The following is a 113366-nucleotide window of genomic DNA, read 5'->3' as shown; positions in this document are numbered from 1 at the left end:
CGATAAAGTGATTCTAAACACTCCCGGTAATATTACCAATAAGCCGGAAGTCATGAAGAAAGTAAAAGATTCCACAATTAGCGCTGTAGTGGAAGCGACTTATGAAAATGTAAGATCGCGGTTGGAGTGGTTGTTTCTTGATAAGAGTTTTGTGACGGATGAACTGGTGAACATTCGTTATCAGATATATACCCAACGGGAGTTTAAAAGGGCAGTCTACAATATTGTGTGTCTACAGGATTGGGAAGTCAGGAAAGATTATGCCTGGGGGCCTGAATGGTGCGGAAAGATCAAGTGTCCAACTTTGCTGTTATGGACAGATAACGATCCCACAGGGACGGTTGATGAAGCATTCATATTAAAGTCATGGATACCTAGCAGCCAGTTATATGTAATCAGCGAAGCCGGCCACTGGCCGCAATGGGAGAAGCCTGGAGAGTTCAATGACGTACATCACAGATTTCTTAAGGAAGGAAGATTGTAAACATGGGGGCAAGAAGAGGAACGGACTATATACAAAGGTTGAAGGACAATCCTCCGGAAACTTGGATCGGCAATGAACAAGTAAAGGATCCAACAACCCATCCGCTTGTAGCGCCGGCTGTAAAATCGATAGCAAGACTGTATGATTCACAATGGGAAAAGGATAAGCGTTCTTATATGTTGTCGAAATCACCTAAAACGGGCGACCTAATCGGTACCTCTTTTCTTGTTCCGAAGTCGAAGGAAGATCTGGTCCGCCGCCGGTTGATGCATAAAGATTGGGCGGAAGAAACGTTTGGGATGATGGGGCGCTCCACTGATTTTATGAGCGCCATGCTGACAGCATGGTATATCCATGCGGATTTCTTTGGCCCTTACGCGGATAATGCCCGGAATTATTTTGAATATGTACGGGAAAATGATTTGTATTTAACCCATGTGCTGATAGATCCTCAGGTAGATCGCGGTAAGGCGCCGTCTGAACAGCCGGATGAATTCACATATCTGGGAGTCGTAAGAGAAACGGATGCCGGTATTATTGTTCGCGGGGCCAAAATGCTGGCTACCGCAGGCCCATATGCGGATGAGATGCTTGTGTGGCCGTTCCATTTGCGAAAACCAACCGAAAAAGATTACAAATATGCAATTTCCTTCGCGCTTCCTCTAAGCACCCCCGGCGTACGATTAATTGCCCGAGAGTCTTTCGTCCGCCAATCCGTATTTGACCATCCGTTGGCTTCGCGGTTTGATGAACTGGATAGTGTAGTTGTATTTGATGATGTGCTGGTTCCATGGGAGCGAGTGTTCATCTATCAGGATGTTGAACGTGTAAACACGATTTGGAAACTAAATTCAAACGCATTTACGGGGCATCAATCCGCTATCCGTTTGCAAGCCAAGCTGCAGTTCCTGGCTGGACTCGTCATGAGAGCAACCGAAATGGTGAATACCAATCAATTTCCTCATGTTCAGGATATGATAGGTGAAATAACCACCTATATTGAATTAATTAGAGCAGCGGTACATTCTTCAGAAGCTACCAGCGAACAAAGTCCTGACGGCATCTATTTACCGAATGTTACTCCTTTGTATGCGATTCGAAATTCGGGTAACCGTTGGTACCCCCGCGTCAGGGAGATCATTCAGTTTGTGGTCGCAGGCGGGTTGATGTATCAACCGGCAAGTGTGGATGTGTTTAATAGTCCGATTGCAAGTGATGTCCGCAAGTATTATCGGGGAGCCGAAGTGACAGCCGAAGAGAAAGTGAAGCTGTTCAAAGCCGCTGCGGAGATTGCTGTTTCAGACTTTGGATCTCGCCATGAATTATATGAGCGCTTCTATGCAGGGGATCCGATGTTTCTGCGTATTCAAACACAATATTCCGGTTATGACAAACGGGAACCTTTGGCTCTGGTAGACAAAATGCTTGCATCGTATGGGATTGAAAATAACAGCAAATTATAGGTGGGATATGCATATGGATTTAAAAGGAAAGAAAGCGTTGGTCACAGCTTCAAGCTCAGGTATTGGCAGAGGGATTGCGGAACGGCTTGCAAAAGAGGGAGCTACCGTATTTTTAAGCGGTATTGAAAGGGATCTGCTTCCACAAACAGCACAGGAAATTCACAGGGAAACAGGTTCGCAAGTGTTTTACCAACCCTCCGATTTCACAAATCCGGCTTCGGTAGATGAATTGGCGAGCGCAGCAATTGCCGAAATGGGCGGCATTGACATCCTTGTCTACAATACCGGAGGCCCAAAACCGGGCAGCTTTCTCAACTTGAGCAGTTCCGATTGGGATTTCTCTTATCGTCTAATTCTGGATGCTGCAATTCGTCTGACAAGAGCGGTGCTGCCTGGCATGCAGGAAAATCAGTGGGGACGTTTAATATATATGACATCATCCTCTGTGATTCGTCCGCTGCCTAACCTTCACTTGTCCAATGTAATGCGGGCTGGTGTTAAAGCGCTTTCAGAATCGCTCGCTTGCGAAGTAGGGCCTTACGGCGTGACAACTAATGTGATTGCGCCAGCTCATATCGATACGGATCGCATCCGGCAAATCGCTGATTACAGAGCGAAACAAGCAGGGATACCTCTAGAAGAGGTTCTTAGGCAAGACCAGGAGAGCATTCCTGTCGGACGGTTCGGCAAGCCGGATGATGTGGCCTCCCTCGTAGCATTTCTTGCTTCGGAGCACGCTTCCTTCATAACAGGTCAAACCCATGTTATTGACGGGGGGTTCACCATTGTAAGTCCACTCTGAACTGGGGAGGTAAAGAAATGCATCATGGGAACAAACCGACAAGCGAACAAAAACTGAATTCTTTCTTTGCCAATTTAAAAAAGTTGAAACAGCGTGACCATCAAGAAATTTCTTCCGATGGTCTGGTCGTGCACTCCGAAGACGCAATTTGGCTTGATAGCCAAGCAACAGGGAACCCAAGTGAAATTGGAATTTTAGTAGATATTCCTGCCAAATCGTTGGAATTTTATTTGCAAAAAATACCGGCAAACAGCAGTTCAGATCTGCAGCGTCATGTTCATGAATCGGTCCATTATGTAATCGAAGGGGAAGGCTATTCGGAAATCGGCGATCAGGTTGTAACGTGGTCAAAGGGAGATTTTGTTTATACTCCTCCATGGATTTGGCATCGACACTACAATCCGCATTCTGCTGAAGTACAAATGCTGTTGGTTGAAAACTCCAGAGCCTTGGACGCACTTGACGCTAATCGCCGGGAAAGTCTAGGGATGGTTAGTTTTGAAAAATATTTTAAAAATAATAGCGTGAAAAATGAAGGAGGTATAGGAAATGGGGATTTTTAAATTTGCCAACGGAACAATTAATGTCATCGATTTAGCAAAATCAATTGAATTCTACCGCGATATTATCGGATTGCATGAAATTGCAAGAGAGAAAGATACGGTTTATTTCGGCTGTGGGGCTGATCATAACTATGACCTAGCCATTAAACAAGGTGGAACAGGTTTAGACCTTTTTGCACTGCAGGTAGTGAACGAAGAGGATCTCGGCTATTTTGAGAAAAAACTGTCATCACTGGGCGTACCCAGTCAACGTTTGACGGATCCGGAACCAGGGAAAAAGGCAGCGCTGCGGTTTGCGGCCCCCTCGAATCACCAAATGGAACTGGTACTTCTGGATCACCGGCCCAAATACATTCATCCTGTAGTGGGCAATAAAGGAAGCAGAGGTCTTGGTTTGCTGGATGCCGATCATATCACGGTACATACCAAGGACGTCAACGGATTTGTGCAATTTTTGAAAGATGCTCTTGATTTTAGCGTCTCCGATGTGTTCGAGCCGGCGCCCGGCATATGGGGAGCAGCGTGGACGCATGCTTCCGATTACCATCATGACGTGGCTGCGATAGGCACTCCGGAACATACGACCCTGCATCATTACGCATTTCAGGTAAACGGTTTAGAGGATATGAAGCGGGCCGCAGATTTGCTCGCGCAGGCCGGTTATAAAATTGAAGTTGGTCCGGGAAGACATTCGGTAGGCGGCAATCTGTATACGTATTTTATGGATCCGAGCGGAAACCGAATGGAGCTGTCTGCTGAAATGCCAAGAGCGGATCACGCTATTTCCCATAGAGTGTGGGAGGATTTCCCGACCGCATTCAGTTCATGGGGGGCATTTCCAGTCGAATCATTCGGTAAGGGGTCTTGAGGCATTTAATTGAAATTCATGGAGAAACAAAACCGCAGTGTATTTGGACTCAAAACTGTAATCGCTTTCATTTTGATCGATTGGATTGGCCTAACATCGGTTTGGTGCTTGAAAGAAACGGTAATGTTACCGGTACGGCTGCTGGTGCAGCCGTGCTGGGACACCCGGCCCGTGCGGATGCTTGGTTAGCCAATAAATGGTCGGAATATTTGATTATAGAAGATCAATTCGCCAAAATTATAATTGCCCATGTGGCGTGAAGGAGACAGTAGGATGATTTTACGACTGGGACACACGGAACTTTTCGTTACCGATTTGGAAAAGGCCAGGGAATTTTATGTTGATGTATTGGGCTTTCGTGAACATGATTCTGACAAGCAGCATATATACTTGCGGGGGGTAGACGAGTTCGATACCCATACGCTTACGCTTACGAAAAATAGCTACAGTGGACTAGGTCATTTCGCTCTGCGGGTTTCGGATCCTGAAGATTTGGAACGATTGGCTTACCATCACAAAAAATTGGGAATTCCGTATACGAGGGTACCCGATGGTGCCGAGCCGGGGCAAGGTGCTTCATTGCGAATCGTGGAACCGAACGGACATCCGATTGAATTTTACCACGACATGCAACAAATTGATATATTTGACGAAACCGGGCGGTTAAAAAGATTGCCGATGCGTTTTACTCATACGGATAAAGGAATTCCACCGCTGCGGATCGATCATGTCAATTTGCGTGTAGCCAGTGTTGACAAGGCATTAAATTACTGGAGAGACGAATTGAATTTTAGTGTTTCTGAATATGTGGAGCGGGACGGAGAAACTTTCGCAGCGTGGACCCGGCGTTTCCCTGGTACGCACGATGTCGCACTTGTGAAAGCAAGCGGAGCGGCATTGCATCATGTGGCGTACACGGTGCAGGGGCCGGCTGAAATTATTCGAACCGCCGATCTGCTGGCTGATGCCGGCTATCAAGATTCGATTGAATACGGACCGGGACGACACGGTTTGAGCAATGCGTTCTTCTTGTACATCCGCGATCCGGATGGGAATAGAATGGAAATTTATACCGGGGATTATTTACGGGATCTAGATATGCCGCCTGTAAAATGGACCTGGGAGGATTACAACACCAGAGGAAGACTTTGGTGGGGAGCCGCTCATCCTGAACGATTCCAGGAAACAAGACCGGTCAACCAGAATTGGCTGTAACAGGCAGCAGGCTGCTGAGATATCCGTTCATTTCACTCTTACGTTTTCCTTGCTGAAAATTAAGACGTTAGGAGGGTTCGGCGCTGGGCTTTGTGTTTCTCTTCCATTGGTTCCCGAGCGGGGTCGTGCCATAGCAGCCGGTTGGTCATATATTGACTATCTATATCCATCTATGTATAATGAAATTATTGAAGTTGTAAGCGCATACACAATCTCCCGAAACGTTCTAATATTCTAGTATTTCAACCAACTCGCAATTGCTCAACAAACAACAAACAACAAGCAACCCCAGCGCAGGAACCACCGCCAGCACGATCGCTATCTTACACTACCTTCACAGCAGTATTCTACACACTCAACCAAGCCGCACGCTAAAGTCAGCAAGCAAAGAACAGCTATCCATATCGGAATCCAAGAAAATTAATAACCGATTTAAGATTCTAGAATCTGAACTTAAGTCAAAACGTAAACCGTTGATGAAGAGAAGGGAGCGATTAACAAGTGACAATTCCAAAAAAAGTGGGCGAAGATGTTTGTTTATCGGATGGTACAAAGGTTAAAGATTTGTTGGATTTGGATGAAGGGTATATCTCATCGCGAGTCATCGGTGATCCCGAAATTCATCAGATGGAAATTGAAAAAATATTTTCCAAAATCTGGATTCCTGTTGCTCATGAATCTGAAATACCGAATAAAGGCGATTATGTCTTGAGATTTATTGGAAACGAAGAGGTGATTGTTTCGCGTTCAGAGGCGGGTGTCGTCAACATTGTACTGAACGCTTGTACGCATAGAGGTTCTCCTGTATGCCGCTCTGAAATGGGAAACTCTTCCCATTTCAGATGTCCTTACCATGGATTTACGTTTAAACAGAATGGAGATCTCATCGGAGTTCCGGCCCATAAGGAGGCCTTCGGTGATGGCTTTGATAAAAGTCAGTACAGTCTGGTAAAGGCGAGGGCCGCCACCTATGCAGGGCTTATTTTTGGGACCTTTAACGAATCAGCTCCTCCTTTAGAAGAGCAGCTGGGAAGCTTGAAGTGGTACCTGGATATGATGCTGCAGCACACGAATGAGGGCATGGAAGTGATCGGAGCACCACAGCGTTGGACCGTAAAGTCGAACTGGAAGCTAGGTGCCGACAACTTTGTTGGGGATGCTTATCATACATTTATGACCCACCAGTCAGCTGTGCAATTAAAGCTTGTTCCGAGTGGGGATCCGAAGTTTGCGTTCTATGGCGTACATGTTTCTTGCGAGAATGGAAATGGTCTTGGATTGATCGGCGGTCCACCCGAATATGAGCTTCCGCCTTTCTACGGCGTTCCCCAAGATATCGTCGAAAAGATTGAACAGAAATTAACACCTGAACATCAAAAAGCGTTTAGACGACTCGCTTATATTCATGGAAACATATACCCGAACATGTCGTTTGGATATTTCTCTTGGGCAACGGAAGATGGAAAGCATCCGGGTTCCTATTTGACATTAAGACAATGGGTACCGAAAGGACCACATGAAATGGAAGTCTTCTCTTGGGTGCTTGTCGAGAAAGAAGCACCCGATTGGTGGAAAGAGCTTGCAAGAGAGACGTATGTCCGAACATTTGGATCGAGTGGTATGCTGGAACAAGATGATACGGAAATGTGGAAAAACATTACTCGGGCCACCAAGGGATATATAGCGCAATCGAAATTAAAATTTATTTATCGCATGGGTATTGATCGAAAGCCCGAGCAAGGCGATTGGCCAGGGCCAGGAACGGTTTATCAAGGGGATTACAGCGAGGCTAACCAATTGAACATTTGGCATCAATGGCAAAAATTATTGACCGACAGCAATGAATGATCATCTTTCAACACCAATTGGAAAATAACATGCAGAGGAGGAGAGTACATGCATTCTACCAGCATTAGAATTGGAAATCCTGTTTATTTCGAAATTGTGGAATTTCTACAAAATGAAGCAGAAGTACTGGACAGCGGGGACTTTCGGGAATGGTTAAACATGTTAGATCAAGAGATTCAGTACATCATGCCTGTAAGGACGAATCGCGAGCGAGTACACGGAGAAGGTTTTATTGGAAATATGTATCACTTTGAGGAGAACTTTGCTTCTCTGAGGAAAAGGGTAGAGCGGTTTGAGACGGAATTTGCTTGGGCGGAAGATCCGCCGTCTCGTACAAGAAGGTTTATCAATAATGTTCGTGTCGAGCAAACGGCTGAACATGAATTTAAAGTAAAGAGCTACCTTCTTCTAACCCGCAGCCGTGGTAACGAACCTGAATATGGCCTTATTACTTGTGTTCGTAACGACATCCTGACGCGTGCCGGGCAAGAAATTAAATTAAAAACAAGAGAAATACTGATCGATCAAACGACATTAGGGATGGACAATATAGCGGTCTTTTTCTAAATCTGATGGTTCAGCAATGATTCTGAGATTGGATATGAATCCACTGGGAGGAACCGAAGTTGACAAATCGATTAGCAAACAAAGTCGCGTTTATTACGGGGGCAGCAGGAGGTCAAGGGCGAGCGGCGGCAGTTGTTTTTGCCCGTGAAGGAGCGAAAGTGGCGGCCATCGACATGGATGCGAATGGTCTCCAGGAAACGGTCAGGCTAGTAAGCGAAGCAGGTGGTGAAGCCATCGCTATTGAATGCGATGTTACCCATGAAGAACAAGTCAAGCAAGCGATTCAAAAGACGGTGGATGCTTTTGGGAAGTTGACTACGATTTACAACAATGCAGGGATTGCTCATAAAAACTTTATGATATCGGTAGAAGACACAAGTGTGGAAGAATGGGATAAAATTCAAAATGTAAATACAAGAGGGTTGTTCTTTGTATCGAAGTATGGCATTGCTGAACTATTACGCGCAGGCGGTGGAACTATAATCAATACAGCATCCACAGCTGCCTTAATCAACAGTCCAGGCGGTCCTTCCTATTCCGCATCTAAGGGAGCCATCATTTCGTTTACGCGTCAAGTCGCTGCATCCTATGCGAGAAAAGGGATTCGCGCTAACGTCATTGCCCCGGGGTATGTAATTACAGCGATGACGAAGGCCATGGAAGAAGTTTTGCCAGAGTTAGACAAAGTGGCTTCCGAAGCAACTCCCCTTGGCAGAGGAGCACAGCCGGAAGAAATTGCGAATATTGCTCTTTTCCTGGCTTCCGACGAATCTTCGTTTGTCACAGGTTCTGTGATTGTCGCCGATGGAGGATTGACGATCGTTTAAAACCAGTTAAGGGAGTGGTTTCCATGTGGTTAGTTCAATTAGGTATAAAAAAATCGATGGATCAAATCGATCCGACATGGTTTGAACAACATAATAACCGCAATCAACAATTACGCGAAAAAGGCGTCATAGCGGCTAACGGGCCCTTTGCCGATGGAAGCGGCGGTTGTATTGTTTACAACTGCTCAAAAGAGGAATTTGTGTCCATTATCGAATCCGACCCCTTAGTTGTCAATGGCGTTGTTGACTACGAGTACAAGGAATGGAACGCTGCGTTTTAAGCGAAATCAGTAGCAGTCTGTACTTGCGTAACTCATAGAAAGGAGGAGGAAAATGCCAGCCGAACCGCAAATTATAGTGGGTAATGAGTTTACCCAAGTGCTCATTAAGAAGGTATATACAAGAAACGGAGAGAGGTTGGAAATTACTTCGCCAAAGTTAAATCAATCGATTCTACTCGATCCGTTAGCCCTTGAAAGCTTGACCTGGCAGGAGCCTGAAGTGTTTACGGAATTTTTAGCTAAACCATTCGGTAAATAAGGCTAAATATGAACAAGTAGCCGTGTCCTTCGTAGATCTCTTTAGATCTACAGGACACGGTTTACTATTATTGACATAAAATACCTTAATTTGAGAAATTTATGATAAAGAGTTATAATATCCTATTATGTTGAGAAGCTTTACATGGAGGACGTCGCAGTGAATAAAATGGACCTATCCTTGTCCAAAACCATTCGAACCTATGAATATATAAAAGATGGCCTGAAGTCCGGAAGATGGGTTTTTGGGGATGAAATATCGGTTGTTGAAGTAGCAGATGAGCTTGAGGTTTCCAGGCGTCCTGTCATCGATGCTCTAAAGAAACTGGAAGCGGAGTATTTTGTTGAAATTGTTCCGCAAACCGGGTGTCGTGTAAAGAAGTATTCACAGGATGAAATGGCTGACCATTTTTTGACGGTTATGGCCCTGGAGGGAATGGCAGCTTATTTGGCTGCACAAAGAAGAGAAGACCGGGAGGTCAATGAATTATATTTGATCAATGAACAACTGGAAAAAGTGATTAATGAAAGATTTTCCAGGGATAGGTATTTTCATGAGAACCGGGAGCTGCATTATGTGATTTTGAAAATGTCCAGATCGGAAAAGCTGTTAAGTATGACGAAGAGTCAATGGGATTTAAATGATTTTTTCCTTTGCAACATCCCTTTACTTGAACAAAATCTAAACCGTACAATCACTGAGCATGAGATGATCATTGAAAAGATTGCAGATAAAGACGCTGTAGGTGCACGGACATTAATGGAAACGCATATTCATACCTTTGCAACACTCGTTCAAAAGAAAATCGTGCCGAACTCAGCGGGCTCGAGATCGTCGGCTACTGATTCACAACGCTGACCGGACCGGCACCCTCGTTCAAGTTATCTGCGATTGTCAGGATAACAGGGCAATGATCGCTGCCTGTAACATGGGCATCAATCTGTGCGTCAAGTAAGGAGGGAGCAAGTCTTGAAGAGGCGAGGAAGTAATCGATTCGCCATCCGATATTCCGCTCTCTCACCTTAGGCATATGCGACCACCATGTATAGGCATCTGCCTGGTCGGGGTAGAAATGTCTGAAGGTGTCGATAAAGCCGGCATCCAGCAATTGGGTCATTTTGCTTCGTTCTTCCGGGGTAAAGCCAGAGTTGTTACGATTGGACTTCGCGTTCTTGAGGTCAATCTCGTGGTGGGCCACATTGAGATCACCACAAATAATAACAGGCTTATGTGCATCCAACTGCTGAAGGTAGCTTCGGAACCGGTCTTCCCATTCCAGTCGATATTCCAGCCTGGACAGATCGCGTCTTGCATTCGGCGTGTATACATTGACTAAATAGAAGGCGTCGAACTCCAGCGTGATGATCCGCCCCTCAGGTTCTTGATCCTCCTCCAAGCCGAGTCGTACGGAAAGCGGTTTGATCTTTGTTAATACAGCAGTTCCGGAATACCCCTTCTTAACGGCGTAATTCCAATACTGATCATACGCCGTACCATATTCCAGACGAATTTGCCCTTCTTGCAGTTTCGTTTCTTGAATACAGAAAATATCGGCGTCCATTTTTGTAAAGTAGTCGTTAAATCCTTTATTCACACACGCCCTTAAACCGTTAACATTCCATGATACCAGCTTCATTGTCGTTCATCTCCTTGCAGCGCACGTTTCTAGTAGTATATCATATTTAGACATGCCCACGGTTGCAGGGATAGTAAAAAGGATATGATATCTATAACATCGAATTTCAAATCAAGTCGGTTGATAATGGAGTGAGCAGAATGAGAGAATGGATACTGGCCCTGCTGGCAGGGCTTATCGTTGGATGCATTTTTAAGCTGCTCAAATTACCGCTTCCAGCCCCGCCTGTCCTGCCCGGGATACTGGGCATCGTAGGCATATATTTGGGCGGTATCCTCACGCAGCGCTTGTTGGAATGGTTGAAATGACAGACCCGCGTAAAATAGAACTTGGACACGAATAGTATGGTGCGTCAAGTTACCGGAAATCTGGAGGGACCGGGCTATGTCCGTAAAACAAACGCTTGTACCCAACAAGAACCTGGACGAGAACTGGGTCTACCTGATGATCGCAGCTCGCGATTCAGGGCTTTCCACGGAGGAAGTCCGGCAATTTTTCCGCGAATGCAAACAAAACGAAGATGATGATGAGCTGAAACGTTAACTTCAAGAGAGAAAAAAGCTGCGCAGGTAAACAAATTTTTTTTAACCTGTATTGATAGCGCTTACATGGTTATGATATAAAAAATAATCATCCACACTATGAACATTTTTTGTTAAAATATTGTTATACTGCAGGATGACAAAGGGGTCACTACCATGATTGGCAAGAAAGTCAAGCAGCTGCGCTTGGAACAAGGCTTTACCCTTACCGAATTGGCAGAGAAAGCGGGGGTAGCGAAATCCTATTTGAGCTCGATCGAACGCGAGGTCCAGTCGAATCCATCGATCCAGTTTCTTGAAAAGATTAGTGCGGTGTTGGGCGTTCCGCTGGAAACGTTTATTCAACATCACCCCCATCCTCATGAGCAGTTGGATGAGGAATGGCTTGGTCTGGTAAGAGAGGCCATGGATTCGGGCATCAGCAAAGAGCAGTTTGTGGAATTTTTGGAGTATAACAAGTGGCGCAACAGGCAGAAACGCTCCGAGGAATGATAGAGATAAAGCTGGTGCGGGCGAGTGAATGGTTGTACCAATGCCCCTATAACCTATGAGTTTCCGCTCATCGGCTATGGGGGCATTTTTGCTGCTTTAAGCTGTGCGCCGGTAAAGTACGGCTATGGTTGGGAAACGTGATCGTCAATCTGATGAAAAGCGTCCTTCATCAGGTCGTAGCTTTTCTTGAGGCGCTCGACGTACTGGACCTTGTTCCAGGCAGGCCATGTATAGGCCGGCAGCTTGGAGACAGGGTATTCGGCGCCGGCGTCTTTCACCAATCCGCGGACGGAACCGTCCGAGCGCTGAACGATCCAAGGAAGCAAGCGAATCCCTTGGGTTGTCGTGGCTGCCAGTTTACCATCCTTCTCGCCGTAGCTCATGACCTGCAGGGAACTGGGGTCGGTGAAACCGAGCAACATCCAGGGGATACGCATCTCTACGACGCTGCCCTTGGCCTGCCACATGGTTAAGGAATTGAAGTCCGCCGAGGCCGGATCCGTCGATCCGCGCTTCAGCATCCCGGCAGGTACATCCTGAAACGGATTGTACCGGGTGGAATCCGGCGGAATCTGCTCCAGACCCACGGCCAGCTTCCACGGGTTAAATATACCGGAATCGTCTTTCATGTCCTCGGGCTTGACCTTCAGCATCCCATACTGATTGCCGTATAACCGGGTGTGAAAATCGTAGTTAGATGCGATCTTCACTTGGCTTTCATTGTCTTTTCCGAGCTCAATGAGCGTTTCCAGCCCTTCGTCGAGCTTGGCTCCGCCCAGTTCCTTCGCATGCCGGTTGCCGCCGGGAATCGTATCGACGCCGAAGTAGAGCTTCTCGCGCTCCGGATCAAACGGCTGCTCCAGCTCGCCCGCGATGTAGACGTAGGCCTCGTCATGGGTCATCCAAATGGATTTCCATCCCGGATAGCCGCCCGCGAGCGTTCGCTTCTCGTCCTCTTTAAGCGATTGCCAGTCGCTTGCGTCTCCGTCGATTTGGAGCGTCCCGGCCTTGCCGGACATCTCGGCCACCAGCCCGAAATGTTGTTCGTTCGTCAAGACGTTGTTCCACAGCTTGCGGCGGCTTTGCGGGATTTCGAAGTGCATCGTGTTCCAGGTGCGCTTAAACCACTCGTCCTGCCAGGAGAAGACGATACCTCCCGCCATGCCTGCGCTTGCAATATCCTGCAGGAGAGAGGCGTTGATCTGTCCCTGCTGCGTCTCGTCATGCCCTCCTTGATGCCGGTCTTTATTGGCCAGATGTCCGATTCCCAAAGAGGAAGGAACGCCGAATTCCGTAATCATAACCGGCATGTCCTTATGGTAGGCCTTCAACTTGGTCAAATAGCTTAAGTAGGTGTTGGCCGTTCCGTCCTTGTCCTTCATATCCATCAACGTTTGATCCAAGAGGAAAAAGTCGGGATAATAAGGATAAGCGTGAAAGGATGCAAAATATCCGGCAGGCCAGTTGTGCGCATTCAGGCGGGTCGCATCGACGCTTACCATATCCTCTTGAACGAGGACCTCGCCGGGATGCTTGAGCGGATCGGTTGTAACCCAATTCGTAAAGGTCAACGGATGCTTCCAACCGTTCTCCGACTCCAGCACCGCCAAATGGTCGAGCATTTCCGCAAGCCAGTTCTCAAAAGGGGAAGCGTTCGGTTTAGCGGAAATGTGGGTGCCTTGGAAGCCGGTCTTGTCTTTATGCAGGTCGTTGGTATTCTGAACCATCTTCGGATCCCATTCCGTCCCGATATGCCACGCCAGCAAATAAGGGCCGGCATTGTAACGGTAGGAGCCGGTCGCCTTGCCGAGCCGCTCCGGAATATCGGCGGTCCCGTACACCGCTCCTACGGCATAGGTGATTTCGCTTTGAAACTCCGAGTAAATCGCTTCGAGGTAGGCGTCTTTTGATTCGATCAGCTCATCTTCCGGAGTCCATACGCCCTGAATGAAATAGAGCGGCTGGTCCGCATGACGCTGGTTGTATTCCACAAGCGCTTGATAAAAAACCGGCGTTAGAATCGTATATACCCGAATCGTATTGGCGCCGAGCTCTTGAATTTGTTTGAACCATTCCAAATACTTTTCCTTGCTGATCGGCAGCTCGCCCGGGTCATGCCCGGGAAGCGCAGCACCCACATTGACTCCTTTGACAAAAAAAGGAATCCATTGCTGCTTATCGTACATCTCGATGTGATCCCCCAGCGTACGGAACTTGATTTGCGATCCGTCCGCGCTTTGGACGCTCTCCACTTTCTTGGTTGGCCAGTAATGCCAGACCAGGAAAAAGGCGACGGACAGCAAGGCAAAGCGCATCAGCCAGGCGATGGGTGAAGTGTTCCCTTTCATGGGCACGAACTCCTTTTATCCACAAGCTAAGTTAGGCGAGCAGCCGCCTGAGGCGCGCTTCAAGCTCCATGGGTGAGAATGGCTTCTTGATTACATCGGCGGCGCCCAGGTCAAAGCATTTGCAAATATCCTGCTCGACGGTAAGGTCGGTCAGCACGACAACTTTGCACGCCCGGCTCTGGGTTTGCCGGATGCGGTGTATCACCTGGTAGCCGTCGAGTGCAGGCAGCGCCAGCTCTGTGATGACCAGGTCCGGCTGGACCGATTCCACGAGCCGGAGCCCTTCCATGCCGTCATGTGCTGGACGGACATCGTATCCTTGAAGTCCGAGCCGGACGTTCAGGAAATCGAGCAAATCGGCGTTCGGATCGATCATCACGACCGTCGGTGGTTCCGGGGATTGAGGCTGGCCCTGATAAACGGCGATGTCCGATTGTTCTTTCTCATCCAGCAAAGCCAGGAAGTCGATCAAGGTTTCATCGGAAGCGGGAGCGCTCTCCGGGAAGCTGGCAACGGCCATGGCGCCGTTTAACAGTCCGGCATCCTGCAGGTAAGCCTTGACCGACAGAGACACGAAATGGGTGAAAGCCAGCGATTGCCCCGGCAGCAGGATAGTCAATGTCCCTTCATCCGTTTCGTAATTGGCTATAACGGCCAGGTTCTCGTTCTCCTTGGCCAGACGTGTCTCCAAATCCTGAAGCCATATCGGGCTGATGCCGTGCGTTGAAGCTGCGATCAGTCCGCACTCCGTCCAAGGGACGGCTGCTTGAAGGACGCTGTTCATTCGATTGGTTAGACGTTGTGACAAGCGGGAACCGGTTAATAACGCATTGTTCATTGTTCTTTCACTCCATTTCCATTCATATTGAGGTGGCGATCATACGCACATATAGGGGAGCGGCCGTCCATTAGACGGCCTGTGCTTTGGTAGTCTTTTTTGAGGAAGAGGATCCGGCCTGATGGGCCGCTTCATCCTGCCAGCTGCGGCGTACCATGTTGCCCCAAGCATTATTGCGGCGAATATAATCCCACAGTCCGAGCAGCTTCCAGAGTGCATTGATTTGATCGTAACCGACCGCCATTACCACCGATAACCCGATCATGCGCAGCAGGTCGTACGTGCGAATGGGGCGGCGGAAAGCCAATTGTTCAATCAACAGCGACCCGCACGTAAAGATCATGCCAATAAGCAGATTGACCAGCAGGAAGATAAGGAGCACCGGCAGCTGTGTCATGTCCAGCAATACGTATCCCGCGAGCGCCGCCAAACCGGACAGCCGGACAAAAGGATTCAGAATCTCGTACACGATGGTGTAGGGCAGGGATAACCAGCCGATCACCTTGTACTTCGGAATGAACAGCATCGCGCGGAATCGGCTGACGTTCCATAAGCTGCCGCGGATCCAGCGGCGGCGCTGGGCGCTGAGCACCTTCAGCGTATCGGGCGCCTGCGTCCAGCAGACGGCGTCCGGACAAAACACGATCCGGTAGGGCAAATTGCGGTCCAGCATATATTTGTGAAGCTTGATCACGATGTTCATGTCCTCGCCGGGACAGTCCTCTTGATAGCCGCCCACTTTGACCAAGTAATCTTTGCGAAACAGGCCGAAGGCCCCGGACACGATAAGCAGCCCGTTCATAGCGCTCCAGCCGATCCGGCCGCCGAGGAAGGCTTTCATATACTCGACATATTGAAGGGCGGGAAGCCATTTGTTCGACAGCCGGACCGACAGCACGCGGCCGTCCTCAATGGTACTCCCGTTCGCGATCCGGACATTGCCCCCGACAGCAATATGCTGCTCGGGGTTTTCCATATAGACTTTAACCAATCGGATCAAGGCGTCTTTTTCCAGCAGGCTGTCGGCATCGATGGTGGAGACCAGCGGATATTTAGCAACATTAATACCGGCATTCAGCGCATCGGCTTTACCGCCGTTCGCTTTGTCGATGACGACCAGTCTGGGATAGAGGGGGTTGCGGTACGCTCCCCGGATCGGTTTGGATTGCACCAGAGGACGGAAGCCGGTCAGACGGGTCGGCTTCAATTCGAACGTATCCACCAGCACTTGAAGCGTCCGGTCGTCTGAGCCGTCATTGATGACGACGACTTCATACATGGGAAATTCCAGCGTCATTAAGGAACGCACGCTCTCGATGATGGTCAGCTCCTCATTATAGGAGGGGACCAGAATCGATACGGGAGGGACGTATTCCGAGCCTGCCAGCTCCCGGAAGCGCGAGTTCATGGTGCTTTTGACAATGGACAGTATCTTCTGATGGGAGATCGCGAGTATGAATAAGTGCAGTAAACTGGATCCGATAATCAGATAAAAGGCAATGATTCCGTAGTTCAGCAAAAACGATCTCATCCGGGTCCCCTTTCTACGAGCTGATCCGGGGCCTATGGGATGGCCGGGACGCGCCGTGTTCACCAAGTGTTCGCCGGAAAATGAAATTCAGCCGGTTGTAGTGAGGCATTTGCAGCGCCTCCTGTGAAGCCGAAACCTCCGCTTGGTTCAGCTCTTCATGCACAGCCTCCCAGGCGGACTCGCGGGAGGCTCCGTTCTCGGAGCTGCAGGCCGTCTCGCACAATGCCTCAAAACCGGCGGAGCCGAGCTTGGATAAGCTTCTGGCGCTGTAATAGCGGACCCACCATTCCTCGTCGGCCATACTGCGGGTGAGCGCTTCGAGATAAAAGTCAAGCTGCTGTTCGCCCACGGCCTTGGCCGCAGCGGCACGGATTTCCCAATCCGGATGGCGGATCAGCTCGCCGATTCGCTCGAGCGGCAGCAGGTGAGGATACTGCAGGAACATTTTTGCCGCTTTGACCCGGATTTCTTTATGCCCGGACATGATCAACCGGTCCAATGCGCCGAACACATGCGGATCGTTTCGTCCGGAAAGACTGATCAAAGCCACCGTGAGCACCACTTCGTTATTTTCGCTGCGAAGCAGCTCGGCAAAGAGCGGTGCCGGATCTAAGGAAGAAGAGGCGATAGTATCGGCGATAAGCTGATGAGCCTTGGGATGGTGTTCGGTAAGCAGCTGCATCAGGCGGCGCAAATCCTCGAGCGTTGCGGCGCACTTGGCGGCGGCGCGTCCGACGACGAATGCGGTCGGTTCGCTGCCTTCCCGTTCCAAGAGATTCAGCAGTTCACCGGTACATTCGGCCGCCCGCATGACACCCAAATGATAAGCGGCTTCCATGCGTACCCCGTGCCTGGAGCTGCGCAGCCTCTGACGCTCCAGCTCCACAAGTCCCAGATCCCGGCAAAGGGCGGTAAGCTTGCCCCGCTGCTCGCCGTCGATCGCCTCGATCCACTGCAGCAGCTTCGACTGAATGGCTTTCAGCTCTACGGGGGTCAAACGCCCGGGGGGCGGGAACAGCGCGTCCGCCCCGTGCATGTTGGCGCTAAGGTAAGTAAAGTAATCCTGATGCTTTTCCAGGCTTTGTTTCATTCGTTCGGCGATGGTCCTGTGCCGGCTCCGCAGCAGGAATAGTGCGGTAAAACCGCCGGCGATCGTCAAGCTCAAAGCGGTCAACACGGAGTCGGCCTGGTCTAATGGCTCCATCCACATACGGTTTATCCTCCTTACTCTCTATCCGTGCGTGTTCAGCTTGGCTACTCGACCGTTACGCTTTTCGCCAAATTGCGAGGTTTGTCCACGTCATTCCCCCGAATCGAAGCCGTGTAGTAAGCGAGCAGCTGCAGCGGTACCACGGCAAGGGCAGGCGCCAGCAGGGAATAGGTGCGCGGCACGTAGATCACTTGATCTGCGGTTTTCTCCAGCTCGGTTTGACCTTCCAAAGCCAGCGCGATCACGTAAGCGCCCCGTGCCTTGACTTCCTTGATGTTGCTCGCGGTTTTCTCCAGCAGCAGCTCCTGGGTTGCCAGCGCAATGACCGGCGTGCCTTCTTCAATCAGCGCCAAGGAGCCGTGCTTCAGCTCGCCCGCGGCATACGCCTCCGAATGAATGTAGGATATTTCCTTCAGCTTAAGCGACGCTTCCATCGCCAGGCTGTAGTCGAGTCCGCGGCCGATAAAGAAAAGGTGATTCTGAGTCGAAATCTGCTCGGCGATCTGGCGAACCGGTTCCAGGCCTTCCAGCATTTCTTCCACTTGGGAAGGCAGCCGTTCCAGCATGGCAATCAGCTCGATGAGCGAGGCTTGGTCCAGCGTCTCCATGGACTGGGCCATGAACAGACCGAGTAAATAGAAGGCGATCAACTGCGAGCTGTAAGCTTTGGTCGAGGCGACGGCGATCTCGGGACCGGCCAGTGTGAACAGGACATCGTCCGCTTCGCGGGCCACCGAGCTGCCGATTACATTCGTGATGGCCATGACGCGGGCGCCGCACTGCCTGGCCTCGCGCATGGCGGCCAGCGTATCCGCGGTTTCTCCCGATTGACTGACGGCGATGACGAGCGTGTTCTCGCGGATCACGGGCATCCGGTAGCGGTACTCGGAGGCGAGGTCGACTTCAACCGGAATGCGGGTCAGTCGTTCGATGACGGTTTTACCGACGAGCGCCGCATGGTAAGCCGTGCCGCAGGCGACCATATGGATCTGCTTCAGACCGCGGATTTGCTCTGCGGACAGCGTCATGCCGGGAAGCACGATTTCCTTCCCCTCGTTGATTCTTCCGCGCATCGTATCCTGGTAGGCGCGCGGCTGATCATGAATTTCTTTGAGCATGAAGGTATCGAACCCGTTCTTCTCCGCCATCATGAGATCCCAATCGATGTGGAACAGCTGCTTGGCGATGAAATTGCCCTCAAGCGTCATCAGTTCGACCCCGTCCCGCGTCAGCACGGCCATCTCGCCGTCATTCAAAATGTAAACATCGCGCGTATATTCCAGAATGGCCGGAATATCGGAGCCGATGAAATTTTCACCTTGTCCGACGCCGATAATGAGCGGACTGGCCCAGCGGACCGCAACCAGCTTGTCCGGCTCGTGCTCGGAAAGCACGGCGATGGCGTAGGCGCCCCGCACTTGGCTGACGGCCTTCCTGACGGCTTCGGTTAAATCTCCTTCATAATGGTGGGCGATCAGATGAGAGATGACCTCGGTGTCGGTCTCCGACAAGAACCGGTAACCGAGCTGCTCGAGCTCCTCCTTTAATTGCAGGTGATTCTCAATGATACCGTTATGTACAACGGAAATTTTCATGTCGTTGTCGGTATGCGGATGCGAATTGGCATCCGAGGGCTTCCCGTGGGTGGCCCAGCGGGTATGACCGATGCCGGCGAAGCCCGTGAGCGGCTGCGCCTCCAGCCGCGTTTCCAGCTCGCTGATTCTTCCTTTCGTTTTGCGGAGCTCAAGCCCAGCTTCCGTGTGAATGGCCACCCCGGCGGAATCGTATCCCCGGTACTCCAGTTTTTTCAAACCTTCCAATAAAATGTTCTGTGAATTCCGGTTGCCGATATAACCTACAATGCCGCACATGATTACTCCTCCTCTTGTTCGCTTTGGCCTACTTGCCATTTTCGAAATTCGATAATGCTCTTCAATTCTTCCCGGCTGATGCCGCAGTTCAGAGCGTCCTGAAACAGGTCATACCACTCCTGCATCACCATGGGATCACGCTCCGGCGTATCGGGTTGAACCAGCTGTTTCAATGAAACGTCCAGCGCGGCCGCAATTTTGTCCAACAAGTGGACGGACGGATTCGAATGAATGTCCCGTTCGATGGTACTCAAGTAAGATTTGGCAACACCAGCGGCCTCCGCCAGTTCAGAGAGCGTTAACCCTCTTTCCATGCGAAGCTTCCTCACTCGTTTTCCCAACATGCTCCATCGGTCCTTTGTTGTAGTTTCCTTGCGCAAAAACACAGGCGTATCGTTCGTCACGACGTTCCTTATAACGAACGAATAATTGGAGTATAACGTAAAAAACGTCAAATTAAAAATTGAACAGCTCGGATTATTCCGTTTTAAAGAACAAAAAGCGTGGATTTCCTGCCATATTCTCCAAAATACTACCAAATATCGTTCTTTATAAAGAATCTTTCGTTCGTTATAATGAATTGCGGAATGGAGGTATACCCGTAATTATCAGACATAAGCCGCACCTAATCGATGACAAAGGAGGTTTGGTCATGTCCCAATCCAAAGCGCACGCCGAGCTGGAAGGCTGGGGAAGCCGGCCGGTTCCCATCCGCTATCTGGCCTTGATGCGGCCCCGGCAGTGGACGAAAAATTTGCTCGTGTTTGCTGCCCTGATCTTTTCCATTCAACAGGCGGACATGCACATGCTCGGTCAAGCTTTGGTCGGCTTTGTGCTGTTCTGTCTCGTCTCCAGCTGCGTGTATGTGCTGAACGATTACGTAGACCGGGAACGGGACCGGATGCATCCGGAGAAGAAGAACCGGCCGCTTGCTTCCGGCGCGATTCATCCGCAGGCGGCGCTGCTGTTCGGCTTTGTCCTGCTGACATGCTGCCTGATGCTGGCGTTCCGCTTCCAGGTTGCTTTCGGGCTTGTGCTGTCCGCCTATTTTTGCATGAATGTGCTGTATTCCCTGCGGCTCAAGCATGTCGTGATTGTCGACCTGCTCATCGTCGCCTCCGGGTTCGTGCTGCGCGCGGTAGGCGGCGGTCTCGTCATCGGTGTACCGTTAACGCCGTGGTTCCTGCTTTGCACGATGCTGCTGGCCTTGTTTCTGGCGATCGGCAAACGCAGGCACGAGCTGGCGCTGATGCAGAACGGCATGGGCTCGCACCGCAAAGTGCTGGATTCGTATTCGATGGAGATGCTGAACCAAATGTCGGGGATCGTGACGACGGCGACGATTATGAGCTACGCGCTGTTCACCTTTACCTCGGGCCATACGATCCAGCTGATGTGGACGTTAATCTTCGTGCTTTACGGCGTGTTCCGCTACTTGTATCTGATTCACATGGAAGGAAAGGGCGGCCGCCCGGAAAAGCTGCTGCTTGAGGATAAGCATATTTTGCTGACGGTGATTTTGTACGGATTTTCCGTCGTGTGCATTCTGCTGTTCTTCAATTAATTAAAACAAGCTCGGTTGGGAAGGGAGAAGCTGCGGTGATCCATTATGTATGGTTATTCGTATCCGTATTGCTAGGCGCCGCGGGGCAGGTGCTGATGAAATGGGGCGTCGGTACACCCAAACCGGCGGGCGCCGCCATGTTGTCCTGGTCCTCTATGGCGTCTTATGGGCCGATTGCGGCAGGGCTGGCTTGTTATGGTTTAAGCTCGGTGTTCTGGCTGCTTGCGCTCAAGAAGTTCCCGCTCAGCACCGCTTATCCGATGGTCAGTTTGGGCTATATTGTCGTCATGGTGCTAGGATTTTATTTGTTTCATGAATCGTTATCGATGCAAAAATGGATCGGCGCCGCCTTCATCTCCTTCGGCGTGCTGCTCATTGCGCGAGCATAACGGAAAGGGGGAGTGGATGTGGACATCGGTGCAGGCTTCTTGTATCCGGCGCTGCCTTTCATCGCCTGGCTCGTGTCCGGGACGCTGAAGTATGCGGTGAACAGGGTGCGGCACGGCCGCGATGCCCGGAAGCTGATCGGCAACGGCGGCTTTCCGAGTACGCATACGTCGGTTGTATCGTCTGTCGCCATGCTGATCGGCTTCGATCAGGGCTGGGGGACGCCGCTGTTCGGTCTCGCCGTCGCCTTGACCTACATCGTGATGATCGATGCGGTGGGCATCCGCCGCGCCGTCGGGGAGAGCGCGAAACGCATTAACGAACTGACCCGCGAAATTGCCGCCGCCGGCGGGGCCGGCCTGAGAGAAAGGCAGGGGCATACCCGGTCAGAGGTGCTTGGCGGCCTGGCGGTCGGCACGCTGCTTGCTTGGATCGCCTCGCAGCTGACGGGTTAGTCCAGGTACATACAAAGATTTTTCGGATAATGGGAGTGGGCATTATGAGAAACCGGATGGCATCTATTAGTTTGGTCAGCGGAATGACGCTCCTGACGCTCAACGTCGCCGCCTTTATGATCCCGGCGCTGCTGTTTCTTGCCGGGCTGCCGGTGATGAAGGCGGACTTTTGGCTCGCGGCGGCTCTGGCCGCCTTGCTCTCCTGGATCGCGTCGAAGAAGCTGGCGGAGGAACAGCACATGAAGGTGTTCGCCATGTCGGCGGGACTGAGCGCTTTGCTGTTTATAGGCGGCTTCGTGGTGTGCGGGTATTTCTACGATCTGTCCTATGACGGCCAGGCTTATCACCAAGAAGCGATCATTCATTTGGCGGAAGGATGGAACCCCGTCTACGATAAGGAAATTTCCATGCCGACGGGCAACAGTATCTGGGTTAACCATTACGCGAAGGCGGCCGAGATTGCCGCGGCTTCCATCTATATGGCAACCGGTCTGCTCGAGCCAAGCAAGGTCATCAACTTGATGATGATGGCGGCTTCCGGCCTGCTCAGTCTGGCGGCGCTGCTGACCTTGAAGCCTGAGAACAAGGTCACCGCTTGGGTGGTGGCCCTGCTGCTTGCGCTTAACCCGGTCAGCGTTTACCAGTCGTTCACCTTTTATGTCGATGGACTGCTGGGTTCGCTGCTGCTATGTCTGCTTGCGCTCGGGTGCTTGATCTTCACCCGTCCGGGCTGGCTGCTGACGACGGTGTATACACTGGGGATGATCATGATGATGAACCTCAAATTCACCGCCGTCGGTTACGCGGGTGTGCTGACCGTGGGGCTGCTCATTGCCCTGTACATGGGTGAGCAGTTTGCCCGGCTGAAGCATCTGTTTCGCATGGCGGCAGTCGGGGGGCTGATCGGCGTGCTTCTCGTCGGATACAATCCTTACGTGACCAATACGCTCCACTACGGGCATCCTTTTCATCCGCTTGCCGGGGACAATGCCATCGATGTTGTGAAGAACTTTACGCCTCGCAATCTGGAACGGATGAACCGCTTCGAGCGGGTGGCAGCCTCTTACTTCGCCGAACCGATGGGCAACCGCACGGATAAGAAGCCAACGCAGTTCCAATGGCCGTTTATATTCAGCGCCCAAGCGCTGCCGACCTATGCCGAGAATGATGTCGCGGTAGCCGGCTTCGGGCCTTTGTTCAGCGGTGCGCTGCTGCTTGCTCTGCTGGTGCTGGCGTTGGCCTTGCGGCGGCGCCCCGGAATCACCTTGGCTGCCATCGGGGTCATTGCGCTGGTGGTGGTAACTTCCTTGATCAACCCGGCGGCCTGGTGGGCACGCTATGTGCCCCAGCTCTGGACCGTGCCGTTGATTTGCGTATGGCTTGCCCTGTGTGTGAAGGGCTACCGGTTCTTGAACGGCGTCGGCATCGCGCTGGCTGTCGTGATTGCCGCGAATGCGCTGTTGGTCGGCAGCTCGTTCACGACCAGGCAGTGGGCGATGAGCGAGGAGCTCCGCGGCCAGCTGGCGCAGCTGCAGTCGGCGTCCCAGCCGGTGAAAGCTGAGTTTACCTACAGCTGGTCCAACCGGGAACGGCTTAAAGCGTACGGCATCGAATTCAAGGAGGAAACGCCGCTCGTCTGCAGCAGCGAGAAGGTGACGCTGATTAAATCAGGAACCACCCTCTGCGTAGATCAGGATAAACAGGAGATGCAGGTTAAAGCGAAGTAAAGATCAAGGAGGGTATCATGCACGTCATTTCGGTAAAAAAAAGAATCCTGCCCGGGCTGGTCCTTCTCGCCTTATTGGCGGGCTGCACCCCGCCATGGGGCGAAACGGCCCGAAACCTGTTTGCCGGCGGCAGCAAAGACATTCCCGTGTCAACCCTGCCGGTGTACGATGATGGGGGCGTGAAGCAAACCTCCGCCGTTAAGGACGGGCATCTGCAGGTCTACGACGGGAAGGCGTGGAAACCGCAGTTTTGGTCCGGCGTGAACATGGGGGCTACGACTCCGGGGCATGCGCCCGGAGAGCTCAGTCCGACCAAGGAGGATTACTTGCGATGGTTCGGACAAATCAAGGCTATGCATGCGGATGTCGTCCGGATTTATACGATTTTGCCGCCGCACTTCTATGAAGCGCTGGCCGAATTCAATGCCGGACGCAAGGACCCGCTTTACATCCTGCAGGGCATCTGGGCGCCTGAGGAACAGCTCGTCGGCGCGGGCGGGCAGGGCTATGATGCGCTGCAGCAGGACACGATCGACCAGTTCCGGAAAGAGATCCGGGATGCCGTTCAGGTCATCCACGGGCAGTTGAAGAGGAAGGCGGAGTCCGGTCATGCTTCGGGCAAATTCGAAGCCGACGTATCGCCTTATGTGCTCGGCTGGGTGGTTGGCATCGAGTGGGACCCTTACACCGTGAAAGCGACGAACGATGCGCATCCCGGTATGAAGCCGTTTCAAGGTACCTATTTTCAGGCGGCTTCCGGGGCCTCCCCTTTTGAAAGCTGGCTGGCTCAAATGCTGGACACGTTGGCGCAGGAGGATATGAAATTCGGCTGGCAGCATCCGGTTTCGTTCACCAATTGGGTGACCACCGACCCGCTGACCCACCCGAACGAACCATCAGATACCGAAGACCTGGTCTCGGTGGACCCTATGCAGGTTCGTCCGCAAGCGGGCTGGAAGGCCGGCTATTTCGCCTCCTATCACATTTACCCGTATTACCCGGACCTGCTGCGGTACGAGGAGAAGTATCAAACCTACAAAGACAGCGAAGGGAACATCAATCCGTATGCGGGGTACCTGCACGAGTTGCGGGAGCATCACAAGGGCATCCCGCTGATCGTGGCGGAATACGGCGTGCCGAGCTCGCGCGGTATGGCCCACTACGGTCCGCTAAACCGCAATCAAGGCATGCATTCGGAAAAAGAACAGGGGGAAATCGACGCCGATTTGTACCGCAGTATTTACAACGAGAACTTGGATGGCGCAGTCCTGTTCGCCTGGCAGGATGAATGGTTCAAGATCACTTGGAACACGATGGAGCTGGATTCGCCGATCGACCGCCGTCCCATGTGGCGAAACATGCTGACGAACGAGGAGCATTTCGGCTTGCTTGCGGTGGAACCGGGCAAATCGCAGGAGGACACGATCGTGCTTGACGGGAAGACGGATGATTGGGACCGCCGAAAAAACACCGAAAGCCGGGATTATCCGGGGTACAGCCTCACCGTCTCGCATGATGAAGCTTATCTGTACTTGCTGCTGAAAAATAAGAACGGCGATTGGAAGCCGGGGGAACAGCCGCTTTATATCGGCTTTGATACGGTGGATAGCGGGAGCGCGAAGGCGGATAAAGCGCCTGGCATCACCTTCAGCGGCGGTCAGGAGTTTGTTATGAAGCTGAGCGGGGAGAACGACTCGGCCATCTATGTGCAAAGCGCGTATGATTACCATGCCTGGCAGTATGGCTTCGTGAACCGTATGATGCCCTGGCAGGAAGCCTGGTCTCAGGCAGAGAACGGTCTCTTCCTGCCGTGGAGGCTGCCGGTCAGCAAACCGCTGGTGCTCCCGCAAAGCAAGAAGCCGGTGCCGTTCGAGGATGTCGAGATCGGCCGGCTGCATCACGGCACGACAGACCCGAAGAGCGCCGAGTTCAACAATTTGGCCGACTGGCACGCCGCCGGGTCTGTCATCGAGGTTCGCGTGCCCTGGATGCTGCTCGGATTTACCGATCCCAGCTCGCACAAGGTATGGCGTTACCCTTATCAAGCAGCGGCGTTTAAGATGGAGGAAAGCAAGGCGGTCCGGGTTGAGCCGCATCTCTCCGGAAATTCGAACCCGGCAGAGCCTGTCGCTTACAAGTGGGATAACTGGAACAAGCCGGCATCGCATGAGCGTCTCAAGCAAAGCTATCCGATTCTGAAGGAGGCGTTCGGCAAGCTCGGGAAACAGCCGCCTAAAGCGACTCCTCCGGACGGAGCAGCAGCCGCCAAGCCTTAGTTGCGTATATGGCGCCAGCCGGTGTAATCATGAACGGCGATGCCCGAATAAGACGGGCGAGCTTTCAGCAAGCCGTCGATGACAGCCAGCTGGCGCTCCATTTCTGCCTTGCTTTCCCCGCTGAAGGTGATATACGGAGTATCCGGCGCCGGATTCGTTTCCACGCTAATCCATACCTTCTTGCCAAGACGGTCGGCTAAGGCTATTTCCTCCGCTGCCAAATCAATGACGTCCAGCGCTTGATTGCGGTAGGTCATCAAGGCGGTTTCATCCAGCTTGCCCATCATCGCTTCGCTGAGCGTGCCGCTGCCGTCCGATAGCGGAATGCCGTCGAGCCAGAACGGTAAGGCGGCGGATGTCGTTAAAGCGGCGGAATCCTTCTTCACCAGATCATGAAAATAGGCAATGGATTGCTGCCAATTCACGGCAACCGCATGTGGGTCCGCGGTCCAATCCGGCAGCAGATAAGGCTCGATGTCCACTTGAATGCCCGCAAACCGTTCGTTAACAAGCACGGATGCGTTATAGGACTTTACCCAATCGACCAGAGCTGTCATGTATTTCCGGTTTTCCGGAAGTGCCCACTTCGGAGCGCCGTCCAGCGCGTGGATTTGAATACCGCTGTCCGCCGCCGCTTGGATGAAGCTTCGATAATCGCTTTGGGCGACATCCCGGTTCACCTGTAAGTAGATGCGTTCGACCCGCTCATTTTTGGCAAATTGCAAAATGTCGGTTCGCCCTGCGTTCGTACCGATGAGCGAAGTATCCCACAGCCAGGTTGCCCTTGGCATGTTGGATGGCAAGGAGTCTGCCGAGGAAAGGGACGAAGTTGTAAAGCCTGCCGATAACCACATGAGCATCACCATCACTATAATCATATCAAATCCTTACCCCGCTACTGCAATTATGCAACATATCCGATTCAGCTCTCCTTTGCCGCCACTATTGTATTTCTCCCAAAGTTTGTGAATCGATGTACGCGGGGTTAAGCATGGATAGCGATCGTCCGGTCTCGTTCTTTCGTTCTTGGGTGATTAAATAGAAAGCTTGCATCCATTATACCAAACGATAGTTTCGCAGTTAAAGAGATTCGTTATAACGCATTTTTGGGTGCGATCTTCTATCATTCCTATGCAAAATTTGAGCTATTTTTACTATCATGAAAAAAATGACATAGGAACGATTCTTTATAACGAACAAGAATGGTATAATTTACCTTGTGTGCAGCTGAAAAATACGATATCGAAGGAGTTCATAAGTGAAAAGACAACGTCTACGGTCAAAATCCCGCTTTGTTGGAAAAGTACTGGTCATTTGTTTAGCTTTTACCCAGGCCCTTGTCGCCCTTCCGGCGGAAGCCGGTTTGACCCGTCAGGTATATGCCGCGGCAGCGGATCGCCCGATACATAAAGCCACTTGGCTGTGGAATACAGGTACGCTGCTGAAGGACAGAGAAGGCACATTCCAATTTCTCCGGCAGAACGGCGTCAATCTTATTTTTTTGCAGGCCGATCCGGATGTTCAGACGAGTGACTACAGCGGCTTTATCCGGGAGGCTGCCGCCCGCGGAATTGAGGTTCATGCTCTGGGAGGAGCTCCAGATTGGATCCTTCAGGACAAACAGATTAAGATGTACAAGCTGATCAATTGGGTGAAAACATACAACAACAGCGTTGCAGCCGAGGAACGGTTTAGAGGAATCCATCTCGATGTCGAGCCGTACGTCATGCGGGCATGGTATGAGGATACGGATACGATGCTGGGGCTTTGGCGGGATACGGTGAGCGGATTTGTCGAAGAAATGAAAATTGAAACCCCCGATTTGATCGCCGGTGCGGATTTGCCGGTCTGGCTGGAGCAATTCAACGTGCCGGACGGGGAGGGGGGGCGGACAACCTTGTCCAACTGGATGATCGGCAAGCTTGACCAAACGACCCTCATGGCTTACCGCGACAATGCGGCAGACATCATCAGCAGCATTGCTACAGAGCTGGGCGAGGCGGAGAGAAACGGCAAGTCCGTCATCGTGGCGGTGGAAACATTGCCGAGTTCCGAGGGCCCCATCTCCTATTTCGACAAAGGCAGCTTGCAAATGATGCGCGAGCTCGGCACCGTGGGCGAAGCGCTTATCAGCCGCGCTCCTTTTACCGGATATGCCGTGCATGATTATGACGGCTGGAGCCGTTTAAAGGAATAGGACGGCATCGGGACAAGGTTGGGACTCCACGAACGCAATTCCGAACGGCTGGGCATAGAGCAGCACGAATTGCCATTGTGAGGAGAGATACTCCGTCTTATTTGAAGCAGTGGAACAAGTAACCAAACTGGAATACGCCGAACCATTGCGGTGGCGCTAAGGAAAGGGGAATGCATAATGGGACGTTATTTTGGAACAGACGGTGTGAGAGGCTTGGCCAATCAGGAACTGACTCCGGAATTAGCCTATAAATTCGGGCGTACAGGTGCGTATCTGATCACGAAACAGAAAGCCAAGGCGTCGATTGTAGTCGGCAAAGATACTCGTATTTCGGGCGATCTGCTAGAGTCTGCTTTAATTGCCGGGATCCTTTCGGTAGGGGCCACGGCTATTCAAGCGGGTGTTATCCCAACGCCAGGCGTTGCCTACTTAACTCGAACCTTGCAAGCGGATGCCGGTGTGATGATTTCCGCTTCGCATAACCCTGTAGCGGATAACGGAATTAAGTTTTTTGGCAGTGACGGCTTTAAGCTGCTTGACGAGCTGGAAGATCAGATTGAGGATTTGATGGATCAGCCGGATGACCGGCTGCCGCGTCCTGTTGGAGCTGATCTTGGGCGTCTGTCTGTGCGTAAAGATGCAGCTGAAATGTATGCGAAATTTCTGGAGAATACCGCGTCTGTTCGTCTGAACGGAATGAAGGTTGTCGTAGATTGTGCGAATGGCGCGGCAGCCCGGATTGCGCCGGCTGTGTTTAGTGCCCTGGGAGCGAATGTCATTCCCTTGGCTGCAGAGCCGGATGGGATCAATATCAATGCAAACTGCGGCTCTACGCATCCGGATGAACTGCGGAAGGCAGTCGTGCAGGAAGGGGCGCAATTAGGCCTTGCATTCGACGGCGACGCAGATCGCTTGATTGCGGTGGATGAGACAGGGGAGCTTGTGGATGGCGACTATATAACGGCAATTCTGGCACGCAGTTTGCTTGACGCCGGTAAGCTGGACCGGAATACAGTAGTCACCACCGTCATGTCCAATATGGGCTTTGTTAAAGCCATGAGAGCCTTGAATGTTAACCTGATTCAGACGGCTGTCGGAGATCGCTATGTCGTGGAGGCCATGCGTAAAGGAGGCTATGTACTGGGCGGTGAACCGTCGGGTCACACGATTATGCTGCATCTCAACACGACAGGAGACGGTATTCTAACCGCTGTCCAGCTGGCAAGTGTGTTGGTGAAAACACGGCGACCCTTGAGCGAGTTACGCCAAATCATGCGCTCGTACCCGCAGCTGCTTGTGAATGTTCCGGCCGCAAGCAAGCAAGGCTGGGATGCCAATGTCCGCATTAAGCGGGCGATAGAGGCGGTTGAGGCGGAGCTTGGGGACGAAGGGCGTGTGCTTGTACGTCCCTCCGGAACGGAGCCGTTCATTCGTGTTATGGTTGAGGGCCCCGATGCTGCTTTGCTGGAGGAGTATGCCGAGCGAATTGCTCGCGTCATTCGCTCGGAAACAGGCTTGGTGCACCCTGCATTTCATCCGGTTTCATCGCGTTAGTACCGCAGGGGGCCATTCGTTCGGCTCAGTTGCCCATGTTTCCTTGTTGAGTTAAAGGAAGAGGTAAATGCATACCGGTTGCAACGTTCCCGCGGGCTCGAACTCATATTGAACGCAAATAGCCTGACTGTCTCCTGCAGTCAGGCTATTCGATCAGCTTTATTAATTAACGTAAATAAAAAGTTCTTCGTTCCCAAGCATAAGGTGAATTAAGAAATAAACTAACGGTGACGAAAGGACCGCGCAGAATACGAGGATAACCAGCGGAAGGCCGTCAAATTGTTTCTTTTTCTCCGTTTTTATTACCGTTTGCATTCGTATACTCCCCCATTTCAGATCGTATTGTTTGCCTCTGTCGTCCTTAGAACCATCATAGCGGAGTGAAATAAAAAGGTAAGTGATTTAAATCACATCTTCCATCGCGAGGCTTGGAAGGAACGACGGCGATGAAGATCAGCAGCCAAAAGCCTACTTCCGGAATTTCCCTTTTAGATGCATAATAAACTCATAGCACTTGTTACGAGATTGACTACTTTTCCGAGGAGCTGATCCATCCCTATGAATGACGAATCAAACAGAGCGCATGGGCCGGATTTTGAGTTCGGCGTGTACACTTTCGGGGATTTGCTGCCCGATCCGCAAACCGGACGGACCCTGAGCGCCAGGCAGCGTCTGGAAGAAATCGTGGCGGCGGCCAAGCTTGCCGATGAGGCGGGGCTCGACGTCTTCGGCTTCGGCGAGCATCACCGGCTGGATTTTGCGGCTTCTTCCACACCCGTTGTCTTGGCCGCCATTGCCCAGGTGACCAAGCGCATTCGGTTGACGAGCGCCACGACGGTGCTCAGCACCTCCGATCCTGTGCGGGTGTTTGAAGATTTCGCGACCTTGGATTTGATTTCGGACGGCCGCGCGGAGATCATCGCCGGACGCGGGGCGTTTGTTGAATCTTTCCCGCTGTTCGGCTATAAGCTGGACGATTATGAAGAGCTGTTCAAGGAGAAAATCGCGCTGTTGCTTGAGCTGAGCGCCAAGGAACGCGTCACCTGGGACGGCCGATTCCGCTCGGCCTTGCAGGATGCCGAAATCTCGCCCCGCCCCATACAGGAACCGCTGCCGATCTGGATCGGCGTCGGGGGAACCCTGGAGAGTGCGGCGAGAGCCGGTCTGTTGGGGAAAGGGATGGCGATGGCGCTGCTCAGCGGCGATCCGTCCTTCTTCAAGCCGCGGGTCGACATCTACAGGCGAACCTATCTGGAAGCAGGTCATCCTCCTGCGAACCTCAAGGTGTCTGTGAACAGCCACGGGTATATCGCGAAGACATCCCGGCAGGCTCTGGATGAATTTTACCCGTATTATGCCAATTACTGGGGCCCCCTGATGCGGGAGAGAGGGCGCAGCTTCACGATAACGCGATCCGATTTCGAGCGGTTCGTCCGCCCTGAAGAAGGTCTGGCCGTCGGCAGCCCGGAGCAAATCATCGACAAAATCATGTACCAGTATGAGATGTTCGGACATAACCGCTTCGTTGCGCAAATCGATATCGGCGGGCAGCCCTTCGCCAGGGTAGCAGCCGCCATCGAGCTTTTGGCCACGGAGGTCGCCCCGGCAGTACGGCGCGAGATTAGGCGACGGTCAGCGGGAGCTCGCGGCGATTCTTGACGGATATCGCCGCATATAGAGCGAAAACATAACGCCCTTCAGGATGCGGCTTACGCTTCTTGAAGGGCGTTAAAGCATTACGATTGGTTGCGGTTGACTTCTGCCGCATTCAGCATATCACGTTCGTTCTGCGCTTGGTTTCCGTAAAAAGCATCGTCCATCGCCTCGTTGGCTTGTACCGTCCGGGTAGCCTCCAGTTCTTCGGTCTGCTGTGCGTCAAGCCCGTCTATACCCTCTCTGTTGTCAGGCTCCATCGATTGTTCGCCTCCTTCACGAATTGTTGATAGGTCAGAAGTAGGATGCTGCAAAAACGGCCATCATAACCGTTAGCTTGGAAGACGTGCTGTATCCACTAGTATCGACATGGCTTCATCCCGACCTAAGTCCAGTGAACGCGCTGGACTATTGCCTGTTCAGCACGCTTCCAAATAAAGGGTATACTGAACGAAGCGATCTGCTGTTGATGGGGAGATCAGGCACGGAGAACGAAGGGAGACGGGACGGTTGATTAGAAACGGCAAAAACGATTTCAACCATTTGTTCAGGATTTGGTTTGGCCCCCGCTGGGGGACGCTATATTTTCAGTACTTCTTATTCAACTCCGTATCGTTATTGTTGATGTGGGTTTATTATTGGAGAAAAGTACTCGCCGCGCGCCATATGTACATCAAAGTAGGAGGAATCGCAGCCATTATAGGCTTAACGTGCTATTTCCTGCATCAATTAAGATGGGGCTGGGGTCTTGACATTATTATCATTATCGATAATAATAACGTTATAGGAGGTGTACGGTTATGACGGAATCTAAAGCGGATCTTATTTTGCATCCCGTTCGTTTGAAAATCATTCAAGCGCTTATACAAGGACGCAAGCTCACCAGGCAGCAGCTAAGCGCCTTATTCCCGGACATTCCCCAAGCGACGATGTATCGCCATCTGAACAAACTGGAACAAGCCGGATTGATCGTCGTCGTCGAGCAGCGTAAGCAGCGCGGCGCGATGGAGAAATGGTATGCGATCGGGGAGCATGCTGAAAGCGTGCCGAACGAAGAACTGACGGCGATGAGCGCGGAGGAACACATGGAGCTATTCATGAAGTTTGTTTCGGGTCTGATCGGCGATTTCGGACGGTATGTGGCTCAGGACGAATATGATATGCAGCGGGACGGCATTTCAATGAGGCAAACGACGCTTTATTTAAGCGATGACGAATATCGCGAGTTGTTTGGAGAAATCAAGGCGTCGCTTATGCGCCGGATGGATAACGGGCCTGCGCCTGATCGACGGAGAAGGGCATTTACGAACATCGTTATTCCCGAGCCAAAGAGGAAACAGGAGGAGTCGCCATGAGTACAGATCCGTTCTTGAATAATGCCCGTATCGCCAAGCGGTTGGTTCCGCTGTACTTGCTCGTTCCGGTTCTGTTTGCCGGAGCTTTCGCCTATAGCGGGTTCCCGCTCATATGGACGGCGTTCGGCTTGGGAGCGGCCGGCTGGGTCGTCGCTTTCATGCTGCGAGGTCCATTATCCGTGCTGGCGATGAAGAAGCCCGGTTTCGGCAAGACCATCCTATACGCATCCTCCGGTCCGCTGGAGGAAGGCGTTCGCTATGGCTTGCTGGCGCTTACGTCGGTTCAGGTGAGCTGGGCGGCTTCGCTCGGGCAAGGCTGGGCGGCGGTCGAGGTCGTTTATGTGATGATCCAGGTCGTCGCGATTTCAGCGCTTGCTCACCGACAGGATGAGCAAGCGCTTCAGGCGAAAGCTATACTGGAGTCGCAGGGCTTAACCCAATCACATCCGTTATGGGGGATCGTCGAGCGCCTGTCCGCTAGCGCGTTTCATATTGGCGCGACATTGATTGTAGCGTCGATCCCCTGGACGGTGTTTATCCTGATTCCGCTGCACAGCCTGTTTAATTTAGCAATGGTCCAGCTGGTCAAGCGTTCGGTGGCTTGGGGTGAGGCGTTTGCGGCTTTGCTCGGCGGAGCGTTACTTGGGTTAGGGTTGTACGTATCGGGGGCTTGGTCATGGATATAGAGAATCGAAGCGCTGAAGGAGTGCAGGTAAGCTTATGACCATTGTGGGAAAAGCAGGAAGCGCCGCTTCCAAGCCGAATGTCGACGAAGCAAGGAAACGGTCCCGTTTCTCCGTTTTATTTGAAATTTTTATCGTATCCCTGAAGCTGGGATTGACCTCCTTCGGCGGCCCGATCGCACATTTGGGTTATTTTCGCAGTGAATACGTGAATCGCAGACGATGGATGGATGACCGGAGCTACGCCGATTTGGTGGCACTGTGCCAATTTTTGCCCGGACCTGCGAGCAGTCAGGTCGGCATCGGCATCGGAACGCTGCGCGCCGGTTGGCTCGGCGGGGTGGCGGCTTGGCTTGGCTTCACGGGACCGTCGGTGCTGGCGCTCGTATGGTTTGCTGTTCTGCTGCAGGGGACGGATGCGGCACAAAGCGGATGGATTCACGGCCTTAAGCTTGTTGCCGTAGCTATAGTCGCACAAGCGGTTATCGGCATGGGGCAAAAGCTGGCGGCCGGCCGCGTACGGGCTTCGATCGCCTTCGGCGCGTTCGCCGTTGTGCTGCTCGTCGAGAGCGCCTACGCGCAAATCGCGCTGCTGCTGGCTGCCGGGCTGTTCGGGTATTGGCGCCTGCGGCATGAAACGGAGGGCGATCCGGCACAGTTGAAGCTGACGATAAGCAAGCGAACCGGTGCCCTCTTCCTTGTTCTGTTCGCCGCGCTGTTCACGCTGCTGCCGATAGGCCGTCACTTCTTCGCGCATCCGCTGCTGGCGATGTTCGAAGTGTTTTACCGCGCCGGCTCGCTCGTGTTCGGCAGCGGACATGTCGTGCTGCCGCTGCTCGAGCGGGAGGTCGTCCCCGCCGGCTGGGTCGGGGATGCCGACTTTTTGGCCGGTTACGGCGCCGTTCAAGCGGTTCCGGGTCCGATGTTCACGTTTGCCTCTTACCTGGGCATGACGGCATACGGCGTCGTCGGTGCCGTCGTTGCGACGGCCGCAATTTTTTTGCCGGCGTTTCTGCTCGTATGGGGGGCGCTGCCATTCTGGAACGAACTGCGCGGGAAGCCCCGCTTACAAGGCGTTATAGCGGGCGTAAATGCGGCGGTTGTCGGAATTCTGGGCGCCGCGCTGTATGATCCGATTTGGACGTCGGCGGTGACGCACAGGACCGACGCGGCCTTCGCCGTCGTCATGTTCGGATTGCTGCAATTTTGGAGAATGCCGCCGTGGGCTGTAGTTGTCCTTGGCATAGGCTGCGGCGCGCTCGGTATTATTGGATCGTAACGATTTATGGAGGAATTCCCCCGAAGGCGGAAATTGGCCTGCGGCTGGTTACGGCTCCCGTTAGCGCCGATCCTTCGGCGGGTACGGGATGGGGAAGCGACGCAGCGTGAGAATGTGTAAACCGACCGAACACAAAGCGGCCGAGAACGCCTCGACGGCTTTGTTCAGGCTGCGGACGAGCATCTTCACCTTCCCGCAAGAACGGCTTGCTTGCCGATCAGCAGAGCAGACCTTGTCCTACCTTCGGCGGACGAAGGGCGGCGCCTTATTTTTTCTTTTTGAACAACCAGGACAAAAGCTCGGAGCCGATGATAAGAAATGACAGCGAGGCGAGCGCGTATGGAACGACCAGCGGGATCGCCCGCAGATCGGAGATATGAATCAAGCGCAGAAATAGCGGGTAAAGCATGAGCAGCAGGACGAAAACGGCGATTTTCATGAAGGGCCTCCGGTAATTCGGGTGAGCTGTTCCGAAAATAATGACCAATTTATGGATAGTATTCATGACTGATCAGGCAAAAATATTGATAATGACGCCGAAAGCCAACTGAACAACAGTCTATTCTATATTGACGGAATCAATACGTCCATACTATATATAACATTATTACTTTAAAGCATGTTCACGTTACACCAAACGGGGGGTCATCGTAAATTGAAAACTTCATTAAAAATTGTTTCGTTGCTGATTGCAGTACCGCTGGTTCTGGCAGGCTGTGGAACGAAACCATCTACTGAAGGCCAAAGTGCAGGAAGCGCTTCCAATGCTCCGGAAGCGAAAAAGACGGTTAAAGTCGGAATTTCGCAGATCGTCGAGCATCCTTCCTTGAATGCGACAAGAGAAGGGTTTCTGGCGGCATTGAAGGACGGCGGATTCGTCGACAAAGAAAACCTGCAGGTCGACTATCAGAATGCGCAGGGCGATTCCACGAACAACTTGACGATCGGGCAAAAATTCGCCGCCGACAAGAAGGATCTTGTCTTCGCGATCGCTACGCCTTCGGCTCAAGCGGTTGTGCAGAACGTCAAAGATACGCCGGTCCTGTTCGGCGCCGTTACCGATCCGCTTAGCGCGAAGCTCGTCACGAGCCTGGACAAGCCGGGCGGCAACGTAACCGGCGCAGCCGATACGCATCCCGATGCCGTACCGAAGCTGATGGACTTCATTGCGTCCGAGTTTCCGAAGGTGAAAACCGTCGGTGTCGTCGTCAACGAAGGCGAGCCGAACGCCGCATTCATGGTGAAAACGGCGGAAGCCGCTTTAGCCAAGCACAATGTTAAAGTTGTGAAAGCGTCGGTGGCGAATCCGTCCGATGTGAAGCAAGCGGCCGAATCGCTCGTCGGGCGCGCCGATGCGATCTACATCACGCTCGATAATACGGTCGTGAGCGGGGTTGAATCGATCATCAAAGTAGCAACCGACAAGAAAATTCCGTTCTTCTCCAGCGACCGCGATACGGTGGAAAAGGGCGCGATCGCGACCTACGGCTTTAAATATTACGATCACGGATACCAAGCAGGCAAAATGGCGGTCGAAATTTTGAAAGGTGCCAAACCGGGCGATATGAAAGTCAGCTATCCGGACAAGCTCGACCTGATCATCAATGCCGCTGCGGCTAAGGCGCAGGGTGTGGAAATCACCGATTCCATGAAAGCCAAAATGCAGGATAAAAACAATCTGTTGAACGCAGCGAAATAAGATTCAGGAACGAAGGATTCGAATTTGTGCTGGGGGGTGACCTCTCTCTTGGTTAGAGAAGGTCACTCTTCCTGCTTTACTGGAGGGAATTAGCAATGCTCGCAAGTACAATGTTTGCGTTAAAAGGTTCGCTGGAGCTCGGGTTGTTTTATGCAATTATGGCGCTGGGCGTTTATTTGACGTTCCGGATTTTGGACTTTCCCGACTTGACGGTGGACGGCAGCTTCACGACCGGCGCCGCCATAGCGGCCGTTATGATTGCGGGCGGCTCTTCGCCGCTCGTCTCGACGTTCGTCGCATTCGTCGGCGGATTGGCGGCGGGCGCGCTCACCGGCCTGCTGCACACGAAGGGAAAGGTCAACGCGCTCCTTTCCGGTATCTTGATGATGATCGCTTTATATTCGATCAACTTGCGGATCATGGGCAAGGCGAATATTCCGCTGCTCGGTGTGGATACGCTGATCACCAACCTGTCGGTGCTGTGGGTGATGCCGTTTGCGATTCTGATTGTCAAGCTGGCGCTTGACTGGTTTTTGCATACGGATTTGGGGCTCGCTTTACGGGCGACCGGAGACAATCCGCGGATGATCCGCAGCTTCGGGGTGAACACGGACAACACGATCATTGTCGGCCTCAGTTTATCGAACGGACTTGTCGCCTTGTCCGGAGCGCTGATTGCGCAGTATTCGGCGTTCGCCGAAATTACAATGGGTGTCGGGATGATCGTGATCGGGCTTGCCTCCGTCATTATCGGCGAGGCGTTGTTTGGCGCCCGAACCGTCTTTCGCGCTACGCTCGCGGTCGTTCTAGGCTCGATCGTGTACCGGTTGATCGTGGCGCTGGCGCTGCGTGTCGGCTTGGAGCCGACCGATATGAAGCTGATGACCGCGCTGATCGTCATCGGCGCCTTGACCCTGCCGATGGTGCGCAAGTCACTTCGCCAGAAAGCCGTTATGCGCCGCCGGGCGCTTGAACTGGAAGCGGAGAACGTTGTGGGCGTTCGCAGAAAGGGCAGACAGGAGGGGAAACGCTGATGTTACGGATCGAGCAAGTATCCAAGTTGTTCAACCCGGGCACACCGGATGAGAAGGTGGCGCTCGCGCGGATCAATCTGCATCTGGCCGAAGGGGATTTCGTTACGGTTATCGGCAGTAACGGCGCCGGCAAATCGACGCTGATGAACATTATCTCCGGCGTGATGGCCCCGGATGCGGGTAAAGTTCAAATCGACGGCAAACAGGTCGACACGCTGCCGGAATTTCGCCGCAGCGCTTGGATCGGCCGCGTCTTTCAGGACCCGATGGCGGGGACTGCCCCAACGATGACGATTCAGGAAAATTTGGCCATGGCGGCCATGCGGAGCAAGCGGAGGGGCCTCTCGATCGGCGTCACGTCGCGCAAACGCCAGTGGTACCGCGAACAGCTCAGCCGTCTCGGCATCGGGCTGGAGGATCGGCTGAACGCCAAGGTCGGGCTGTTGTCGGGCGGGGAACGCCAGGCGCTCAGCCTTCTGATGGCAACGTTCACGGAGCCGCGCATTCTGCTGCTGGACGAGCATACGGCCGCGCTCGACCCGTCGCGCGCGGAATTGATCACATCGCTGACCGAGCAGATCGTGGCGGAGTTGAAGCTGACGACGCTGATGGTCACGCACAACATGGAGCAGGCGATCCGGCTCGGCAACCGTCTCATTATGATGGACAAGGGCGGCATCATTCTCGATGTGCCTGCACATGAGAAACAGGGCTTGACCGTTGAAGGGCTGCTTCAGCAGTTTGAAAACATCCGCGGGGCGAAGTTCGCCGACGATCGCGTTGTCCTGGGATAATCTTTACGCATACAAACAACCCGACCATTCCAGTAGGAAGGTCGGGTTGTTTGCGTTGGAAGCGGAGGCGCTACCAAACGCTCGGAATCACTTTAATTTCGCGATCGAGCCTGGAGAGGAACGCGTAGTTCGGATTAAACGTGAAGATCCGTTTCATGCGGTAATGCAGCAGTACGACGGCGGTTAGTGCTTCATTCAGGGAAAACCGGTAATCCGGGTATTCCATCAGCAGTCGTCTGGACTCGTGTTCGAGCTCCGAACCGCCGGGAATGATGGTCAGCACGCCCTGCTGGACGGCTTTGTCCACCGTATTGAGGAACACCTGCGCGTCTGTGTAATCAAAATGATTGCGCAGCCACTGGTGGGTTTCGAACACGACGTAATTCGTCGTTGCCAGAGGGCGGTCCAAATCGCTGAGGTCGTAAAAAAGCGAGCGCGCTTTTAAGTAATACGGGTCCTCGGGGTTCATAAACGCCATCCAGGCGGACTGCTCCAGGAAAACCGCTTGCGACAGATTCGTCTGCTCATAAGAAGTCATCGGCCGCTACCTCCCTCGAAGCGCTTGTTTGTCTGCTGACGGTCAAACCGTCGAGGGCCAGCAGCGGGTTTTTCTCGAGCTGCAGGGGGCTCGCCTGGAACACCCGCTCATGGCTTCTCAGCGCAAAGTGCTGTTCCAAAATATAATGTACAACGGACGCAACGGTCGTATGCTGAATTTCGGCCAGCTGACGGCATTTCTCTGCGTACTCGGGCTCAAGCTCGATGAGAGTCGCTTCTTCGTGCGTTTGATTTTCCTCGGCCGAGATGAACTGGGTGGCGGCACTTTTCCATTTTTTCAATTGACTTTGCATGAAATCTTTCGAACTGCTCATGTCCTTCACCTTCCAAAGCTTTAGTAAATGGCGGATCGCTAGGTGTACGTTCATACGTTTCGGATCGGATTATCGTTTTCTGGGCGAATTTGGCGATTTTTGCGGTTTTGTCTGGATTCAACTTATTAAACGTGCCGGTGCCGAATTAAACAGGGGGCGTTTGACACAGATCGGCAAATCCGGCAAGATGAGGGGAGGAGAGTCGTTAGTGCAATCGATGGGGGCGAACGAACGATGAAGCAAGTGTTAAGAGGCGGCGTTCTGTTCTACCGCAAGTTTATTTCGCCGTTAAAGCCGCCGACCTGCCGATTTTATCCAACCTGCTCCGACTATGCGCTGCAAGCGCTCGATAAATACGGCGCGGCCCGGGGAAGCTGGCTCGCCGTCAAGCGCATCTGCAAATGCCACCCGTTCCACCCGGGAGGAATCGACCATGTGCCTTGACATAACCCCCTGTTTTTCGATATATTTGGCTTAATATCCCGTGAACGGATAAGTACTTCGAACGTTTCGCCACACAGAGAGCCGGAGGAGCTGCGAACCGGTTGGCGCATGCGAAGGAAGATGGTCCCGGAGGATTATGAAGGTGAGCTGCAGGAAGAGCGCGAATCGGGTCGCAGGGTGAGCCGGTCGTCAGCGCTTCAGACAGTAAGCTTTCATCGCGGTTCCGGCGTTATCGGAAGGTCGAATGAGACCGCTGAGCCTTGCAAAGCTCCTGCTTTCGTAGTTTACGAGGGCATGGATGCCCGGACGCAGGGGAAGTTGGGTGGTACCACGTGAGCGCGAGCTCTCGTCCCAAAGGGATGAGGGCTCTTTTTGTTGCACGGTCGGCCGCTTCGCCTGCAGCGCCGCCGCTTGAGAGCCTCTTGCCTGACGCCAATAGCGCAAGCAAGATGCGCGTTCTGCGGTAAAACCAAGCTTCCATCCGCAATTCCCATCACCAGAAGGAGGACGATTATTCATGACCGACAATACGAAGCCGAAAAGCTTCTACCTCACCACGCCGATCTATTACCCGAGCGACAAGCTCCACATCGGACACGCCTACTCGACCGTCGCAGGCGACGTAACGGCCCGTTACAAGCGTCTGCGCGGGTACAACGTCATGTACTTGACCGGCACCGACGAGCACGGTCAAAAAATCGAACGCAAAGCCCAGGAAGCGGGCAAAACGCCCCAGCAGTTCGTCGACGATATCGTCGCGGGCATTAAGGATCTATGGAAGAAGCTCGACATTTCGTACGACGATTTCATCCGCACGACCGAACCGCGCCATAAGCAGGCGGTCGAAAAAATTTTCACCCGGCTGATGGAGCAGGACGACATCTACCTCGGCCATTACGAAGGCTGGTACTGCACGCCGTGTGAATCGTTTTTCCTGGAGAACAAGCTTGTAGACGGCAATTGTCCGGACTGTGGGCGCCCGGTGGAATGGGTGAAGGAAGAAAGTTACTTTTTCCGCTTGAGCAAATATGCGGACCGCTTAATCGAGTTCTACGACGCGAACCCAGATTTCATTCAACCCGAGTCGCGCCGCAATGAGATGATCAACAACTTCATCAAGCCCGGTCTCGAAGACCTGGCCGTCTCCCGTACGACGTTCGACTGGGGAATCCGCGTGCCGGGCAACCCGAAGCACGTCATCTATGTGTGGATCGATGCGCTCTCGAACTACATCACGGCGCTCGGCTACGGCAGCGATGACGATAGCCGTTACCAAACCTACTGGCCGGCGGATGTGCACCTGATGAGCAAGGAGATCGTCCGCTTCCATACGATCATTTGGCCGATCATGCTGATGGCGCTGGACCAGCCGCTCCCGAAAAAAGTATTCAGCCACGGCTGGCTGCTGATGAAGGACGGCAAAATGTCCAAATCCAAAGGCAACGTGGTCGACCCGGTGACCCTGATCGACCGTTACGGTCTCGATGCGCTGCGTTATTACTTGATGCGCGAAGTGCCCTTCGGCTCCGACGGCACATTCACGCCGGAAAGCTTCGTTGAGCGCATTAACTTCGACCTCGCGAACGATCTGGGCAACCTGCTCAGCCGTACAGTCGTCATGATCGACAAGTATTTTAACGGCGTTGTGCAGCCTTACCTTCCGAATGCGACGGAGTTTGACGCCAGCCTGCTCGATACGCTTGAAACAACGGTGCATAAGGTGGAGGAGGCGATGGAGAAGCTCGAGTTCTCGTTAGCGCTCACCGCCATCTGGCAGCTGATCAGCCGAACGAATAAATATATCGACGAGACGCAGCCCTGGAACCTTGTCAAAGACGAGGAGAAGCGCCCGACGCTGGGCTCCGTGCTGTACGTGCTGGCGGAGAGCTTGCGCATTTCCTCCGTGCTGCTGCAGCCGTTCCTGACCCAGACGCCTCGTAAAATGTGGCAGCAGCTCGGTATCGAGGAGGGGGCGCTCACGGCCTGGGATACCGTCCACGCCTTCGGCACGCTGCCGTCCGGCACGCGCGTCCACAAAGGCGAAGTGATGTTCCCGCGTCTGGAGGCGGACAAGGAAATCGCCTTCATCGCCGAGTCGATGGGCGGGGGCAAAGCTGCAGCACCGGCCGAAACGGCGGCGCAGCCTGAACCTGCCGCGCCCGGACCGGACGATGCGGAGAAGACTCCCGAAATCGAGATCGACGATTTCTTCAAGGTCGAGCTCCGCGTCGCTCAAGTCATCGCCGCCGAGCCGGTGAAGAAAGCCGACAAGCTGCTGAAGCTGCAGCTCGACCTTGGCTATGAGCAGCGTCAGGTCGTCTCCGGCATCGCCAAATTTTACACGCCCGAACAAATGGTTGGCCGCAAAGTCATCTGCGTTGTCAACCTGAAGCCGGTTAAGCTGCGCGGCGAACTATCGCAAGGCATGATTTTGGCTGCCTCTCATGGCGACCAGCTTACCCTGGCGACCGTTGCGGAGGATCTGCCGAACGGTGCCATCGTCAAATAAGTATGAACCCTCTGCCAAACGCATGAATAATTGCGCAGGTAGAGGGTCTTTTTTTCTTGTTCGTAAAATCTACATTTAGCGTTGACATCCGGGGAAGCGGGTCGTATAATCACCATAGTTAATAAAAAATATTACGATTTACATGGCGGAGGTATATTATTCATGTTCCAGTACGTACGGACCCGGTCATTCCTTATTCCCCTGACATTGATTCTGCTCTTTTCCATGCTGACGGCCGCATGCGGTTCACCGCAGCCCAAGCTTGTTGACGGCAAAATAAACATCGTCACGAGCTTTTATCCGCTCTATGATTTCGCAAGCAAAATAGGCGGCGAGCATGTCAACGTCATCAATCTGGTGCCTGCGGGCGTCGAGCCGCACGATTGGTCGCCGAAGAGCCGCGATATGCAAAATTTGTCCAGCTCCGACCTGTTCTTATATTTAGGCGCAGGCTTCGAAGGCTGGGTTCACGATACGCTTGACAGTATGAAGAAGGACTCCAGGGTAACGGTCGTTGAGACGAGTCAGGGCATCCAGCTGCTGCCCGGTACCGAGGAAGAGGAGCACGGCCACGAAGACGAGCATGCGAAAGACGAGCAGGCGAAAGACGAACACGCTCACGGCTCGACCGATCCTCACGTCTGGCTGTCGCCGGTCAACGCCAAACAGATCGCGCTGAACATCAAGGAGGCGCTGGTGAAGGTCGATAGCGCGCATCAAGCCGACTACGAAGCTAATTTCAAGCGATTCGCGGACCAGCTTGACGAGCTTCACAATAAATACAAAACCCAGCTCGCCCAGCTGCCCAAGAAGGAAATCGTCGTTACGCACCATTCCTTCGGCTATTTGGCCAAAGAGTACGGACTTACGCAGAAGGCGCTTATGGGGCTGTCGCCGGACGCCGAACCGACGTCCAAGGACATCCAGCAAATGATGCAGTTCGTGAAAGACAATCAAGTGAAATACATTTTCTTCGAGGAGCTTGTGTCCGATAAACTGGCCAAGACGCTTGCCAAAGACGCCGGGGTTGAAACGCTGGTGCTCAATCCCCTCGAGGGGCTGACCGAAGAACAGGCGAAGCAGGGAGCCGATTATTTGTCCATTATGGAAAACAATTTGAATAATTTAATAAAAGCATTACAATAGAGGGGAGACCTTCCGCTTAAGGAGCTTTGCTTATGGATACGAATGCTCGTTCCGGATGTCATCAACAGATCGTCACGATCGATGACATCTTTTTTTCTTATGAGAACAAAACCGTCATCGACGGGCTCAGCTTTTCCGTGCTTGAACGCGATTTCGTCGGGCTGGTCGGCTCGAACGGCGCAGGCAAGACGACGCTGCTGAAAATGATCGTCGGCTTGCTGAAGCCGACCCGCGGCGAAATCAGGCTATTCGGCGAACCGGTCGGTTCGTTTCGCGACTGGGAGCGAATCGGTTACGTGCCGCAGAAGAATGCGCTTAACCCGCTGTTCCCGGCAACCGTGAGGGAAGTGGTCACATCCGGCTTGTTTAACAAGAAAAGCATGTTCCGCCGTTTAACCGCAGCCCAGCGCAGCAAATGCGACGATGCGCTGTATGCGATGCGCATTGAGGATTTAGCCGACCGACGCATCGGCCAGTTGTCCGGAGGCCAGCAGCAGCGGGTGTTTCTCGCCAGAGCGCTCGTCAATAACCCGGAGCTGCTCATTCTGGACGAGCCGACGGTCGGCATCGACGCCGAGACGCAGGGGGCCTTCTTCCGTATGATCCGGCATATGCATGAGCATCACCATATTACGTTCATCATGGTGTCCCACGACATGGATATGCTTCAGTCGTATATCGGCTCGGAGCCGAAGCAGCGGCGCGGCGGACTATCCTTTTATGTGAAACATACGCATGCGCCCGAGAACTGCGGGGAGACCGGTCTGGTCCATTCCATGCACCAGCTTCGCGAAACGGTGGAAGTATTGACGTAGCTTTGTCCGGAAGGCTATGCCACCGGTTCGAAAGCGGGAAATAGGAGAGAGCAACTTGGACATATTTACCGAATACTTTTTTCAACGTGCCCTGCTGGGCGGCTTGCTGATCGGCCTGGTCGCCCCGTTGATGGGCGTATTTCTAGTGCTGCGCCGTCTCTCGATGATCGGAGATACGCTGGCTCACGTGTCCATTGCGGGCGTGGCGCTCGGTTTTCTGATCAATGTATACCCGATCGGGGTTGGCCTGTTGTTCGCACTAATCGCTTCATTCGCGATCGAACGTCTGCGCAAAGCGTACAAGACCTATGCGGAGCTGTCCATCGCGATTATTATGTCCGGCGGCGTGGCGCTGGCGACGATGCTGTTTACGCTGGGCAAAGGGTTTAATATTAATGTAATGAGTTACTTCTTCGGCAGCATCTATACGCTGGACAACACCGATCTGTGGGTCGTTGGCGGCGTCGCAGTCATCGTGATTGCTTTTGTAGCCATCAATTATAAAGAGATGTTCCTGCTGTTTTTCGACGAGGACGCTGCCGGAGTCAGCGGACTGCCGCTGCGCTTTTATAACATCATGATTACGATGCTTACCGCGCTTGTCATTAGCGTGTCGATCAAAATCGTCGGCGCGCTGCTTGTTTCGTCGCTGCTGACGATTCCGGTCGCTTGCAGCCTGCTTGTGGCCCGCAGCTTTAAGCGTTCGATTTTTTGGTCGATATTGTTCGCGGAAGCGGCGGTATTGATCGGATTGATTAGCGCAGGCTTGTGGGACTTGGCGCCGGGTGCATCGGTCGTGCTCGTATTGATCGCGCTGCTCATCGGCATTTTATTCGTCAAACGGGGATTGCGCTCGTAGAAAGGAGACAAATATCGTGGAACTGAATGTATGGATCGCGCTTTGGGCCGGGCTGATCTCCTTCATCTCTCCCTGTGTGCTGCCGCTGTATCCTTCGTTCTTATCTTACATTACCGGCGTTTCCGTCGGTCAGCTGAAGGACGGTCAAAAGTCCAGCGAGATCCGGTTTAAGCTGGTTACGCATACGCTCAGCTTTGTCGTCGGTTTTTCCGTTATCTTTTACAGCCTGGGGCTTGGAGCGAACGCCGTGGCGACGGCTTTCTTCGATAACCGCGATTTACTCCGGCAGTTGTCGGCCATCTTCATCTTCGTCATGGGACTGTTCTTGCTTGGCATTTTCCGTCCGCAATGGCTGATGAGGGAGCGCAAGCTGCAAATCAAGACGAAACCGGCCGGTTACCTCGGATCGCTATTGATCGGCATAGGCTTCGCAGCCGGATGGTCGCCTTGTATCGGACCGATTTTGTCGGCGATGCTGGTGCTGGCCGCCAGCGAGCCGAATTCGTGGCTGCCGCTCATCACCGCCTATTCGCTTGGCTTTGCCATTCCGTTTATCGTCCTTGCTTTTTTCATCGGCTCGACGAAGTGGATACTCAAATATTCCGCGGTCATGATGAAAGTCGGAGGCAGCGTGATGCTGATCATTTCCGTACTGCTCTATACCGATCAAATGACGCGTATCACGATCTGGCTGCAGCGCATAACGCCCGCTTGGATCGGCTAATTTCCGCTCCCGCGTTCAGGTGAAATATTCGATCTTCGACTCGGGAAAATGAGTAAAGATACGTTCCGTAATAAACTCGCGCAGCGCATTAGCCTGTTCGTCCGGATATACGTACTTGCCTTGGCCCCAGCGGCCCCATTTGTATTTACGCTTCGCTTCGTCCATTTCCAGCTTCGTCTTCGGATAGCGACGTTCGATGACCGTTTTGGCGGTTTTCGTGAACCGGTGCTGAATCAGCTCAAAGGTTAAATTCGAGGTCGCTTCCCGGGGGAGCGCCTCTTTTAGTTGGTGCAGCAGCTCGGCGTACCCTTCCTCCCACCCTTCGTGCCAAATGATGGGGGCAATGATGAACCCGAGCGGATAGCCGGCCCTCGCCACTTTGGAGGCCGCGGCAATCCGCTCGTGGAAGCTGGACGTGGCCGGCTCAAAGTTTTTGATCACATAGTCGGCATTCACGCTGAAGCGGAAACGCGTATGGCCGTTGTGCTTGGCATCGAGCAGCGGTTCGACGTGGTGAAACTTCGTCACGAAGCGCAGACGTCCTAGCGGCTGTTTCCCCATAAACTCGATATATTCCTTGAGCGATCCGGAAATATGCTCCAGGCCGACGGGATCGGACGTACAGGCCGCTTCGAAACGGGTGATTTCAGGAGCCCGCTCTTCGATGTATGTTTGGGCTTGCGCCAAAATATCATCAGTATTAACATAGACGCGAATATAAGGCTTCGCTCCGAGCGTCGTTTGCAAATAACAGTAATGGCAATGGGCCATACAGCCGGTAGCCACCGGTATGGCGTACTCGGCGGAAGGCTTGGAAGTGTCAAACTTCAGTGTCTTGCGGATCCCGACCACGAGCGTCCGCTTGGCGATCCGATACTTCTCGAGTTCGCTGTCGCCGGGTAAATTCGTAATCCGGTTGTGCGACGTCGTCATCCGAATCGGCAAGCCTTCGCGCGTTGCCCATTCATGGATACGTTGCCCCTTCGGGTACTCCAGTGCATCCGGCTCGAAATAAACGAGTTCCGGCACGAATACTTGCGTTTGCCGGATCGGAGGGGCGAGCAGCTCGGTCGACATACATTTCCTCCTTTGGAGTAGTAGACTTGCCTATGACATTAAGCTTATGATATAGTTAGTAACGCTAATTCGACCTTGTTAGATTGCATCAGGTTCAGCTTTTCGACTCGTGGTAATTTGATGGGTCACATCTCGTCATGGGAATACAGGAGGAACGCGCATGGCAACGCCGAGTATGGAAGATTATTTGGAGAAAATATACAAATTGATCGATGAGAAAGGCTACGCGCGCGTGTCTGACATTGCCGAAGGTCTCGAAGTTCATCCATCTTCAGTAACAAAGATGATTCAGAAGCTGGATAAAGATAACTACTTGATTTATGAGAAATACCGCGGGTTGGTTCTGACGACCAAGGGACAGAAGGTCGGTAAACGGCTTGTCGACCGCCATCAGCTGCTCGAGCAATTTTTGACGACAATCGGCGTTTCGGAGGATAACATATATAAAGATGTGGAAGGGATCGAGCACCATTTAAGCTGGGATTCGATTACATGCATCGAGGCGCTCGTGGAATATTTCAGGCGGGACACTTCGCGCGGCGAAGATTTGATCAAGCTGAAGACGGAGTTGGAAGAATCGTAACTCGGGCATCTGCCTGTTCGTCATCATTTTAGAAGCTTAGGCCTTCGGGTTTAAGCTTTTTTGTATTTTCGCAACAAAAAGAGCATATGTACAATCCTTTCCCTCATACATAGACTGTGAGACCCACGGTAGCGCTTAATGGGAAGAGGGGATGCCGGTGTGAACATCAATGCGGTTTTCCAGGGCGGAGGCGTCAAAGGTATTGCGTTGGCCGGTGCCGTATCAGCCATCGAGCGGCTAGGCTACGGCATTCACCAGGTGGCGGGGACTTCCTCGGGAGCCATCGTCGCTTCGCTGGTTGCGGCGGGTTATCGGGCGGATGAAATGAGAACTATTATTGAAGGAACGCCGTTTACGGAGTTTTTGCAGCGCGCGCCTATATTCAATACCAAAGTGATCGGGCCTTTATCCAGACTTTTTCTCAAAAAAGGACTGTACTCCGGCGAAGCGCTGGAGCATTGGATTTATCAGCTGCTGCTGGCCAAGGGTATTCGGACGTTCGGCGATCTGAAATCGAATCAATTGCGGATTGTCGCTTCGGATATATCCGGGCGGAAGCTGCTCGTACTGCCGGACGACATTGCGCAGTATGGGGTCGATCCGAAGCGGTTTCTCATCGCGAAAGCGGTGCGGATGAGTACGAGTATCCCTTATTTCTTCGATCCCGTTGTGATCCGCAAGAAAACAAACTTGCCTCGCAAGCGAGGAGAGAAGTTTGCGGATCAATTCGTTTACATCGTCGACGGCGGACTGCTTAGCAACTTTCCGTTATGGTTGTTCGACAACGACGACCCAACGAAGGTGGATAGTCTCACGCCGACGATCGGATTTCAGCTGGTAGGCCGCGGCACGGGAAAGCCCAATACGATTTTCGGTCCCGTCTCGATGCTGCGGGCGTTATTCTCGACGATGCTGGATGCGCATGACGACTATTACATTCAAGAGCATAACCGCTTTCGTTCCGTCAAAATTCCGACGCATGGCATTGGTGTCACCGATTTCGATTTGACGCCCGAGCAAAGCGTGGAGCTGTTCGAATCAGGGATGAAATCGACGATGGCTTTCTTCGGGAAGTGGAAGTTTACCGATTATAAGCATCATTACTTGACGCATGTGTGCCGGGTCACGCCCAAGCCGGAAGAACCCCCCCAGAAGAAAAGTTTAACGTAAAATGAGAACAGCCGGCCCTCAAGGCCGGCTGATCTTATTAATGATATTTCGGAGGTTCGTCGTCGTTGCTGTCCTTACTGCCGGGAATGACACGGAAGTTGGCTTTCTTTCGTTTGCCCCGCTGGAATCGACCGGTCGGCGCCGAGCGATTCGGCCGTTTCCAGGTATTCGGCGGATATCTATACAGGAAGAAGATAACGCCGAATACGAGTACAGGCAGCAGCACGGCTCCCGGATTAGAAAATACGGTGGCCAAGATGCCGATCGCCAGCAAGCCGAAGAGAATGTAAGCTATCGTGTTATTTCGATTTCTCATGTGAGGAGCCCCCTTTACAGAATCGAAGTTATTGATTTTGCATCTGCCGGTCGATTTCCCGCATGCGGTTGAAGGAAGCGATGGACACTTCCACCTGCGAATCGTCAGGTTCTTTCGTAGTCAGCAGCTGCAGCCATAGCCCCGGATACCCGAGATAGCGAAGCACAGGCACTTCTCTTAAGTTGTTCGTAAACCGCAGCGCTTCATACGAAACGCCGATAACGACCGGCAGCAGCACGATCCGCTGCACGATACGTTCGATGAACGAGTTATATTCGAAGAACGAGTAGATCACAACGCCAATCAGCACCGTGAAGACGATAAAGCTGCTGCCGCAGCGATAATGCAGCGTATTGAACTGCTGCACGTTCTTCACGGTCAGCTCGACGCCGGCTTCATAAGCGCTGATCACCTTATGCTCGGCGCCATGGTATTGGAACAATCGTTTGATCATCGGGGTGAGCGATATGGCGTAAATATAGCCGACGAGCAGAACGATTTTGATTAAGCCTTCAATTAAATTGTGGCCGATTTGATTCTCGAACATGTTTCCGAATACCACTTGCTCGACCGCCGTGGGAACGAGGGTAAAGACGAATTTTCCGAACAAGAACGATAAGATTCCGATGAATGCGACGCCGAGGTACATCGATATTTTGGCCGCGACGGATTCTTTCTTTTCTTGCTTCGCGTCGCTATCCTCTTCCGCAAACACTTCAGCGGCAAAATTCAAATGCTGGGCGCCCTTCGCGCTCGCTTCCACGATCCCGACGATACCGCGGATAAAAGGGATTTTTTTGAGCGTTTGCACCCAGGGTATTTCTTTTTTCGGCACTTCCAAATACTGAATGGTCTGGTCTTTACGTCTAACGGCGGTCACATGGACCTTCTGACCGGCAAACATGACACCTTCAATGACGGCTTGTCCGCCGTATATCGCTTGTTGCTGATTGTTCGACACAACGATGCACCTACTTTTTGGAATGAATGGTTAGCGATGAGGATACCGTGTATTTATTGTAACGAATCGGCGCGCATAATGCTACTTGTTTATCGGCCGCAGTTTTGGTCATACTAGGCATGATCGGAAATGGAGGAGGGACGAAGCTTATGCAGCAGCAACAACGTCATGAACAAGCCAAGACAAATAAATGGACGTTCGCGTTCTATATCGGGTTATTCGCCGGCCTGATCTGGGGCGGATTGAAAATTATTGAACATTATTTTCATTTCACCTCGCTGTCGCCCGGATTTTTATTGGAGCCGTTTTTCTTGCATTCCTTTCTGTCCTCCTGGCCGGGATATTTACTCGGTTGGGGCGCCTTTATTGTGATGTCCGTCGCCGCCGCTTTATTATATGCCCTCATTCTGGCAAAAGCACGAGGCTCCTGGTTCGGTCTCTTTTACGGCGCCGCATGGTGGGCGGCCATCTTTATGTTCATCGGACCGGTCACGGGAATGATGCCGTGGATGATCCGTATGGATTTGAATACGATCTTGACCGACGCTTGCCTGTTCTTGATTTGGGGATTGTTCATCGGATACTCGATTTCCTTCGAATTTACGGATGAGCGAAGCCGCGAGCCCTACCGTAAAAAGCCGGGAACACCGGAGGCTGTGTAAAAAAAAGTTCTCAAACCGATGAAACATATGGTAAAATAGCAAAGGTTGTGCTGTTTTTCACGGTAAGGAGGACATTCGGTGAAACAAATTTTGTTGTTGAACGGGCCGAATTTGAACATGCTCGGTGTTCGTGAGCCGGGTGTTTACGGAACGCTAACGCTGCAAACAATCGTAGAGAAGCTGGGCAAAGTGGCCGGTGCTTTAGGTGTCGGACTTGAGAGCTTCCAATCGAACCACGAAGGCGAATTGATCGACCGCATACATAGCGCTTACGGCACGAAGGATGGCATTCTTATTAATCCGGGCGCTTTCACCCATTATAGCTACGCGCTGCGCGATGCGATCAGTACGGTAGCGATTCCGACCGTTGAAGTTCATCTCTCGAATATTCATAAAAGGGAATCGTTTCGACACGTTTCGGTGCTGGCTCCGGTCGCTCTCGGACAGATCGCCGGTTTTGGCGCGGACAGCTACGAGCTCGGCTTGCGAGCGCTCGTTCTACATTTTGAACGTTCGGAGGGATAACGATGCAGCAGCAGCGAATAAACCGGCTTCGGTCGATCATGGAACAGCAAGGGCTGCAAGCTTTGCTGATTACGAACGCCACGAACCGGATGTACATGACCGGGTTTACCGGATCGGCCGGCTATGTGCTGATCACAGGCCAGCGGGCGGTGCTGTTAACGGATTTCCGTTACATGACGCAGGCCCCGCAGCAAGCGATAGGCTACGAAGTGGTGGAGCACGCTCCGAACCCGATGGTAACGATTCTGGACATATTGACGGGCGCAGGGCTCCGCAAGCTCGGGTTCGAGCAGCAGGATCTGACTTACGCCTCCTACGTTTCGTACGGCAAAGCACTGAACGGCATCGACCTGGTTCCTACGGATAAGCTCGTCGAAACGCTGCGCTTGATCAAGGACGACACGGAAATCGCAATTATGCAAGCGGCGGCTGATCTGGCGGATCGCACGTTCTCCCATATCTTAGGCTTATTGAAGCCGGGGTTGAAGGAGAAGGACATCGCGCTCGAGATCGAGATGTTCGTACGCAAGCACGGAGCGGCTTCGACTTCGTTCGAAACGATCGTCGCATCGGGCGAACGTTCCGCACTGCCGCACGGTAAAGCAAGCGACCGGGTCATCGGCACCGACGAATTTGTCAAGCTCGATTTCGGCGCGTACTATCAAGGATATTGCTCCGACATTACGCGTACCGTCGTACTCGGTAAGCCTGCGGACAAGCACCGTGAGATCTACGGTATTGTGCTGGAAGCGCAGCTTGAAGCGTTGAGCCGCATTCGTCCGGGCATGACCGGACGGGAAGCGGATGCCGTCGCCCGCGACGTCATCAAGCGGCACGGCTACGGCGATTTCTTCGGACACGGCACCGGCCACGGGCTCGGGATGGAAATTCACGAAGCGCCGCGGCTCTCCGTACAGGGAGATATCGTGCTGGAGCCGGGGATGGTTGTAACGGTCGAGCCTGGCATTTATTTACCCGGCTTCGGCGGAGTACGCATTGAAGACGACATCGTCATTACAGAGAACGGTAACCGCAGGTTGACGCAATCAAGCAAAGACTTGATTGTGATTCCATAAAGCTTACACCTGGTAGCGGCGGTACGCCGTCTGCTCACATTTTTAGGGAGGTTTTTTAAAGTGATTTCAGTTAACGATTTTAAAACAGGCTTAACCATTGAAGTGGACCACGATTTGTTCACGGTTATCGATTTCCAGCACGTAAAACCGGGTAAAGGCGCGGCCTTCGTCCGTTCCAAGCTGAAAAACCTGCGCAACGGCAACACCGTCGAGCGTACATTCCGCGCCGGCGAGAACGTTAGCCGCGCTCATATTGAGAACCGCCAGATGCAGTACCTGTATGCGAGCGGTAAAGAGCATACGTTCATGGACACGGAAACGTTCGACCAAATCAACCTCGATCAAAAGCAAATCGAATGGGAATTGAATTTCCTTAAAGAAAACATGATGATCAACATCTTGAGCTATCAAGGCGAGATCCTGGGGATCAACCTGCCGAACAGCGTCGAGCTGAAAGTCGTCGAAACCGAGCCGGGCATCAAAGGCAACACTGCGCAAGGCGCGACCAAAAACGCCAAAGTCGAAACCGGCCTCAACGTTCAAGTGCCGCTCTTCATTAATGAAGGCGATGTGCTGCTGATCGATACTCGCGAAGGTCAATATATTTCGCGGGCGTAAAGACGTCCTTCCCACGCCTAAAGAACCGTACCCTCTATATCGGGGTACGGTTCTTGGCGTTATTTGGAGCTGTTCATGAACTTGACAACAGGCCATTTTTCTTTGCGCAGCACCTCCATGAATTCAGGTCCAACATGCAAGGTATCCTGTACAAGCTCGTGCGGGGTTAGCGCCATCCACTGGTTCAAGGAAATATCGGCGAAGCGGTCGCTCTTGAACATCTCTAGAAACCAGAGCGTCCGGTCGCCGGTATTTTGAATGTAATGCCCGCAGGCAAACGGCACGTAGCCGACGTCTCCGGCTCTGTAGTTGAAGGTGCGGGCCGTGCCGTCGGCCGCGAATACCGTCATTCGTCCCTTGCCCGATAGATAATATTGCCATTCGTCGTTGTTCGGGTGCCAGTGCATCTCTCGCATCCCGCCCGGCTCGATTTCCACCAGCGCTCCGGCAATGGTAATCGAGATGGGGAAGTTGGAGGAATCTACGATACGCACCGTACCGCCGGGAGTGCGAATCGGTTCCTGAGCGAGCAGCCGGTGTTTGAAGCTTTTCGGCACAGTGCCGTACGGATCCGCGACCTTTTGGGTTTCAAGCGCACCGGGCACCTTGCTCTGAAACAAATATCGCTGCTTCGACGGGATATGGGAAAAGGCGCTTTCCGGCACGCCGAAGTTCGCAGCCAGTACGTCCTTCGGCGTGTGAGCGAACCAGTCGGAGATGGTGAAGGTATCATTCTCGGAAAAACGGCCGTCGTCGAAGACCAGCAGAAACTCGCAGCCTTCCTCCAAGCCTTGAATCGAATGCGGGATGCCGGGTGGAAAATACCACAGGTCGCCTACGCCCATATCATCGATAAAGTTTCGCCCGTCCTGATCAACTGCAGTAATGCGCGCCCGGCCGCTGATCATGAAAGCCCACTCCGCTTGTTTGTGCCAGTGTAACTCCCGTACGCCGCCCGGCGTCAGCCGCATATTCACACCGGAAAGCGTAGTCGCGACCGGCAGCTCTCTTACCGTCACCTCCCGCGCCCAGCCGCCGTGCTCTAAGCGCATATGGGTGTCGGAGAATGAAAACTTCAGATTGGGGACCGTACCGGAGTCAGTAGCCGGTGGAACCAACATATCGGGATTCTCAAGATCCCGCATGACGTCACGCGGACCGGTATCGGTTGCGCCTGCACCGTCATCCCTTATGGGCTGCGGTATATGCAGCGGCGCTGCATGATCCGGAGGAAGTCTATCCATCAAACATGCTCCTTTGTATTTTAATAAAAAAATGAGGGTCATCATTTATTTTATTAGTTTATGAAGCATATCCGCGTGTATGCCAGTTGACCTTGTGCGGCAAACCAATCCGTGTCTGTCCTGCAGGCTACAGCAGCGGAGCAAGCAGGCGCGCCGCTTGCTCCAGCGTTCGGCGCGGAAGGGAACGCTGAACCAAATCTTCGATGCGCAGCTGTACGGAATCAAGGAGATCGCGCTCGAATTGCTCGGTAAGTTCACGCGCCACGCCGACACTGTACAAGATTTCGCATACCTCGTAATCAAGGCGGAAACTTCTCAGATCATAATTGGCGGCGCCGACTTCGGCAATTTCGCCATCGATGATCATCACCTTCGCGTGCAGCATCCCTTTGTCGTATTGGTAAATATGAACCCCGGCTTCCAACAATTCTCCGTAGTAAGTGAGGCTTGCAAGATCAACGATTTTTTGATCCGATTGGCGGGGAACCAGCATTCTTACCCGTACTCCACGCGCCGCGGCTGTCTTGATGGCCATCATAATATCTGCATCGGGCACAAAATAGGGGGTTGTGATATCAAGTGTCCGGTCCGCTTGGGTCAGACAAATGAAGTACGCTTCCCGGATAACTGGAGTAGGAATTCCGGGGTTGCCTTCCAGCGTCTGCACGTAAGCTTCATGCAGCGCTTCTTTCTGCTGACCGGTGTCAGTACCGCTGCCAGCTGTGGTGCCAGGTTCGACGCTCCATTCGGTCAACCAGCCGGAAATTGCGGCCCTGCCGGAAGGGTCGATATTTTTCGAAAATGGACTTGGCTGCTGAATGGGCTTACGTGTAGGCGCAATGTTGGCGTTCGAACGTGTCTTCGTCCGGCTCTGTTCCGGAGAAGCGATCCCCCAGTGGGAATCGAAAACGGCCAGTAAGTCCACGGCAGCCTCACCTGCGATGAACAGATGGGTGTCGCGCCAGAACCCTACGTTTGGCTTCAACCCGGTATACTCATACCCGACATTGATACCGCCTGTAAAGGCTTCCGCTCCGTCAATGACAACGATCTTGCAATGATCCCGGTAATTCCAATTGGACAGTACCCATGGGAAGCGCATCGGAAAAAACGTGCGGCACTCAATCCCCGCATCCATCATTCGAAGAATTTGAGCCCGCGGAAATTTCCGGCTTCCCCAACCGTCTCGAATAAAGCGGACCCGCACGCCGGCTGCGGACCGTTCGATCAGCAGGTCGGTGATGCGCCTGCCTATCTGATCATCGCGGTATATGAAATACTCGATATCAATTGTTCTTTGTACGTTCTGTAAGGATTCGATAAGTTTCTCATAGGTTTCGATGCCGTTAATCAGCACCTGAACACGGCCGGTCCGAAGCCCATGCACGGTCAAATGGCGTAAAGCATGGGCGATAGCCGAGGCTGAGCGGCTAAATGAACCAGGCAGCGTGTCCGTCTCATTATGCGGAGAGGTCAGTCTTTCTCCACGTATACGCACAGGATTGGATGTGCAGAGATACAGTCCAAATCCGATGACAGGTATAATAAGACTGATGGTTAGCCAGAACAAAGCCTTGGCCGGCTTGCGTGCTTCGCGTACCGCAACGATTAACATCAAGAGTGTATTTATGAGATACAGCCCCAAAATAAACACCAAGCGAATCCCTCCTTTATCTATATAAGCTGTGCGAATTGCAATGAGTATATACAAAATTTACTGCGGCAGACCGTCTCTCCAAGGTACTAGAACAATATAGTACTATCCAACAAGGAAAAACGCTTTAAAATAGGGGATAAGCAAAAAAGTTGAAGTTCGCATGCTTCAAAAGTAAACGCGAGGGATGAGTTCACTTGGAAACTATGGAACGCTTATCCACTTTAAAAAAGCATGAAACTGACTGTTACAGCATCTGCTATTATCTCTTACAATGTGAACAGACAGCTTTGGAAGCAGCCCAAAAGGCGCTGTGCAACCTGATAAAGTGCGATTTATTTTTTGTTGCCGATGCCCATACGGTACGTGAGCTGCTTCGCAAAGAGTCCATCCAATCCTCCCTTCAAATAAAAAAGAACACTCATCTGACCTAGCCGAAAACAAAAAAGTCCTTGAAGATGACCCGAGCGATGAATGTCGCTCGGGTTTTTCGTTTCATACGATTCATATGAATACGGCGGAAAATTGACTCTTGAATCCGCATAATTGTCTGCATATTGTAAATCGAAAATTGTTTATGATTAGTTCATAAGAAAAACCAAGGAGTGATGGGGGAAGAGCGGTAGCGGGTTGAATCCCAACAAAATGAAAGCGTTTAACTAAAGGAGGCATGTGAAAATGGCAATTAACAAGCTCAAGCCAGAAGCGCATTCGGAGATTGAAGATCTGCTTGCCAGAGCGGAAGCGATCGGCAAGCTTGCCGAAGCCGAGGCCGTAGAAGCCGACAAGAATGCACGATTCTCCGAACGAGTGGCCCAAGCCATCGAGGAGGCCGGGTTCCACAAGCTGATGCGTCCCAAAAAATACGGCGGACTGCAGGTAGACTTGGGGACGTACGTTGACATCGTCCGCACGGTGGCAAGGCACAGCGTTGCTGCCGGTTGGCTCGTCTATTTCTACTCCATGCACGAATTGTGGGTGGCTTATCTGCCAACGAAGGGCAGCGACGAAATATTCAAGAAGGGCGGACTGCTCGCCGACGTTGTCGCTCCGATCGGCCGTGTGGAGAAGGAGGGGGACGGTTATCGTCTCTACGGGCATTGGAATTTCTGCAGCGGAGTTCTGTGGAGCGATTGGGTCGGGCTTGGCGCTCTCGTGGAGCTGCCGGACGGTCAAGGCCCTGAATATTGCTTGATGGCGGTGCCGAAGTCCGACTTCAAGATCGTGGAAAACTGGGATACGATCGGACTTCGCGCTTCGGGAAGCAACGGGGTAGTCGTAGACGGCGCCTTTGTGCCGCTGCATCGGGTCTTCCCTGCAGGTCGCGCGCTGGCCACGGGGCTGCCTGCGGGAAAAGACTACGACCCGAACGATCCCGTTTACCGCATGCCGTTCATGCCCCTCTTCCTGCTAGGTTTTCTTCCGGTCGTATTGGGCGGCGTCGATAAAATCGTGTCGTTGTTCCAGGAGCGCACGGAGAAACGCGTCCGCGTGTTCAAAATGGGGGCCAAGGAAAAGGAAGCTGCCAGCAGCCAGCGCGTGATGGCCGAGATGAAAATACAGCTTCATGCGTTGGAAGGCGTCGTTAACTGTTATGTCGACCAGCTGAATGAATGGCAGCAGGAAGGTAAAATCGCCGTAAGCGACGAGGAACGTGAGCGGTTGTTCGCCATGCGGGGTTATGTTGCGAGATCTTCGGCCGAACTTGCTTTGAAAGCGCTGTTAACGCTTGGCGGCACTTCCATCTTTAAAGGAGACCCAGTGGAATTGGTTGTGCGGGATCTTATCGCGGCGGCATCTCACCCGAACCAATTGTACGAGGATTCCATGGCCGCTTACGGACGGACGATGTTCGGTATGCCGGGCGACCCGGTATGGTAAGAAGCGGTAATGACCTTCCGCGATAAGGGGGTGGTGTGCCGGACGCATTCCACGTGGTTCAATCCTAATGTTAAGGAAGTTAGCGAAATCCTCAATACGACAAAGAAAAAATCAGGGAGGGTATCAAAATGGAAAAAGAACCGATTTTTGATGTGGCTCAGCTTGCACACGTAGAGATTTATTCCCCGAAACCGGATGAAACGTTGTGGTTTTTTAAAGAGCTGTTAGGCATGGAGGAGACCGGCAGAAGAGGACAGTCCGTATATCTGAGAGGGTATGAAGATTTCTACCACCATACACTGAAGGTGACGGAAGCGAAGGAAGCGGGATTGGGTCACGTCGCTTGGCGTACGTCTTCCAAGCAGGCTCTGGAACGTCGTGTCAACGCCGTGAAGGAGACCGGTCTTGGCAAAGGATGGTTTGACGACGAAGACGGTCACGGGGCTGCGTATCAGTTCACGACCCCGGACGGACATAAGATGGAACTGCTGTGGGAGGTCGAATACTACCAGGCGCCGGAAGAGAAGAAGACCCCCTTGTTGAACCGTCCGCAGAAGCGTCCGACGCGCGGAGTTCCGGTTCGCCGACTGGATCATGTAAACTTGATGGCAAGCGAAATGAAGCCCAATGTCGACTTTATGATGAATCAGCTTGGCTTTAATCTGCGTGAGCACGTTAGATTAAATAATGGAACGGATGCAGCGGCATGGCTTAGCGTAAGTCCGCTCGTTCATGAGATTGCGATGATGGGCGATCCGCTGGGCGGGAAGGCCCGCATGCATCACATTTGCTACTGGTATGGATATCCGCAGCACCTGTCGGACATTTCCGATATTTTCACAGAGAACGGTATTATATTTGACGCAGGCCCAGGCAAGCATGGGATTAGCCAAGCCAACTTCTTGTACGTATTCGAGCCGGGAGGCAACCGCGTCGAGTTGTTTGGAGATGCAGGGTATTTGATTTTTGATCCGGCCTGGAAGCCGGTTACCTGGAAGGAAGAGGATCTTGAGAAAGGCATCATCTGGTATGGTTCTCCGCTGCCTCAAGAATTCTTTATGTACGGCACCCCGGTTATCGATCATAAAAAGGCTGCCAATATAGGCTAATCGTCCGATTCATGCTAAAGAGCATTACAGATCTCAGCGCTGCCAGGCTGAAATAGGTAATGCTTTTTGGCTTGCCTGCTTTTTTCGTACGATTCGTACGAAAAAAATACGGTTTTTGTTCCTATAACGGTTCAAATATTTGTATTGTTAGTTTCAATAATTAGGTATAATAGGATTAAGCGGAATTTTATAACATCACTATTGAATGCGCTTACATCATATCGTGTTTGTCATGTCCGACCGTTATGATGTGCAGCGGCAAGTTCTCTCCCAAGCCATAAGTGTACAGTCTCTTCTGATGCTACGTTGGATGATCTGGATTTAATAATCTTACTTAGGGAGCGGAGTTATGAAAGCTGCGGATTTAAAGCTATCTCAATTTTACAAAACTGCTTTCGGGACGGAAGATTCCCAGTTTGAAAAAATGATTACGATTCCTACCTCGGCGTTAGGCACCTTGCGCAAAGAACTGATTGAAACATTGGGTCCTGAACAAACGAAAGGATTCCTGCTTCGTCACGGCTGGCATTGCGGGGTCAGCGACGCTTTAAAAATGAAAAAATTGGATTGGGACAACAATGAAGAGGCTCTGTACGCCGGACCCAAGATGCATATTTTACACGGTCATTTGGAAGAAGTCATTATATTGCAAAACGATTTCGACTTTGATGAGAAAACGATCCATATGGAAGCGATCTGGAGAAACTCTTACGAAGCCAAAGAACACCTGAAGCTTTTCGGTAAAAGCGATCATGCCGTTTGTCATACGTTAGTCGGCTATGCCAGCGGATACCTCTCCACCATTATCGGGGAGAAAGTAATCGTCATTGAACAAGGCTGTCATGCGATGGGCGACGAGTGTTGTTATTCGGTATGCAAGACCGTCAAGAAGTGGAACGGCGAAGTCGACGATATTTTAAAATATTATGAACCGAGCAGCCTGATCAACGAACTGAATCAAACGTTCGAGAAGCTGAAGATCGAGAGAGACAACTTAAATAAATCGTATCAGGTTCATACCCGGTTAATGAACGAGGTGCTGCGTGAGAACGACTTATCCTCAATCGCGGGCGTGTTGTCTCAAACCGCGGGTCTTCCGGTCATGATTGAAGATACGCAGCAAAAAATACTCGCCGTCTCGGGGATATCCGAGGAGGAAGCGAAGCAGCGTCAAATTCATGACTTGAAAGTCGTTACAAAAACCGAGCTTATGAAAGCGCCCGCAGGCCATAATTTAGTAACTCCAATCTTTTTCCAGCGTAAAATTGCCGGCTATTGCTCCTTTCTATATAATGTGGAACAACCGCAGGAAGTCGATTCGATGATATTGGAACGTGCCGCATTAGCTTGTTCCACCTATATGCTAAACGAACACACGAGGTTTTCCGCCGAGCAGAGGATGAGAGGCAGTTTTTTGGAGGATGTGCTTGCCAGACAAATTTGTACGGAAGAATTGATGAGACGGGCCCACTATCTCGGATTTGACTTAAAACCCCCTCACTTTATGGTAGCCATCCATTCCGAAACGATCAAGAAGACGCTGAACAAAGATCTTAGCGTCATTGACGATGTGGTTAATTCGCTGTCCATCTTCTGCAAGGATCGCCAGATTAATGCGCTCACCGGACAAAAATCGGGAATCATTATCATGCTTCTATCCGGAGGCGATTTATCGAAGATCAGTGTTTTCAAAAAAGAAGTATGCCGGAAAATAGCCGATTTCTTGTCACGCAAATATCCAAACGATGATTTTAAATTAGGAGTAAGCTCCACGGCCCAGCTCATGGAGGATATCACGCAGCTTCACGAAGAAAGCGTAGCCTCTTTAAAGATCATGAAACGCAATTCCAACATCGTGCACTTCGACTCGCTTGGAATCGAGGGCGTGCTGTTCCAGGCGAAAAATGCGGATACGATCGAAAAATTCGTTTATAAGAAATTAGGAAATTTAATCCGGGAAGATAAAAATAAAGACATGGAATTAACGAAAACGTTATTTCACTATTTGAACAACGGATGCAATGTCCATAAAACGGCCAGGGTGATGAATTTCTCCATCAGCGGCTTGCGCTACCGGTTACAGCGCGTCAATGAAATTTTGCAATCGGACATTAATCGGCCGAACGTGACGTATCAGATCTATTTGGCGCTTCACTCGTTGATTGCTCTGGGCGAGCTGGACATCGACGTTGAAGTGGAAGAGGGATCCGAACTATAACACGATTCGTACGAAGATTGTTCATTAAATCATCTCAAGTTGCGACGGTACCGTTGTAGGATAAGAACCCGCATTGTCCTATGATGATTACAATACTGACAAGGGAGTTGAACACGCATGGACGATCGCACATTTCGTAATGCCATGGGTAAATTCGTAACAGGAGTTACGGTCATCACGACGGGCGCGGGGGAAGAAGTGCACGGTATGACAGCGAATGCATTCTTGTCCGTTTCTCTAAACCCCAGACTCGTTCTGATCTCGATTGGGGAGAAAGCCAAAATGCTGGACAAAATCAAGGAATCCGGCCGGTATGCCGTAAGCTTCCTGGCAGCGGACCAGCAGGAAACCTCCATGTTGTTTGCGGGACAAATCAAAGACGGACGTACGTTGGATTTTGAATGGTTTGACCGAATGCCGGTCATTAAAGGCGCTTTGGGGCATTTGACCTGCCGTGTCGTTTCGGAGCATGTCGTCGGCGATCATACGTTGTTTGTAGGGGAAGTCTCCGATATTCAGTTGAATGAGGGAGAACCGCTTATTTACTTTCAGGGCAAGTACCGGGAGCTTGCATCCATCAACGAACAAAGGCTTTCGTCCTGAGGAAATTTCCATTGAAAACGGTGGAGCTCACTTCCTGTCAACCGCCTTCCCGCCAAGGCAAAGAGCCGTCGGTCATGGCGTTAGGCTTTTTTGACGGTGTGCATATCGGTCATCAGCGCGTAATTCAAACGGCGAAGCAAATTGCCACAGAGAAGAGACTGAAGCTTTCGGTCATGTCTTTCTTCCCTCATCCGAAAGAGGTTTTGGAAGGCAAGACGGTTTCCTATTTAACGCCGGCAAATGTAAAAGAGAGCATTTTTGGTTCGATGGGCGTCGATACGCTCTACCTTGTCAAATTCGATCTCGCTTTGGCGAAGATGAGCCAAGCCGAATTTATCCGGAACTATGTTGTAGCGGCGGGAGCCGAGCACGTCGTTGCAGGTTTCGATTTTACTTACGGCTACCGGGGCAGCGGAAACATGCAGACCATCGCTCAAGATGGTAAAGGCTGCTTCGAAGTGACGGAAATACCGAAAGCGGAATTGTTCGGTCAAAAAATCAGTTCGACGCTTATTCGGGAGTCGCTTCTTCAAGGAAACGTCCAGCTTGTCACAGCTTGCTTGGGTAAATATTATGAGACGGCAGGTCGGATTAGCGAAGTACGGACGGTAGGACAACGGGGACAGGTTATCGTTCAAGTGGTCACGATGCCCTATTTTACACTCCCCGCTAGCGGCTTGTATGAAGTGCTCGCCGAAATCGGGGGTGCAGTCAGTCACGGCATTGCCCGCAGGAAAGAAGGGTCGGACGTTATTGAATTAAAGCTGAAGCCTGTGCGGGATATCGTTTGTCACAGTCCCGTTTCGTTGAAATGGGTGAAGCCCGTTTCCGAGTTCATTTTTCGCCGGACGCTTCGGATGAAGAAGCTGGAGAAGGATCGGCCCGGCGGTTATTCCGGCGATGGTTTTGCAAGCGATTACAACGCGGATGCCGATTTTCCGGGTGACCGGGTTCGGTAACTTGCAACAAACTTTAGGGAGGAAGGATATGACCAGTCCGTTCGCATATACGATTCATACCCCGGCATCCATGAAACCGGGAATCACCTATCCAGTAGTCTTTGCCCTGCACGGCATCGGTTATACGGAGAAAGACATGATATCCGTCATCGAGGAGTTGAATGAAGAGCTCATTGTAATCGGTGTCAGGGGACAGCGCCCCTATGAGAACGGGTATGCCTATTATTATCTGAAAGGCTACGGAAACCCCGAACGCGAGCAGTTTGACGAAAGCGTGGGCATGCTGGATCGTTTCATCGACTATGCGGCGAACCGGTACCCGATCGACCGGGAACGCATGTATTTGCTCGGCTTTAGTCAAGGCGCGATCTTGAGCCTGACCTTGGCATTGCGGCTTGGAAAAAAAATAAAGGGCGTCCTTGCCATGAACGGCTACATCCCATCCTTCGTGAAAGAAGAGTACCCGATTCAATCGACGGATCATCTGTCCGTATTCCTGTCGGACGGCCAGGACGATCCTATCTTCCCCCCTCATATCGGGGAGGAAAGCTATCAATATCTCAAAGAGAGAGTCGGTTCTATTCGGTACCAAACGTACGCCGCCGCGCACGAAATTTCAGACGCGAACCGGGAAGACGCGGTCGCGTGGATACGGATGGAGGTTACCCGTTGAAATGGAGCATTCTCGGCGAGGCGGGCGCGTACGTTTACAAACTAATGCGGGATCGGGGGTACAGGACATGCGGAAAGTGAAAGCGGCCATATTAGGCTCTGGAAATATCGGTACGGATTTGTTGATTAAGCTTGCGAGGTCACCGTTCTTGGAGCTAACCGCGATGATCGGGATCGACCCTTTGTCAGACGGACTAACGAGGGCGAGAAATTTAGGTTACGCCACGTTCGACGGAGGTTTGAAGTCATTTTTGGATGAGGCTCCCGACCTGGCGGATATTGTGTTTGATGCCACCTCGGCCAAAGCGCATATTCGTCACGCGAAAATGCTCAAAGAAAAAGGCAAGATGGCCATCGATTTAACGCCGGCCGCCGTGGGACCTTATGTGGTCCCGTCCGTCAATTTGGGAGAGCATCTGGATGCAGACAATATTAATTTGATCACGTGCGGGGGACAAGCGACCATTCCGATCATCCATGCCATCCATAAAGTTGCGCCGGTGAGCTATGGGGAAATTGTGGCTACTATCGCATCCAAAAGCGCGGGACCGGGCACAAGGGCGAATATCGACGAATTTACGGAGACGACCTCTCACGGGATCGTACAAATCGGCGGAGCGAAGAAAGGCAAAGCCATCATTATTTTAAACCCTGCTGAACCGCCGATCATGATGAGGGACACCGTATATGCGCTGGTGGAAGGTCAAGTGGACGAAGCCGCAATAACGGCCTCCATTCAGGAAACGGTGGCCTCCATTCAGTCCTATGTGCCCGGATACCGGCTTCGCACCGAGCCGATCTTTGACGACAACAAAGTTACCGTATTCATTGAGGTCGAAGGGGCGGGCGATTATTTGCCCAAGTACTCCGGAAATCTCGACATTATGACGGCTGCGGCCGTGAAGGTTGCGGAAGAATTTGCGAAGAGCCGATCTTCCCGATCCGCCGTGTAACGGACAAGAAAGGGGAGAACGACATTGAAACCCGTTCAAAAGTTAACGATAACGGAGGTCGCGCTTCGTGACGGAAGCCACGCCATCAATCATCAGTATACGCTGGAACAAGTCATAAGCGTGGCCAAGGCGTTGGATGATGCGAATGTTCCATATATTGAAGTTTCACACGGGGATGGACTTGCAGGCTCATCTCTGCAGTATGGATTGTCGCGGACGAATGAAATGGAGTTAATCGAAGCCGCCGTATCCGTATGCGCCACATCCCAAATCGGGGTGCTCCTGCTCCCGGGCGTAGGAACGATTCAACAATTAAATGAAGCCGCGAAGTTGGGCGTCGGCATGGCTCGCATTGCTACGCACGTGACGGAAGCGGATATTTCCGCACAGCACATCGCCAGGTCCAAGGAGCTGGGTCTTGTTACCGTCGGTTTTTTGATGATGTCGCATATGGCGCCGGTCGAAACGTTAGTGGAGCAAGCGAAATTGATGGAAAGTTACGGTGCGGATACCGTGTATGTGGTCGATTCCGCGGGCGCGCTGCTGCCGTTTCAGGTGGAGGAAAGAATTCGCGCGCTCAAGCAATCGCTTTCCGCTCATATCGGGTTTCACGGCCACAACAATTTATCGCTGGCCATGGCCAACACGCTTGCAGCCATTCAGGAAGGCGCGACCTGGATCGACGGAAGCGTACGCTGTCTCGGCGCGGGGGCCGGCAATACGCAAACGGAGGTATTGGTCGCGGTGCTGGAGAAGCTGGGCATTGAGACCGGTGTGGATGTGTATAAGCTCATGGATGTAGCCGAAGAGATTGTCGCTCCGATTTTACAAAAACCGCAGGAAATTACGAAGGGAAGCCTGGTGCTCGGTTATGCAGGCGTATATTCGAGCTTCCTCCTCCACGCGCAGCGAGCCGCCTTGAAATTCGGGCTTGATGCCAGGGACATTCTGATCGAATTGGGAAGAAGGAAAGCGGTCGGCGGTCAGGAGGATATGATTATGAACGTTGCCGCCGAACTTGCAAAGTCGAACTATCCACTATCCTCGGTTTAGGGGGAAAGCCATGAACTCAAGCGCCTATCAAGAGCCGATCTACGGATACATATTCGACTATATGGTCGTTGACGGGGACGTGCTGCGCATCGATGAGTTGATTCATCCGAAAGTGGAAGCGGAAATTGCGTACGGCGATACGGTGACGGCGATCTGGGACCGGCTCGGGACGATCCAATTCCGCGTGCAATAATGCAGGTAAGGATATGAAAATAGAGGAGGAAATCAGATGTCAGAACAAGGGTATTTCGAAAAAATCGGAGGTCATCAAGTTTATTTCCACGAGGGTGGAGAAGGGGAGCCGCTGCTCTTGATCCATGGTTCCGGACCGGGAGTATCGGCTTGGGCCAATTGGCGCCCCGTCTATCCCATCCTGTCCAAGAAGCACCGGTTATACGCGCCCGATCTGATCGGCTTCGGCTCGTCGGATAAGCCGAAATCGATTCAATACGGCGTGGACGTTTGGGTCGAGCAGATGATCGCCTTTATCGAAACGAAGAAGCTCGGTCCCCTATCGATTGTCGGCAATTCGTTGGGCGGAGGCATCGCCTTGCATCTCGCCTACCGCCGGCCGGATCTGGTTAAAAAACTGGTGTTAATGGGAAGCGCAGGCATTCAATTTCAATTGACGGAAGGTCTGGACCAGGTTTGGGGATACACCCCGAGCCTTGAAACGATGAAAAAGCTCATTCATTTGTTTTCTTACGACAAACGTTTTGCCGAAAATGACGATTTGGTTCAGATGCGGTACAAGTCCACGTTAAATGAAGAAAACCAGGCTGCTTTCGCCTCCATGTTCCCTGCCCCGAGGCAGCGTCATGTCAACGCTCTGGCTTTAAGCGAGGAGCAGCTAAGGAGCATCGAGGTCCCGGTTCTGCTGTTTCACGGCCGCGAGGATCAGATCATTCCGATTGAGGAGACGAGCTGGCGGCTGTCTCAACTGCTGCCGAATGCGGAGCTCCATACGTTCTCGAATTGCGGCCATTGGACGCAAATTGAAAAAACGGAATCCTTTTGCAAATTGATTGATTATTTTTTGGACACGTAAAGCAGAACCGCGGTTCTAACCCCTGTAAGCGAACATGGAAAAACGACTTAGCCGAAAGCTGGCGTCTGGATGTTATCAGGCGTCAGTTTTTTTGAGTTTAACTTTCCGAAGATCGACACAATAGCATCACATGTATGCCAAGCAGTGGGCGAAATGGTATAATATTCAAGTAGATCGATCATCCAGAAGGAGGACGGTATGAACGGGATTCCGAGGCAATTGAGAGAAAGACGGCGGTCAACTTCCGAATCGCGGGTAAGCGGCGCGGAAACAATACTTGGGAATCGGGTGGGGTGCGTATGATAATGGAAGTGGCGACGTTGCAGGTGAAGCCCGGCTTGGCAAGCGAGTTCGAATCAAGCTTTCGTCAAGCGTCGAAAATCATAACCGGCATGAGAGGCTATATTCACCATGAGCTGCATAAATGCCTGGAGACCGACAACAAGTACGTCTTGCTGGTACGCTGGCAAACGCTGAAGGATCATACGGTCAGCTTCCGTCAATCCCCTGAATATGAACAATGGAAAAGCTTGCTGCATCCTTATTACGATCCCTATCCGACGGTTGAACATTACATCGATATCAAGCTTGACCTCTGACAAGGAAATCCAATAACGGTTACAAGGCATCCGTTCTCTCTAACAGGGAAAACGGCTGCCTTTTTTGCATGTCAAAAAATATGAAAAAATAATTGACAATGATAATCATTATCACTTATTATCAATGTAGCGCTGTTAGTTTCCGGAAACCTTCGCAATCTGCAAATGTTAGACAACAAGAAATATGGGAAGCGATCATTCCCGCTATTGGAGGGAACCATCTTGAGTTCAGTAATCATTGTTTTTGCCAGCATGACCGGGAACACGGAAGAAATGGCCGAGCTTGTCGCCGATGGCGTAAGGGCTGCGGGAATCGAGCCCGTCTTGAAATCAGTCGTGGACGCGAACGCCTCGGAGCTGGAGAAGTACGACGGCGTCTTGCTGGGTGCATATACGTGGGGAGACGGCGATCTCCCGGACGAGTTTCTTGATTTCTACGAGGAAATGGATGACATTCAACTAGCAGGCCGGAAAGCAGCCGTGTTCGGCTCGGCGGACTCTTCGTACTCTCAGTACGGGGCTGCCGTCGATACGTTGATCGCGAAGCTGAAGGAACAAGGAGCCGATGTCGTTCAGGAAGGCTTGAAGGTCGAGCTAAACCCGTCCGGCGACGAGAAGGAAGTGTGCCGTGCTTTTGGCCGGAAGCTGGCGGAAGCGTTGGCGTAACGATGGATGGAAGAGCGATTCGATACTCATCGGATCGCTCTATTTTTGTTATCCGGCGCTGGTGCAAAATTTTCGACAACTATGTATTTCGCAGAGCGGCGCCCTTATGATATAATTCTATTTTAGTTATGCAAAAGTTTGTGTAGGGAGTGAGCAGCTTGGCTCTGATAGTAATGAAATTCGGCGGAAGCTCGGTTGGGGACGCCGAACGGATGAAACGGGTTGCCGGTCGTATTGTGGAACGGCACCGCGAAGGACACCAATGCGTCGTCGTCGTATCCGCTATGGGCGATACGACGGACGATTTGATCGACCTGACAAAGCAAATTTATACGGGCGCACCGCCGGCGCGGGAGATGGATATGCTCCTGTCCACGGGCGAGCAAGTATCGATCGCGCTTTTGTCGATGGCGATACATAGTTTGGGCGAATCGGCCGTATCCTTTACCGGATGGCAGGCCGGGATGATTACCGAAGACGTACACGGCAAGGCAAGAATCACCGATATGAAGCCGGAACGTGTCCGTAAGGCGCTGGATGCCGGCAATATCGTCATTGTCGCAGGGTTCCAGGGCATGACCGAGGAAGGCGAAATTACGACGCTTGGCCGCGGAGGCTCCGACACGACGGCAGTGGCGCTCGCAGCAGGGATTCAAGCGGATGTGTGCGAAATTTTCACAGACGTGGACGGCGTTTACTCGACCGACCCGCGGATTGTTAAATGCGCGCGCAAGCTGAACGAAATTTCGTATGACGAAATGCTCGAGCTTGCGAACCTCGGAGCGGCGGTCTTGCATCCGCGCGCGGTGGAATACGCGAAAAATTACAATGTGCAGCTGGTCGTAAGATCCAGCTTCAACCATAATGAAGGCACGAACGTCAAGGAGGAAGCGACAATGGAACAAGGAATCGTAGTACGCGGCATCGCTTACGACAAGAATGTCGCACGCATCAGCATTTTGGGCGTGGAAGAGAAACCGGGGCAGCTGGCGAAGGTGTTCACGGCGCTGGCGCAAGCGCAAATCGATGTGGATATCATCGTACAAAGCGGCGTTGCTCAAGGAGCGGCTGACTTTTCCTTCACCGTATCGCTCTCCGATCTGGAGAAAGCGCTGCAAACGATCGAAGGCATTCGCAGCACCGTCGGCTTCCGCGAAGTGACGTCCGAGAACAACCTGGTGAAGGTTTCGATCGTGGGCGCAGGCATGGTCAGTACGCCGGGCGTCGCCGCCAAAATGTTCGAGACGATCTCCGATCTCGGCATCAGCATCCTGATGGTCAGCACGTCCGAAATTAAGACGTCCTGCGTCATTGAGAACGGCCGCCTGAACGAGGTTGTCCAAGCCCTGCACACGGCTTACGGCCTTGACACCGATACGACCGTATTCGTCGGCGGTCCTTCGGAACGCCGTTAACACCGGCTGCACTAACGGAACTTATCGAATAAGAACGTGAACGCCTTGAGCAAAAAGGCGGTAATCCCGGCGGCCATTAACGGGCCGACCGGGATTCCTTTTAAGAACACGATACCGATAATCGAACCGATTACAAGACCCACAATCATTTGCGGGTCTATTTTTAATAACTCCAATCCTTTGCTGTTCATATAAGTCGCAACGGCTCCCCCCAGCAGGGCGAGTATGCCGGGCCAAGTCGTAAACATCGAGGTGACGTCCTTGATGGATATTTTCTCGCTTGCGAACGGCACAAGAACCCCCATGGTCAAAAACAACAGCCCCAGCTCCAGCCCTCTCCGTTCAATCGTCGGGAGGTATCGCTCCAGACTGATCAGCTTCACAATCAACAGCACGCAAGCGGCCGTCGTAATAATGTGGGACCGGCCCAGCAGTCCGATAATGATAAGCGCAACCAAGAGAATATCCCCGTTCATATGCAGGCCCCTTGTCCGGAAGTGTCTTCATTTATGTGTATGAGCGCAGGGCCTTTTTAGAACAAGCTTGGCGGGGAACCGTTAACTAAGCCTCCAGGCGGCCATGCCGTACCATGGGGGCAAGGTCCAGCACATGGGTTTGGGCACAGTGGACCACATCGTCATGGAAACCGATCTTGGTCAGCCGTTTGCCGTTCGCGCACGTCAGTAGCGCGTCTAATAGCCGGTCCTGCACGTTCCGGTACGCCTGCAGCATGGCTAAACCGAAGTCGTCCACGTAGGCAGGTGCGTTCGGCCCCGTCAAGTTTCCGCGGATCGCTCCTGCCGCATGGAGCCGCAGCAGCTCATCGATCAGCAGACCCGCGCACAAGCCGTCCTCCAGCGCAAAGACATCCTGCGTGCCGGCACAAACGATGACGATGTCGCCCGTCAGGTTGGCCGCTTTGCGCGCACAGGCGGCGGCATTCAGCATACAGCCGATCAAAATATGACTCGCTTTCGCCGCCTTCTGAATCGCCCGTGTGCCGTTTGTCGTCGTCATGATGACCGTTTTGCCGGTGACAAGCTCGGGGGTATACTCCAGCGGGGAGTTCCCCAGATCGAAGCCCGGTATTTTTTTGCAAAATCGTTCGCCGCCGAGCAGCTCGTCTTTCCCCTGCATGCTCTTGGCTTGATTGACGGTCTCAACGGGGACGATGGTCCGGCATCCGTTCGCAAGCGCGGTCAGCATCGTGGAGGTCGCGCGCAGCACGTCGATGACGATGACGGTTTTGTGCTGCAGCTCTTCGGTGCGCGCTTCGTTTACGCTGGATATGACATGAATGTGCACGGCCTGTTGTCACTCCTTGCCTAAATTTGGTAATACCAGCTCACCACAGGCGCAGCCTCAACGTTAGCTTCGGCCGCCACCGGCGCAGCATCCGATACGTCAGCCTCCCCGGCCAGCGTATCGGAGCGAAGTCCGCGGCGCAGCGCTTCAAGCGAGAACAGATCGGCCGGCGCGATATTTCCGAGATGAATGCCGCTGCCGAGCCGCTTCAATAAATGAACCTGCTGGTCTTTGTGGGGCGCTTCCCACAACAACAGTTCCGGACTGGGCACCCCGCTGAGCACGAGCTCGATTTCCTCATCCTTACAGCTGCCGTCTTCGTTGTATATCCCTATTCCTTTGCCGGATTCCCGGCCTTCGATCGTAATGAGCGCCGCCCCGAGCTCGGAGTCGATCGTCACGGTCTCAACCAGCTCCTCCAGTTCAATAGCGGAGCCCCAGCCTTTCTTCCCGTATTCCGTAATAACCGTCAGCCCCGCATCTACACCGCGCCGAATCAAATCGCTTCTGACCCCGCGCGGAACATGGATCGTACCGTCGGAAATTTCTATCCCGTTAAAGCCCAGATAGGCAATCATATCAAAGAAATGATCGATGTTTTGTTGGACGATCGCGACTTCGAGGAACGTGCCGCCGGGGTACACGAGAATGTTGTGCGCTTTGGCCATCTCGATTTTTTTCTTCAGCAATGCCGTTTTATAAAGCGGAGAAGTGCCGAAACCGATTTTCAGCATATCCATGTAGTCGCCTGCCGTCTGCAGCAGATCTTCGATCGCATGGAGTCCGAGCCCTTTGTCGATTACCATCGTTTTGCCCGCAATGCGCGGTTTGCTCGTACGCTGACCGGTCGGGTCGCAAAGCTGAAAATGCCATTGCAGCGGTGTTCTAACCTCCATTACTTATCGCCTCGCTGTATAAATAATAAAATTCATGAAACATCGTATGCATTTCCTGCTGGGGTTGTGCCCGGATAGCCTAAAAGCAGACGAGCTTGCATACAGTGATAAGGAAACCAGGGGATGGGGTGAATTCCGTGTCAATGATCAATAAAATTGTGCTCAGCATGGCGACGATCCGCGTATTATCCGGCAGTATCGAAATTTTGGCGGCGCTTCTTATGCTGCGCTTCAACCAAATTGAGAAGGCGCTGCTGGTCAACTCGGGGCTGGCGCTCGTCGGACCGCTCGTGCTGCTGACGACAACTACGATTGGGTTGGTCGGGATGGCCGACAAACTTTCGGCCGGAAAGCTGCTGTGGGTGCTTGCCGGGGTGAGCTGCATTTTTATCGGAATCTTAAAAAAGTAAATCTGTCATAATTCAGTAGATATGGCATACACATGATTGTAAAAGATGGACAGGGAGGCTCAAAGATGCAATCGATATTGCCTTTCTTCTCCGCTCCGCTGCGGCACATTCTAGCAACTCTAGCAACGGGGCTGCCGCCTGGCCGGACGCTTCAGGAAATTCGCATCCGTGAAAATCGGCCGCTGGAGGTCGTCTGGGGACCAGGCCATGCCTTCGTCACCGCGGAAGGTGCGACGTGCTCCCGGACGGAACAAGCTTATCATCCGACCCGTCAAGATTGCGCTTTGCTGCTGGAGCTGTTAACGCAGCACTCCATGTATACGTTCGAGGAGGAGCTCAAGCGCGGTTACATAACGATTCAAGGCGGTCATCGGGTCGGCTTATCCGGCAGAACGGTGGTCGAGCATGGACATGTGAAATACATCAAGGACGTCAGCGGCTTCAACATCCGTCTTGCTCGGGAATGGAAGAACGCGGCCCAACGGGTGCTGCCCTTCCTGCTTGAACCGCGGACCGGACAAGTGCTGCGGACCTTGATCGTATCGCCGCCGCAGCAGGGCAAGACAACGCTGGTGCGCGATATCGCGCGGCAGCTCAGCGAGGGCTTCGCAAGCGGCGAAGGGTCGACGCCGTCCAGAGCGTTCAAAGTCGGCATCGTCGATGAGCGGTCGGAGATCGCCGCCTGCGTGCGGGGCGTTCCGACCTTTGACGTCGGCCCGCGCACCGACGTGCTGGACGGCTGCCCGAAGGCGGAGGGGATGATGATGATGATCCGCTCGATGTCGCCGGAGGTGCTGATCGCCGACGAGATCGGCCGGGCCGAAGATGCGGCGGCCGTACACGAGGCGCTGCACGCCGGGATCGCGGTCATCGCCACCGCACACGGAAGGGACGCCCAGGATGTCAAGGGGCGGCCGATTCTGAAGGAGCTGGTGGCGGACGGCGTCTTCGAACGCTTCGTGGTGCTGTCGCGCGCACCGGCAGCCAACGCTGGCGCGGGAGCTCCGGGCACGGCGGTGTACGACGCCCAGGGCAAGCGGCTGGACGAGCGGCTTGCGCTGCGTGGAGGCGTCAGCCTATGAGACGGGCCGGTACGCTGCACAGGCGGAAGCGGGGAAGCCCGCCATGCTGAAGCTGCTCGGCGCGATGTTGATCTTGCTCGCGGGCACGCTGCTCGGGTTCTTTCAAGCTTCACAGCTGGCGAAGCGGCCCCGTCAAATCGCCGACCTGATCAGGATGCTGCAGCGGCTCGAAACGGAGATCCTGTACGGCTTCACCCCGCTGCCCGAGGCGCTGCGCTGCACGGGGCAAGCTTGCGCGACCGCCGTCGGCGCGTTGTTCGTCCGGATGGCGGCGGAGCTGGGACAGACCGCGGGACGACCGGTTCAGCAGCTCTGGGGGGAGACGCTAACCGCCGGTTGGCGCGAGCTGTCGCTGGGCCGGGGGGAGAAGGAGATCATGCAGCAGCTAGGCGCTACGCTCGGCCTAACCGACCGGGACGATCAAGTGAAGCATTTGCGTCTGGCCGTCAACCAACTGCGCGGAGAAGAGGAGCTGGCCAAAGACGAACAGCAGCGATACGAGCGGATGTGGAAGAGTCTCGGCTTGTTGATGGGGGCGCTCGTCGTCATATTGATGTACTAGCTCCGATTTGGCCAGTGAAGGGATAGGTTCAAGAATGAGGTGCCGCACATGAACGTGGACGTTAATGCGATATTTCAGATCGCCGGCATCGGCATCATTATCGCGATGATTCATACTGTGCTGAAGCAGATGGGTAAAGAGGATATGGCCCACTGGGTCACGGTCATCGGGTTTGTCGTCGTGTTGTTCATGGTCGTCAGTCTGCTCGACAACCTGTTTAAAGAAATCAAGACGATTTTTTTGTTCCAATAGGCGGGTGCGGCCATGGAAATCATTCAAGTGGTGGGACTTGCGCTCATCACGACAGTGCTGGTGCTGATCATCAAAGAGCAGAAGCCGATGTTCGCGTTTTTGCTCACGGCGTTCACGGGCATTACGATCTTTCTGTTCCTCATCGGGAAAATTTCAACCGTGATCAGCGTGCTGGAGGAGCTTGCGAATAAAGCGGAAATTAATACGATTTTTCTGAAAACGATTCTGAAAATTATCGGCATTGCCTACATCGCCGAATTCGGCGCGCAAATCGTGCGGGATGCCGGCCAGGAAGCGGTCGCTTCCAAGATTGAGCTGGCCGGTAAAGTGCTGATCATGGTCATGGCCATTCCGATCGTATCCGTCATCATCGAAACGGTCGTCAAGCTGCTGCCGGCTTAAGCGAGCGTTACCCGAGCAAAACCAACCAGGAGATGAAGCTCATGCTGCTGCCTAATCGTCGCCTTTCGCCGCCAAGAAGCGAGCTGCCGCTGCAGCGCCGCCCTTCCGCCGCCGAGATGAAGCGATGGCTCGTTGTCGTCGCGGTGCTGACGGTGCTCCTGTTGTCGGGAGGCGTCGGGTACGGCTGCTCGGACCTGACCGGCTGCGGAGCGCAGGTACAGGCCGCCACGCCCGCCGATGAGCTGGTGCGCCAGCAGGCGGAACGGCTGCCGCTCGATCAAGTGGAACAGTTTTGGAGCGGCTTGATGAAGCAGTACGGCGGTTATTTTCCCGACAGCAAAGCCCCGACGTTCATGGAGCTGCTGCTCGGCGCCAAAAACTTCAGTATAGACAGCGTGTTCTCCGCCCTGTTTCGCTACTTTTTTCATGAATTGCTGTATAACGGCAAGCTGCTCGTCTCCATCGTCATTCTCACGATTTTCAGCATGCTGCTCGAGACGCTGCAAAGCTCGTTTGAGCGGAACGCGGTCAGTAAAATCGCTTACGCGATTTCGTTTCTCGTCCTGATGATTATGGCGGTGAACAGCTTTAACGTAGCGATCGGTTACGCCAAATCGGCCATATCCGACATGATACACTTCATGATCGCCGTCGTGCCGCTGCTGTTGACCCTGCTGGCGTCGATGGGCAACGCGGTATCCGTAACGGTGCTTCACCCGCTGATCGTGTTTATGGTGCACGCGGTCGGCACGGCCATCTACTTTCTGGTGTTTCCGCTGCTATTCTTCTCCGCCGTGCTGCACATCGTCAGCTCGTTGTCTGACAAATACAAGGTCACACAGCTGGCGAACTTGCTGCGAACGATCAGCCTGGGCTGCTTAGGTTTATTCATCACCGTATTTCTGGGTGTCATTTCGGTACAGGGCGCAACCGGAGCCGTGGCGGACGGCGTGACGATCCGTACGGCCAAGTATATCGCAGGCAACTTCGTACCGGTTGTCGGCCGTCTGTTCTCCGACGCTTCGGAGACGGTCATCGGCGCTTCGCTGCTGGTGAAGAACGCCGTCGGTTTGGCCGGCGTCGTCGTCATCTTGGTGCTGTGCGCTTTCCCGGCGCTGAAAATAATGGCGTTAGCCTTCATATATAACATCTCGGCCGCCGTCATGCAGCCGCTCGGCGATAACCCGATGATTACCTGCCTGGAGACCATTGGCAAAAGCATGATGTATGTATTCGCCGCTTTAGCCGTCGTCGGACTGATGTTTTTTCTCGCGATATCGATCATCATCGGCGCCGGCAACGTCTCGGTCATGATGCGCTGATCCGGAGCCCAGCGAAGGAGGGAGAACGCTTGGACTTTTTGAGCGGTTGGCTGAAGTCGGTCGTGCTGGTCATCCTGATCGCCACCTTCGTCGACTTGCTGCTGCCGAATCAATCGATGCAGCGCTATGTGAAGACCGTGATCAGCATGTTCCTGCTCTTGACGCTGCTCCAGCCCCTGCTAAGCCTGCTTCGCTCCGATGCGGCGCTGGACGAACGGCTGGCGGCAGCGCTGTCGCCCGACCTGGCGGCGGTGTCAGGCGGCGAGATGGACTCGCTCACGGCCATCCGGCAGCGCGCCAATGCCCTGCAAGCGAGACAGTTCGAGCAAACGTCGGCGCTCGTTGAGAACCAAGTGGAAGAATTGATGAAACGCAAGATTGAACAATCGGCCGATGTGGACGTACGGAACGTTCAAGTCGTGACGGCGCCCGACGAGACCGGACAGCCGGTGATCCGGAAGGTCACGCTGCAGGTGGCGGAGGGGCGTCCGGCCGAACTCCCGAATCAGGCACGGGCGAAGCCGGTCGCTGCGATGGAAACGGTCAAGCCGATCGAACCGGTGGTCCCTGTGGCCGACATTCGAATCTCGGACGGTTCGGCTGCAACCGCAGCAAGATCAGTGCCGCAATCCGCCTCGTTCGGACCCGATAAAGAGCCGCTATCCCCGGCATTGCTGCAAACGAAGACGCAAATTATCCGGATGCTGGAGCAAGATTGGCAGCTGACGCAGGAACAGATCGAACTAACGCTGGAACCGGCCCCGGGGAGGTGAAACGGTGGGAGAAGACAAGAAAGGTTGGTTGTCCTGGTTCAAGGGAGGCCCCGGCGGTCCGAAGCGGATGCAGACGTTTCGCCTGCTGCTGCTGCTTGGGCTCGTCGGAGCGGCGCTGATGATCATGAATTCGTTCATCACGGTGAAGGATGTCGATCCGATCAACGAAGGGCGCGGGTCACCGCCGGATCAGGCCGAAGCCGCGTTCGGCTCCGGAAGCAAGGAGCAAACGGGCTTTCGCGAATATGAAGAAGCGTATCAATCGCAGCTGCGGGACATTTTGACCAAGATCGTGGGGGTCGGCGAGGTTGAGGTGCTGGTCACCATCGACTCGAGCGAAGAGATCCAGGTAGAGCGCAACACGAACGAAACGCAGCAGGTAACGAACGAGAAAGACCAGCATGGGGCAACCCGGCATATCACGAATGTGTCCCGGAACGGCGAAGTGGTGTTATACGAAGTATCCGGGGGCAAGCAGCCGCTGATCGTCAAGACGATTAAACCGAAAATCCGAGGCGTGCTCGTCGTTGCCAAGGGGGCGGAAAATCTTACGGTCAAAAAGATGATCGTCGAAGCGGTGGAGCGTGGACTCGATGTTCCCGCGCACCGGATCTCAATCCTGCCGCGCAAGCAATAAATAAACGTCTTTCAAATACGAACGATGAACTCAAGGAGGAATGAACACATGAATTCCAGAAGACAAACGATTTGGTTGGTATCGATGCTGAGCTTGATGGTCGTCCTCTCCGCCTACTATTTATTCACGGAAGACGTGAACGAGCTGGAAGTGGCGTCAACCGGGGTTAAAACGAACGAGATCGTCGTGAACACGGGTCAATTGGATGTGAAGCAGCCGGAAGCGGCCGATGCAAAAACGGACGCAGCTCCCGCCGCCGATACGAAAGCGGACGCCGCCAAAACGGATAACGCCAAAGCCGGCGATCCTAAAGAGAGCAGCACGAAAACCGATACGCCTTCCTCCGACACTGCGAAAACGGACGACAAAGCGGCGCAGCCCGTGTCGAATACGGGAACGGACGCTTCGAGCGAAGAAGCTAAAATCTTACAAAAAATGCAAGCGACTGCGACATCCGGCACCGATTTCTTCCTCAGCGCCCAAATGAAGCGCAATGAAGAGCTGACGAAGAAGGTGGAAAGCTTGATGACGATTATCACCGATCCGAAACAAACGGCGGAAGCCGCGGCCAAAGCTCAGGAAGAATACAACAAGATCCAGGACATGGAAGCGAAAGTAACCAGTCTGGAAGATATCCTCGGCGGCGACTTCCCGCAGGTCGTCGTCACGCAAGACGCGAACAAATGGAAAGTTACGGTGCAGTCGAATAAATTGGAACGCAGCCAAGCCGTCAGCATTGTCGATAAAGCCATGCAGGAGCTCGGCGTTCAGGCGGATCAAATTTCCGTCGTCATGAAGCCTTAAATCATCGGTGACAGAGTCCGCTCCCGCGGACTCTTATTTATTTGGAGTAACAGAATGAAGTACAAGTTAAGAGTGCGTGCGTATATCTAACTGATATGGTGCAGGGGGATGGCTAATCCTTTTGAAATGACACATCATGTATCTAATGTTTTTTGGATGGAAGACCATATTTAGTATAAATCATAAACAAATGGTAGATATTGCAAAGGGATCAGGAATTTCGACAGCTGAAAATATGAAGTAGAACCAAGTACTAATAAGTTCTTCCCTTCAAATTATATTGTGATATAATAACAACGTCGTTTGTTTCACATCGCCAGCGGCGAAGATTGCCTTCCATGGATCGCCTGCTGCGCGCCAGATGCCCAAAGGAGTGAATGCACTTGTTTAAGTTAAGCGAAATCAAAGAATTGATCAAGCTTGTGGATCAAAGCTCTTTGCAAGAACTGGAAATTGAAAGCGAAGGCTCGCGCCTTTTCATCCGTAAACCGAATAAAACCGAACAGGTTGTCGTGACCGCGGCTCCGGCCGCTCCTGTGTATGCGCAAGTGCCTGCCCCTCAAGCGGCGGTACAAGCCCCTGCAGCGGAAGCGCCAAGCGCGTCCAAACCGGCGGCAGCCGACTTAGGTCTACATACAATCGTGTCCCCGATGGTCGGCACGTTCTATGCCGCTCCATCGCCGGGCGCCGCTTCGTTCGTATCCAAGGGCAGTGCGGTGAAAGAGAAAACCGTCGTTTGCATCATCGAAGCGATGAAGCTGATGAATGAGATCGAAGCCGAAGTGAAGGGCGAGATCGTAGAAGTGCTCGTGGAGAACGGACAGCTTGTGGAGTACGGGCAGCCGTTGTTCCTGGTGAAACCGGAGTAAGTAGGAGGAGAGCCGCATTGAAGTTTCATAAAATTTTGATTGCCAACCGCGGTGAAATTGCGGTACGCATCATTCGCGCTTGCCGCGAGCTCGGCATTACGTCGGTTGCGGTCTACTCGGAAGCCGACCGCGACGCGCTGCACGTCCGCTTGGCGGACGAGGCCTATTGCATCGGACCCACGCTGTCCAAGGACAGCTATTTGAATTACACGAACATCATGAGCGTGGCGACGCTGACGGAAACCGACGCGATCCATCCGGGCTACGGATTTCTCGCGGAGAACGCCGATTTCGCAGAAATATGCGAAAGCTGCAATATAACGTTCATCGGTCCTTCCCCGGAAGCGATCAGCAAGATGGGCGACAAATCCGTCGCCAAGCAAACGATGAAAGAAGCCGGCGTACCGGTCATTCCGGGCTCCGACGGGTTGGTCGAGGATGTGGAAGAAGCAATTCGTCTCGGCCGGGAAATCGGATACCCGATCATCATTAAAGCGACCGCAGGCGGCGGGGGCAAGGGCATTCGTTTAGCCGACAATGAAGAAATGCTCATTCAGCAAATTACGGCCGCCCAGCAGGAAGCGCAGAAGGCGTTCGGCAACGCCGGCGTTTATTTGGAGAAATATTTGACCGGCATGAAGCACGTCGAGATTCAAGTGCTTGCCGATAAACACGGCAACGTTGTCCACTTGGGCGAGCGCGACTGCTCGGTGCAGCGACGCCGCCAGAAGCTCGTCGAGGAAGCGCCATGCCCGATCCTGACGCCGGAAATTCGCGAGGCGATGGGTGAAGCGGCGGTGCGTGCGGCGAAAGCGGTTAACTATTCCGGCGCAGGAACGCTTGAGTTTTTGCTCGGCGCGGACGGCCAATTTTATTTCATGGAAATGAACACCCGGATTCAAGTGGAGCATCCCGTAACGGAGCTTATCACCGGAATCGATATTATAAAAGAAATGATCCGCGTCGCCGAAGGCGAGCCGCTTTCGTTTACGCAGGAAGACGTGAAGATCGACGGTTGGGCGATCGAATGCCGCATTAACGCGGAGGATTCGGAACGCAATTTCATGCCGTCGGCCGGGCAAATCAAGTTTTACTTGCCGCCGGGCGGCTTCGGCGTTCGAGTGGACAGCGCCGCTTATCCGGGCTACACGATTCCGCCGCACTACGATTCGATGATCGCGAAGCTCATCGTCTGGGGCAAAAATCGCGATGAGGCGATCCAGCGAATGAAGCGCGCGCTTGCCGAATTTGCCGTTGAGGGCGTACATACGACAATTCCATTCCACCTGAAGCTTCTGGAGCATAAGAAGTTTTTGGCGGGCGATTTTGACATTAAGTTCCTGGAAGAGCACGACGTGAACGACCCCAACTCGTAATATTGCCGGTTCATTGTCATATTTTTGTCCAAATGGTATAGTATACAATACAGACAAGGGTCGGGCTGGCATCAGAACCAGTCGCTAATTCGGGCAAAAGTGAAGGACTACCGACGATCGTATGTAAATTGTTGTGAATGAAGCCGTTTTTGCCTCAGCAAAAACTTGGAGGAGGACCTAACCATGAGTATAGTTGCTGCCGATTACGAAAAGACCGACATGGGTACGATTCAAATTGCTCCTGAAGTGATTGAGATCATTGCCGGCATGGCGACCATCGAGGTTCCCGGCGTTGCCGGTATGAGCGGCGGTTTCGCCGGCGGGATCGCGGAGCTGCTCGGTCGCAAAAATTTGTCCAAAGGCGTAAAGGTTGAAGTCGGACAGCGCGAAGCGGCGATCGATGTTTCCGTCGTTATCGAATTCGGCACCCGGATCCCGGAGGTGGCGAGCGGCGTGCAGCAGAACGTCAAACACGCGATCGAATCGATGACCGGCTTAAGTGTCGTTCAGGTGAACGTGCATATCCATGACGTTATTTTTAAAGGTGCGGAGAAGCCGCCGGAAGAGCCGGAAACGAACACGCAGCGCGTTAAATAAACGATCATAGTCAGGTTGAACCCCCTTACGTTCACGTCTGGGGGTTTCCTCCATACCTGCGAAAGGAGCCCGATCCCGTGGCCAAAGTACTCGACAAACTGCTGTTGTTTATTTTTAGTATCGTCGTACTCCTTGCATCATTCGTCCTGCTCATTGCGGCATTCGGGCTGATTCCTTTGAACGATGCGCAAAATTTTGTTCATGACGTATACAACGAGATTAACGTCGCCGTTCCTTTCATTATTGTCACGGCTGTCGTTCTGCTGCTCGCCGTTCGCTTTCTGTACTTGTCGGCGCGGCGCGGCAAATCGTCCGTGCCTTCGATCGATCAGCGGACGGAGTTCGGGGATATTCGCATCTCGCTCGATACGGTTGAGAATTTGTCCCTGAAGGCGGCTTCCCGCTCTCGCGGCGTTCGAGACCTGCGTGCCCGTGTCAAAGTGAACCAAGCGGGCCTTGAGATCGTCATTCGGGCGATTGTGGACGGAGAAACCCCGATTCCGGCGTTGACGGAAGAAATGCAGGCGAACGTGAAACGGCATATCGAAGACATCACCGGCATTCCCGTGGCGTTCGTGTCCGTGTTTATCGCGAACATTCAGCAATCGTCCCCCACGTTCAAAAGCCGGGTGGAGTAGAGGGGAGTGTCCCGCATGTGGGTGCAAATCTGGGAGCGGCTTCTCGAACAGCACAGAGGGAAGACCTTCGGCGTCATCGCCGGGGTGGTGCTGGGCATCATTTATTTGATCTTCGGCTTGTTTCATATGTTAATCTTTGTCTTGATCGTATATACTGGATATTACATAGGGAAAAAGTTGGACCGGAACGAGCCGGTGTTTCCCGCAGAAGACACTTGGCGTAGGCTAATGGACAAATGGAGACTGTTCCGCTAAAATCCTTGGGAGACGCCCAAGGATTTTTTGTCGGGCGAAGGATTGTAGCCGGGACAAGCGACCCAACAGGAGGATTTTCATTACATGAGACGAAGACTGGCAAGGGAACTTGCCCTACAAAGCTTATACCAGATGGCCATGAACGAAGTGAGCACAGGCGATGCCGTCGATCACGTCGTGGAGGAAGCGAGAGGCGAGGACGAAGGACAGCTGACGCGGGAGAAGGATCGAATCTCCGAGCAAGACGTCAAGGAGCTGGTCGAAGGGACGCTTAGCCACAAGTCGCAAATCGACCATCTGCTTGTGGACTATTTAAAAGGCTGGCAAATGGACAGGCTGTCGAAGGTGGACCGCGAAATTTTACGCTTGGCCACCTATGAGATGGTGTTCCGCGACGATGTGCCGCCGAAGGTTGTCGTGAACGAAGCGATCGAGATGTCCAAAAATTTCGGAACGGAAGAGTCGGGGAAGTTTGTCAACGGCGTGCTGGGCAAAATGATCAAAGATTTGGATACGCTTCGCGGTCAATCGTCATCGCCAGAAGCTTGATATGATTCGAGCCAACTCAGAGCGAAGCCTTCATCGTAAAGAAAGTTCGGAGAAGACGAAAGGGGAACGTAAGCGATGTCTGCACATGTGATTAACGGTAAGGAGCTCGTCGGCGCCTACCGAACCGAAATTAAAGATCAGGTCGACCGGTTGATCGCCCAAGGGGTGAAGCCCGGTCTTGCCGTCGTCATCGTCGGCGAAGACCCGGCTTCTCACGTCTATGTGCGCAACAAGAACCGCGCATGCGAAGAGGCGGGCATTCACTCTGAAGTGTACAAGCTGCCGGAAGCAACGTCAGAGAGCGAGCTGCTTGCACTGATCGCCAAGCTGAATGCGGATAAGGCGATTCACGGCATCCTGGTGCAATCGCCGCTGCCGAAGCAAATCAACGAAGAACGGGTAGTTGAGGCGATTGCCCCCGAGAAGGACGTCGACTGCTTCCATCCGGTCAACGTCGGCAACCTGATGATCGGCAAGCCGGGACCGGCGCCTTGTACGCCCGCAGGCGTGATCGAGATCTTGAAGAAGGTCGGCGTGGACATCGCCGGTAAGCATGCGGTCGTCATTGGCCGCAGCAACATTGTCGGCAAGCCGATGGGCATTCTGCTGCTTCGCGAGCATGCGACGGTTACCACCTGCCATTCCCGCACGAGCAACCTGGAAGAGATTACGAGCCAAGCGGATATTCTGATTGCCGCTATCGGCAAGCCGAAGGTGATCAAACGCCGGCATGTGAAGCCGGGCGCCGTGGTCATCGACGTAGGTGTGAACCGGCTCGATACGGGCAAGCTGTCCGGAGACGTCGACTTTGACGATGTGGTCGATACGGCAAGCGTGATTACGCCGGTGCCGGGCGTCGTCGGACCGATGACGATCACCATCCTTCTGCGCAATACGCTGGAAGCGGCGCAGCGGGCGGCCGGTTTGCGCGCAGTGCATTAGCCATGAGCGGACGAACGATTTACTCGATCAAGGAGCTTAACCGGGTTATTAAAAATAAATTGGAGGCCGACGACGCGCTGCAAAACGTATGGGTGCGCGGGGAAATCTCCAATTTTACGCATCATTCGAGCGGACACATGTACTTCACGCTGAAGGATGCGGACAGCCGCTTGAAGAGCATCATGTTCGCGTCGTATAACCAGCGTCTCGGGTTCATCCCCAAGGAAGGCACGAAGGTGCTCGCCTGCGGTAATATATCCGTATATGAACGGGACGGGGCTTATCAGTTCTACGTGACGCAGATGCAGCCCGACGGCATCGGCAGCCTGTATCTGGCCTACGAGCAGCTCAAGAAGAAGCTGGAAGCCGAAGGCTTGTTCGCACCGGAACGAAAAAAGCCGATCCCGGCTTTTCCGCGCGCGATCGGGGTCATCACGTCGCCGACCGGTGCTGCGGTGCGCGACATTATCATTACGCTGCAGCGGCGTTATCCGTCCGTGCCGGTGCTGCTCTATCCCGTGCTTGTACAAGGGAAGCAGGCGGCTCCTTCGATCGTAAGGGCGGTCGAAGAGATGAACCGATTAAACGAAGTGGACGTATTGATCGTCGGACGCGGGGGCGGCTCCTTGGAAGAACTTTGGGCGTTCAACGAAGAAATCGTCGCGCGTGCGATATACGCTTCGGTCCTGCCGGTTATTTCGGCGGTCGGGCACGAGACGGATTTCACGATAGCCGACTTCGTCGCGGATCTGCGGGCGGCTACGCCGACGGCGGCAGCCGAGCTTGCGGTGCCGCATCATCTGGAGCTGGCGCAGCGGATCGCGCATCTGAAGCAGCGGCTGTACGGCGGCTTAACCTCGCGTCTGGAAGGCGGCCGCGAACGATTGAAGCGGCTGCAGCGCTCGCCGTATTTGACGAATCCGCGCCGACAGCTCATGCTGCAGCCGGCGGAGCGACTGGACCGGATGAAAGAGCAGCTCATCTACAAAATGCGCGGCCGGGTCAATAAATCGCAGGAGCGATTGATGCGGTCGGATCGGAAAATCGCGGCTTTTAATCCGAAGGAACAGGTTGTATACTCCCGTAAGCGGCTCGATGCAGCGGACCGGCTGCTCCGGCAATCGATGCAGGCCGCGCTCAAGACGAAGCAGCGGGAGCTGGTGTCGACGCTCCGTCAGCTCGATGCGCTTAGTCCGCTGAAAGTCATGCAGCGCGGTTACAGCCTCGTTTACGACGAGAAGGAGAAGCAGCTGATCAAGTCGGTGCAGCAGGTGCAGCTGGGAGATATTATTAAGCTGCGGCTGGCCGACGGCCGGATTGATTGTCACGTATGGTCCATGGAGGAGAAACGAGATGACGAATCAGGAACAAACAACGCCTAGCTTTGAACAGGCGATGGAGCAGCTGGAACGTATTGTCGCGAAGCTTGAAAGCGGCGACGTTCCGCTCGAGCAAGCGATCGAGCTGTTTCAGGAAGGGATGAAGCTGTCTCAGCTGTGCGGCCAGAAGCTGGAACAGGTGGAACGGAAGATCGAGGTGCTGCTCGAGCAGGAAGGCGGCTTGACGCGGAAGCCTTTCAATCCGGGCGAAGCCGATAAAGGAGAAAGCCGATGAGCGCCGTAAGCAGCATTCGCGATTATATCCAAACACAGGCCCTGCGGGTCGAGCATGAATTGGAGCGCTCCATTCCGCAGGAGTGGAGCATTCCGGCCGCACTGCGCGAATCGATGATGTATTCGCTGATGGCCGGCGGCAAACGGCTTCGTCCGATTCTTGTGCTCGCCTCGGCCGAGGCGCTGGGCGGCCGGGCCGAGGACGCGATGCCGGTCGCGCTTGCGGTGGAGATGATCCACACGTATTCACTCATTCATGACGATTTGCCGGCAATGGACAACGACGATTTCCGTCGCGGCAAACCGACCAATCATAAAGTATACGGGGAAGCGATGGCCATTTTGGCCGGAGACGCGCTGCTCACGCACGCGTTCTATACGATCGTTCAAGCAGCCCGGAAGCAAGGCGTAAGCGGCGGCACGATCGCCGATATCGTCGAAGATCTGGCCAGGCTTTCCGGCGCGCCGGGCATGGTCGGCGGACAAGCGGCCGATATGCAGGGCGAACAAGGCGTAACCAAGCTCGAAGAGCTTGATTACATTCATCTGCACAAGACGAGCGATCTGATCGTATTCTCGCTGAAGGCGGGCGCCCGTATCGCGGGCGCTACGGCGGAGCAGCTGGCTGCGCTTGATCGGTTCGGCACATGCATCGGGCTTGCTTTTCAAATTCAGGACGATATTCTGGATCTTGTCGGCGACGAGCAGAAGCTCGGCAAACCGGTGCAAAGCGACGTGAAGCAGCAGAAGGTAACCTATCCGTACTTTATTGGGATCGAAGCTTCGCAAGCGAAGATCGAGCAGCTGACCCGTGAAGCGCGGGATGCGGTAACGGGGGCGGGGATTCCTTATCCGGAACGGCTTTTGCAGCTGGCCGATTATCTCATGAAGAGGGATCATTGAGTCCGGTTCGATTGAGTGGGTTAAAGCGGCTGTGCTATAATGACATCAACATAGAAACACACGACAAAATCCACTAAGGAAAGCGGGGGGAACAAGCATGCTGCTCGAACAAATTCAACAGCCAGACGACTTAAAGCGCCTCGCTTTCGAACAACTTGAGCCGTTGGCGGCTGAAATCAGACAGTTTCTTGTCGAGAAGCTTTCGGTTACCGGCGGTCACCTCGCGCCGAATCTTGGGGTTGTCGAGTTAACGTTAGCGCTGCATTACTTGTTTGACAGTCCGAGAGACAAATTTATTTTTGATGTCGGGCATCAGTCTTACGTTCATAAAATTTTAACCGGCCGGATGAATCAATTCGACACTTTGCGTAAATATAAAGGGCTTTGCGGATTTGTGAAACGGTCCGAGAGTGAACATGACGTCTGGGAAGCCGGACACAGCAGCACGTCGTTATCCGCGGCGATGGGTATGGCGGTATCGCGCGACCTGCAAGGGAAATCAAACCGCGTCATCGCTATGATCGGCGACGGCGCCTTAACGGGCGGCATGGCGCTCGAAGCGCTCAATCATATCGGACACGAGCGCCGTAAGCTGATGGTCGTGCTTAACGATAATGAAATGTCGATCGCTCCGAACGTTGGCGCGCTCAGCAACTATTTGGCGCGCATCCGCTCCGACCGTCATTATGTAAAGGCCAAGGAAGAGGTCGAGCAATTGCTCAAGAAAATTCCGGCCATCGGCGGGACGCTTGCCAAGACGGTCGAGCGGTTGAAAGACTCCTTCAAATATTTGGTCGTACCGGGGGTATGGTTCGAAGAGCTCGGATTTACGTATTTCGGTCCGGTGGACGGCCACAATCTGTCTCTGCTGATGGAAACGCTGAAGCAAGCGGATAAGGTGAACGGTCCGGTCGTCGTCCATGTCATTACGCTGAAAGGCAAGGGCTACTCGCCCGCGGAAGCCGATTCGCACAAGTGGCATGGCATCAGTCCTTACAAGATCGAATCCGGTCAGGTCTTGAAGCCGGTCGGTCCGCCGATGTATACGGAAGTGTTCGGCAGTACGCTGATCGAGCTCGCCGCGCAGGATAAGCGCGTCGTAGCCATTACCCCGGCGATGCCGGGCGGCTCCGGGCTGCTCGGGTTTGCCAAGGCCTACCCGGAACGGATGTTCGACGTAGGGATTGCCGAGCAGCACGCGGCGACCTTCTCAGCCGGTTTGGCGTCCGAAGGCTTGAAGCCGGTGTTTGCCGTATACTCCACGTTCCTGCAGCGGGCCTATGACCAGGTTGTACACGATATATGCCGCGCCAACCTGAACGTAACTTTCGCCATAGATCGCGCCGGCTTCGTCGGACCCGACGGCGAAACGCATCAAGGGGTGTATGATATTGCTTACTTGCGCAGCATCCCGAATATGGTCGTGATGATGCCGAAGGATGAGAACGAGCTCCGTCATATGATGAAGACGGCGCTCGATTATGAAGACGGCCCGATCGCATACCGGTATCCGCGCATTAACGGACTGGGCGTACCGCTCGACGAGCAGTTGACGGCGATTCCAATCGGTACATGGGAAACGCTCCGTCATGGGCAGGATGCGGCGATTTTAGCCGTCGGCCCCATGATTCCGATCGCCCTCGAAGCGGCGGAGACGTTGGCGAAGGAAGGCGTACAGGTGCGTGTCGTCAACGCGCGGTTTATCAAGCCGATGGACGAGTCGATGCTGAACCAGCTGGCCAAGGAAGATATCCCGGTCCTTACGCTCGAGGAAGGTGCCGTGATGGGCGGCTTCGGCAGCGGGGTTCTTGAGTATTATTCGCTCCATAACCATTACGGTATGAGGGTGAAGACGATAGGCGTTCCCGATTACTTCGTGGAGCACGGTTCGGTCGGACAACAGCGGGAGGAAGTCGGTTTGACCGCCGAACGTCTCGTGTCCGAATTGACGGCGCTCGTGCCCCGCAAACGACAAAGGGCGTAACGTTCAGAGTAGGAGAGGTTCATGGCATCGGATAAAACGGAAAAGGAACGGCTGGACGTTCTTCTTGTCGAACGCGGACTGTTCGAAACGCGCGAGAAGGCGAAATCCGCCATTATGGCGGGGCTCGTCTCCGTAGCGGGCGAACCGGTCGACAAGGCGGGCACGAAAGTGCCCAAAGCCGCAGCGATTGCCGTCAAGGGCGCGCTGCACCCCTACGTCAGCCGTGGGGGATTGAAGCTGGAGAAGGCGCTCCGCAAGTTCGAGATCGACGTGAGCGGTGTGACGATGCTCGATATCGGGGCGTCGACCGGCGGCTTCACGGACTGCGCCTTGCAGCATGGCGCGGCCTACGTTTACGCCGTCGACGTCGGATACAATCAATTGGATTGGTCGCTGCGTAAGGATCCGCGGGTGTGCGTGATGGAACGCACAAATTTCCGTTTCATGCAGCCCGGGGATCTTCAAGGGCCTCAGCCGACTTTCGCGTCGATCGACGTGTCGTTCATCTCGCTGAAGCTTATATTGCCGGCCCTCCACGGCTTGTTAGCCGACGATGGGACGGTTGTGGCGCTCGTAAAGCCTCAGTTTGAGGCTGGCCGGGAGAAGGTGCCGAAGACGGGCGTCGTCCGCGAGCCGGCCGTACACCGGGAAGTGCTGGAGACGGTGCTGCGCTTCGCCCAGCAGAACGGTTTCGCCCTGCGCGGGTTAACGTTCTCTCCGATCAAGGGCGGCGAAGGGAACATCGAATTTTTAGCTTATTTACAAAAATCCATACAAGGCGTCATCCCGGAGCCGGAGCTGGATGCTCTCATTCGGGCTGTCGTGCAGGAGTCGCAAAGCATGCAGGACTCATCCCAGGGTTGAAGCGGTAATTTCGCTTGGCCTGCGCGTTATTGGAGGACGGACGGCAACGTCTGTCCGACGTAACCGGGATGAGTTTTTTTGCCAATTATAGAGGAGATTGGAGCATTTTCCTCGAATAGTACTACCCGAGGTGATGCCATGCAAAGCGGAGACGGTTTCATTGTGATTCTCCTCATCGTCGTGCTCATTTTCTGGCTGTATAAGTACCTTCGGGGAAAAATGCGCGAAACGGTGGAGCAAGTGCCGCCCTTGGAGTGGTTAACGGAAGAAGCCGTTCCCGAGGATGAAGCGACACTATTACTCGGGGAATACGGATACCGGGTGTTGAGCGGCAAACGGCGCGTGCCCGTATATATTTTGGTGAACGATTCGGAGTCGCTGCAAAGCCGGTTGTTTATCGATTATATGGCGGAGCGGGACGGGGAATATTACGCCGTTAAGCTGGCCAAGGATCGTAAGCCGCTTGAGAAAACAGGCAGCGCGGTCCGCGACCGGTTGTTCGTCTACCAACTGTTGGATGCGCAAACCGCCGGCGTCCTTTACGTGCATCTGCAGGACAAGCTTATCGATTGTTACCGGTTCAGCTTAACCGAACCGGATGAAGAGGAACTTTAATGTTCACACATAGCCGATCACATACCTCAGGGAGGAACCTATGAAGGGCCAACGACATGTGAAAATTCGCGAAATTATTACGAACAACGAAATCGAAACGCAGGATGAACTGGTGGAGCAGCTGCGCAACGGCGGTTTTCACGTCACCCAGGCGACCATTTCGCGGGATATCAAAGAAATGCATCTGATCAAAGTACCGCTCGACGACGGACGATATAAATATTCGATGCCGGCGGATCAAAGATACAATCCGCTGCAGCGGCTCCGCCGCGCGCTGAACGACCACTTCGTCCATATCGATTACTCGGAGAATCTGGTCGTGCTGAAGAGCTTGCCCGGCACGGCGAATGCGATCGGCGCCCTGATCGACAGTCTGGAATGGAATGAGATTATGGGGACTATTTGCGGCGACGATACGATCTTGATCATTTGCCGGACGAAGGATCAGAGCGTCCATGTGGTCAATCAAATTCTCGGAATGCTAAGTTAATCGCAGGGGAAGAGGTGCGCTTATGCTGTTGGAATTGTCCATTCGTCATTTAGCCGTGATCGAGCATGTGGAGCTCCATTGCAAATCCGGCTTTCACGTTCTGACCGGGGAAACCGGAGCCGGCAAATCGATTATTATCGACGCCTTAAGCTTGATTGCGGGCGGCAGGAGCTCCTCCGATTTGGTGAGGTACGGGAGCGATAAAGCTTCGATCGAAGCTTTGTTCCAAGTCGGGGCCGATCATCCGGTACGGGAAGCGTTATCCCGGTTAGGCATAGAAGGCGTTTCAGAAGAGCATCTTATTATACGCAGAGAAATTTCGGCACAGGGCAAAAGCACGAGCCGGGTGAACGGTCAGCTGGTGAATTTGGCGATGCTGAAAGAGATCGGGGAATGGCTCGTTAACATTCACGGACAGCATGAGCATCAGTCGCTCTTTAAGACGGAGGAGCACATCCGCCTGCTGGATATGTTCGGTGAAGCGGAGATCGGTCCGGTCAAACGGGAATACCGCCAGGCTTATGCCGCTTACCAATCGATCCGCAAGCAGGTGCGCGAGCTTCAGGAAACGAGCCAGCAGGCCCTTCAGATGGCCGATTTATACAAATTCCAAGTGGAAGAAATCCGTTCGGCCAAGCTGAAGCCGGGCGAAGACGAGGCGCTGCAGGAAGAGAAGCGGAAGCTGTCCAACGCCGAGAAGCTGTATCAGAACGCGGCGGACGCCTACGAGCTTATATACGGCGGCAGCAAGGGGCTTGATGCGATTGGACGAGCCGTCCAGAAGCTGCAAGACATTGCGTCTTACGATACGGTCAGGCTGCAGCCGTTAGCAGAGCAAGTTCAATCGGCGTTCTATCAGCTGGAGGACGCCGCGTATCAAATTCGCGATTATCGCGACGAGATCGAATTCAACCCGGCGCGGCTCGATTTTATCGAACAAAGACTGGATACGATTTCCACACTTCGGAGAAAATATGGAGATAACGTAGCAGATATTCTGACCTATGCGGACAAAATCGAGGCGGAGCTCCACCTCATCGAACATAAGGACGAACGGCTGCAGGAGCTGCAGCGGGAGGAACGGCAGGCTGTCGAGCTGCTCGGGCGCTTAGCTTCCGACTTGACGCTGAAACGGATGGCTGTCGCGGAACGGCTGTCCGGGGAGATCGTGGTTGAGCTTCGCGAATTACATATGGAACGAACGCAATTTAAAGTGCACTTCGCGGCGGAAGGCGAGCGCAAGTTTACGCCCGAGGGTGCGGATCAAGTGGAGTTTCTTATTTCGGCAAACCCCGGAGAACCGCTCCGCTCGTTAAGCAAAATTGCCTCAGGCGGGGAAATTTCGCGCGTGATGCTGGCGCTGAAATCAATATTCGCCCGCGTTGACCGTATTCCCGTACTCGTGTTCGATGAGGTGGATACCGGGGTAAGCGGGCGCGCCGCGCAAGCGATCGCCGAACGCATGTCCAAGCTGTCGCGAAGCTGCCAGGTTTTCTCGATCACCCACCTGCCGCAGGTGGCCTGCATGGCCGACGTGCATTATCTTATCCGCAAGACGACCGATGAAGATCGGACGTACACGCGGATCGAGGATTTACACGGAAGCGACCGGGCGCATGAGCTTGCGCGGATGCTCGGCGGGGTTGAAGTAACGGACAAAACGATCGAGCATGCGCAGGAAATGTTAGCCTTAGCCAATGATAAAAAAGCAAAGATGCTCTGACGGGGTGGGAGCATTTTGGAGTTATAAAAGCGGGAGCGCGGGGTTACCTTAAAGGTACACAAACGGCGGTGCTGCCAAGTGATCTAAGTGCAAGTAAGGTCATGGATTGCAGGTGTGACGCCAGCTTTTTGAAGCCATCGTAGAGCTTGGTGCCGCTAAGCAAAGGAAGCAAGGGAGCGTGAGCGAATTGAGTTCCAACCAGAGAAAAAGATTGATTGGATTACTGCTCGTCCTCTTCGTTTGTTTGGGTAGCTTGACCACCCCATTCCGCAGCTTTGCCTCATTCCCCGAGGAACTTCGATTATTTTCCGGTCAAGAGGCTCATTTGAATTTGGTCATGCCGGTCAGCGCACAAGTAACGGTCAATCATCCCGAAATCATTAAAGTTAATGGTTCCACGGAGCATTCCTTCCGCGTTGATCTTCATCAGCCGATCTCCTTAGAGTCCTACCGGGCAGGAAAAGCGGAAATGAAACTGAAATTATTCGGTGCGATTCCGCTCAAAACCGTGAAAGTAAACGTTGTTCCGGATTTGAAAGTGATTCCCGGCGGCCAGACGATCGGCGTTAAGCTGAAATCGGCGGGTATCATGGTCGTAGGCCATCATCTCGTCTCGGTTGCCGAGGATAAAAGGTCGTCTCCCGGTGAGGAAGCGAAGGTACAGCTGGGCGATCTCATTGTCAAAATGAACGGTAAGCCGATCCAGGACGTAAGTAAAGTGGCTGAGCTTGTCAAAGCGGCCGGCGAAAGCAAGAAACCGATTGTGCTTACGATTGTGCGAAACAACGAAACCTTAGAGATCCCGATAACGCCGGCATACGATGCGGTCGATAAAGCTTATCGGCTCGGCCTCTATATTCGGGATTCGGCGGCAGGTGTGGGCACATTGACGTTCTATGCGCCGGATCAGGGCGTATACGGCGCCCTTGGACATGTAATAACCGATATGGATACACAAACGCCAATTGTAGTCGGCGGGGGCGATATCGTGCACTCCAACGTCACCTCCATCTCGAAAAGTCAGAATGGGGAACCGGGGGAGAAGCGGGCTCAGTTTTCGAAGGAAAGCAAGTCGATTGGCAACATTGAGAAAAATACGCAGTTCGGCATTTTCGGTAAAATGTTCAATGCCCCGGATCACAGTTTATATGATAAAGCAATGCCTGTCGCTTTTGCCGAAGAAGTGCGCGAAGGGCCAGCGCAAATTTATACGGTAGTGAACGGTCAGAAAGTCGAGAAATTCGATATCGAAGTCGTCCACGTCGCGAAACAGGAGTTCCCGGCAACGAAAGGGATGGTCATCAAGATTACCGACCCCCGGTTGTTGGATAAGACAGGCGGCATCGTGCAGGGCATGAGCGGCAGCCCGATCATTCAGAGCGGTAAAGTCGTCGGCGCCGTCACCCATGTCTTCGTGAACGATCCAACGAGCGGATACGGTTGTTTTATCGAATGGATGCTGCAGGATGCAGGCATCATGCTAAGAGCGCCCGGTACGATAACGGAATCGGAGTCGAAGCCCGAACAACAACTGAAGGCCAGTTAACGGTCTTCAGTTTTTTTGTCTTGATGTTGATTGAAACAAATTTCGCGTGCAACCCGTCTAACCTAGAGAAAATAGAGGGGATTCCCTCTGCTTTTGTCGATAATTGTATTTTAATGAATTAAATTTTTAATTATAATAGATATCGAAAAAAAAATCCAGAAAAATAATATTCGACAGAAGGAATTTTAGGCTATCTGTCGAAATAATATACTTAGGTAAATAATGCTAAAGTTAATTGCCGCAAATGAAGGAGGAGTATAACGTTGCAAACTATTGAAGTTCTTTTAGCAGATGATAACCGTGAATTTACGAACTTATTATCCGAATTTATTGACGAGCAAGAGGATATGCGCGTTTCCGGCGTTGCCTATAACGGGAATGATGTACTTCGTTTAATTGAGCAAAGCGGTCAGGTGCCCGATGTATTAATTCTGGATATTATTATGCCGCACCTGGACGGTTTGGGCGTTCTTGAGAAACTTCGCGAAATGGATTTGAACCCGCAGCCCAAGATCATCATGCTCACCGCATTCGGTCAAGAGAATATAACGCAGAAAGCGGTTCAATTGGGCGCTTCCTATTATATTTTGAAACCGTTCGATATGGAAATTCTTACGAATCGCATACGCCAGCTGGTGAATAGTTCACAGTCGATGCCGATGATGTCGTCGCCATCGCCGATGAAAGCGAATATCGTCCAACTGCCAAAGGGCAAGAATCTGGACGCCAACATTACAACGATCATCCATGAGATCGGCGTTCCGGCGCATATTAAAGGCTATCAATATTTGCGTGAAGCGATTACGATGGTTTACAACAATATCGAGATTCTGGGCGCCATTACGAAAACGCTCTATCCGGCTATCGCCGAAAAATACAAAACGACGCCGAGCCGCGTCGAACGTGCCATCCGCCACGCGATTGAAGTCGCCTGGACGCGCGGCAACATCGACAGCATCAGCCACCTGTTCGGTTATACGATCAATATAAGTAAGTCCAAGCCGACAAACAGCGAATTCATCGCTATGGTGGCGGATAAGCTTCGGATCGAGCATAAGGTGTCGTGAAAGGATAATTAGTGGCGCAATGATGCGGGTTTCGGAGGATGGAAACTGTGTGCAGTCTGTTTATGAAAGCCGATAAACCGCTTTGGAACCGATAAACTTACCTCATCTACCCGATAAATCGAATTTGATTTATTGGGTTTTGTATTTTGTATAAAAAGAGAACCCCTCCATAAATGGAGGGGCAGCTTCAATTACGAGGATGTGCTCGGGTTATCGGAATCCGCATTTCGTGCTTGTGCTAATTGTAAGTGGGCTTGATCAAGCTGTTCTTGGGCAGCCTGAATGTCATGTCGTCGATCCGTGTTATTATCCTGGGCTTGATTCAATTCACTTAGTGCATGTTTCACGGCATTATGGGCTTGGATCTCGGCATCCTGATTTTGTTGGCCGGATTGTTGGTCAGCCATCGAATACACCTCCTAAATGAGTTTTGTGCTTTACAGCAAAGTTAATATGGTCTAATTATTGCTTAATCATTCAAGCCCCGTGATTATTGCTATATTACGATCTTTGAAGCTATTTTCGCAGGCTTGAAAGCCCTCATAAAAAATTTTAAATTTTGAGCGGATAAAGGCTGCATAATTTTCCTCAACCGTATTATAATAAATTGTCATGATAATGCAGGGGGGAAATCGATTGGAAACGCCGACGTTGGCAGAACAGAAACAGGAATTACGGATCTGGAAGTGCGAAGATACGAATTGCAATGCATGGGTACGTGAAGAATTTGTACACGAAGAATCGCCTGGCTGTCCTTTATGTAAAAGTCCGATGGTACAAAGTTATAAGCTTGTACCGCTTGCCGTTAAGAAAGTAAATAAAACCTTTTTTATGGGCAAAAGAAGATTATAACCGGAAGCCCGCCCTAACGGTGAGCTTTGATGCTACGATTACCTCCGAAATTGACTCGGGGGTTTTAGGCATATGACCTCAAAAAAATGAGTAAGGCAAAAAGCGTCGTTGAATCATTATTTCCAATTAGAAGATACAATATTCGTTCGAAGCGGTATCTAGGTGATGCCGTTTTTTTTGTTGCAGTCAAGCGGGTATCCAATAGAAGATCGTATTAAAAGACTGAAGGGAATAGTCGATGGGGAAGGGAAGGAGGGAAATATAACTATCTATTACATTTGGAGGGTGATGGAAATTCTCTCTGGTTTTATTTGTTAATACCAGAGAGCATCCCTTTGTAATCCCTGTAGTCTTATCACCCATAGGGTTCCTTAATGATTCCCCGTACGCTCATTTATATCGATTTATACCGGATATTTACATGCAAGCTTTTGGATTTGCCGATATCCGGTTTTAGATTTAAACTCATCGCAGGCAAATAGGGACTTGTTCTTGCTTTGAATTGAAACCCGAAACGCTGCCAAAATTTTGCCTCGTCCTTGCTCTCCGCTCGAAGAACAATTCTCGAGAACGATTGAATTTCGGTCATTTTCTCCAAAAACTTATATATGATCTGTGTGGCCAGACCTTGTCCCTGAGGAAGTACGAACAGCTTGTGAATATCGATGGTCGGTTCCTCGATTTCAAATCCGCTGTACAAGTATTCCTTCTTAACCGGATCATATAAGCTGAAAATAAACGTAAACAAGTCACTTTCACTATGCGGCGCTTGATAGCAAATCTTCCAACTATCCTCATGCTTAAGGATCGATACGGAAACTTCCGCTCCCATAATTAAAGAGAAATCTGCAGCTAATTTATGATATAATTGGTCATTTATGGTTTTCAGAGCATTAGTGACTTTCGGCTGCCAAATATACCAATGTTCCATTGCGGTTCATCCTCCGTCCTTGATCTATTTTATTTTATGCTCACATGTATAATCTTATGGCATGGTTTACCATTGACGAAAAAGTTGGTCTACGGTTACGGGTGAAAATGTGATTTTGCACGTTCGAGGGCGTGATTATTTTGTCTGTACTCCCATACTTTCGCTTCACTTGAGTGATTTATTTTTATTCGGTTCTGTAAATCATAAGGGCGAATCCACGAAAGGAGTGATAAGACGTGAACAAAGTCAGCTTATCTTTAACTGCGGTTGTGGTTTCCGTATCTTTATTGGCGGGTTGCAGTGCGAATGGCACGAATAATGTAAGGTCGCAATCGACGAATTACCGCCATCATAACATGGTTAACCAAAATAGAGGGCTTGTTCGACCTCTAGATGCAGCAACTACGCCAGGAAATACAACCACTACGCCATCAGATACGGCACAACACAAGTTTAGCGATGTTCCGAGTGGAGAATGGTACGCAGAAAGCGTTCAATGGAGCTCTAATTTGGGAATCATCGACGGGTATCCGGATGGAACTTTTCAACCTGACAAATCAATGACAAGAGCGGAAGTCATCAAAGTTATTAAGTCTTTAGCAGATAAGGGCTATATCGTTATTCCATCTGGGACAACGCCAGGCGGAACGACGACGACGCCAGGCGAAACGACGACAACGCCATAAATATTTACGAAAGACATGGAGGAATAGACTCTCCATGTCTTTTTCGTGTACGCCGAGCAAGGGATCTTAAGAGAGACGTCCCTGAACAACGGCTGACGCTGACGCTGTATATCGGGTGGTCAAGAAGGGCTTGATGACATGCTTGATTTAATGGGACCGGTGACCAGCTCGCTTAGTGGCCCGGCTCTTGGGAAATGTCTCGGCGTACAAATAAGCCCTCCCTGCTTCTTTCTATTAAAGAAGCGAGAGGGATGAAAAGTATGCTTTCTCGATATCTGGAGCGTAGACTTTCGTTAACGAATTACGGGCGAATTTCGCATTTATTTTTGATAAAGCGAATTTGATTTTCCAGCCTGTTGATCGTATCGGTTGTCTCTTGATCCGGGTTACCGGAAGTTTGCTGAAGCGATTCAAGTTCCTGCTGAAGCTCGTGAAGATCTTGACCGGCATTGGCACAATTGTAGGAGCTCTCAAGCTGATTCAACATACAGATAGCAACCTCCATCCTCGAACATCGTAAGTGACGACTTTAGTATGGAACAGCGCGAGGCCGGCTATGCCTGCGAAGCGCAGGCAATTACAGGATCGGATGACTCTTCTGCTGAAGCGATTGCTCTTGTCTTCCTTCTTCCCGGTAGATGGTTTCGGCCCAGTCCAACCAGCCTTCGGGCAAACGGTTCTTGATCATTGCTTGCATATCTGGGTTGTCTATGTTGGAAGAAGCTAAGTCATAAATCAACTTCTCATAAGTTTGTAACATCGCATCGAAATCCATGCCGACATCTTCCATCAACAGTTCCTTGATTGCGCGATCATTATCGTTGAAGTCGCGGTAGATCAAGCCATCATAAATTTCCGTAATCAGACCGTTCTGAACACGAACAATTTTTTGGCATATCTTTTGCATTGAATCTACTCCTTGAGCTGGAATAAATTTCATTATACCATACGGAATTGCTCGGAAGGTGTACAATTTTGTAAGTATTTTCTTTTTTTATCCATTCATTCAGAGGGTATACGGGCCTTTTAACCTGGGCAATGTAACAAAAGTGGTGTTTATGACAATTGGCGTCGAACGGACTCGGCGCAAGTATGCGAGGCAGGGAGGCTGACGAGCACAATGGAGCAAGCCCATTCAGACCCAAAAGTGGATTCGTATAAAATCGGAGTAGGCCGCATACAGGAACTGATGCCGACGATGGTCGAGGCATACCATAATTTCACCGGGATCTGTTTCGATCCGGGCGCGCTTGAAGCGAAGCATAAACAATTGATAGCACTGGGCATCAGCCTGTTCGCGAACAACGAAGTATGCACGTATTATCATGTGCAGGAAGCGATTGCCTCGGGAGCTTCACAGCAAGAAGTTATGGAGGCGATGGCGGTCGCTTCGGCGGTGGGCAGCGGTCATACGCTATCGCAGGGCGCGACAAGGGTACAGCAGGCGCTGGAGACGTTAACGGCGGGTACGCAATAAATTTGCTCCGGCGAGAAGGCGTGAGCTGTTCAAGCCATTCGCCGGCTGTTGTCCGGCAGGCCAGGAGCTGAAGGTAAATAAATAAAGCTCTCCCAAGAACGGAGAGCTTCATCCGGTGTAGATAGGCGCCCGCCTATCTCTTTTTGCGTTTTTGCCGGAAACGGGGGGCGACATAATTGCGTTTACGATCGCGGAAAAAAATCCAACCGCCGATAAAAGCGACGCCCAGACCGAATAAAATAAACCCGAGGGCCAATTTCCACCACAGGATACCCGCATCGCCGTCATTGACGTCGAATTGAGCGAACCAAGCGTCTTTCATGGCCAAAAATCCGTACGTTGCCATGAACCCGGGAATGACAAGCAAGAGAATGGCAATAAATCGTTGAAATACGGCGTTCATTTGCAGCTCCTTCAATCGGTAATACGCGTTTACCCTTACGTTATCACATTTCGTGCAACAATTCATGTCAATTCACAAATTGGACTATATTTCTTCGGTAAAATAAGGTTAAAATATAAGAATCATAGATTTGGGAGGTATCGAGATGTCGCAAGTTTTTGATACGATCGTTCTCGGTGGCGGGATCGGTGGGTACTCCGCGGCCATTCGGGCGTCTCAACTGGGAAAGACGGTGGCGATCGTTGAGCAGGACAAGCTGGGGGGAACGTGCTTGCACCGCGGCTGCATCCCAAGCAAAGCGCTGCTGCGCAGCGCGGAAGTGTACGCGCTCATGAAGGAAAGCGATCGTTTCGGCATTCAAGCCGAAGCCGTCCGGCTCGATTATGCGAAAATATCCGATAGAAAAAATTCAATTGTGGATCAACTGTATCAAGGTCTGCAATTTTTAATGAAAAAAAATAAGATTACGGTTTTTAATGGGAAAGGCCGCATTATCGGACCTTCCATTTTCTCTCCGCGCAGCGGCACCGTTTCCGTGGAGCAGGAAGATGGCGAGATTTTGAATCTTGTTCCGGATAAGCTGATCATCGCCACGGGCTCACGACCGCGTACGCTGCCGGGACTCGAAACGGACGGCGTTACCGTGCTGAACAGCGACGAAGCGCTGCAGCTCGAAGCTTTGCCGGCCTCGGCGATCATTATCGGCGGAGGAGTCATCGGCGTAGAATGGGCATCGATGCTGAGCGACTTCGGGGTCGAGGTGACGATTGTCGAATACGCGCCGAGATTGCTGCCTTCCGAGGATGAAGACGCGTCGCGCGAACTGGAGAAGCTTTTGAAGAAGCGCGGCGTTACGATCTATACGGGTGCGAAGGTGCAGACGGAATCGGTCGTTCGAGGAGCCAAGCAGGTGACCATCAGCATCGAGCAGCGGGAAACTACGCAGGAGCTGACGGCACAGTTGGCGCTCGTATGCGTAGGCCGGCAGGCGAATATCGAAGGCATCGGACTTCAGAATACGGATGTCAAGGTAGAGAACGGCTTCATTAAAGTCAATGAAGACATGCAAACGGCCGAACTTCATATTTACGCCGTCGGCGATTGTATCGGCGGGCTGCAGCTGGCCCATGCCGCTGCGCACGAAGGCATTGCCGCAGCGGAGCACGGGGCAGGACTGCCCACGCATGCTTACGCCCCGCATCAAGTGCCGCGCTGTGTGTATTCGCGTCCGGAGATCGCCAGCATTGGCTATACCGAACGGGAAGCGCGAGAGCAGGGGCGTCAGGTGAAGACAGCGAAGCTGTATTTTCAAGGGCTCGGCAAGGCACGGGTGCTCGGCGAAACGGACGGATTCGTGAAGGTCGTGGCCGACGAGGAAAGCGGCGATATCGTCGGCGTGCATATGATTGGCGCCCACGTGACCGATTACATCGCGGAGGCGGCGCTGGCGCAATTGCTGAATGCAACGCCTTGGGAAGTGGGGCAGACGATTCATCCGCATCCGACATTGTCCGAAATTTTAGGGGAAGCGATGCTTGCCGTTGACGGCAAATCGATCAGTTTTTAACGCGGAAAAATTGTGTTCATATTCCAATCCGTTTATAATATAAATATAGCGTCAAGTATTAGCACCTGGTTATAATAATAGCTGCTGATCGCAGTTGATGACGCCTATATGCATTCGATAACGGAGGAGGCGTTTGCCCCATGTCCATCGGACAAATGACGAGACACCGACAGCTCGGCTTGACGGATCAACAAGTCATCGAGATGTATACATACATGCTGAAAGCGCGCATGTTCGACGAGCGCGGATTTCTGCTGCAGCGCTCCGGGAAAATCGCGTTCCACGTTTCCGGCATCGGTCAAGAGACGGCGCAGGTGGCGGCTGCTTACGCCTTGGAGCGGGGGACGGATTATTTCCTCCCGTATTACCGCGATTACGGCTTCGTGTTAACGGCGGGCATGACGCTGCGGGAGCTGCTGCTGTCCGTCTTCGCCAAAGCCGAGGACCCGAACAGCGGCGGCCGGCAAATGCCGGGGCACTTCAGCCATAAGAAGCTGAACATCGTGACCGGGTCCAGTCCCGTGACGACGCAAGTGCCGCACGCGGTCGGGTTTGCCTTGGCGGCGAAGATGAAACGCAAATCGTTCGTCTCGTTCGTGACATTCGGAGACGGATCGAGCAATCAGGGCGACTTCCATGAAGGCTGCAACTTTGCGGGCGTTAACAAGCTGCCGGTCATCTTCATGTGCGAGAACAACCAATATGCGATTTCCGTGCCGCTGCACAAGCAAACCGCAGGCAGCATTGCGGAACGTGCCGCGGGCTACGGATTCCCCGGCGTCAAGGTGGACGGCCGGGATGCGCTTGAGGTGTACCGCGTCGTGAAAGAAGCGAGGGAGCGGGCGCTGCGCGGCGAAGGGCCGACCTTGATCGAAGCGGTCATGTACCGCATCCCGCCGCATTCGACGTCGGATAACGATCTGCTGTACCGTACCCAGGAAGAAGTGGATATGAACCGGGCGCAGGACGGTTTGCCGAGATTCCGGCAATACTTGGTCGATTGCGGCGTGTGGTCCGAAGAGCAGGAAGCCGCGCTTGCGGAAGAGATTAAGAAAGAGCTGGTCGAAGCGACGAACTATGCCGAGCAGGCGCCTTATCCGCAACCCGAAGATACGCTGCGGCACGTATACGGCGAACAGGGAGGCGAAGCATAATGGCGGTTATTACTTATCTGGAAGCGATCCGGACGGCGATGAAGGAAGAGATGGAGCGCGACGACAACGTGTTCGTGCTCGGCGAAGACGTCGGCAAGGGTGGCGTTATGAACGCGACCAAAGGGCTCCGCGATCAATTCGGCGAAGAGCGGGTGATGGATACCCCGCTGGCCGAATCGGCGATAGCGGGCGTGGCGATCGGCGCGGCCATGTACGGCATGAAGCCGGTTGCGGAGATGCAGTACGCCGACTTCATCTTCCCGGCTACGAACCAGATTATTAGCGAGGCGGCGCTGATTCGTTACCGTTCGAACAACGATTGGAACTGTCCGGTCGTGATCCGGGCACCCTACGGGGCTACGGGCGGGGGCGCGCTGTATCACTCGCAATGTCCCGAGGGCGTGTTCTTCGGCATACCGGGGTTGAAAATCGTTGCCCCGTCCGATCCGTACGATGCGAAGGGTTTATTGAAAGCGGCGATCCGCGATGATGATCCGGTCTTATATTTTGAACATAAGAAGTGTTACCTGGGCATTACGGGTGAAGTGCCGGAGGACGATTATATCGTGCCGATCGGCAAAGCGAAGGTGAAGCGCGAAGGGACCGATATTACGGTCATTTCGTACGGGATTACCGTGCAGTATGCGCTGCGGGCCGCCGAGGAGCTGGCGAAAGAGGGGATCAGCGCGCACGTGCTCGATCTGCGGACGCTGCAGCCGCTCGATAAGGAAGCGGTGCTGGGGGCGGCAAGCCGTACGGGCAAGGTGCTGATTGTGCACGAAGACAACAAGACCGGCGGCGTCGGAGCGGAAGTATCCGCGTTGATCGCCGAAGAGCTGTTGTTCGAGCTCGATGCGCCGATCATGCGGTTATGCGGCCCGGATGTGCCGGCGGTTGGCATGAACCCGCCGATGGAGAAGTTTTTCTTGCTCAATACGGATAAAATCAAAGACGCTATGCGAAAATTGGCCTTGTTCTAGCGCGGAATGGCCGAAATGACGGGCGGCAGGGCTTCGAAGCCAACGGCCGCCGAAGCTTTGGGGGGAAGCAGCATGCAAGAAAATCGGAAGGGGACCGAAGTGACCGTTCCCCATTTGGCGGAAAGCCTGGTCTCGGCGACGGTCGGCAAATGGTTGAAAAAACCGGGCGATTATATCGAGCAATACGATGTGTTGTGCGAATTGATTACGGAGAAGGTAACGGTGGAGATGCCGTCTCCGGTCGAAGGGACGCTCGTCCGGCTGCTTGTGGACAATGGCGCCACGGCGGCTGTCGGTGCGCCGATTTGCATTATTGAGGAGCCAGCGGCAGACGGCGCAGCGGGAAGCGCCGCACCTTCGCAAGGTCAAGCGGCTGTGAGCGCGGCAAGCGCGAGCGGTCCGACCGGCTCGGGGATGAGTGGTCGTTACTCCCCTGCAGTGCTGAAGCTGGCGGGCGAACACCGGATTGACCTGACGCAAGTGCAGGGAACCGGCCTTGGCGGCCGTATTACCCGCAAGGACGTCCAAGCTTTCGCAGTGGCCGGCGGCGCACAAGGCGCGCCGAGGCAGAACGAAAGAACCCCGGCGCCTCCAGCGACAGAGGCCGAAGTGAACCGGGCTGCGGCTGCGGCCGCGGCGATGGACGGCGTCTTCATGGCAACGCCTCCGAAGGTTTCGGTCCGCTCTTCGGGCCTGCATTTATCGGAAAATCCGCCGCTGCCGAACATCGAGGTCGAAGGCCAGAAGCTGAAAGGCCGCGGCGAATATTTAATCGACGTGACGCCGATTCGCAGCGCTATCGCGAGCAAGATGCGGCAAAGCAAGACGGAAATTCCGCACGCCTGGATGATGATCGAGGTAGACGTGACGAATCTCGTCCTGCTGCGCAACAAGCTGAAGGATGAGTTCATGAAACAGGAAGGCATCAACCTGACGTACCTGGCCTTCCTGATAAAAGCTGTCGTCAATGCGATTAAGGACTATCCGATTATCAACTCCGTGTGGGCGACCGATAAAATCATCGTCAAACGCGACATCAACATTTCGCTTGCCGTCGGTACCGAAGATTTCCTCGTGACGCCGGTCATCAAGAAGGCCGATCAGATGAACATCGCCGGCCTCGCCCGCGAGATCGACGGGCTGACCCGCCGGGCGAGAACCGGCAAGCTGTCGCTCGACGAAATGCAAGGCGGTACGTTTACGGTGAACAATACGGGCTCGTTCGGTTCGATCATGTCGTATCCGGTTATCAATTATCCGCAAGCGGCTATCCTATCGTTCGAATCGATCGTCAAGAGGCCCGTGGTCATTCAAGACATGATCGCCGTCCGTTCGATGGTGAACTTATGCTTGTCGCTCGACCACCGTATTTTGGACGGCATCATTTGCGGCCGTTTCCTGCAGCGCGTGAAAGAGAACCTGGAAGGCTACAACCAGGACACGAAAGTGTATTAGGATTTAAAGAAAGCTGCTGATCGTCAGGAGCACGGTGGACAATACCATAGTGATCAAGGTTACATAAATGACGATTTTGAAAATTAACTTATTCTGCAAGCGTCTCAGCTCCTCTTTATGGGAATACTCATCCTAACCATTTTAACTCATTTCGCACAATGGAGGAAAGATATGATACAGCAAAACCGGTTGGTTGCGGAGTTTTTGGAATTGGTGCAAATCGACAGCGAGACGCGGCATGAGCAGGAAATCAGCAAGGTGCTGAAGCAAAAGTTTACCTCTTACGGGTTGACCGTGAAGGAAGACGACTCGGCGGCCAAGACCGGCCACGGCTCGAATAACTTGTTCTTTACACTGGCTGCGACTTCGAGCAAGCCTCTGCCGAAGCTGTTCTTCACTTCTCATATGGATACGGTGACGCCAGGTCGAGGCATTAAGCCGCAAATCGGGGAAGACGGCTACATCCGGAGCGACGGGACGACGATCCTCGGAGCCGACGATAAAGCCGGACTGGCCGCAATGCTGGAGACGATTCGCGTGCTGAAAGAGAACAGCATCGAGCACGGGCAAATCCAGTTTGCTATTACGGCGGGCGAAGAGGCGGGGCTTAAAGGCTCGCGCGCTATGGATCCGAAGTACCTGGATGCGGATTTCGGCTACGCGCTGGATTCGAACGGGACGATCGGCGATATCGCGGTAGCGGCGCCGACGCAGGCGAAAATTAACATCACCTTTTGGGGCCGTTCGGCGCATGCGGGCGTGAACCCGGAGGACGGGGTGAGCGCGATTACGGTCGCAAGCAAAGCCATTTCGCGTATGAAGCTCGGCCGTATCGATAAAGAAACGACCGCGAACATCGGCCGTTTCGAGGGCGGTGTTGAGGGCGCAACGAATATCGTCGTTGAGCGGGTGAAGCTGGAGGCGGAAGCGCGAAGCTTAACGCAGGAGCGGATGAACGAGCAGGTCGAGAGCATGCGCGCCGCCTGCCAAAGCGCCGCCGACGAGATGGGCGCGAAGCTCGATTTCCAGAGCGAGGTCATCTATCCCGCGTACAAGTATGACGAAACGGCGCCGGTCGTGAAGCTTGCCATGTCGGCGTTGTCCAAAGTCGGCTGCACGCCGAGAACGTTTCATTCCGGCGGCGGCAGCGACGCCAACGTGTTCAACGGCTTCGGCATTCCGACCGTGAACCTGGCCGTCGGCTACCTGGACATTCATACGACGAAGGAACGCATCGCGATCAGCGATTTGGTCAAAACGACCGAGGCGGTCGTCGCCATCGTACGGGAAGTGGCCGGCCGCGGTTAGCAGGGATAAGGGAAGCCTGGAACGGACTGCTCGTTCAGTAGATGAAAATACATGAAATCGCCGCATACCTCGGTATGACGGCGATTTTTTTTGCTGCCGGTGAACAGGCCGATGGGATGAGATTATCGCGCTTTGCCAACGAGCGTGAGGTTCGTAGACAGATTGGACCATCGGCGGGCTTTCAGGCTCCGTTTACGACCCGGCTTCACGACGTTCCCGCCGAGAAATTCGTGCAGCGTCGCCGATGTGCCGGAGCGTTCCAGCAACGCTTTCAAGTAACGCCGAATTTCCCAGCCTTTACCCACAAGTCGAAGGTGCCCGTCTGCCGCATATATTTTCATAGAGATTCACCTGGCTTTCATAGTTTTATAGTACAACCTATGCGAAGCTTTCAGCGAATATGACCGGGTCTTTTTTGACCGGAGGAGCTAACATGGGGTACATTGGACGTATGCAAATCATTACCCTGAATGAAAAGAGAGGAATCGATCCGATGACATCATCCTTCCCCAAAAAATTTGAAGAAGTCACCCTGTCCACCAAGCCGATTTTCCAAGGAAAAATCATCTCGCTGCAGGTCGATACGGTACGGCTGCCGGACGGCGGCGAATCGACGCGTGAAATCGTCAGGCACCCCGGGGCGGTAGCCGTACTCGCCATTACGCCGGACGATCGCATGGTCGTCGTTGAGCAGTACCGCAAGCCGCTGGAGAAGAGCCAGGTGGAAATACCGGCCGGCAAGCTGGACGGCGGCGAGGACCCGCTGACGGCGGCGGGACGCGAACTGGAGGAAGAAACGGGTTATACCGCAGGCTCGCTTCGACATGTAGCATCCTTCTACACGTCGCCCGGTTTTGCCGACGAAATCCTGCATCTGTACGTGGCGGAGCAGCTCGTGACCGGAGAAGCCAAGCCGGACGAGGACGAGTTCCTTGAGATGGAGGCGATTACGCTGGAGGAAGCACAGCAATATATCCGCGAGGGGCGAATCAGCGACGCCAAGACGATATTGGCCGTTTACGCTTGGCATTTGTACAAGCTGACCGGGAAGTTTCAATAAGATGAGCCTGAACGCGTACTACGCCGATCTTCATATTCACATCGGCAGGACGGAAGCCGGTCAAGCAGTAAAGATCAGCGCGGCGAACAACCTGACTTTCTATAACATCGCACGCGAGGCGTCGGCTCGCAAAGGCATGGATGTGGTCGGCATCATCGATTGCCACTCGCCGGGGGTGCAGGCGGAGATGCTGCATTATCTGGACAAAGGGGATATGGAAGAGCTGAAGGAAGGCGGCATTCGTTACCATCAGACGACGATTCTGCTGGGCTGCGAGCTGGAGGTGCGGGATCCCGGGATGAAAGCCGCTCATCTGATCGCTTACTTTCCCGCCCTGTCGGACATGCAGGCGTTCACCGCCTGGCTGCGCAAGCATATGAAGAACGTGCAGCTCAGCTCGCAGCGCCTCTACGTTCCCGCCCGGGAGCTGCAGCGGGAAGTGATCGACCGCGGCGGGCTGCTCGTGCCGGCACACATTTTCACCCCGCACAAAAGCGTCTACGGCAGCTGCTGCGCGCGTCTGAACGAGCTGCTCGACCCGGACGGCATTGCCGCCGTCGAGCTTGGGCTGAGCGCCGACACGACGATGGCGGCTCACATCGGGGAACTCGACCGGTACACGTTCCTGACGAACTCGGACGCGCATTCCTTACCCAAGATCGGCCGGGAGTACAACAAGCTTCAGCTTGCGGAGCCTACGTTCACGGAGTTTCGGCAGGCTCTTGAAGGCTTGAACGGCCGCCGGGTGCTGGCCAATTACGGGCTGAATCCCCGGCTCGGGAAATATCACCGGACTTACTGCGGCAGCTGCGAGTCGATCATCGACGAGCGGGGTGAGTCTGTGGTCGAGCGCTGCATCTATTGCGGCAGCACGAAGATCGTTCGCGGCGTTATGGACCGAATACTTGCGATCGCGGACCGTGAAACGCCCCTTGTACCGTCCGGCCGTCCGCCCTATATCTACCAAGTGCCGCTTGAATACATCCCTGGACTCGGCCCCAAGACGCTCGCCAAGCTTCTTGACCGGTTCGGGACGGAGATGAACATGCTGCACCGCACCTCCTACCAAGAGCTGGCCGAAGCGGCCGGCGAATCGATCGCCGGCTATTTGCTTGCAGCCCGGACCGGAGAGCTTGAGCTCGAGACGGGCGGCGGCGGGAAATACGGCAAAGTAAAAACCGAATGAACGGCATAAAGCCCTTCCTTTGCGCATAGGTTGTACTATTCGGACAAGGGGGGCTTGGCAGCATGACGCGGAATCGCTCGCTCGAGCACTATATGAAGGAACATTTGTCGCTCTACATTTTCGTTGGCGTCATATTTGTAACCGGGGTTGTGTTCGGCGCCGTCATGGTGAACGCGCTGTCGCTGGAGCAGAAGCAGGAGATTACGCGATATTTAAGCAACTTTTTCTCGATCGTGGATCAAGGGATGCTGGTCGGCGAAGCGCCGAACTCGTTCAGAGAGACACTGTCTTTGCATATGAAGTGGGTGCTGATCATCTGGCTGCTGGGCATGTCGGTCATCGGGCTGCCGCTGATCCTCATCCTGGACTTCCTGAAGGGCGTATTGATCGGCTTCACCGTCGGGTATATGGTCGGTACCCTGTCGTGGCACGGACTGCTGTTCGCGCTCGTCTCCGTCGTTCCGCAAAACCTGATCGTCATTCCGGTCCTTATCGTATGCAGCGTAACCGCGATCGCGTTCTCCGTTCGTCTGGTGAAGAACCGGTTCATTCAGAAAAAAGGGGCGCTGTTCGAGCCGCTGCTGCGCTTCACCAGCGTTGCTGCGGCATCCGGGGTGCTGATGGTCGGCGTTGCACTGTTCGAGGCCTATCTGTCACCGGCTATGATGCAGTGGGTCACTCCGATGCTCGTGACGGTGGGTGCGGGCTAAAAGACGTTTGACTTTCCTGTATTTCTCCTCCTATAATGTAAGCATAACGTTATCATTAGCGAATCCGCGCCATTGGAAGGCAGCCTAAGCGGATTGATGGCAGCCGTAGGGGGAGGAGCATGGAATCTCGCATTGAAAAAATCAAACAACAACTGCAATCGCAGGGCTATAAATTGACACCTCAACGCGAAGCGACGGTACGGGTTTTACTTGAGAACGAAGAGGATCATCTAAGCGCCGAGGATGTCTTTATGCTCGTCAAAGATAAAGCTCCCGAGATCGGTCTTGCCACCGTTTACCGCACGTTGGAGTTGCTCAGCGAATTGCATGTCGTGGAGAAAATGAACTTCGGGGACGGAGTTGCCCGTTACGATCTGCGCAATGAAAGCACTCATCATCATCATCACCATTTGATTTGCGTGCAATGCGGAACGGTGGACGAGATTATGGAAGACTGGCTCGGGGAGCTGGAAGAGCGGCTTGAGCGGGATTACGGCTTCCAGGTGCTGGATCACCGGCTTGACTTTCAAGGTATTTGTCACCGGTGCAAGGGCAAAAACAAATCGTAAACAAACAAACCTTCGGCTTGATTATCAGCAAGCGGAGGTTTTTTTGCATGCTTGTTTCATGAATATGCGATCTTTGGCACACGCTAAACCTGGGATAGACCAATGCGGGAGGCGATGGAGATGATCATCGGAGTTCCGAAAGAGATAAAAAATAACGAAAACCGGGTCGCCCTGACGCCCGGAGGGGCGGCGATGCTGACGGCAAACGGCCATCAAGTGTTGATAGAAGCGGGCGCAGGCGCAGGGAGCGGCTTCTCGGACGACGATTACGCCAAGGAAGGAGCCGAGATCGTTCCGGAGACGGCGGACGTCTGGGGTCGCGCCGATATGATCATGAAGGTCAAGGAACCGCTTCCGAGTGAGTTCGGGTATTTCCGCGAAGGCTTAACGCTGTTCACGTACTTGCATTTGGCGGCCGAGCCTCGCTTGACGGAGGCGCTCGTCCAAAGCAAAATGACGTCGATCGCTTACGAAACCATCCAACTGCCGAACGGCGGCTTACCGCTGCTGACCCCGATGAGCGAAGTGGCCGGACGCATGTCGGTGCAGGTCGGCGCGCAATTTTTGGAGCAGTTTTACGGCGGCAGGGGCATCCTGCTCGGCGGCGTGCCGGGCGTGCCGCCGGCGGATGTGATCATACTGGGTGGCGGCATCGTCGGCACGAACGCCGCCAAAATTGCGCTCGGGATGGGAGCGAACGTCGTTGTGATCGAACGGAGCGCGGAACGTCTGCGCTACTTGGATGACGTCTTCCACGGCCGCATCCGGACGCTGATGTCGAACCCTTACCATATTGCCAATGCCGTCCAGAAAGCCGATTTGTTGATCGGCGCCGTCTTGATACCTGGCGCGAAGGCGCCGAAGCTTGTGACGGAAGACATGGTCAGAACGATGAAGCCCGGCGCTGTTATCGTCGATGTGGCTGTCGATCAGGGCGGATCGATCGCGACGGTGGACCGGGTGACGACACATAGCGAGCCGACCTACGAGAAGCACGGCGTGATCCACTACGCAGTCGCGAATATGCCGGGAGCGGTGCCGCGGACGTCGACGCTGGCGCTGACCAACGTGACGATTGCCTATGCGATGGAGATCGCCACCAAAGGCGTCATGCGCGCCCTCTACGCCAATCCGCCGCTTAAGCATGGCGTAAACACCTATCAGGGGCATGTGACCTATGCGGCGGTGGCCGAAGCCGTAGGCCTGCCTTATACCGGGCTGGACGCGCTGCTGCCGATCAGTTAAGCGAGTGGCCCGTTTCGGCCGCCGGTTCGACATAAATGACGACGAAAGATCATAGCCTACTCTTAGGAGGCGTCTTTCGGCTTGCGAAGCCGGACAACCGTCTTCAGAAGGAGGGAACGCTGTGATCTTTCATTTTCGTATCGGCAAGTGGATCGAGCGGCTGCGCTTCGGGCTGCTTTTTGTCGTGTTTACGTTTGCGCTGTATCATCTGCTGCTGATCGTCACGCAGGTGATGGAGCCTATGCCGAAATACAAGGAGCCCGTAGGACGAGCGGTCAAGGTGTTTCAAAGCGACTCCGCGGTTGCCGTCAAGCCGGAGGGCATGGGGGACAGATTGAAGCTTTTTTATTGGATCGGTGAATAAAGGCAGGAAAACGCCCCTTTTGCGTTGAAATTAGTAACAATCGCCATTGGTGCACGAGGATAAACGGCCACGCCGTCCTTGTATGAATAAGGACAAAGCGTTTGTCAAGGTTGATACGCCGTATAAGCCCGTACTTATGCGTCCTTATCAACACATAAAAGGGGATTTGCAGGCATGAGAGAGCAATTGCAGTCATTCATTCGTTTTTTGTGCGACGAGCGGGGACTGGCGCCCAACACGCTGGATTCATACGAGCGCGACATTATGCAGTACCTGGACTATTTGGAAGAGTCCGGGATCGGTTCGCTTGCCGAAACCGGCAAGACGAACTTATCCGGCTATATGCTGCGCTTAAAGCAAAAAGGGAGAGCCGCCGCAACGCAAACCCGCAGCATTATTTCGATTCGCGCCTTCTATCAATTTTTGGTGCGGGAACGGCGCATCGACCACGATCCTTCGCTCCATCTGGAGACGCCGAAGCTGGAGAAAAGGGTGCCTAAAGTGTTGACGGTGCAGGAGATCGGCAGGCTGCTCGATGCTCCGCAAACGGGCTCCCCGAGCGGGATGCGCGATAAGGCGATGCTGGAGGTGCTGTATGCGACGGGAATCCGCGTTTCCGAGCTGATTTCGCTGGATGTGGCCAGCGTGAATCCGGGCTTGGGTTTCATCCGCTGCGTCGGTACAAGCAAGGAACGGATCGTTCCGCTCGGCCGCATCGCCTCCGATTATGTTCAGGCTTATATCGACTCGATGCGGCCGAAGCTGCTGAAGCCGTCCAAAGTCGAAGAGGCGCTGTTCATCAGTCACCTCGGAAGCCGTATGACCCGGCAAGGGTTCTGGAAAATTATGAAGCGTTACGCGCAGGAAGCGGGGATCGAGCAGGAAATAACGCCTCATACGCTGCGTCATTCCTTTGCAACCCATCTGCTGGAGAACGGGGCCGATCTTCGCTCCGTGCAAGAAATGCTCGGGCACGCCGACATCTCGTCCACCCAAATTTACGCGCAAGTGACGCGGGGGAAGATGAAAGAAGTTTACGACCGGACGCATCCCAGAGCGAAAATCGAATCCTGATCGTCACCCGTTCTCTCAGACCGAAGAACGGGTTTCTTGTCGGTTTCGCGCTTTGCAAAGGCAGCAGCGTTTTGCGATAATAGCCGTAGGCTTGTAGCGATACTGGGAGGTGCTGCCATTGACATTCAAACGGATTTGCCTAATCGTACTCGATAGCGTCGGCATAGGAGAACTGCCTGATGCGCCGCGGTTTCAAGATAGCGGTGCACATACGCTCGGCCATATCGCGGAGCGGGTTCCCACATTACACCTGCCGCATATGCGCAAGCTCGGACTCGGCAATATCGCCGAACTTACCGGCATAGAGCCAACCCATACGCCGCAAGGCTATTTCGGCAAAATGGCCGAGGTGTCCGTCGGCAAAGATACGATGACCGGTCATTGGGAAATTATGGGATTGAAAGTCGACATTCCGTTCAACGTCTTTCCGGACGGATTCCCTCCCGAATTGATCGAACGATTCGAGCAGGAAACCGGCCGTAAGGTGATCGGCAACAAGCCGGCCTCCGGCACGGAAATATTGGACGAGCTTGGCGCCGAGCAAATGGAAACCGGCGCTTGGATCGTTTACACGTCGGCGGACAGCGTCTTCCAGCTTGCCGCTCACGAAGAGGTTATCCCGCTGGACGAGCTGTATCGCGCTTGCGAGATCGCCCGCCGCCTTACGCTGGAAGATCCATATGCCGTCGGACGCGTCATCGCCCGTCCGTACATCGGCGAGCCCGGCGCGTTCAAACGTACGCCGAACCGGCACGACTATGCGGTGAAGCCGCCGGCGCCGACGGTTATGAACCGGCTGAAGGAAGCCGGGCTCGACGTGATCGCCGTCGGTAAAATCAACGATATATACTCGGGTGAGGGCGTGACGTCCGCGCAGTCGACGAAGAGCAATCTCGACGGCATCCAGAAGACGATCGAACGTTTGCTGGAGCCGTTCCGAGGCTTGTTATTTACGAACCTGGTCGATTTCGATTCGTTGTACGGACACCGGCGCGATCCGATCGGTTATGCGAGCGCGCTGAACGAATTCGACGAATGGCTGCCAAGGATTATGGAGCAAATCGGGGAAGAGGATCTGCTCATCCTGACGGCGGATCACGGGAACGATCCGATTCATCCCGGTACGGATCATACGCGGGAATACGTGCCGTTGCTGGTGTACAGTCCGGCGTTCAAGCAGCCGGATTCGCTCGGCGTGCGCGCTACGTTCGCCGATGTCGGCGCAACGGTCGCCGATAACTTCGGGGTACCGCTGACAGGGAACGGACAAAGCTTCTTGCAACAGCTGCGTTGATTCAAAAACAGGGTTATTTATGAAGGGAGCCGATTCATCGTGCAACAAATACCTTTGCTGCAAAATATTAAAGAGGCCGCGGCTTACATCCGCGAGAAATACCCGGTGACGCCCGAGGTCGCCCTTATTCTCGGTTCGGGTCTCGGCGTATTGGCCGATCTTGTCGAGGATGCGGTTACGATCCCGTATGAAGAAATCCCGAATTTTCCGGTGTCTACGGTGGAAGGACATGCCGGGGAGCTGCTGCTGGGCACGATCGGCGGACGGCATGTACTGCTCATGAAGGGCCGGTTTCATATGTACGAAGGATACGGTGTGGACACCGTATCGTTCCCGGTGCGCGTCATGAAGGAGCTCGGCGTGCAGAAGCTGCTTGTCACGAATGCGGCGGGGGGCGTGAACACGTCTTATAGCCCGGGCGACTTGATGATCATTCGCGATCATATCAACTTCACGTTCCGCAACCCGCTGATCGGACCGAACTTCGGGGAGCTTGGCGTTCGGTTCCCGGATATGTCCGAGGCGTACAGCCGCAGACTTCGCGAAGTGGCGAAGAGCGTTGCCGCCGAGCAGGGGCTTACGCTGCAGGAGGGCGTATACCTCGGCCTGCTTGGCCCTTCCTATGAGACGCCGGCTGAAATTCGCATGATCCGGACGCTCGGCGGAGACGCCGTCGGCATGTCGACGGTGTCGGAAGTGCTGGTGGCGCGTCATGCAGGCATTGAGGTGCTGGGTTTCTCATGCATCAGCAACATGGCCGCAGGCATTCTCGACCAGCCGCTGTCGCACGAAGAAGTAATCGAAACGACGGAACGCGTAAAACAAACCTTTTTGAAGCTGATCATGGGCATTATCCCGAAGATGTGAGTTCCGGTTAGGCTCGCGACAAAATTCGAAAAGGAGTGGAGAGCATGGACTCGGATTATGTTCAGCACATTCAGGAAGCCGTACAATGGATCAGCGATCAAATCGATCGGCGTCCGCTTGATATCGGGATGGTGTTAGGTTCCGGGCTAGGGGATTTGGCGCATCAGGTCGAGCATCCGGTGACGATTCCATATGACCGGATTCCGCATTTCCCGGTATCGACCGTGGAAGGTCATGCCGGTCAATTCGTGATCGGTCAATTGGAAGGAAAATCGGTCATCGTCATGCAGGGCCGTTTTCATTATTACGAAGGCTATTCGATGAAGAAGGTCGTTTTCCCGATCTATGTGATGAAGCAGCTCGGCGTGCGATCGCTGATTATCACGAATGCGGCGGGGGGAATGAACCGTGAGTTCGCGGCGGGGGATTTGATGCTGATTTCCGATCACTTAAATATGACGGGTGATAATCCGTTAATCGGCATCCATCACCCGGAGCTGGGGGTTCGCTTCCCCGACATGTCGCAAGCCTATAACCGCGAATACCGCCAGCTCGCTAAACGTATCGGCGAGCAGTTGAGCGCGGAGCGGGGCGAGCCGATACGGCTGCAGGAAGGCGTATACGCCGGCATCAGCGGACCGAACTATTTGCCCCCTGCCGAGTTAACGATGCTCGCGAAGCTCGGAGGCGACGCGATCGGCATGTCGACCGTCGGCGAAGTGATCGCGGCCAGTCACGCGGGGTTGCGCGTGCTCGGCATCTCGTGCATCACCGACATGGCGATCGGCGAGGAGCTGGAGCCGTTGACGCATGAGCAGGTAGTAGCCGTGGCCAACCGGACGAAGCCGGTGTTCATTGAACTGGTGAAGCGGTTTGTAAAAGAAGTCGAGCTGTCTTAAGCCGCGCTAACGAATTCAGCACATAGGACAAAAAACACCCGATTCCTGCGATACTGCGGGAATCGGGTGTTTGTCG

The 113366-nt window shown here is 53.3% G+C and carries 126 protein-coding genes and 1 pseudogene (1 of these 127 running past the window's edge); 100 read left to right on the top strand and 27 right to left on the bottom strand.

The annotated features are described in order from the left end of the window. The 13 genes from FKP33_RS04505 to FKP33_RS04445 all read left to right on the top strand — a co-directional run. Positions 1-484: the 3' portion of an alpha/beta fold hydrolase gene (locus FKP33_RS04505; RefSeq protein ID WP_127605611.1), read on the top strand. 380 nt of this gene lie to the left of the window's left edge; the window shows 484 of its 864 coding nt (coding positions 381-864); the start codon falls outside the window, past its left edge; its stop codon occupies positions 482-484. Positions 485-486: 2 nt separating this feature from the next. Continuing rightward, positions 487-1947, top strand: coding sequence for a 4-hydroxyphenylacetate 3-hydroxylase family protein (locus FKP33_RS04500; RefSeq protein ID WP_141334022.1), 1461 nt, complete (start codon positions 487-489; stop codon positions 1945-1947). A 13-nt stretch (positions 1948-1960) separates the two neighbouring features. Beyond that, entirely contained in the window at positions 1961-2749 is a 789-nt protein-coding gene (locus FKP33_RS04495; protein ID WP_054795256.1) for an SDR family oxidoreductase, read from the top strand. A 17-nt stretch (positions 2750-2766) separates the two neighbouring features. Further along, the gene (locus tag FKP33_RS04490; RefSeq protein WP_141334021.1) at positions 2767-3312 is read left to right on the top strand and encodes a cupin domain-containing protein; all 546 of its coding nucleotides are present in this window, start codon (positions 2767-2769) and stop codon (positions 3310-3312) included. After that, entirely contained in the window at positions 3299-4180 is an 882-nt protein-coding gene (locus FKP33_RS04485) for a VOC family protein (RefSeq protein ID WP_127605605.1), read from the top strand. The genes FKP33_RS04490 and FKP33_RS04485 overlap by 14 nt, the downstream gene beginning before the upstream one ends. Beyond that, positions 4177-4440: a hypothetical protein gene (locus FKP33_RS04480; protein ID WP_181410041.1), complete on the top strand. Its 264-nt coding sequence runs from the start codon at positions 4177-4179 to the stop codon at positions 4438-4440. Before FKP33_RS04485 ends, FKP33_RS04480 begins: the two co-directional genes overlap by 4 nt. 13 nt (positions 4441-4453) lie before the next feature. Continuing rightward, the gene (gene hpaD / locus FKP33_RS04475) at positions 4454-5395 is read left to right on the top strand and encodes a 3,4-dihydroxyphenylacetate 2,3-dioxygenase (RefSeq protein ID WP_141334019.1); all 942 of its coding nucleotides are present in this window, start codon (positions 4454-4456) and stop codon (positions 5393-5395) included. Between the two features lie 501 nt (positions 5396-5896). After that, on the top strand, positions 5897-7243 hold the full coding sequence (locus tag FKP33_RS04470) for an aromatic ring-hydroxylating oxygenase subunit alpha (protein WP_127605599.1): 1347 nt from the start codon (positions 5897-5899) through the stop codon (positions 7241-7243). Positions 7244-7291: 48 nt separating this feature from the next. After that, positions 7292-7810: an aromatic-ring-hydroxylating dioxygenase subunit beta gene (locus FKP33_RS04465; RefSeq protein ID WP_054799067.1), complete on the top strand. Its 519-nt coding sequence runs from the start codon at positions 7292-7294 to the stop codon at positions 7808-7810. A gap of 59 nt (positions 7811-7869) precedes the next feature. After that, positions 7870-8637, top strand: a complete 768-nt coding sequence (locus tag FKP33_RS04460; RefSeq protein WP_127605597.1) for an SDR family NAD(P)-dependent oxidoreductase — start codon at positions 7870-7872, stop codon at positions 8635-8637. A gap of 23 nt (positions 8638-8660) precedes the next feature. Then, a complete protein-coding gene (locus FKP33_RS04455; RefSeq protein ID WP_127605595.1) occupies positions 8661-8918 on the top strand; it encodes a YciI family protein in 258 nt (85 codons plus the stop codon). A 52-nt stretch (positions 8919-8970) separates the two neighbouring features. After that, entirely contained in the window at positions 8971-9177 is a 207-nt protein-coding gene (locus tag FKP33_RS04450; RefSeq protein WP_054795247.1) for a hypothetical protein, read from the top strand. A 168-nt stretch (positions 9178-9345) separates the two neighbouring features. Continuing rightward, on the top strand, positions 9346-10035 hold the full coding sequence (locus FKP33_RS04445) for a GntR family transcriptional regulator (protein ID WP_258313373.1): 690 nt from the start codon (positions 9346-9348) through the stop codon (positions 10033-10035). Here the strand turns inward: FKP33_RS04445 and FKP33_RS04440 are convergent. Continuing rightward, a complete protein-coding gene (locus tag FKP33_RS04440) occupies positions 10016-10813 on the bottom strand; it encodes an exodeoxyribonuclease III (RefSeq protein ID WP_141334017.1) in 798 nt (265 codons plus the stop codon). The genes FKP33_RS04445 and FKP33_RS04440 overlap by 20 nt on opposite strands. A gap of 140 nt (positions 10814-10953) precedes the next feature. Between FKP33_RS04440 and FKP33_RS04435 the strand changes: the two genes are divergently transcribed. The 3 genes from FKP33_RS04435 to FKP33_RS04425 all read left to right on the top strand — a co-directional run bounded on the left by FKP33_RS04435 (position 10954) and on the right by FKP33_RS04425 (position 11847). Further along, positions 10954-11121: a XapX domain-containing protein gene (locus FKP33_RS04435; protein ID WP_127605591.1), complete on the top strand. Its 168-nt coding sequence runs from the start codon at positions 10954-10956 to the stop codon at positions 11119-11121. A gap of 76 nt (positions 11122-11197) precedes the next feature. After that, positions 11198-11356, top strand: coding sequence for an anti-repressor SinI family protein (locus tag FKP33_RS04430; protein ID WP_127605589.1), 159 nt, complete (start codon positions 11198-11200; stop codon positions 11354-11356). 155 nt (positions 11357-11511) lie between these two features. Further along, positions 11512-11847 carry a helix-turn-helix domain-containing protein gene (locus tag FKP33_RS04425; RefSeq protein WP_054795244.1) on the top strand — a complete coding sequence of 112 codons (336 nt, stop codon included), beginning with the start codon at positions 11512-11514 and terminating at the stop codon, positions 11845-11847. A gap of 122 nt (positions 11848-11969) precedes the next feature. Here the strand turns inward: FKP33_RS04425 and FKP33_RS04420 are convergent, their stop codons facing one another. From FKP33_RS04420 to FKP33_RS04395, 6 genes are all read right to left on the bottom strand, one after another. Beyond that, the gene (locus FKP33_RS04420) at positions 11970-14195 is read right to left on the bottom strand and encodes a hypothetical protein (protein WP_258313368.1); all 2226 of its coding nucleotides are present in this window, start codon (positions 14193-14195) and stop codon (positions 11970-11972) included. A 31-nt stretch (positions 14196-14226) separates the two neighbouring features. Next, a complete protein-coding gene (locus FKP33_RS04415) occupies positions 14227-15033 on the bottom strand; it encodes a response regulator transcription factor (protein ID WP_127605587.1) in 807 nt (268 codons plus the stop codon). 70 nt (positions 15034-15103) lie between these two features. Next, positions 15104-16564, bottom strand: a complete 1461-nt coding sequence (locus FKP33_RS04410; RefSeq protein WP_141334016.1) for a glycosyltransferase family 2 protein — start codon at positions 16562-16564, stop codon at positions 15104-15106. 13 nt (positions 16565-16577) lie between these two features. After that, complete coding sequence (locus FKP33_RS04405) at positions 16578-17774, bottom strand: HEAT repeat domain-containing protein (protein ID WP_141334015.1); 1197 nt, start codon at positions 17772-17774, stop codon at positions 16578-16580. Positions 17775-17818: 44 nt separating this feature from the next. Next, a complete protein-coding gene (gene glmS / locus FKP33_RS04400) occupies positions 17819-19645 on the bottom strand; it encodes a glutamine--fructose-6-phosphate transaminase (isomerizing) (protein WP_141334014.1) in 1827 nt (608 codons plus the stop codon). Positions 19646-19647: 2 nt separating this feature from the next. Next, complete coding sequence (locus tag FKP33_RS04395) at positions 19648-19989, bottom strand: helix-turn-helix domain-containing protein (RefSeq protein WP_054795296.1); 342 nt, start codon at positions 19987-19989, stop codon at positions 19648-19650. A 308-nt stretch (positions 19990-20297) separates the two neighbouring features. Here FKP33_RS04395 and FKP33_RS04390 point away from each other — a divergent pair, with 308 nt between their 5' ends. The 5 genes from FKP33_RS04390 to FKP33_RS04370 are packed head-to-tail and all read left to right on the top strand — an operon-like array spanning position 20298 to position 26054. Beyond that, positions 20298-21209 (top strand): decaprenyl-phosphate phosphoribosyltransferase, encoded by a 912-nt coding sequence (locus FKP33_RS04390; RefSeq protein ID WP_054799074.1) that lies wholly within the window; start codon positions 20298-20300, stop codon positions 21207-21209. A gap of 35 nt (positions 21210-21244) precedes the next feature. Continuing rightward, positions 21245-21598, top strand: a complete 354-nt coding sequence (locus FKP33_RS04385) for an SMR family transporter (protein ID WP_054795240.1) — start codon at positions 21245-21247, stop codon at positions 21596-21598. Between the two features lie 18 nt (positions 21599-21616). Further along, positions 21617-22051, top strand: coding sequence for a divergent PAP2 family protein (locus FKP33_RS04380; protein ID WP_127605579.1), 435 nt, complete (start codon positions 21617-21619; stop codon positions 22049-22051). Positions 22052-22095: 44 nt separating this feature from the next. Then, positions 22096-23778 (top strand): hypothetical protein, encoded by a 1683-nt coding sequence (locus FKP33_RS04375; RefSeq protein ID WP_141334012.1) that lies wholly within the window; start codon positions 22096-22098, stop codon positions 23776-23778. Between the two features lie 17 nt (positions 23779-23795). After that, positions 23796-26054, top strand: coding sequence for a hypothetical protein (locus FKP33_RS04370; RefSeq protein ID WP_141334011.1), 2259 nt, complete (start codon positions 23796-23798; stop codon positions 26052-26054). Here FKP33_RS04370 and FKP33_RS04365 read toward each other — a convergent pair. After that, positions 26051-26932: a hypothetical protein gene (locus tag FKP33_RS04365; RefSeq protein ID WP_141334010.1), complete on the bottom strand. Its 882-nt coding sequence runs from the start codon at positions 26930-26932 to the stop codon at positions 26051-26053. The genes FKP33_RS04370 and FKP33_RS04365 overlap by 4 nt on opposite strands. A 380-nt stretch (positions 26933-27312) precedes the next feature. Here FKP33_RS04365 and FKP33_RS04360 point away from each other — a divergent pair, with 380 nt between their 5' ends. From FKP33_RS04360 to FKP33_RS04350, 3 genes are all read left to right on the top strand, one after another. Continuing rightward, positions 27313-28251 carry a hypothetical protein gene (locus tag FKP33_RS04360; RefSeq protein WP_141334009.1) on the top strand — a complete coding sequence of 313 codons (939 nt, stop codon included), beginning with the start codon at positions 27313-27315 and terminating at the stop codon, positions 28249-28251. Positions 28252-28428: 177 nt separating this feature from the next. Then, the gene (gene glmM, locus FKP33_RS04355; protein WP_141334008.1) at positions 28429-29805 is read left to right on the top strand and encodes a phosphoglucosamine mutase; all 1377 of its coding nucleotides are present in this window, start codon (positions 28429-28431) and stop codon (positions 29803-29805) included. Positions 29806-30363: 558 nt separating this feature from the next. After that, positions 30364-31464 (top strand): LLM class flavin-dependent oxidoreductase, encoded by a 1101-nt coding sequence (locus FKP33_RS04350; protein WP_127605567.1) that lies wholly within the window; start codon positions 30364-30366, stop codon positions 31462-31464. Positions 31465-31541: 77 nt separating this feature from the next. Here FKP33_RS04350 and FKP33_RS26970 read toward each other — a convergent pair whose 3' ends face one another. Further along, positions 31542-31718 (bottom strand): hypothetical protein, encoded by a 177-nt coding sequence (locus FKP33_RS26970; RefSeq protein ID WP_155614264.1) that lies wholly within the window; start codon positions 31716-31718, stop codon positions 31542-31544. Positions 31719-32258: 540 nt separating this feature from the next. Between FKP33_RS26970 and FKP33_RS04345 the strand changes: the two genes are divergently transcribed. Genes FKP33_RS04345 through chrA form a run of 3 tightly spaced genes read left to right on the top strand, consistent with a single transcriptional unit; the run spans position 32259 to position 34775 of the window. Next, on the top strand, positions 32259-32813 hold the full coding sequence (locus FKP33_RS04345) for a helix-turn-helix domain-containing protein (protein ID WP_141334007.1): 555 nt from the start codon (positions 32259-32261) through the stop codon (positions 32811-32813). Continuing rightward, positions 32810-33499, top strand: a complete 690-nt coding sequence (locus tag FKP33_RS04340) for a hypothetical protein (protein WP_054795229.1) — start codon at positions 32810-32812, stop codon at positions 33497-33499. Before FKP33_RS04345 ends, FKP33_RS04340 begins: the two co-directional genes overlap by 4 nt. 34 nt (positions 33500-33533) lie before the next feature. After that, positions 33534-34775: a chromate efflux transporter gene (gene chrA, locus FKP33_RS04335; RefSeq protein ID WP_127605562.1), complete on the top strand. Its 1242-nt coding sequence runs from the start codon at positions 33534-33536 to the stop codon at positions 34773-34775. A gap of 265 nt (positions 34776-35040) precedes the next feature. Here the strand turns inward: chrA and FKP33_RS26965 are convergent, their stop codons facing one another. Then, the gene (locus FKP33_RS26965) at positions 35041-35214 is read right to left on the bottom strand and encodes a hypothetical protein (RefSeq protein WP_164751730.1); all 174 of its coding nucleotides are present in this window, start codon (positions 35212-35214) and stop codon (positions 35041-35043) included. A 180-nt stretch (positions 35215-35394) separates the two neighbouring features. On the opposite strand from FKP33_RS26965, the gene FKP33_RS04330 reads away from it, so the two are divergent. The 3 genes from FKP33_RS04330 to FKP33_RS04320 all read left to right on the top strand — a co-directional run bounded on the left by FKP33_RS04330 (position 35395) and on the right by FKP33_RS04320 (position 38302). Further along, the gene (locus FKP33_RS04330; protein WP_127605560.1) at positions 35395-36474 is read left to right on the top strand and encodes an ABC transporter substrate-binding protein; all 1080 of its coding nucleotides are present in this window, start codon (positions 35395-35397) and stop codon (positions 36472-36474) included. A gap of 95 nt (positions 36475-36569) precedes the next feature. Then, positions 36570-37508 (top strand): ABC transporter permease, encoded by a 939-nt coding sequence (locus FKP33_RS04325; protein ID WP_230875990.1) that lies wholly within the window; start codon positions 36570-36572, stop codon positions 37506-37508. Next, complete coding sequence (locus FKP33_RS04320) at positions 37508-38302, top strand: ABC transporter ATP-binding protein (protein ID WP_054795228.1); 795 nt, start codon at positions 37508-37510, stop codon at positions 38300-38302. The genes FKP33_RS04325 and FKP33_RS04320 overlap by 1 nt, the downstream gene beginning before the upstream one ends. A gap of 70 nt (positions 38303-38372) precedes the next feature. Here FKP33_RS04320 and FKP33_RS04315 read toward each other — a convergent pair whose 3' ends face one another. Both FKP33_RS04315 and FKP33_RS04310 read right to left on the bottom strand, forming a co-directional pair. Beyond that, complete coding sequence (locus tag FKP33_RS04315) at positions 38373-38840, bottom strand: type II toxin-antitoxin system VapC family toxin (protein ID WP_127605558.1); 468 nt, start codon at positions 38838-38840, stop codon at positions 38373-38375. Continuing rightward, the gene (locus FKP33_RS04310; RefSeq protein ID WP_127605556.1) at positions 38827-39174 is read right to left on the bottom strand and encodes a hypothetical protein; all 348 of its coding nucleotides are present in this window, start codon (positions 39172-39174) and stop codon (positions 38827-38829) included. Before FKP33_RS04310 ends, FKP33_RS04315 begins: the two co-directional genes overlap by 14 nt. Before the next feature lie 234 nt (positions 39175-39408). On the opposite strand from FKP33_RS04310, the gene yidD reads away from it, so the two are divergent. From yidD to FKP33_RS04280, 6 genes are all read left to right on the top strand, one after another. Next, complete coding sequence (gene yidD / locus FKP33_RS04305) at positions 39409-39618, top strand: membrane protein insertion efficiency factor YidD (protein ID WP_127605554.1); 210 nt, start codon at positions 39409-39411, stop codon at positions 39616-39618. A 517-nt stretch (positions 39619-40135) separates the two neighbouring features. Beyond that, entirely contained in the window at positions 40136-42127 is a 1992-nt protein-coding gene (metG, locus tag FKP33_RS04300; protein ID WP_141334006.1) for a methionine--tRNA ligase, read from the top strand. 162 nt (positions 42128-42289) lie between these two features. Continuing rightward, positions 42290-43273: a metal ABC transporter substrate-binding protein gene (locus tag FKP33_RS04295; protein ID WP_141334005.1), complete on the top strand. Its 984-nt coding sequence runs from the start codon at positions 42290-42292 to the stop codon at positions 43271-43273. Between the two features lie 32 nt (positions 43274-43305). Beyond that, positions 43306-44088: a metal ABC transporter ATP-binding protein gene (locus tag FKP33_RS04290; protein ID WP_141334004.1), complete on the top strand. Its 783-nt coding sequence runs from the start codon at positions 43306-43308 to the stop codon at positions 44086-44088. A gap of 55 nt (positions 44089-44143) precedes the next feature. Next, entirely contained in the window at positions 44144-44947 is an 804-nt protein-coding gene (locus FKP33_RS04285) for a metal ABC transporter permease (protein ID WP_127605546.1), read from the top strand. 13 nt (positions 44948-44960) lie between these two features. Continuing rightward, the gene (locus FKP33_RS04280; protein WP_164751736.1) at positions 44961-45671 is read left to right on the top strand and encodes a cytochrome c biogenesis CcdA family protein; all 711 of its coding nucleotides are present in this window, start codon (positions 44961-44963) and stop codon (positions 45669-45671) included. A gap of 15 nt (positions 45672-45686) precedes the next feature. On the opposite strand, the gene splB is transcribed toward FKP33_RS04280, so the two are convergent. Further along, positions 45687-46748 carry a spore photoproduct lyase gene (gene splB / locus FKP33_RS04275; RefSeq protein WP_141334003.1) on the bottom strand — a complete coding sequence of 354 codons (1062 nt, stop codon included), beginning with the start codon at positions 46746-46748 and terminating at the stop codon, positions 45687-45689. A gap of 160 nt (positions 46749-46908) precedes the next feature. Here splB and mntR point away from each other — a divergent pair, with 160 nt between their 5' ends. Both mntR and FKP33_RS04265 read left to right on the top strand, forming a co-directional pair. Next, entirely contained in the window at positions 46909-47331 is a 423-nt protein-coding gene (gene mntR / locus FKP33_RS04270; protein ID WP_054795222.1) for a transcriptional regulator MntR, read from the top strand. Between the two features lie 159 nt (positions 47332-47490). Next, positions 47491-48501 carry a patatin-like phospholipase family protein gene (locus FKP33_RS04265; protein WP_141334002.1) on the top strand — a complete coding sequence of 337 codons (1011 nt, stop codon included), beginning with the start codon at positions 47491-47493 and terminating at the stop codon, positions 48499-48501. A gap of 37 nt (positions 48502-48538) precedes the next feature. On the opposite strand, the gene FKP33_RS04260 is transcribed toward FKP33_RS04265, so the two are convergent. Continuing rightward, entirely contained in the window at positions 48539-48817 is a 279-nt protein-coding gene (locus FKP33_RS04260; protein ID WP_054795221.1) for a hypothetical protein, read from the bottom strand. 28 nt (positions 48818-48845) lie between these two features. Then, the gene (locus FKP33_RS04255) at positions 48846-49721 is read right to left on the bottom strand and encodes a DUF1385 domain-containing protein (protein ID WP_373423831.1); all 876 of its coding nucleotides are present in this window, start codon (positions 49719-49721) and stop codon (positions 48846-48848) included. Positions 49722-49927: 206 nt separating this feature from the next. Between FKP33_RS04255 and FKP33_RS04250 the strand changes: the two genes are divergently transcribed. From FKP33_RS04250 to efp, 4 genes are all read left to right on the top strand, one after another. Beyond that, positions 49928-50440, top strand: coding sequence for a YqhR family membrane protein (locus FKP33_RS04250; RefSeq protein ID WP_141334000.1), 513 nt, complete (start codon positions 49928-49930; stop codon positions 50438-50440). A gap of 78 nt (positions 50441-50518) precedes the next feature. Continuing rightward, positions 50519-50965, top strand: coding sequence for a type II 3-dehydroquinate dehydratase (gene aroQ / locus FKP33_RS04245; protein WP_054795219.1), 447 nt, complete (start codon positions 50519-50521; stop codon positions 50963-50965). A gap of 2 nt (positions 50966-50967) precedes the next feature. Continuing rightward, a complete protein-coding gene (locus tag FKP33_RS04240) occupies positions 50968-52041 on the top strand; it encodes a M24 family metallopeptidase (protein WP_054795218.1) in 1074 nt (357 codons plus the stop codon). Positions 52042-52101: 60 nt separating this feature from the next. Next, positions 52102-52659 (top strand): elongation factor P, encoded by a 558-nt coding sequence (efp, locus tag FKP33_RS04235; RefSeq protein WP_054795217.1) that lies wholly within the window; start codon positions 52102-52104, stop codon positions 52657-52659. Positions 52660-52718: 59 nt separating this feature from the next. Here efp and FKP33_RS04230 read toward each other — a convergent pair whose 3' ends face one another. Both FKP33_RS04230 and FKP33_RS04225 read right to left on the bottom strand, forming a co-directional pair. Beyond that, positions 52719-53903 carry an oxalate decarboxylase family bicupin gene (locus FKP33_RS04230; protein WP_141333999.1) on the bottom strand — a complete coding sequence of 395 codons (1185 nt, stop codon included), beginning with the start codon at positions 53901-53903 and terminating at the stop codon, positions 52719-52721. A 127-nt stretch (positions 53904-54030) separates the two neighbouring features. After that, the gene (locus FKP33_RS04225; RefSeq protein ID WP_373423830.1) at positions 54031-55518 is read right to left on the bottom strand and encodes a phospholipase D-like domain-containing protein; all 1488 of its coding nucleotides are present in this window, start codon (positions 55516-55518) and stop codon (positions 54031-54033) included. Positions 55519-55754: 236 nt separating this feature from the next. Between FKP33_RS04225 and FKP33_RS04220 the strand changes: the two genes are divergently transcribed. The 14 genes and pseudogenes from FKP33_RS04220 to FKP33_RS04155 all read left to right on the top strand — a co-directional run bounded on the left by FKP33_RS04220 (position 55755) and on the right by FKP33_RS04155 (position 68733). After that, positions 55755-55991 (top strand): hypothetical protein, encoded by a 237-nt coding sequence (locus tag FKP33_RS04220; RefSeq protein ID WP_141333997.1) that lies wholly within the window; start codon positions 55755-55757, stop codon positions 55989-55991. Positions 55992-56235: 244 nt separating this feature from the next. Then, entirely contained in the window at positions 56236-57438 is a 1203-nt protein-coding gene (locus tag FKP33_RS04215; RefSeq protein WP_127605530.1) for an acyl-CoA dehydrogenase family protein, read from the top strand. Positions 57439-57566: 128 nt separating this feature from the next. Then, a complete protein-coding gene (locus FKP33_RS04210; protein ID WP_141333996.1) occupies positions 57567-58547 on the top strand; it encodes a catechol 2,3-dioxygenase in 981 nt (326 codons plus the stop codon). A 349-nt stretch (positions 58548-58896) separates the two neighbouring features. Then, positions 58897-60765 (top strand): XylR N-terminal domain-containing protein, encoded by a 1869-nt coding sequence (locus FKP33_RS04205; RefSeq protein ID WP_141333995.1) that lies wholly within the window; start codon positions 58897-58899, stop codon positions 60763-60765. Between the two features lie 117 nt (positions 60766-60882). Further along, the gene (locus FKP33_RS04200) at positions 60883-61368 is read left to right on the top strand and encodes a flavin reductase family protein (RefSeq protein ID WP_054795213.1); all 486 of its coding nucleotides are present in this window, start codon (positions 60883-60885) and stop codon (positions 61366-61368) included. A gap of 20 nt (positions 61369-61388) precedes the next feature. Continuing rightward, entirely contained in the window at positions 61389-62327 is a 939-nt protein-coding gene (locus FKP33_RS04195; RefSeq protein ID WP_258313371.1) for an FAD synthetase family protein, read from the top strand. A 28-nt stretch (positions 62328-62355) separates the two neighbouring features. After that, positions 62356-63000 (top strand): alpha/beta hydrolase, encoded by a 645-nt coding sequence (locus FKP33_RS04190; RefSeq protein ID WP_127605524.1) that lies wholly within the window; start codon positions 62356-62358, stop codon positions 62998-63000. 67 nt (positions 63001-63067) lie between these two features. Beyond that, a complete protein-coding gene (locus tag FKP33_RS04185) occupies positions 63068-63952 on the top strand; it encodes an acetaldehyde dehydrogenase (acetylating) (RefSeq protein ID WP_127605522.1) in 885 nt (294 codons plus the stop codon). A gap of 24 nt (positions 63953-63976) precedes the next feature. Further along, positions 63977-65005: a 4-hydroxy-2-oxovalerate aldolase gene (dmpG, locus tag FKP33_RS04180; RefSeq protein ID WP_141333993.1), complete on the top strand. Its 1029-nt coding sequence runs from the start codon at positions 63977-63979 to the stop codon at positions 65003-65005. Between the two features lie 28 nt (positions 65006-65033). Then, a pseudogene (locus FKP33_RS04175) lies at positions 65034-65138 on the top strand (4-oxalocrotonate decarboxylase); the annotation flags it as partial. A gap of 96 nt (positions 65139-65234) precedes the next feature. Further along, positions 65235-66053, top strand: coding sequence for an alpha/beta fold hydrolase (locus tag FKP33_RS04170; RefSeq protein WP_127605518.1), 819 nt, complete (start codon positions 65235-65237; stop codon positions 66051-66053). Positions 66054-66352: 299 nt separating this feature from the next. Next, complete coding sequence (locus FKP33_RS04165) at positions 66353-66652, top strand: antibiotic biosynthesis monooxygenase family protein (RefSeq protein WP_127605517.1); 300 nt, start codon at positions 66353-66355, stop codon at positions 66650-66652. 222 nt (positions 66653-66874) lie between these two features. Beyond that, positions 66875-67318: a flavodoxin gene (locus FKP33_RS04160; protein ID WP_054795208.1), complete on the top strand. Its 444-nt coding sequence runs from the start codon at positions 66875-66877 to the stop codon at positions 67316-67318. Positions 67319-67476: 158 nt separating this feature from the next. Next, entirely contained in the window at positions 67477-68733 is a 1257-nt protein-coding gene (locus FKP33_RS04155) for an aspartate kinase (protein ID WP_141333992.1), read from the top strand. Between the two features lie 11 nt (positions 68734-68744). On the opposite strand, the gene FKP33_RS04150 is transcribed toward FKP33_RS04155, so the two are convergent. The 3 genes from FKP33_RS04150 to comA form a co-directional block, all read right to left on the bottom strand. Beyond that, the gene (locus FKP33_RS04150; protein WP_054795206.1) at positions 68745-69209 is read right to left on the bottom strand and encodes a DUF441 domain-containing protein; all 465 of its coding nucleotides are present in this window, start codon (positions 69207-69209) and stop codon (positions 68745-68747) included. 85 nt (positions 69210-69294) lie between these two features. Then, positions 69295-70038: a 2-phosphosulfolactate phosphatase gene (locus tag FKP33_RS04145; RefSeq protein WP_141333991.1), complete on the bottom strand. Its 744-nt coding sequence runs from the start codon at positions 70036-70038 to the stop codon at positions 69295-69297. 20 nt (positions 70039-70058) lie between these two features. Continuing rightward, entirely contained in the window at positions 70059-70934 is an 876-nt protein-coding gene (comA, locus tag FKP33_RS04140) for a phosphosulfolactate synthase (RefSeq protein ID WP_141333990.1), read from the bottom strand. Positions 70935-71077: 143 nt separating this feature from the next. Between comA and FKP33_RS04135 the strand changes: the two genes are divergently transcribed. From FKP33_RS04135 to spo0A, 26 genes are all read left to right on the top strand, one after another. Continuing rightward, the gene (locus FKP33_RS04135) at positions 71078-71344 is read left to right on the top strand and encodes a YqhV family protein (RefSeq protein ID WP_127605511.1); all 267 of its coding nucleotides are present in this window, start codon (positions 71078-71080) and stop codon (positions 71342-71344) included. A 65-nt stretch (positions 71345-71409) separates the two neighbouring features. Beyond that, a complete protein-coding gene (gene spoIIIAA, locus FKP33_RS04130) occupies positions 71410-72426 on the top strand; it encodes a stage III sporulation protein AA (RefSeq protein ID WP_141333989.1) in 1017 nt (338 codons plus the stop codon). A 43-nt stretch (positions 72427-72469) separates the two neighbouring features. Beyond that, positions 72470-72988, top strand: coding sequence for a stage III sporulation protein SpoIIIAB (gene spoIIIAB, locus FKP33_RS04125; protein ID WP_141334063.1), 519 nt, complete (start codon positions 72470-72472; stop codon positions 72986-72988). A 48-nt stretch (positions 72989-73036) separates the two neighbouring features. Next, on the top strand, positions 73037-73240 hold the full coding sequence (gene spoIIIAC, locus FKP33_RS04120; RefSeq protein ID WP_127605509.1) for a stage III sporulation protein AC: 204 nt from the start codon (positions 73037-73039) through the stop codon (positions 73238-73240). A gap of 12 nt (positions 73241-73252) precedes the next feature. Then, positions 73253-73642, top strand: coding sequence for a stage III sporulation protein AD (gene spoIIIAD, locus FKP33_RS04115; RefSeq protein WP_054799647.1), 390 nt, complete (start codon positions 73253-73255; stop codon positions 73640-73642). A gap of 116 nt (positions 73643-73758) precedes the next feature. Then, positions 73759-74964, top strand: coding sequence for a stage III sporulation protein AE (gene spoIIIAE / locus FKP33_RS04110; protein WP_141334062.1), 1206 nt, complete (start codon positions 73759-73761; stop codon positions 74962-74964). Positions 74965-74993: 29 nt separating this feature from the next. Next, positions 74994-75737 carry a stage III sporulation protein AF gene (gene spoIIIAF, locus FKP33_RS04105; protein ID WP_181410039.1) on the top strand — a complete coding sequence of 248 codons (744 nt, stop codon included), beginning with the start codon at positions 74994-74996 and terminating at the stop codon, positions 75735-75737. Between the two features lie 4 nt (positions 75738-75741). Continuing rightward, the gene (spoIIIAG, locus tag FKP33_RS04100; protein ID WP_054795202.1) at positions 75742-76374 is read left to right on the top strand and encodes a stage III sporulation protein AG; all 633 of its coding nucleotides are present in this window, start codon (positions 75742-75744) and stop codon (positions 76372-76374) included. 48 nt (positions 76375-76422) lie between these two features. Beyond that, on the top strand, positions 76423-77178 hold the full coding sequence (locus FKP33_RS04095; protein WP_141333987.1) for a SpoIIIAH-like family protein: 756 nt from the start codon (positions 76423-76425) through the stop codon (positions 77176-77178). A 383-nt stretch (positions 77179-77561) separates the two neighbouring features. After that, the gene (accB, locus tag FKP33_RS04090) at positions 77562-78047 is read left to right on the top strand and encodes an acetyl-CoA carboxylase biotin carboxyl carrier protein (RefSeq protein WP_054799649.1); all 486 of its coding nucleotides are present in this window, start codon (positions 77562-77564) and stop codon (positions 78045-78047) included. Positions 78048-78064: 17 nt separating this feature from the next. Further along, positions 78065-79423 carry an acetyl-CoA carboxylase biotin carboxylase subunit gene (accC, locus tag FKP33_RS04085; protein ID WP_141333986.1) on the top strand — a complete coding sequence of 453 codons (1359 nt, stop codon included), beginning with the start codon at positions 78065-78067 and terminating at the stop codon, positions 79421-79423. A gap of 183 nt (positions 79424-79606) precedes the next feature. Then, a complete protein-coding gene (locus FKP33_RS04080) occupies positions 79607-80020 on the top strand; it encodes an Asp23/Gls24 family envelope stress response protein (RefSeq protein WP_127605501.1) in 414 nt (137 codons plus the stop codon). Positions 80021-80097: 77 nt separating this feature from the next. Beyond that, positions 80098-80658, top strand: coding sequence for an alkaline shock response membrane anchor protein AmaP (gene amaP, locus FKP33_RS04075; protein WP_054795199.1), 561 nt, complete (start codon positions 80098-80100; stop codon positions 80656-80658). 15 nt (positions 80659-80673) lie between these two features. Continuing rightward, positions 80674-80913 carry a DUF2273 domain-containing protein gene (locus tag FKP33_RS04070; RefSeq protein ID WP_054795198.1) on the top strand — a complete coding sequence of 80 codons (240 nt, stop codon included), beginning with the start codon at positions 80674-80676 and terminating at the stop codon, positions 80911-80913. An 84-nt stretch (positions 80914-80997) separates the two neighbouring features. Beyond that, positions 80998-81462, top strand: coding sequence for a transcription antitermination factor NusB (nusB, locus tag FKP33_RS04065; protein ID WP_054795197.1), 465 nt, complete (start codon positions 80998-81000; stop codon positions 81460-81462). A gap of 75 nt (positions 81463-81537) precedes the next feature. After that, positions 81538-82404 (top strand): bifunctional methylenetetrahydrofolate dehydrogenase/methenyltetrahydrofolate cyclohydrolase FolD, encoded by an 867-nt coding sequence (gene folD, locus FKP33_RS04060; protein WP_127605499.1) that lies wholly within the window; start codon positions 81538-81540, stop codon positions 82402-82404. Between the two features lie 2 nt (positions 82405-82406). Then, positions 82407-83786: an exodeoxyribonuclease VII large subunit gene (xseA, locus tag FKP33_RS04055; RefSeq protein WP_141333985.1), complete on the top strand. Its 1380-nt coding sequence runs from the start codon at positions 82407-82409 to the stop codon at positions 83784-83786. Then, a complete protein-coding gene (xseB, locus tag FKP33_RS04050; RefSeq protein ID WP_054795195.1) occupies positions 83758-84018 on the top strand; it encodes an exodeoxyribonuclease VII small subunit in 261 nt (86 codons plus the stop codon). The genes xseA and xseB overlap by 29 nt, the downstream gene beginning before the upstream one ends. Further along, positions 84015-84920, top strand: a complete 906-nt coding sequence (locus tag FKP33_RS04045) for a polyprenyl synthetase family protein (protein ID WP_141333984.1) — start codon at positions 84015-84017, stop codon at positions 84918-84920. Before xseB ends, FKP33_RS04045 begins: the two co-directional genes overlap by 4 nt. A 97-nt stretch (positions 84921-85017) precedes the next feature. Then, positions 85018-86904, top strand: coding sequence for a 1-deoxy-D-xylulose-5-phosphate synthase (gene dxs, locus FKP33_RS04040; RefSeq protein ID WP_141333983.1), 1887 nt, complete (start codon positions 85018-85020; stop codon positions 86902-86904). 21 nt (positions 86905-86925) lie between these two features. Further along, the gene (locus FKP33_RS04035; RefSeq protein WP_141333982.1) at positions 86926-87768 is read left to right on the top strand and encodes a TlyA family RNA methyltransferase; all 843 of its coding nucleotides are present in this window, start codon (positions 86926-86928) and stop codon (positions 87766-87768) included. A 138-nt stretch (positions 87769-87906) separates the two neighbouring features. After that, positions 87907-88383, top strand: coding sequence for a hypothetical protein (locus FKP33_RS04030; RefSeq protein WP_054795193.1), 477 nt, complete (start codon positions 87907-87909; stop codon positions 88381-88383). A gap of 40 nt (positions 88384-88423) precedes the next feature. After that, complete coding sequence (gene ahrC / locus FKP33_RS04025) at positions 88424-88873, top strand: transcriptional regulator AhrC/ArgR (protein ID WP_054795192.1); 450 nt, start codon at positions 88424-88426, stop codon at positions 88871-88873. A 22-nt stretch (positions 88874-88895) separates the two neighbouring features. Further along, positions 88896-90596, top strand: a complete 1701-nt coding sequence (gene recN / locus FKP33_RS04020; protein WP_127605489.1) for a DNA repair protein RecN — start codon at positions 88896-88898, stop codon at positions 90594-90596. A 187-nt stretch (positions 90597-90783) separates the two neighbouring features. After that, entirely contained in the window at positions 90784-92142 is a 1359-nt protein-coding gene (spoIVB, locus tag FKP33_RS04015) for a SpoIVB peptidase (RefSeq protein WP_155614863.1), read from the top strand. Between the two features lie 263 nt (positions 92143-92405). Further along, positions 92406-93209: a sporulation transcription factor Spo0A gene (gene spo0A / locus FKP33_RS04010; RefSeq protein WP_141333981.1), complete on the top strand. Its 804-nt coding sequence runs from the start codon at positions 92406-92408 to the stop codon at positions 93207-93209. 191 nt (positions 93210-93400) lie between these two features. Here the strand turns inward: spo0A and FKP33_RS04005 are convergent, their stop codons facing one another. Further along, on the bottom strand, positions 93401-93616 hold the full coding sequence (locus FKP33_RS04005; RefSeq protein ID WP_054795189.1) for a hypothetical protein: 216 nt from the start codon (positions 93614-93616) through the stop codon (positions 93401-93403). Positions 93617-93845: 229 nt separating this feature from the next. Between FKP33_RS04005 and FKP33_RS04000 the strand changes: the two genes are divergently transcribed. Further along, positions 93846-94061, top strand: coding sequence for a cold-inducible protein YdjO-related protein (locus FKP33_RS04000; protein ID WP_230876144.1), 216 nt, complete (start codon positions 93846-93848; stop codon positions 94059-94061). Positions 94062-94455: 394 nt separating this feature from the next. Here the strand turns inward: FKP33_RS04000 and FKP33_RS03995 are convergent, their stop codons facing one another. Then, positions 94456-94992, bottom strand: a complete 537-nt coding sequence (locus FKP33_RS03995) for a GNAT family N-acetyltransferase (RefSeq protein ID WP_141333980.1) — start codon at positions 94990-94992, stop codon at positions 94456-94458. Positions 94993-95228: 236 nt separating this feature from the next. Here FKP33_RS03995 and FKP33_RS03990 point away from each other — a divergent pair, with 236 nt between their 5' ends. Continuing rightward, positions 95229-95678 (top strand): S-layer homology domain-containing protein, encoded by a 450-nt coding sequence (locus FKP33_RS03990; protein WP_141333979.1) that lies wholly within the window; start codon positions 95229-95231, stop codon positions 95676-95678. A 301-nt stretch (positions 95679-95979) separates the two neighbouring features. Here FKP33_RS03990 and FKP33_RS03985 read toward each other — a convergent pair whose 3' ends face one another. Together FKP33_RS03985 and FKP33_RS03980 are read right to left on the bottom strand one after the other, a co-directional pair. Beyond that, positions 95980-96165 carry a hypothetical protein gene (locus tag FKP33_RS03985; protein ID WP_054799655.1) on the bottom strand — a complete coding sequence of 62 codons (186 nt, stop codon included), beginning with the start codon at positions 96163-96165 and terminating at the stop codon, positions 95980-95982. A gap of 90 nt (positions 96166-96255) precedes the next feature. Continuing rightward, on the bottom strand, positions 96256-96585 hold the full coding sequence (locus tag FKP33_RS03980; protein WP_127605469.1) for a hypothetical protein: 330 nt from the start codon (positions 96583-96585) through the stop codon (positions 96256-96258). 213 nt (positions 96586-96798) lie between these two features. Here FKP33_RS03980 and FKP33_RS03975 point away from each other — a divergent pair, with 213 nt between their 5' ends. Beyond that, positions 96799-97155 (top strand): carboxymuconolactone decarboxylase family protein, encoded by a 357-nt coding sequence (locus FKP33_RS03975; RefSeq protein ID WP_054795183.1) that lies wholly within the window; start codon positions 96799-96801, stop codon positions 97153-97155. A gap of 133 nt (positions 97156-97288) precedes the next feature. On the opposite strand, the gene FKP33_RS03970 is transcribed toward FKP33_RS03975, so the two are convergent. Continuing rightward, entirely contained in the window at positions 97289-97558 is a 270-nt protein-coding gene (locus FKP33_RS03970) for a DUF2627 domain-containing protein (RefSeq protein WP_127605467.1), read from the bottom strand. A gap of 145 nt (positions 97559-97703) precedes the next feature. Here FKP33_RS03970 and lpdA point away from each other — a divergent pair, with 145 nt between their 5' ends. The 4 genes from lpdA (at position 97704) to FKP33_RS03950 (ending at position 102714) form a co-directional block, all read left to right on the top strand. Further along, positions 97704-99125: a dihydrolipoyl dehydrogenase gene (gene lpdA / locus FKP33_RS03965; protein WP_127605465.1), complete on the top strand. Its 1422-nt coding sequence runs from the start codon at positions 97704-97706 to the stop codon at positions 99123-99125. A 140-nt stretch (positions 99126-99265) separates the two neighbouring features. Beyond that, on the top strand, positions 99266-100279 hold the full coding sequence (locus FKP33_RS03960; protein WP_127605463.1) for a thiamine pyrophosphate-dependent dehydrogenase E1 component subunit alpha: 1014 nt from the start codon (positions 99266-99268) through the stop codon (positions 100277-100279). Continuing rightward, complete coding sequence (locus FKP33_RS03955; protein ID WP_127605461.1) at positions 100279-101259, top strand: alpha-ketoacid dehydrogenase subunit beta; 981 nt, start codon at positions 100279-100281, stop codon at positions 101257-101259. Before FKP33_RS03960 ends, FKP33_RS03955 begins: the two co-directional genes overlap by 1 nt. Before the next feature lie 72 nt (positions 101260-101331). Then, positions 101332-102714 (top strand): dihydrolipoamide acetyltransferase family protein, encoded by a 1383-nt coding sequence (locus FKP33_RS03950; RefSeq protein ID WP_127605459.1) that lies wholly within the window; start codon positions 101332-101334, stop codon positions 102712-102714. Between the two features lie 3 nt (positions 102715-102717). Here the strand turns inward: FKP33_RS03950 and prli42 are convergent, their stop codons facing one another. Beyond that, positions 102718-102813 (bottom strand): stressosome-associated protein Prli42, encoded by a 96-nt coding sequence (gene prli42, locus FKP33_RS26960; RefSeq protein ID WP_155614814.1) that lies wholly within the window; start codon positions 102811-102813, stop codon positions 102718-102720. Between the two features lie 72 nt (positions 102814-102885). Here prli42 and FKP33_RS03945 point away from each other — a divergent pair, with 72 nt between their 5' ends. After that, on the top strand, positions 102886-104022 hold the full coding sequence (locus FKP33_RS03945) for a M20/M25/M40 family metallo-hydrolase (RefSeq protein ID WP_127605457.1): 1137 nt from the start codon (positions 102886-102888) through the stop codon (positions 104020-104022). Between the two features lie 122 nt (positions 104023-104144). Here the strand turns inward: FKP33_RS03945 and mciZ are convergent, their stop codons facing one another. Then, complete coding sequence (gene mciZ, locus FKP33_RS03940; protein WP_141333978.1) at positions 104145-104363, bottom strand: Z-ring formation inhibitor MciZ; 219 nt, start codon at positions 104361-104363, stop codon at positions 104145-104147. 152 nt (positions 104364-104515) lie between these two features. On the opposite strand from mciZ, the gene FKP33_RS03935 reads away from it, so the two are divergent. The 10 genes from FKP33_RS03935 to FKP33_RS03890 all read left to right on the top strand — a co-directional run bounded on the left by FKP33_RS03935 (position 104516) and on the right by FKP33_RS03890 (position 113290). Beyond that, on the top strand, positions 104516-105082 hold the full coding sequence (locus FKP33_RS03935; RefSeq protein ID WP_127605709.1) for an NUDIX hydrolase: 567 nt from the start codon (positions 104516-104518) through the stop codon (positions 105080-105082). Position 105083: 1 nt separating this feature from the next. Next, positions 105084-106268 (top strand): endonuclease Q family protein, encoded by a 1185-nt coding sequence (locus FKP33_RS03930; protein ID WP_141333977.1) that lies wholly within the window; start codon positions 105084-105086, stop codon positions 106266-106268. 62 nt (positions 106269-106330) lie between these two features. Next, the gene (gene spoIIM / locus FKP33_RS03925) at positions 106331-106978 is read left to right on the top strand and encodes a stage II sporulation protein M (protein WP_127605451.1); all 648 of its coding nucleotides are present in this window, start codon (positions 106331-106333) and stop codon (positions 106976-106978) included. Between the two features lie 119 nt (positions 106979-107097). Then, the gene (gene fur, locus FKP33_RS03920) at positions 107098-107547 is read left to right on the top strand and encodes a ferric iron uptake transcriptional regulator (protein WP_127605449.1); all 450 of its coding nucleotides are present in this window, start codon (positions 107098-107100) and stop codon (positions 107545-107547) included. Positions 107548-107667: 120 nt separating this feature from the next. Then, positions 107668-108792 carry an alanine dehydrogenase gene (ald, locus tag FKP33_RS03915; RefSeq protein ID WP_127605447.1) on the top strand — a complete coding sequence of 375 codons (1125 nt, stop codon included), beginning with the start codon at positions 107668-107670 and terminating at the stop codon, positions 108790-108792. Between the two features lie 121 nt (positions 108793-108913). Further along, complete coding sequence (locus FKP33_RS03910; protein ID WP_127605444.1) at positions 108914-109156, top strand: DUF4227 family protein; 243 nt, start codon at positions 108914-108916, stop codon at positions 109154-109156. 174 nt (positions 109157-109330) lie between these two features. Beyond that, on the top strand, positions 109331-110230 hold the full coding sequence (xerD, locus tag FKP33_RS03905; protein ID WP_127605442.1) for a site-specific tyrosine recombinase XerD: 900 nt from the start codon (positions 109331-109333) through the stop codon (positions 110228-110230). A gap of 118 nt (positions 110231-110348) precedes the next feature. Continuing rightward, positions 110349-111524 (top strand): phosphopentomutase, encoded by a 1176-nt coding sequence (gene deoB / locus FKP33_RS03900; RefSeq protein ID WP_127605440.1) that lies wholly within the window; start codon positions 110349-110351, stop codon positions 111522-111524. A gap of 39 nt (positions 111525-111563) precedes the next feature. Then, a complete protein-coding gene (locus FKP33_RS03895; protein WP_127605438.1) occupies positions 111564-112391 on the top strand; it encodes a purine-nucleoside phosphorylase in 828 nt (275 codons plus the stop codon). A 44-nt stretch (positions 112392-112435) separates the two neighbouring features. Continuing rightward, on the top strand, positions 112436-113290 hold the full coding sequence (locus FKP33_RS03890; RefSeq protein ID WP_127605436.1) for a purine-nucleoside phosphorylase: 855 nt from the start codon (positions 112436-112438) through the stop codon (positions 113288-113290). Positions 113291-113366: the final 76 nt, after the last annotated feature.

This window comes from Paenibacillus sp. tmac-D7, assembly GCF_006519665.1.
GTDB lineage: Bacteria > Bacillota > Bacilli > Paenibacillales > NBRC-103111 > Paenibacillus_G > Paenibacillus_G validus.
This window is presented reverse-complemented; position numbering and strand designations above follow the sequence as displayed.

Bases quoted from the DNA above. Each gene is read 5' to 3' on its own strand.
- FKP33_RS04325 (WP_230875990.1), top strand. From the start codon at position 36,570: ATGCTCGCAAGTACAATGTTTGCGTTAAAAGGTTCGCTGGAGCTCGGG.
- FKP33_RS04205 (WP_141333995.1), top strand. From the start codon at position 58,897: ATGAAAGCTGCGGATTTAAAGCTATCTCAATTTTACAAAACTGCTTTC.
- ahrC (WP_054795192.1), top strand. From the start codon at position 88,424: ATGAAGGGCCAACGACATGTGAAAATTCGCGAAATTATTACGAACAAC.
- FKP33_RS04030 (WP_054795193.1), top strand. From the start codon at position 87,907: ATGCAAAGCGGAGACGGTTTCATTGTGATTCTCCTCATCGTCGTGCTC.
- FKP33_RS04390 (WP_054799074.1), top strand. From the start codon at position 20,298: ATGTCCCAATCCAAAGCGCACGCCGAGCTGGAAGGCTGGGGAAGCCGG.
- xerD (WP_127605442.1), top strand. From the start codon at position 109,331: ATGAGAGAGCAATTGCAGTCATTCATTCGTTTTTTGTGCGACGAGCGG.
- FKP33_RS04080 (WP_127605501.1), top strand. From the start codon at position 79,607: ATGAGTATAGTTGCTGCCGATTACGAAAAGACCGACATGGGTACGATT.
- FKP33_RS03995 (WP_141333980.1), bottom strand. From the start codon at position 94,992: ATGGAACATTGGTATATTTGGCAGCCGAAAGTCACTAATGCTCTGAAA.
- FKP33_RS04425 (WP_054795244.1), top strand. From the start codon at position 11,512: ATGATTGGCAAGAAAGTCAAGCAGCTGCGCTTGGAACAAGGCTTTACC.
- FKP33_RS04435 (WP_127605591.1), top strand. From the start codon at position 10,954: ATGAGAGAATGGATACTGGCCCTGCTGGCAGGGCTTATCGTTGGATGC.
- FKP33_RS04190 (WP_127605524.1), top strand. From the start codon at position 62,356: ATGACCAGTCCGTTCGCATATACGATTCATACCCCGGCATCCATGAAA.
- FKP33_RS03975 (WP_054795183.1), top strand. From the start codon at position 96,799: ATGGAGCAAGCCCATTCAGACCCAAAAGTGGATTCGTATAAAATCGGA.
- spoIIIAA (WP_141333989.1), top strand. From the start codon at position 71,410: ATGCAATCGATATTGCCTTTCTTCTCCGCTCCGCTGCGGCACATTCTA.
- lpdA (WP_127605465.1), top strand. From the start codon at position 97,704: ATGTCGCAAGTTTTTGATACGATCGTTCTCGGTGGCGGGATCGGTGGG.
- FKP33_RS04455 (WP_127605595.1), top strand. From the start codon at position 8,661: ATGTGGTTAGTTCAATTAGGTATAAAAAAATCGATGGATCAAATCGAT.
- nusB (WP_054795197.1), top strand. From the start codon at position 80,998: ATGAGACGAAGACTGGCAAGGGAACTTGCCCTACAAAGCTTATACCAG.
- FKP33_RS04320 (WP_054795228.1), top strand. From the start codon at position 37,508: ATGTTACGGATCGAGCAAGTATCCAAGTTGTTCAACCCGGGCACACCG.
- FKP33_RS04340 (WP_054795229.1), top strand. From the start codon at position 32,810: ATGAGTACAGATCCGTTCTTGAATAATGCCCGTATCGCCAAGCGGTTG.
- spoIIIAB (WP_141334063.1), top strand. From the start codon at position 72,470: ATGCTGAAGCTGCTCGGCGCGATGTTGATCTTGCTCGCGGGCACGCTG.
- FKP33_RS04395 (WP_054795296.1), bottom strand. From the start codon at position 19,989: ATGTTGGGAAAACGAGTGAGGAAGCTTCGCATGGAAAGAGGGTTAACG.
- FKP33_RS04250 (WP_141334000.1), top strand. From the start codon at position 49,928: ATGCAGCAGCAACAACGTCATGAACAAGCCAAGACAAATAAATGGACG.
- FKP33_RS04485 (WP_127605605.1), top strand. From the start codon at position 3,299: ATGGGGATTTTTAAATTTGCCAACGGAACAATTAATGTCATCGATTTA.
- mciZ (WP_141333978.1), bottom strand. From the start codon at position 104,363: ATGAAAATATATGCGGCAGACGGGCACCTTCGACTTGTGGGTAAAGGC.
- FKP33_RS04465 (WP_054799067.1), top strand. From the start codon at position 7,292: ATGCATTCTACCAGCATTAGAATTGGAAATCCTGTTTATTTCGAAATT.
- spoIIIAD (WP_054799647.1), top strand. From the start codon at position 73,253: ATGGAAATCATTCAAGTGGTGGGACTTGCGCTCATCACGACAGTGCTG.
- FKP33_RS04370 (WP_141334011.1), top strand. From the start codon at position 23,796: ATGCACGTCATTTCGGTAAAAAAAAGAATCCTGCCCGGGCTGGTCCTT.
- ald (WP_127605447.1), top strand. From the start codon at position 107,668: ATGATCATCGGAGTTCCGAAAGAGATAAAAAATAACGAAAACCGGGTC.
- FKP33_RS03985 (WP_054799655.1), bottom strand. From the start codon at position 96,165: ATGTTGAATCAGCTTGAGAGCTCCTACAATTGTGCCAATGCCGGTCAA.
- FKP33_RS04330 (WP_127605560.1), top strand. From the start codon at position 35,395: ATGTTCACGTTACACCAAACGGGGGGTCATCGTAAATTGAAAACTTCA.
- chrA (WP_127605562.1), top strand. From the start codon at position 33,534: ATGACCATTGTGGGAAAAGCAGGAAGCGCCGCTTCCAAGCCGAATGTC.
- FKP33_RS04345 (WP_141334007.1), top strand. From the start codon at position 32,259: ATGACGGAATCTAAAGCGGATCTTATTTTGCATCCCGTTCGTTTGAAA.
- FKP33_RS04200 (WP_054795213.1), top strand. From the start codon at position 60,883: ATGGACGATCGCACATTTCGTAATGCCATGGGTAAATTCGTAACAGGA.
- FKP33_RS04490 (WP_141334021.1), top strand. From the start codon at position 2,767: ATGCATCATGGGAACAAACCGACAAGCGAACAAAAACTGAATTCTTTC.
- FKP33_RS04185 (WP_127605522.1), top strand. From the start codon at position 63,068: ATGCGGAAAGTGAAAGCGGCCATATTAGGCTCTGGAAATATCGGTACG.
- FKP33_RS04310 (WP_127605556.1), bottom strand. From the start codon at position 39,174: ATGAGCAGTTCGAAAGATTTCATGCAAAGTCAATTGAAAAAATGGAAA.
- mntR (WP_054795222.1), top strand. From the start codon at position 46,909: ATGGCAACGCCGAGTATGGAAGATTATTTGGAGAAAATATACAAATTG.
- FKP33_RS04295 (WP_141334005.1), top strand. From the start codon at position 42,290: ATGTTCCAGTACGTACGGACCCGGTCATTCCTTATTCCCCTGACATTG.
- FKP33_RS04440 (WP_141334017.1), bottom strand. From the start codon at position 10,813: ATGAAGCTGGTATCATGGAATGTTAACGGTTTAAGGGCGTGTGTGAAT.
- glmM (WP_141334008.1), top strand. From the start codon at position 28,429: ATGGGACGTTATTTTGGAACAGACGGTGTGAGAGGCTTGGCCAATCAG.
- FKP33_RS04315 (WP_127605558.1), bottom strand. From the start codon at position 38,840: ATGACTTCTTATGAGCAGACGAATCTGTCGCAAGCGGTTTTCCTGGAG.
- recN (WP_127605489.1), top strand. From the start codon at position 88,896: ATGCTGTTGGAATTGTCCATTCGTCATTTAGCCGTGATCGAGCATGTG.
- xseA (WP_141333985.1), top strand. From the start codon at position 82,407: ATGAGCGGACGAACGATTTACTCGATCAAGGAGCTTAACCGGGTTATT.
- FKP33_RS04365 (WP_141334010.1), bottom strand. From the start codon at position 26,932: ATGATTATAGTGATGGTGATGCTCATGTGGTTATCGGCAGGCTTTACA.
- FKP33_RS04070 (WP_054795198.1), top strand. From the start codon at position 80,674: ATGTGGGTGCAAATCTGGGAGCGGCTTCTCGAACAGCACAGAGGGAAG.
- FKP33_RS04445 (WP_258313373.1), top strand. From the start codon at position 9,346: ATGGACCTATCCTTGTCCAAAACCATTCGAACCTATGAATATATAAAA.
- xseB (WP_054795195.1), top strand. From the start codon at position 83,758: ATGACGAATCAGGAACAAACAACGCCTAGCTTTGAACAGGCGATGGAG.
- folD (WP_127605499.1), top strand. From the start codon at position 81,538: ATGTCTGCACATGTGATTAACGGTAAGGAGCTCGTCGGCGCCTACCGA.
- FKP33_RS04095 (WP_141333987.1), top strand. From the start codon at position 76,423: ATGAATTCCAGAAGACAAACGATTTGGTTGGTATCGATGCTGAGCTTG.
- FKP33_RS04005 (WP_054795189.1), bottom strand. From the start codon at position 93,616: ATGGCTGACCAACAATCCGGCCAACAAAATCAGGATGCCGAGATCCAA.
- FKP33_RS03950 (WP_127605459.1), top strand. From the start codon at position 101,332: ATGCAAGAAAATCGGAAGGGGACCGAAGTGACCGTTCCCCATTTGGCG.
- FKP33_RS03890 (WP_127605436.1), top strand. From the start codon at position 112,436: ATGGACTCGGATTATGTTCAGCACATTCAGGAAGCCGTACAATGGATC.
- FKP33_RS03980 (WP_127605469.1), bottom strand. From the start codon at position 96,585: ATGCAAAAGATATGCCAAAAAATTGTTCGTGTTCAGAACGGTCTGATT.
- FKP33_RS26970 (WP_155614264.1), bottom strand. From the start codon at position 31,718: ATGGAGCCTGACAACAGAGAGGGTATAGACGGGCTTGACGCACAGCAG.
- FKP33_RS04150 (WP_054795206.1), bottom strand. From the start codon at position 69,209: ATGAACGGGGATATTCTCTTGGTTGCGCTTATCATTATCGGACTGCTG.
- FKP33_RS04290 (WP_141334004.1), top strand. From the start codon at position 43,306: ATGGATACGAATGCTCGTTCCGGATGTCATCAACAGATCGTCACGATC.
- glmS (WP_141334014.1), bottom strand. From the start codon at position 19,645: ATGTGCGGCATTGTAGGTTATATCGGCAACCGGAATTCACAGAACATT.
- spoIIM (WP_127605451.1), top strand. From the start codon at position 106,331: ATGACGCGGAATCGCTCGCTCGAGCACTATATGAAGGAACATTTGTCG.
- hpaD (WP_141334019.1), top strand. From the start codon at position 4,454: ATGATTTTACGACTGGGACACACGGAACTTTTCGTTACCGATTTGGAA.
- FKP33_RS04260 (WP_054795221.1), bottom strand. From the start codon at position 48,817: ATGAGAAATCGAAATAACACGATAGCTTACATTCTCTTCGGCTTGCTG.
- FKP33_RS04255 (WP_373423831.1), bottom strand. From the start codon at position 49,721: ATGTTTGCCGGTCAGAAGGTCCATGTGACCGCCGTTAGACGTAAAGAC.
- FKP33_RS04035 (WP_141333982.1), top strand. From the start codon at position 86,926: ATGGCATCGGATAAAACGGAAAAGGAACGGCTGGACGTTCTTCTTGTC.
- FKP33_RS04170 (WP_127605518.1), top strand. From the start codon at position 65,235: ATGTCAGAACAAGGGTATTTCGAAAAAATCGGAGGTCATCAAGTTTAT.
- FKP33_RS04135 (WP_127605511.1), top strand. From the start codon at position 71,078: ATGATCAATAAAATTGTGCTCAGCATGGCGACGATCCGCGTATTATCC.
- FKP33_RS03935 (WP_127605709.1), top strand. From the start codon at position 104,516: ATGACATCATCCTTCCCCAAAAAATTTGAAGAAGTCACCCTGTCCACC.
- FKP33_RS04375 (WP_141334012.1), top strand. From the start codon at position 22,096: ATGAGAAACCGGATGGCATCTATTAGTTTGGTCAGCGGAATGACGCTC.
- FKP33_RS04215 (WP_127605530.1), top strand. From the start codon at position 56,236: ATGGCAATTAACAAGCTCAAGCCAGAAGCGCATTCGGAGATTGAAGAT.
- FKP33_RS04045 (WP_141333984.1), top strand. From the start codon at position 84,015: ATGAGCGCCGTAAGCAGCATTCGCGATTATATCCAAACACAGGCCCTG.
- FKP33_RS04415 (WP_127605587.1), bottom strand. From the start codon at position 15,033: ATGAACAATGCGTTATTAACCGGTTCCCGCTTGTCACAACGTCTAACC.
- yidD (WP_127605554.1), top strand. From the start codon at position 39,409: ATGAAGCAAGTGTTAAGAGGCGGCGTTCTGTTCTACCGCAAGTTTATT.
- FKP33_RS04410 (WP_141334016.1), bottom strand. From the start codon at position 16,564: ATGAGATCGTTTTTGCTGAACTACGGAATCATTGCCTTTTATCTGATT.
- FKP33_RS04420 (WP_258313368.1), bottom strand. From the start codon at position 14,195: ATGAAAGGGAACACTTCACCCATCGCCTGGCTGATGCGCTTTGCCTTG.
- FKP33_RS03945 (WP_127605457.1), top strand. From the start codon at position 102,886: ATGATACAGCAAAACCGGTTGGTTGCGGAGTTTTTGGAATTGGTGCAA.
- FKP33_RS03970 (WP_127605467.1), bottom strand. From the start codon at position 97,558: ATGAACGCCGTATTTCAACGATTTATTGCCATTCTCTTGCTTGTCATT.
- comA (WP_141333990.1), bottom strand. From the start codon at position 70,934: ATGGAGGTTAGAACACCGCTGCAATGGCATTTTCAGCTTTGCGACCCG.
- spoIIIAC (WP_127605509.1), top strand. From the start codon at position 73,037: ATGAACGTGGACGTTAATGCGATATTTCAGATCGCCGGCATCGGCATC.
- fur (WP_127605449.1), top strand. From the start codon at position 107,098: ATGGAATCTCGCATTGAAAAAATCAAACAACAACTGCAATCGCAGGGC.
- metG (WP_141334006.1), top strand. From the start codon at position 40,136: ATGACCGACAATACGAAGCCGAAAAGCTTCTACCTCACCACGCCGATC.
- FKP33_RS04500 (WP_141334022.1), top strand. From the start codon at position 487: ATGGGGGCAAGAAGAGGAACGGACTATATACAAAGGTTGAAGGACAAT.
- dxs (WP_141333983.1), top strand. From the start codon at position 85,018: ATGCTGCTCGAACAAATTCAACAGCCAGACGACTTAAAGCGCCTCGCT.
- FKP33_RS04230 (WP_141333999.1), bottom strand. From the start codon at position 53,903: ATGGATAGACTTCCTCCGGATCATGCAGCGCCGCTGCATATACCGCAG.
- FKP33_RS04405 (WP_141334015.1), bottom strand. From the start codon at position 17,774: ATGTGGATGGAGCCATTAGACCAGGCCGACTCCGTGTTGACCGCTTTG.
- FKP33_RS04165 (WP_127605517.1), top strand. From the start codon at position 66,353: ATGATAATGGAAGTGGCGACGTTGCAGGTGAAGCCCGGCTTGGCAAGC.
- FKP33_RS04350 (WP_127605567.1), top strand. From the start codon at position 30,364: ATGAATGACGAATCAAACAGAGCGCATGGGCCGGATTTTGAGTTCGGC.
- FKP33_RS04240 (WP_054795218.1), top strand. From the start codon at position 50,968: ATGCAGCAGCAGCGAATAAACCGGCTTCGGTCGATCATGGAACAGCAA.
- FKP33_RS04430 (WP_127605589.1), top strand. From the start codon at position 11,198: ATGTCCGTAAAACAAACGCTTGTACCCAACAAGAACCTGGACGAGAAC.
- FKP33_RS04210 (WP_141333996.1), top strand. From the start codon at position 57,567: ATGGAAAAAGAACCGATTTTTGATGTGGCTCAGCTTGCACACGTAGAG.
- FKP33_RS04225 (WP_373423830.1), bottom strand. From the start codon at position 55,518: ATGTTAATCGTTGCGGTACGCGAAGCACGCAAGCCGGCCAAGGCTTTG.
- FKP33_RS03960 (WP_127605463.1), top strand. From the start codon at position 99,266: ATGTCCATCGGACAAATGACGAGACACCGACAGCTCGGCTTGACGGAT.
- FKP33_RS26965 (WP_164751730.1), bottom strand. From the start codon at position 35,214: ATGAAAATCGCCGTTTTCGTCCTGCTGCTCATGCTTTACCCGCTATTT.
- spoIIIAE (WP_141334062.1), top strand. From the start codon at position 73,759: ATGAAGCGATGGCTCGTTGTCGTCGCGGTGCTGACGGTGCTCCTGTTG.
- FKP33_RS03955 (WP_127605461.1), top strand. From the start codon at position 100,279: ATGGCGGTTATTACTTATCTGGAAGCGATCCGGACGGCGATGAAGGAA.
- FKP33_RS04495 (WP_054795256.1), top strand. From the start codon at position 1,961: ATGGATTTAAAAGGAAAGAAAGCGTTGGTCACAGCTTCAAGCTCAGGT.
- splB (WP_141334003.1), bottom strand. From the start codon at position 46,748: ATGTCGACCGAGCTGCTCGCCCCTCCGATCCGGCAAACGCAAGTATTC.
- FKP33_RS03930 (WP_141333977.1), top strand. From the start codon at position 105,084: ATGAGCCTGAACGCGTACTACGCCGATCTTCATATTCACATCGGCAGG.
- FKP33_RS04450 (WP_054795247.1), top strand. From the start codon at position 8,971: ATGCCAGCCGAACCGCAAATTATAGTGGGTAATGAGTTTACCCAAGTG.